Source organism: Bacillus sp. AY3-1 (assembly GCF_008368785.1).
Classification (GTDB): domain Bacteria; phylum Bacillota; class Bacilli; order Bacillales; family Bacillaceae_G; genus Bacillus_A; species Bacillus_A wiedmannii.
Genome location: NZ_QORZ01000007.1, coordinates 172803 through 271301, shown reverse-complemented (window position 1 = coordinate 271301; position 98499 = coordinate 172803). Strand labels below are relative to the sequence as shown.

Here is a 98499-nt window from a genome sequence, read left to right as displayed (position 1 = left end):
TTGATTTTTTCTGCTTTCGCGACATTCACGCTCGCTATTTCTAGCCACGTTGTAGTTCAATCAGCTTTAGGGATTGCCCGCAGTTAACCCTCACTACTAGCCAATCACTTGACTAGCAGGGCTTACTGATATATTTAATTAACTTTCGTTATAATTGGTTAAATAAATCGTAACAGTTAGTTACCCTTTAACATTTGTTTACTTAAGTTCGCGAACCTTAAATTCGTATATGACCAATCACCCGATATTATAGTTATTCCGTCTAAATTCGCTTCTTCAAAATCAGAGCCAGTCATTTTACATTCTTCAAACTTCGATACGAATAAATTCACACCAACAAAATTACAATTTGCAAATGTAGTTCCTTGATGGATAGAAGCGTTAAATAGAGCACCTGTAAAATCACATTCTATGAAATTACAATTTTCAGTAGAAACTTCCGTTGCATCCCCCCCTCTAAAAGAGCATTTTATGAACGTACAATTTTTCAATTCCTCTTCTTTAATCAAAACATCTTGAAAATCTATTTCTATATACTCTTTATTTACAAATTCACTCATAACTATTCCTCCATTTCCTCAAAGAAACCTCACTTGAAAAAAGTGAGGTTTCTTCTCATACAATATGCCCATCTAACCAAGAAATCAAATCTTGAAATACTTCATCTCTATTTACTTCGTGGAACATTTCATGTCTTCCATTTTCATATAAGCGCAGCGTTACATCTTTCATGCCACATTTTTTATAATTTTCATATACTTCTTTTACACCTTTCCCCATATCCCCAACAGGATCACGATCTCCTGAAAAAATATGTATTGGAAGATTTTTCGGTGTTTTCTTAAACTCTTCTAGTTTATTTACTTCTAATACCCCAGAAAATAATTCACGATAAAAGCTTGTTGTACAAATAAATCCACATAAAGGATCCGCAATATATTTATCAACTTGATTATTATCTGAAGATAACCAATCAAATTTCGTACGATTTGGCTTAAAGTGTGAGTTGAAATTTCCGAAAGATAAAAAGTTTAGCATCGGACTTTTCGTTTTTGCCCCGCGTAGTTTCATCTCGATTGTCGCTACTTTATGACCAATGACTCCTAAGAATCCCGGGTTCCCACCAGTTCCTGAAATAAGGAATCCATCATATAATCCACCTTTAAGTTGTACAGCACGTCTTGATAAAAAAGAACCCATACTATGTCCAAGTAAAAACAACGGGCATGTCTGCTCTTTTCTTATCGTTTCTGATACAAAAATAACATCAGAAACAGCCTCACTCCAACCTACATTTGGTTCAAAATGACCATAATCTTCTTCTCTTTTCACTGTTTTCCCATGACCTTTATGATCATGCGCATAAACACCATACCCCGCTTCTAATAAGGCAGCAATAAAGTCTGTATAAACACCTGCATGTTCTGTCATACCATGTGCAATTTGAATAATCCCTCGCGGATCTCTTTCTGGTAGCCACTTACGTAAATAAATTTCCGATCCATTCAATGCCGTAACGAAACTTTCCTGTACGTTCATTTCGTCAGCCCCCAACTCTATTATGTATATCAAAAAATGAATATCCATTCATTATTCTTATTATGTATTATATGCAATTGCCTTCATTATGACAAATGACCCACTTTTCCAATTAGCTCTTAAACTAATATATTGACGAACATAAAATAAAATTATATAGTTACTTACATAAAGTAATTATTATATTTTGGGGAGGTTTCTATAATGATACCATCATTATTTTTAGCACACGGATCACCAATGCTTGCTATTCAAGATACAGACTATACAAGGTTTTTAAAAACTCTTGGCGAAACATACAAACCGAAAGCAATTGTTATTTTCACCGCTCACTGGGAAAGCGAAGTATTAACGATTTCTTCATCAGATAACGAATATGAAACAATTTATGATTTTGGAGGTTTTCCTCCTGAGTTATACGAAATCAAATATCGTGCGAAAGGCTCTTCTAACATTGCATCTATGTTAGAAACAAAATTTAAAAACAAAGGTATTCCAGTCCATCATAATATGACGAGAGGTTTAGATCATGGCTCATGGACTCTTCTGCATCGCATGTATCCAGAAGCAAATATTCCTGTTGTCCAAATATCAGTCAATCCATTCCTTGCTGCAAAAGAGCAATTTAAGATTGGCGAAGCACTAAAAGGACTTGGACAAGAAGATATTTTAGTAATCGGGAGCGGTGTTACCGTTCATAACTTACGAGCTTTAAAATGGAATCAAACTACACCCGAACAATGGGCAATTGAATTTGATGATTGGATTATTAAACATATGCAGACTACTGATAAAGATGCATTATTTAATTGGGAGAACAATGCCCCTCATGCACAATTAGCAGTACCAAGAGCAGAGCATTTTGTTCCTTTATTTATCGCTATGGGAAGTGGCGATAATAACGGTGAAGTCATTCACCGCAGTTACGAGCTTGGTACATTAAGCTATCTTTGTCTTCAATTTTAAAGAAAAGGATGAAGCAATCGTTGCTTCATCCTTTTTATTTTTCATTCACTTAGTTAACTAACTTCCAAATGTCGTTTCTCTGATACCTCTTCGTTCTTATTGTGAAAATAAACCCAAATGCACGCAATAAATAATAGTGATGAAGTAGAAAAGAAAACATATTGGAAGCCCGCATGTGCTGCAATTTGTCCACCAAGTACTGGTCCAATCATATTTCCTAAAAACTGAAACGATTGATTATACCCAAATATTCTTCCCGTTACATGGGTTGGTGTATGTTGTTTTAGTAGAGTTTGTACGGAAGGTAATAGTCCTGCTTGTGCAATACCTAATAAAAAGCGAAGAATTAATAGTTGCCAAGCCGAGGTTACAAATGCTTGCGGAATAAAAATAATTCCTGCCGCAAACAACGCCACAACTAACGTTTTTTGAGGTCCAATACGATCTGATAATCTCCCTAACTTAGGAGCTGCCATAATAATAGCTAAACCTGTCGCAGACATGACTGCGCCTGCAATCATTTCAATATGAGCCGTTCCTGGGCCTTCTAAATTCTTTACATACAATGTAATAATAGGTTGAATTGACATGTTCGCAAGTTGAATAATAAATGTTGTTACAAATAAACTAATAATTAAATGCTTTGCTGGAACCATCGTCCATACTTTTTTCGGTTGTGCTTTTTTTGCTTGAGCGGAGTGATTCTCTTCATGTAGGAAGAAAAAAACGATGAGAAAAGAAAGGAATAAAAAAGCTCCTGTAACAAGAAAAACATGGCGCATTCCAATTAACTCAGACAAGTATCCTCCAAGTAACGGGCCAAGTAAAGAACCGCTCACGCCCCCAGTTGAAATTGTGGAAATTGCCCAACCTGAATGCTCTTTCGGAGTTTCTGCTGCAATAAATGTCATCGCCGTTGAAAGGAAACCAGATACTGCTCCCATCAAAAACCTTAGTGCGACTAGTTGATACACATCCGTTACAAACCCCATAAGCGTCATAATAATCGCCATACCAAGGCTCGCACGAATCAGCATCAATTTCCGTCCATGTATATCACCAAGCTTTCCCCATATTGGTGATACGATCGCACCCATTAAAAATGTTATACCAAATGCAAGTCCTGACCACTGTGCAATGCTAGAAGTGCCAGTCACCCCTAATTCCTCAATATAAAAAGATAAAAAAGGAATTACTAAACTCATACCGGCTGCAGTGGTAAAACAACCTAGCCAACAAATCATTAAATTTCGTTTCCAGTTGGCCATTTTCACACCTTCTTTCTTTAGATACCCATTCTACACCCTTTCTTGTAAAAAGTTTAGTAATTTGCTTTATTTGTAAGATTTACTACAAAACCCGCTATTTTCTAGTAAAAATCACTACATCTCTACATTATTTTCATAAAAAAACCAACTCCCATATATGGAGTTGGTTACTTATTCTCTAACGGTATTAAACGCGCATCACAATTTCGCTCATAAAACTCAATCGGACCTGCTTGTCCAATAATTGCGTATTCATATCCTTCTTGCTTCATACTATGTAAACAACGATGTAACAATTCCTTACCTACACCTTTCACGCGATTTTGTTTCGCTGTGCCCATTGGACCAAACAACCCTCTCTTTCCTCTCACTACATCGTAACAAGCGAAACCCACTATCACTTCTTCTTGTTCTGCTATATAAATAGGTAAATTTTCTTTATATGTACGAAATCCATACTCTATTGAATGTAACCAACGTTCACCAAATTCTGCTTCAACAAAACTTGCTAATTTTTCAAAATCAGAAGGGCTAGCCTTTCTAACAGTACAAATTAAATGATTATAAGTAGGAACAAAATATTTTAGATCGACCGCTAAATCTCTTGGCTCAGCTATAATACGTAATATATCTTTTTGTATTTGTGCATTTCCAATAAACGTATCCGTGCGGAATAGCGCATATATAACATGCCCTTCATTTATTATTACTTGCTGGAAACGTTCCATACGTTTCTTCGCTATTTGTAAAATTTCTAGCACCTTATAAGATACCTTATATTGTCCTATTTTTTTATACTCTTGATACGGTGAATCGTATTGTTTTCGTATTGAAAATTTTTCTAAAAAATCCGTACCCAAGTTACGAAACAAATACATATACAACTCGCTACAAACTCCAGTGCCTTCTTTACTCATTCCGATAAACAGATGAGTTGATTGAATAATATTATTTTCCGCCTCTTCTGCTGCAATCTTCAATATGTTATGAACACGTTTTGTATATTGAAATTCCTCCATATATATATCCATCCCCTACTACTTTACTATTAAACCGTAACCGTAAATAAGTGAAACGATTATTCCAACTACCAATATACCTGGCAGTAAATTTGCCACTTTAATTTTAATAATACCAAGTAAGTTCAATCCAATAGCGGCTATCATAATACCACCTGTAGCTGTCATTTCCACTATAAATTGATTCATTAATTCTTTCGGGACCAAACTATTAATTTGTGTTGCAAAAACCGCAATCCCTCCTTCATATAAAATAACTGGAATCGCCGAAAATACTACGCCAATTCCTAAAGTTGTCGTTAATATAATAGAAATAAACCCATCGATAATCGCCTTTGTAAATAAAATATCATGATTTCCGCGAATCCCACTGTCGAGTGCACCAAGTATGCCCATCGCACCAATTGCAAAAATTAAAGTAGCTGTTACAAACCCTTCTGATATGCTCCCTTTCCCTTTCGATCCAACTTTATTTTCTAGCCAATCTCCTAACAGCTTTAACTTTTCCTCTAGTTGTAGCCATTCCCCGATGACGGTACCAATAACTAAACTTAAAATGACAACAAGAAAATTTTCACTTTTCAATGCCATTTGAAGTCCAAGCACAGTAACTGCTAAACCGATTGCATGCATAATTGTTCCCTTCATACTTTCTGGAATTCTACTAAATAATTTTCCTAGTAAAGTACCAAATATAATACAAATCCCATTTACAACTGCTCCTAATATAACCATCTCTCGTTCTTCACCCTTCGAATTCTTTATTTCTATATTTTGGTTTATACATTGATTTACAGGTTATCTATATGTTAACTTAATATTGAGAATATTAACAAATGTTTTCACTACATAATCTGCATTTGTAGTTATACTTAAAGTGAAACTTTAACTAGCGCGAGTTTTATTGCCCACAAATTGCGGTATAAACTCAAAAGGGAAGGTATTTATGAAAACTTTACTAAAACGATTTCTGTTAATAGCCTTTTGCATTACACCAATTGTTTTATTAGTTAACTACTCTTTTATTTCAAAAGCGAAAGACAAACCCGATTTGCAAAACAAATCTAGTAAAACAGCTTCAACAAGTGAAAAGAAAATAGAAGACAAGGAAATCACACTCACCTTCTCTGGTGATACAATGTTCGATTGGCAATTACGTCCTGTAATCGAAAAAAACGGGGCTGATTATCCATTCCAACATGTAAAAGAAGAAATAACAAAAGCTGATATTTCTTTCGTTAATTTAGAGTCAGCATTTACAACGAGAGAAAAGAAAGCTCCTGGACAACTGTTTTGGATTAAAAGTGATCCATCTACACTAAAAGCTATTAAAAACACGGGATATGACATCGTAAATATTGGGAATAACCATACACTTGATTATGGGCAAGATGGATTATTAGACACGATTTCTCACGTTGAAAAATTAAAGTTCCCTTACATTGGAGCCGGAAAGAATGCAAAGGATGCATATACTGCACGGGAAATGACTGTAAAAGGGAAAAAGTTCAAATTTCTTTCCTTCGTTCGATTTATGCCTGATACGAATTGGGTAGCTGGTGACAATAAACCTGGCGTTGCGAACGGATATGATTTAAATCTTGTAACAAAAACAATTAAAGAGCAAAAGAAAGATGCAGACTATTTAATCATCTATATGCATTGGGGCGTTGAAAAATCAAATCGTCCGGTAGAATACCAAAAACAATATGTACCTAAAATGGTTGAAGCAGGAGCTGACGCGATTGTCGGGAGTCACCCGCATTGGTTACAAGGATTTGAGTATTATAATAACGTTCCTATCGCTTATTCATTAGGTAACTTTTTATTTCCAAGTTATGTAAGCGGGAAAAGCGCCGAAACTGGCGTATTAACTTTAACTTTTAAAGGAAAGGATGTCCAAATGTCATTCAATCCTTACATCATTCGCAACGACCAAATTTCACCTGTAAATGAGGAAGAAAAGAAAAAAGCTCTGCAGTATTTACAAACGATTTCAACTGATGTAGATATTGATGATACAGGGAACATAAAAAACAAACGAAATTAGACAGCGCAAAATCTATTTCTCTGTAACATACTTTACAGAATAGGTGATAAACATGCTGAAAGACTTATTAGAAAATGTAAGTTTGTTAGAGAATATTTATAAAATATCTATAGCCGTTCTACTTTTATGTTCATTTTTTTCTGTTAGACTTCTAAAAAAAATAAAACGTGAACGAAAGCTTACTACCTTTGAATTTACAATGTATGTAATTATTCGCATTGCGATACTCTTTTGGTTAACTAGCTTTATCCTACTTGAATATGGAAAGTATATAGTGTAATTATAAAAAGATAGATACAAGCAGCATTTCCGCTGTTTGCATCTATCTTTTTTATTTGGATGCTAACTCTTTCCTTCTATTAAATAAGCAAATCAAACAAAATAGGATTTTTATTAAGCTCCATAAATTGAATATTATTTTCTTTAAAACGAGTAATTAACTGCTCGTAATCTTCTTTATGTTTTAACTCTACTCCGACTAATGCTGGACCATTTTCTTTATTATGTTTCTTAATGTATTCAAAACGAGTAATATCATCTTCTGGCCCTAATCCTTTATCAAGAAATTCTCTTAACGCACCTGAACGCTGTGGGAATTCAATGATGAAATAATGCTTTAACCCTTCGTAAATGAGAGAGCGTTCTTTCATTTCTTGCATTCTATCAATATCGTTATTTCCACCACTTAGCGTACATACAACTGTTTTACCTTTTATTTCATCTCTATATAAATCAAGCGCTGCAATAGATAGTGCACCAGCCGGTTCAGCTACAATTGCATTTTTCTTATACAGTTCTAAAATCGTCGTACAAACCTTTCCTTCTGGTACTAAAACAATATCATCAATTACATCTTTACACGTTTCAAATGTTAACTTCCCTACTTTTTTGACAGCTGCCCCATCAACAAAACTATCTATTTTCTCTAACGCGACATTTTCGTTTTGAAGAAAAGCCTCTTTCATAGATGCAGCTCCCATTGGCTCTACGCCAATGACCTTTGTAGTAGGACTAACACCTTTTACATATGTACCAACACCTGATGCTAACCCACCGCCTCCAATTGCTGTAAAGATATAATCAACTGGTTTCTCCAGATCATGCATAATTTCAACTGCCACTGTTCCTTGACCAGCAATAACATACGGATCATCGAACGGATGAACGAACGTCATTCTATTTTCCTCACAATAGCGCTGTGCTTCTTGGAACGAGCTATCAAATGTATCACCAACTAATACAATTCCCGCAAAATCACCACCGAAAAATTGTACTTGCGATACTTTTTGTTTAGGTGTCGTTGTTGGCATAAAGATTTTTGACGGAATCTTCAATAAATTACACGTATAAGCAACTCCTTGTGCATGATTACCAGCACTTGCACAAACAACACCGTTTTGTAATTGTTCTTTCGATAAACTTTGAATTAAATTGTACGCACCACGAATTTTGAAAGAGCGAATTAATTGTAAGTCTTCTCGTTTTACATAAACGTCACAATCATATTTCTCAGATAAAACTGTATCACGTTGTAACGGTGTTTTAATAACGATATCTTTCATGCAATTATGTGCCATTAAGATATCTTCAATTTTCACTCTCTCCTTTACCTTTTGCACCATTTCATATCATCCTTATCTCTTTTAAATTGGCTCAATCAAAATCCGGGATTTTTAGAACTGCACCTGTATTCGCCGATGTTACCATCTGCGCATAACGTCCAAGCCAGCCAGTTTTCACTTTCGGTTCTGGTCGTTTCCATTCTTTTTTACGCTTATCTAATTCTTCATCACTAACTCTTACTTCTAACAATCTTTCCTCAACATCGATACAAACGATATCCCCTTGCTTGAGAAGTGCAATCGTTCCGCCCGCAGCTGCTTCTGGCGAAATATGCCCTACCGAAATACCACGTGAAGCTCCAGAAAAACGTCCATCCGTTAATAGCGCAACATCTGCGCCTAATCCCATACCTGCAATCGCTGAGGTTGGTGCTAACATTTCCGGCATACCAGGGCCACCTCTTGGTCCTTCATAACGAATAACAACTACATCGCCTTTCTTAACTTTCCCAAGCATAATGCCCGCAAGCGCCTCATCTTGTGAATTAAAAATAACGCAAGGCCCTTCAAATCGTTTTACTTCAGTTGCCCCACTTTTAATAACTGCACCATCTTTCGCAAGGTTTCCTTTTAATATACGTAATCCACCTTCTTCACTATGAGGGTTTTCGAGAGAATGAATAACTTCCTTATCTTTAATCTCTGCATGAGCAATGTTTTCTCTTAATGTTTGCCCAGTAGCAGTAATACGGTCTAAATGAAGCACCCCTTCTTTTCGGCTCATCTCTTTCAAAATTGCACTAATTCCGCCTGCTCGATCAATATCCTCCATATGCCAATTGGAGGCAGGACTTACTTTACATAAATGTGGTACACGTCTTGAAACGGCATCAATACGGTTCATATCGTAATCTAAACCCGCTTCTTGTGCGAGCGCTAACGTGTGCAATACTGTATTCGTTGATCCACCCATTGCCATATCAAGCGCGAACGCATCATCAATTGCTTCTTCCGTTACAACGTCTCTTGGTTTAATATCTCTTTCAATTAAAATCTTTAATTTCTCTGCTGCTTGTTTAATTAATTCTTCACGTCTTGGATCAATAGCTAAAATACTTCCGTTACCAGGAAGAGCTAAACCTAATACTTCACATAAACAGTTCATAGAGTTTGCTGTAAACATACCGGAACAAGAACCACAAGATGGACAGCCATGATCTTCAATATCCTTTAATTCTTCTTCTGAAATTTTACCAGATTGATAAGCTCCTACACCTTCGAAAACAGAACTTAAATCGACAACGTCTCCTTTTGACGTTTTTCCAGCCGCCATCGGACCACCTGAAACAAAAACAGTTGGAATGTTAATACGAAGTGCAGCCATCATCATACCAGGTGTAATTTTGTCACAGTTTGGAATACAAATCATGCCATCAAACCAATGTGCATTTACAACCGTTTCTACTGAATCTGCAATGATTTCACGACTCGGAAGCGAATAACGCATACCGATATGCCCCATCGCAATACCGTCATCTACTCCAATTGTATTAAATTCAAATGGAACCATACCTGCTGCACGTACTGCTTCTTTAACAAGTTTTCCAAACTCATTTAAGTGCTTATGACCTGGAATAATTTCAATAAAAGAATTACAGATAGCTATAAACGGTTTATCAAAATCTTCATCTTTCAAACCAGTTGCTTTTAATAAACTACGGTGTGGCGCTTTATCAAAACCTTTTTTAATCATGTCACTTCTCATCTTGTCAAATCCCCTCTTACGTATTTTTCACATACAATCGCTTACACTATTTCTTTACTAATTCTTTCGGTGCATGAATCCAGCTCATCATTTCACGAAGTTCTACCCCTACTTTTTCTAACTGATGATTTTGCTCTGCTTTTTTCATCGCATTATATGTTGGACGCCCAGCTTGGTTTTCTAAAATCCATTTCTTCGCGAATTCACCTTGCTGAATTTCTGTAAGTACTCGTTTCATCTCTTTCTTCGTTTCATCTGTAACGATTCTCGATCCTGTTACATAATCTCCGAACTCAGCCGTATCTGAAATAGAATGGCGCATGTTCGTTAAACCACCTTCGTACATTAAATCAACAATTAATTTTAATTCATGTAAACATTCGAAATATGCAATTTCAGGACGATATCCGCCTTCTGTTAATGTTTCAAAACCAGCTTTCACAAGTGCAGTTACCCCGCCGCAAAGTACCGCTTGCTCTCCGAATAAATCCGTCTCTGTTTCTTCTTGGAATGTCGTTTCAATTACACCTGCACGTGTACACCCTACACCTTTTGCATACGCAAGTGCTACATGTAATGCGGTGCCTGTTGCATCTTGATGTACTGCGACTAACGCCGGAACACCATTCCCTTCTTGGAATACACGGCGAACGAGATGACCTGGACTTTTTGGCGCGACCATTGCTACATCTACGTAACTTGGCGGGTTAATTTGTCCGAAGTGAATATTAAATCCATGTGAGAAAAGTAACATTTGCCCTTCACGGAGATTCTCTTCTACTTCTGTTTTATACACATGTGCTTGCTGTTCATCTGGCAATAACATTTGTACGACTTGCGCGGTTCGAACCGCTTCTGAAACAGACATTACTTCAAACCCATCTGCTTTTGCTACTTCAAAAGACTTACCATGTCGAACACCAACTACAACTTCTACACCAGAATCACGTAAATTTTGTGCTTGCGCATGACCTTGAGATCCATAACCAATTACCGCAACTGTTTTCCCTTGTAATAACTCTACATTTGCATCTTTTTCATAATACGTTTTCATATTCGATACACTCCTTATAATTTATTTACTTGCAGTACATCAATTAATTTTTTCAACTGACCAACAAGTAATGCCGCTTCATTTTCAGTACAAACTGCTGTGAGTTTCATTTCAGAAACGCCACTAGTATCTCTTTCGTTTAAATATAAAGAAGAAATATAATAGCCACGCCGAGCAAAAATTCCACTTATACGTAATAAGACGCTTGGCTCGTTATGAATAACGAGTGAAAAAGTATGACTCATTCTTCCCACCTCTTCATAATCATTTCGTTATTCCCTTTGTTTGGCGGAACCATCGGAAATACGTTTTCACCTTCTTCTACACAAAAATCAACTACGACAGGACCTTCGTGAGCAAATGCTTCTAACATCACTTGTTTCGCCTCTGTTGAATTTGTCGCCCTTAATCCCTTCACTCCATAAGCTTCTGCCACTTTCACAAAATCTGGCGATCCAATTTTCGACTCTGATAAACGATTTTCATAAAACATCTCTTGCCATTGCCTTACCATTCCTAAAAATTTGTTATTTATAATAAATACTTTTACAGGAATATTATTTTCAGCAATTGTTTGCAGTTCTTGAATGTTCATTTGAAAAGAAGCATCGCCTGCAATACAAATGACGAGTTCTTCCTCTTTTGCAAGCTGAGCACCAACTGCTGCTGGGAAACCAAACCCCATCGTTCCTAGTCCACCAGATGTTAGAAAAGTCCGTGGATTTTTCGCTTTATAAAAATGAGCAGCCCACATTTGATGCTGTCCTACTTCTGTCGTAACAATCGCTTCACCGCTCGTTAATTCACTTACTAGACTAATAACATGCTGTGGTTTTAACTCACTTTCTTTTTGATGATAAGAAAGAGGATATTCCCTTTTCCATTCCTCGATTTTCGTAAGCCATTTATCTGTCTGTGTACAAATCGGCATATGTAACAGCATGTGTAACGCTTTTTTCACATCTCCAACAATCGGATATTCCACAGTTACATTTTTATGAAACTCCGAAGGATCTATATCAATATGTACCTTTTTCGAATACGGAGAAAAAAGTTCTAATTTTCCTGTTACACGATCATCGAAGCGAACACCTAAAGCAAGTAGTAAATCACATTCTGTTACTGCCATATTTGCAGCGTACGTTCCATGCATGCCGAGCATTCCTAAAAAGAACGAATCTCCTGGCGGATACGCACCCAGTCCCATTAAAGTGGAAACGACAGGAATACGATTCTCCCTCGCAAATTTGATGAGTTCATCAGAACCACCTGAATGAATGACCCCTCCTCCAATATAAAGAAGTGGACGTTTTGCTTCGGAAATTGCTTTAGCTACCTCTCTAAGCTTCCTACCGTCTGGCATAGGCTCTAATTTGTACCCTGGAATCTCAATTACTTCATTATAAAAACTTGTTACATTTTCATTTTGAACATCTTTTGGAATATCAATTAATACTGGTCCTGGTCGCCCGCTTTCGGCGATGTAAAAAGCTTCTTGTACAATACGTGATAAATGATTCACATCACGAACTTGGTAATTATGCTTCGTAACAGGTACTGTAATCCCGACAACATCTGCTTCTTGAAATCCGTCTTTTCCGATGAGAGGTTTTGCAACTTGCCCTGTAATGACAACTAAAGGAATCGAATCCATATAAGCATCTGCTAAACCCGTAACTAAATTTGTCGCCCCTGGGCCAGAGGTAGCAAAGACTACCCCGACCTTTCCAGAAGCTCTCGCATATCCTTCTGCCGCATGAATGGCAGCTTGTTCATGACGAGTTAAAACGTGCTTCAAACCACTTCCATATAACGCATCGTACACTGGCAAAATCGCTCCGCCTGGATAACCGAAAACAGTCGTTACACCTAATTTTTTCAAGCATTGAATAACATGTCCGGCACCTGTCACATCTTCACACTGTAATTTCTCACGTGTTGTATGCTGCTCCATTTTAATTAACTCCTCTCCCTATCTACAGTAAGCTCTCCGCCAGTCCTGGAACACGTACTCCTCTTTCTCTCGTTAACTTTTTAAATTCCTCTGTCAATTGTTTCGTTACACTTCCTGGTTTTCCATCTCCAATCTCTCTTGAATCAACTTTTACAACTGGAATTAATTCTGCTGCCGTTCCTGTTAAAAACACTTCATCTGCTACATATACGTCATGGCGAGTAAATGGCCTTTCCTCACATGGAATATTAAGTCGTTCACATAGCTCAATAACACTATTTCTCGTAATACCTTCTAGCGCCCCTAAGTAAGAAGGAGGTGTTAACACTTTTCCATCTTTCACAACGAAAACATTGTCTCCAGATCCTTCACAAACATATCCTTGTTGATTTAACATAAGGGCCTCTAACACTCCTGCTTGTGCCGCTTCAATTTTCACAAGTACGTTATTTAAATAGTTCATTGACTTAATACGTGGATCTAATGCATCTGGCGTATTACGTCTCGATGCAACAGATACAACGCTTAGTCCATTATCGTAAAATTCCTGTGGGAATAACTTTAATTGTTCTGCAATGATAATAACGCTCGGTTTCACGCAACTTCTAGGGTCGAGCCCTAAGTCACCTTTTCCTCTTGAAACAATTAATCGAATGTAGGCATCAGCATATTCATTTTTTTGCAGTGTTTGTAAAACTGCTTCTTCCATTTCGTCAACTGTCAGTGGGATTGTAAGTAAAATAGATTTTGCTGATTCGTATAATCGTTTTACATGTTCTTTTAAACAAAATACATTTCCACCGTAACTACGAATCCCTTCAAATACACCATCTCCGTATAAAAAACCGTGATCATATACTGAAACAACTGCCTTTTCTTTTTCTACAAATTCCCCATTCATATAAATATACTGGTTTCCCATCTCACATCGCTCCTCTTTTTTCTCTCTATTTTTGCAATCTATTTCTATATCGATTGCTGAGACGAGTATTTTAACAGAATATTCAGTATATAAATTTTAAAAATATACTCGTCTCAACAATCGATTACATACATACTTGTAGCAATCCATTGCTGAGACGAGGGAATCGTGGTACCACTCAGCTTCCTTACACTTCTCACGAAATATAAGCTCTGCAAGTCCAATTAGACTTTTGTTTTTCTATCGGAAACAACTCCGCTACTTTTTACTAGTTTTCAAAAGTAGTACTCCGAGGTGATTTTCAATGATGAAATTGTTACCACCCTCACAGCTTCTGGGCAGCTCTCTGAAACAATTTTCTTCATTTACTCTCCTCTTCTACGCATTATCGTATTCTATTTTTTAAAATAAAAACTCTCGCCTCAGCAATCAACTACTACAATTTAGTAGCTTTGATTGCTGAGGCGAGAGTTTCGCGTTACCACTCAGCTTCCTTATACTTCTCGCGAAATATAAGCTTTGTAGGTCCAATTAGACCCCCGTCCTTTTACCGGAGACGATGCCGTCGCCCTCTACTCAGTTTCCCTTTCGCAAGCAATGCTCCGAGGTGATCTTCAATGATTCGATTGTTACTACTCTCACAGCCTAGGAGCAGCTCTCTGAAACGATCATAACCATCTACTTTCCTCTTCTTTGCATATGTAACATATAAAGTTGGAAAATTCTTAATTAACTTTTATTTGTTAAACGTATTATAGGACGTTGTTCTTTTCATTGTCAACATGTTTTCCAAAAAAAGATTTAAAATTCAATCCATTTTACTAGAAGACTATTTATTTTTTCTCAAAACAAAATCGGAATGAACTCCTTACACATACTCATATATTACTTAAGTATGTTCGCATTAATACATAAAGAAAAACAACTTAATAACATATAAAATTTTATGAGGAGATGAGAAAACTATGTTAAAAGGAAAAGTGGCATTAGTTACAGGAGCAAGCCGAGGAATTGGACGTGCTATTGCAAAACGTTTAGCAAACGACGGTGCATTAGTTGCTATTCATTACGGAAATCGAAAAGAAGATGCTGAAGAAACTGTTTATGAAATTCAATCAAATGGCGGATCGGCTTTTTCTATCGGTGCAAACCTTGAATCTTTACATGGTGTAGAAACCCTTTATAGTTCTTTAGATAGCGAATTACAAAATAGAACTGGTAGTACTAAATTTGATATTTTAATAAACAACGCTGGAATTGGTCCTGGTGCTTTTATTGAAGAAACGACTGAACAATTTTTTGATAGAATGGTTTCTGTTAATGCAAAAGCACCATTCTTTATCATCCAACAAGCTCTATCTCGTTTACGTGACAATAGCCGAATTATTAATATTTCATCCGCTGCCACTCGTATTTCTTTACCTGATTTCGTTGCATATAGTATGACGAAAGGTGCTATTAATACAATGACTTTCACGCTAGCAAAACAGCTCGGAGCACGAGGAATAACAGTGAATGCAATACTTCCCGGATTTATTAAAACAGATATGAATGCGGAACTCTTGAGCGACCCAATGATGAAACAGTACGCTACTACCATTTCCGCTTTTAATCGCTTAGGTGAAGTAGAAGATATTGCCGATACCGCGGCATTTCTCGCTTCTCCAGACAGCCGATGGGTTACTGGACAATTAATTGATGTGAGCGGAGGATCTTGTTTGTAATTTCTTAATCTACTTACGCAAAAAAAGCCAGCATTTTTGCTGGCCTTTTTCACTGTGTAAAACGATACCCTACTCCCCAAATTGTTTCGATATATGATTTATCAAATGGATCGAGTTCAATTTTGTGACGAATATTTTTCACATGGACAGCAACCGTTGCTGCATCACCAATGACATCCATCCCCCATACAGTTTCAAAGAGACGATCTTTACTAAATACTTGATTTGGATGTTCTGCCATACAAGTTAATAAATCAAATTCTTTTCCTGTTAACATGATTTCAGTTCCATTTACAAATACACGTCGGGCCGATTTATCAATAAGTAATCCTCGAATACGAATTTCATCTTTTATTTGTTCTCGTTTTCCTGTTAAACGATCATAACGAGCTAGATGAGCATTTACACGTGCCACCATTTCACTCGGGCTAAACGGTTTTATAATATAATCATCTGCTCCAAAACCTAACCCTTTAATTTTATCGATTTCCTCTTGTTTTGCGGACACCATAAGTATTGGTATGTCCTTTTCCAATCGAACTTGTTTACAAATTTCATATCCATCTATTCCCGGTAACATTATGTCTAAAATTAACAAGTCATAATCCTCCAGAAGAACTCTTTGTAAACCTTTTTCGCCAGAGTAATCAATATCTACTGTATACCCAGCAACCTCTAAATAATCCTTTTCTAACTCTGCTATAATAGCTTCATCTTCAATAATTAAAATTCTTTTCAAGATGCTCTCCTTTTTCTAATTGATTTTTTGTAATGTAAATGCCAGCGTCGTTCCTTTACCTTTTTTGCTTTCTACCCAAATATCACCACCATGTTGTGTGATAATCTGATGTGCAATTGACAAACCAAGTCCGCTTCCACCTGTTTTAGAATTTCTAGAATGATCTGCACGGTAAAACCTTTCAAATATATGAGGCAACGCCTTCTCTTCTATTCCTACCCCATTATCTTTTATGTAAATCGTTACATAATCAATAGATTCAGTCATACGAATTCCTATATATCCTTCTTCTTTATCCATATACTTCACACTATTCCAAATAATATTTGTAATAACGCGTCGTAATTTTTCACGATCACCTTTTACCAAAATAGAAGTATCCTTTTGAGCATCCCATCTCACTGCAATTCCCTTATCTTGTAATTCAAGCTGTAGTTCTTCTATACAATCAGATAAGTATTGGTTAATTTCAACCTCTTCAAATTGAAACGGTTCCTCTTTTAAATCAAGTTTTGAAAAGAGAAAAAGCTCGTCAATTAATTGATCCATATCAAACACTTTATGATAAATAATCGTTAAATATTTATTTAATTGTTCTGGAGTTCGAGCGATACCTTCTTTAATTCCTTGTACATAACCTTTAATAGCCGTAATTGGCGTCCGTAAATCATGAGAAATATTTGAAAGCAGCTCTTTACGATTCTTTTCATATTGCATTTGCAACTCGACCGATTCCTTCAACCTGCCACGCATCTCTTCAAACGATAAACTTAATTCACCTATTTCATCTTTCGCAAGTAGCTTTACTTGAAAATCTAAATCACCCTTTTGAATTCTTTCCGTTGCCTGCTTTAATGAATGCAATGGCTTAATAATACTCCGTGATATAAAATATGTTAATATTCCATTCGTAATAATTAACCCAAGTATTAAAGAGAATACGAAATACGGGAAAAATTCTCTAATCATTTCTTCTAAAGGATTTACATACTCAAATACAAAAATACTAACCTTATCCTTCTCTTCATCGTAGTAATCAAATTGCTTATAGTAAAAAGAATTACCCTCTATTTTCACATCCATTCCCTTTCTTTGTCCTTCCGTTTCAAATGCGGGCAGGTATTTATCAAACGAAGAGATTTTAAAATATGGGGATGAATATGTAAGCTCATCATTTTTTCGAATTAGTAATCCTGCTTGATTATCGTTTAATTCTTTATCAGTTTCCTTTAAAAAATTTATATCCTCCAATTTATTTGGAGCATACGATGAAAGAATTTTTAACCTACTAAAAATATCATCTTCATCTTCTTTTGTACGAATAGCTCCCTCCTGCTCTTTATCAATGAGAGAATGACTAGTTTGATTAAGACCAATGATTGCTTTTGCAATACGAATATCACCAAATAAAGTAACACTAATTAACATAACTGCTATACCGCAAAAAACGATTGGAATAATTACCATCGCAACATACGACAACAGCAATCTAATACGGATTGACATTACAGAACTCCTATGAACATTATAATTTTAGCTAGTTACAGAATTCACCGGAAACGAAACTTGACTCATCCAAATACCAGCTAATAATACGAGTATAGCTAGAACAATTTCTAAGAGCAATAAACGGCGATTAACTGTTCCGATATCGTTACCCCATGTTTTCGTTTGTCTCCATGCTACAATTGTAATTATACATACAGTAAGAATCTTTATATTTAAAAGGTTCGTCCATATTGAATTAAAATTAAAAAGTACCCAATTCCTCGTCTGTAAAAACACAATTAATTCCCCAGAAAGAAATGCTAGAATAAATGAAATACCAGCAATAATGCTAAAATGCTTACGGAAACGCTTTTGATCAAATGTAATTTTGTATAATGTTGTCCACGCTATAACAAGAGCTAAATAAATAAGTGCTCCTAGCCACACTGCAATACTCATAACGTGGACCATTCTAATTATAACTGCTGCCCAATTTGGATTAGTAATCCACACATGACCTGTGAAAGAAAAACTCGCAACAAGAAATCCCCAAACTAGCGCATACCATTCGTTCCCCATATGCTGCAAAGACATAAGAACTAATAATAGCAGTTGAATCATAATAATAACTGAAAATGGCGAATGAATAAGTAAACTTCCCTTCGGAATAACTGACTTATATACTATTAATTCGGCTATTAATCCTACTACAAGTATAGAGAAGAAAATCTTTTTCATATTCTTCATTCTTTGCAATATGGAAGGTAATCTATAACGTTTTACAAACATATCGAGCCACTTTACTCCTGCTCCAATTAAAATCATTCCCTCTACAATATAGCGTAGTGTTACTATCATAACATCTGAAAATACTGAGCCACTCCCACTCGCATTTCCCTCTACCACTACATTAGTTTGTACTTCTTCTCCAATTGAAAAGGGATAGCCTCCCTCACTCGGATGTCCGTCTGCAGATATCATAGACCACCTTACTGTGTAAGTACCATTATTTAAGTTTGGTATTTTCACTTTTATTTTTGTTGGGTTATCTAATATTTCAACCTTTGATACTTGCACTCTCTTTGCACTTGGATCTAGCAGTTCAATATTGACTACATTTCCTGTAACTGGTTCACTAAATTCAAGAATAATCTGTTCCGGTTGTCCTGTCAGAACCTCACCCTCTTTAGGGGTGATTCCTACAACACTTGTATGAGCAAATACACTACTATGAGAAAATAAAAATATACTTACACTTGTTACAATAAATACTATCATTCTATAAAGCATGAAAACCTCCGTATTATTATTCTGGATGATTACCTGAGTGATCTCCGGTAGAAAATGGAGTAGTTACCCCCTCATAATTCATCATCGTATGCATTCCTTTTTCTGCATGAACGAGATGATGACAATGAACCATCCATAGTCCACTATTATTTGCCTCTAAAGCAATTTCATATTCTTCTCCCGGAAAAACATTAACTGTATCTAAGTAAATCGGACTTCCCTCCATTGGTTTACCATTTTTAGAAATAACTTGGAATGTATGTCCATGCAAATGCATTGGATGAATTTCTTCTCCCTTATTTTTAAAGCGAATCTTAACTTTATCTCCTTTCTCTACTTTAATGGGTGGAATATCAGGTGATGTCTTTCCATTAATCGTATACACCCATTTTTCTTGTCCATTTACATCTTTCACACCTTCTGCCAAATCCATATCATAGACCTTTGTAAACTTTGAATCTATCGTAAACTTGCCAACTTCTTTTTCTCCATATTTCGTAAAATCAAACCATGGATAACTCTTTATATCAATAGGTTTTTTCGGCAAAGAACCGTTCCCAATAGTCGCCGTTAACATTCGATTCATTTTCTTAGATGGATCCACATTAATAAGTTTTACACTTGTTGTTTCCGGCATTTTAAAAACAAGGTCATAACGTTGTGCAGCTCCCATCGGAAGAATTGCTTTATCTAGCTCGTCCCCACCTTTTATATCACGACCATCTAATGCAATAATTTGAAATGGCGCCCCAACTAATGTCATTAAATGCGTATTATTCCCAGCATTAATTAAGCGAAGGCGTACTGTTTCACCTGGTTTTGCATCCAATCGTAGTCCCTCACTTGTATCATTTAATGTAAATACATCGTAATCATCTCCATCAGATAAATCTTTGAGTTGATCATTACTTGGCATCATTAACGGGCCTTCTAAAGTTTGCGCCTTTTCATTTCGAATATGATTGCTAGGGTAGCTATCCCAGTCTTTATCTTGTTCGCCATTATGCTTACGGGTTTTTATGGCTCCTGTTTTCCATTCATGGATTGCCACTGTATAATCCTTTTCATATTTTATAGCTGGTTTATTCGGTTCAATAACAATGGTTCCAAATAGTCCCCGCTCCGTTTGTATTGCACTTTTTTGATGTGAATGATACCAATATGTCCCCACCTGATCAGCATTAAATGCGTATGTATATGTTTCACCTGGTTTTATAGCATTTTGCGTAACACCTGGAACACCGTCTACCGCCGTAGGAACATCTAATCCATGCCAATGGATTGTGACGGGTTCTGGCAATTCATTTTTCAAATTTACAACAATACGTTCACCTTGTTTAACTCGAATTTGAGTACCCGGTGATGTTCCATCAAAGGTCCATGCATCTACCTTTTTCCCATTTCCCAAATCTAAACTTGCTACTTTCGCTGTAATATTAAAAGTTTTTGTAACCCTTTTTTTGGCATTTGAATTAGCAATAGATGTAATTGATTCTGAAGTAGATGTTGCATCTGTTAACTTCTTTTTTTCATTTGTACCTGGGTAATTATTCATTAAAAAATATCCAAAAATAACTAACCCTAATAGTAAGCATGCCGCAATCAATATATTTCTTAAATCGCTTTGTATAAATTCCTTTTTCATATTAGTCTCTCTTTCATTTTTTGTTGTAAACTATTAATTTTCATACGTGGATTCATTGACTATCACCTCACATATTCACTTCGATTTACATCATAACACTCAGAAAAAAAGAAACTTTGAAGGAATTTTAAAGACTTTATAAAGAAATATATTTCAATTTTTCTTTACTTCTAAATCTTTTTTATTGCGCAATAAAAAAGATTGTATAATACTATATAAAACATATATATTTAGGAGGATTACAACAATGTCCGAAAAAACATACGAACTCGCAACCTTCGCAGGCGGTTGCTTTTGGTGCATGGTAAAGCCATTTGATGAACTTGCTGGTATTCATAAAGTACTTTCTGGCTATGCAGGTGGTCATGTAGAAAACCCAACATATGAACAAGTAAAAGCTGGTACATCTGGTCATTTAGAAGTTGTACAAATTACATTCGATGCTTCTATTTTTCCATATGAAAAATTACTAGATTTATATTGGCCACAAATCGATCCAACTGATGATGGCGGACAATTCTTTGACCGTGGTCCATCTTATCGCACTGCTATTTTTTATCATAATGAAACGCAAAAAGAGCTTGCTGAAAAATCAAAACAAGCTCTTGCAGAAAGCGGTATGTTTAAAGAGCCAATCGTAACTGAAATTCGCCTGGCTGCACCTTTTTATGAGGCTGAAGAATACCATCAACATTTTTATAAAAAAAATCCGGAGAAATATGCTACTGAGCAAAAAGAATCTGGCCGTGAAGACTTTATAAAAGAAAATTGGCAAAAAAAATAATAAAAATGCATCGTACCTTTTAAGTACGATGCATTTTTATCTTTGAAAAAAGTACCATGCAATAATGAGAACAACCGCTGTCAATGTCCAAAGTGCGATTTCATTTTTCACTCTACTCTTTTTCTTAGTCATTTCCTCTCCTCCTAATAGCAATACAACATATTCAAGATTTCCTCTGTTTAATTGTCCACCTTATATACGTGAATACATCCTTACAAATTCTTATAACAAGACCACCGACGATTCCGATTGCAATTGAAATTACTAACATCTGTACAAAACTAAAAGTAGTTGTGTATGTTATGTAGATAACAATGCACACAAGTAAAACATCCGGTAAAGAAAGCAAAAACTTTTTAAGCATTTCTTCAGCTCTCCTATGCTTTATTTGTAATTTATACTTTCTACTGTAGCTTTGAAATAAAGTTTGTTCCAAAATCCCATTTAGACACTCATTTTATGGAAAAAGAATAAGAACCTCTTTTAAAAAGGGATTCTTATCTACATATTCTATTCCATAATTACTCCTAAACTAGAATAATATTACTAGTGATTTGTTGTGAATTAACTATTTGCCAGGTAATCTGATGTTACGCCAGCTACCTACATCGCATTGACCGTATGTATTATCACCTACTGCTACCACCGTGCCATCTAATTTCAGACCGACCGTATGCGCACACCCCGCCGCTATCGCTACAATATCATGCCAATCGCTTACATTACATTGACCATGCTCATTCCAGCCGACTGCCACCACGGTACCGTCTGATTTAAGTCCGATCGTATGATTCGTACCAGCTGCTATTGCCATAATATCTTTCCAGCTGCCTACATCGCATTGACCAAGTTTATTATTACCCACTGCCATCACTTTGCCATCCGATTTCAAACCAACAGTATGAAGATAACCTGCCGCCAACTCCACCATAGCACTCCATCCACTTACATTGCATTGGCCATATCGATTATTCCCCACAGTCGTCACTGTTCCGTCCATTTTAAGACCAACTGTATGCCAGTCACCCGCCGTGACCGCCACAATATCTCTCCAGCTACTTATATTACATTCTCCTTCTTTATTTCGCCCCACTGCTATTACTGTGCCATCCGGTTTAAGGCCAATGGTACGACGCCACCCCGCCGCAACCGCTACAACATTATGCCAATCGTTTACATCACATTGTTCATGCTTATTCCAACCCACAGCTACCACAGTACTGTCACATGCAAGACCGATTGTATGTGCATTACCCGTGTTCGTCGCCATATGAACATTACCCGCTGCGACTGCTTCAATATCACACCAGCTGCTTACATTGCATTCTCCTTCTTTATTTCGCCCCACTGCTACCACCGTGCCATCCAATTTAAGAGCAACGGTATGACCACGACCTGCCGCTATCGTATCTTTAAGCCACCGTTTCGCTTTTAAAATTTCTTCTTTCGGTGAAATGTAATTCATGTTTTACCTCCTTGCATATAAGCAACTGTATCCAAATAGATATTTTTATCTAATTTTATTATAAATGACCCGACTTTTTTTATAAATTTACAGCTACAAAAGAAGCCTATTACTACTTCTTCAAAAAATAAAAACCTCCAGTTTAAATACTAGAGGTTCCTTCTTTATTTCTTCAATCGTTCAATAAAATCGTTCAATTTATCAAGTGATTTCATATTATGATTACAAGCTACACCATCTTTACAAATATAGTTTCCCTTTTTAACGAAAGTTCCTGGTACATCACCTTTAATTTCAACTAAAAACATCCCTACTTCTTCATGCCCATGACATAATGAACAAATGCTTTTTTTATTTAAACTTTGGAACGTCCCTTGCAGACCAACAAACTTATTTTTATCATTTTTCGCTATAATAAATTTCCTGCTTGACCCTTTATCAATCCAGCTTAAATAAGATAATTCTTTCATGTCCAGTTCTTCCATATCAGGCAGCTTTAACTTTTTCGCTTTAGGAAATAATTTTTTTAATGTTTGTGCTGTAACTTCCTGAAACGGAATGACATACGGATTTATTCTCATTAAGAACGATTCTGCATCTTCTCTATTTTGAACTGTTAATACGGTATCGATTAACTCTTTCTGTTCATCCGTTAAATTCTCAAATACATGTATTATCTTTTCAATCGCAAGTGATTTTAACGCTTGAATGACACCCCTATCATTTGCCGTTGCATGCCCATTTGCTAAAATATAAGCTTGTGATTTTATAAAATTGTATTGATCACTTCTAATAAAAGCTTCCATCTTTATCACTCCATACAAATTGTTGATCTAGTCTTATTGTATACAATGATTCAGCTTTTTGATATGTAAAAGATAACTTAGAAACGAATATTACATACATCGATTATGTTCTATCGCTTCATTTCCTGACAATAGAAACCATCGTCTGTTTTCCATTCAGCATATAATACATCCTCAAATTTAGTAATCCCTCTTTGCTTTATTTGCTTATACAGCCATCCTTCATCAAAACCAGCTTCCCTCAAATTATCTTTCACTACTTTTCCATCACTAATTAATGAAATTGGTAAGTATACAGGCTTATGTTTTAAACTTAAATCATTTATAGTAGGAGATTCATATTTGCTCTTTTTCAGAACGCTTATGTTTCCGTTAGGTTCCAATATCATATATTCAACTTCTCGAATTGAAAAAATATCTTTTTGTTGCCTAAGCATTTGTTGTAATTGATTAATATCTAAATGATTTGAACTTAATTGTTTTCGGTCAATCTTTCCATTACGAATAATAATTGAAGGATACCCTTCAAAAAACCTTCTTGTTCCTCTTATTTTTTGTGTTATCACTTCTATTGAATAAATTAAAATTACCCAAACAAATACTGAATATAATATAGACCACACTTTAATTTTAGGATCATATATTGAATTTCCAACGAGCTCACCAAGGACGATAGCAGAAATAAAATCAAAAGGTGTTAGCTGAGATATTTGTGTTTTCCCTAGTATTTTTGTAGCAATTAATAGAACAAAGAAACCAATTAAAAGCTCTATCGTTATTTGTCCAATATGATTCATAAATGCTCACCTTTCTGCTTTTCACTCAAATATTCTATTTAGTAAAAAAACGGCACATTTTTCTATTATCTTTCCCATTCATACGTAATATATCCAATAGATACAAAGCAAAAAGAGTCTAGTTCAAAATGATATTTGAACTAGACTCTTTTATCTTCATTTAGAGTACACAATCTTTTTAATCGTTTCTCCGGAAAGAAAATATTCTTCTGCAAGTTGATGAATAGCAACTCCGCTTTTAAATGCTGCTTTAATCGCGTTATTTCTTTCATCCAATTGTTTTCTTCCTCCAGATCGTGTACCCCATTTATAATGTTTCGTTTCTTGTTTTGGAATATAAACTGTTTCACCTTGTATATACTTTTGAATTTCAGTAATTAAACTCTCTGGTAAAACCGTCGCAGCTTTTACGTATTTCATTTCTGCTCGCCCCTTATTTTTTATGTTTCATTTCAATAAGGTGCAAAGCCAAATATAAAAAATGATACGAGCTCATTTAGGCGATTGTATATTACTTGTCTACCTCACGCAAAGTATCGCCATTTCCATACTTGGCTTTGCATGAGACGCTGCAGTGTCCGGCAATTGAATTATAATCGCCATATAAACACCTCCTAATATACCTTTTGTATTTTATTATATGATAAATTCCTTCCCCTTGCATCCACATCCTTTTTAAAGCATGAAATTACTTAATTTGATATAATACTTTTTAGTCCAATCCCAAAATATAGTGAGGTTGCTTTATGAAAAAGAAAATAATCATTACAATCGTTACATTATTCATTATTACTGTAGCATTATTTGGAACATACAAATTGATGAACGCAAGAAGTTTTCAATTGTTTGGAGATTTAACAAACCGAGTAGAAACAAATGAAAAAGTGATTGCTTTAACTTTTGATGATGGTCCTACGAACAATGTAAAACAAATATTACCGCTACTAGATACATACAATGCAAAAGCTACTTTCTTTTTAATCGGAAATGAATTAGAAAAAAACCTATCGTTAGGAGAATCTATCGTACAATCTGGACACCAAGTTGGAAACCATACATATTCTCATAACAGAATGGTTTTTAAAACACCTTCTTTTATTAAAGAAGAAATAGAAAAAACGAATTCATTCATCCGCCAAACAGGATATACAGGCGAAATTGATTTTAGACCACCTAACGGAAAAAAGCTAATTCGTCTGCCCTATTATTTAAATAAAAATAATATCGAAACAATCACATGGGACCTTGAACCTGATACTTTTTATAAATCTGCTGCTGATAAAATTGAATATGTTAATAAAAATGTACAACCAGGTTCTATCATTTTATTACACTCTATGTACGATGAGTCTAATGAAAATTTACAGACCATTGAAGGTATTTTAGACTCATTATCTAAGAAGGGCTATCAGTTCGTAACAGTAAACGAACTGCAAAAAAGAGCAAAGTAAAAAGGTAGCGTATCATAGAGCGATACGCTACCTTTCTTTTTAAATAATGCCAAGTACATTTAAGAATACGATAATAATCGCAATTGGTGCGATAAAGCGAAGTAAGAATAACCATAATACGAACAGTTTATAGCCTTTATTTTTACTTACACCAAGCTCTTTCATTAATACATCTTTCTTCATTTTTAAAGGAACAAAGATGGAAACTAATAAAACACCAAGTGGCATTAGTACGTTACTCACTGCATAGTCCGCTAAATCAAAGATTGTCTTTCCGAAAATTTTCAGATCACTTAATATACCAAATGATAATGCTGATGGTACTCCAACAACGAAGATTAATAAACCTACGATTAAGGCCGTTTTTTCACGTTTGCCTTTACCTTTTGATGTTAACGACGCAACACTAATTTCTAGCATAGAAATAGCAGATGTAATCGTTGCGAAGAAGAACAGCAATAAGAAAATAACGAAGAATACTTTTCCGAACGCCATTTTACTGAAAATAGCAGGTAATACGATAAATAATAATCCTGGTCCTTGAGATGGTTCTAATCCAAATGCAAATACAACTGGGAAAATTGCAAGTCCTGCAAGTAATGTAATTACTAATGTTAAAGCTACGATAGAAAATGCTGAACGCGGTAAACTTTCTTCCTTCGGTAAGTATGAACTATATGTTACCATTACTGCTACACCGACCGATAATGAGAAGAACGATTGACCCATCGCATATAAAATAACTTCTGATGTTACATGTGAGAAATCAGGTTGTAAGAAGAAACGAACTCCTTCTCCCGCGCCGTCTAATGTAAGGGCACGAACAATTAATACAAAGAATAAAACGAATAGCGCTGGCATGAAATATTTATTTACTTTTTCAACACCGTTTTGTACGCCTTTACTTACGATAAAAATAGTAATAAGAATGAATAATAACTGTGCTCCTACTGCTAAATAAGGATTGGAAATGATTTCACCAAACGTAGCTTCGTATGCGCCATTTCCTTCCCATAGTCTACCTGTAATTGCATTCCATAAGTATAATAAAATCCATCCCCCTACAACACTGTAGAAAGAAAGTAATATGAAACAAGTTATAATCCCTAATTTCCCTAACCATGGCCATAATGTTTTGGGTGCGATTTCTCTATATGCATCAACAGCCTCTTTTTGTGTACTTCTTCCGATAACGAATTCAGCTAATAATAGCGGTAAACCAATTAATAATGTGAAACCGATGAAAATAAGGAAGAACGCCCCGCCTCCTCCGATGCCGGCCATATATGGGAATTTCCAAATCGCCCCAAGACCAATTGCTGAACCTGCTGCAGCTAATACGAAACCTAATTTCGATGTCCATTGCTGTGAATTCATTTGTTAATCTCCTCTCTGTCTCTTTTTCTTTGTTTCAGTTCAGTATTTATATTGTTCTATCAATACTCTTTTCTAATACGTTCACTTCCTCCCTAATAATAAAAAAAACGCCCCTACGTAAATACGTAGGGACGACAAAAATATCGCGGTACCACCCTAGTTATGAAGATACAACAAAGTTAGGACCTAAATAAAAAACGTCCCTACGCAAATACGTAGGGACGATAAATTATCGCGGTACCACCCTAGTTATGAAGCCACAACAAAGTTAGGACCTAAATAAAAAACGTCCCTACGTAAATACGTAGGGACGATAAATATCGCGGTACCACCCTAGTTGTGAAACAATCTTCACCACTTTATTTGATAACGGTATAAACTACCGTCTTTCATTTCCTCACAATGTGAGATTTATGAAAGATGCTCCAGGACGAACTTCATGAATAATCTATATACTGATTCACACCAACCATCAGCTCTCTGAAATAGGGAGATATTCACTACTATACCCTTTCATTGCCCAAATATTATTTTCCGAATTGATTACTATCATTTTTATCATACATTAAAAATAGTGTCAACTTATATTTTGAATTTTTATGTATTACATTCTATTTTAAAATGTAAAATATGACTTTTAAATGAATAATATTAGAATATTTATGTTTCATACTATGTTAACTTCTCTAACAGGTTTATAGTAATATACGATGAATGCAAGACAGCACGAGTAGGAGGAAAGAATTTTGTCTACTTCAAAAGTTTTAAAAGGAACTGCTTTATTAAGCGGTGCGACAATGATTTCACGTATATTAGGTTTTATATACTTCTTCCCTTTTCAATTATTAGTTGGGACGCAAGGGGTCGCTTTGTATGGATATGCATACTCTTGGTACGGTATTTTATTAAGCTTCTCAACAGCTGGTATCCCTATTGCCGTCTCCAAATTTGTTGCAAAGCATAATGCGCTTGGTGATTATAGTACAAGCAAAAAATTATACAACTCTAGCGTAAAATTAATGTTGTTTATGGGCTTTTTAGGGTTTTTAATTTTATTTATTGGAGCACCGTACATATCACAATTTATTATTCGCTCGAAAACGCCAGATCCACAATTTATCGCCGACGTAACACTTACGATGCGAGCATTAAGTTTCGCACTTATTATCGTACCAGCTATGAGTGTTACACGTGGTTATTTCCAAGGATTTCAACATATGAAACCAAGTGCTGTTTCTCAAGTCGTAGAACAAATTGCACGCGTTGTTTTCATTTTAGTTGGTAGTTTTATCGTCTCAAAACTATTAGGGGGTTCAGTCGCCTCTTCTGTTGCAGTTGCTACGTTTGGCGCTGTTATCGGGGCACTTGCCAGCGTCTCTATTTTAATGATGTACTGGAAAAAGTATAACCGATTAAAACCTCCCGAAGGTGAATTAAAATCAAGGGCATCAAATATTCCTTTAAAAAAAATTTATATGGAATTACTTCGATATGCAATCCCAATTGTATTTGTCGGCATTGCAATCCCGCTCTATACGTTAGTAGATCAATATACTGTAGCTGATGTCCTTAGGGCGATGGGAGAGCCTTTAGAAACAGCGAATGCAGTGTTCGCTTATATTACGAACTACGCTCAAAAGTTAATTATGATTCCAGCTTCACTTGCAACTGGATTCTCGTTAACGATCATTCCAGCTATAACGAAATCTTATACAAGCGGGAAACTCGAAGAATTACAAGAACAAATTTCAAAGATATTTCAAGTCTTGTTATTCTTCACTATCCCAGCTGCATTCGGTCTTGCTAGCATCGCTTACGATGCATTCCGTATGGTTTATGTAAATCCTGAAATTGCACTTGGTGGATCACAATATTTAATTTCATTTGCACCTTCTGCTATATTAAGTGCGATTTTCACAGTTTCAGCAGCTATTTTACAAGGAATCGATTATCAAAGAAAAACAATGATTGCATTCTCAGCCGGTATTCTCGTTAAAGTTTTAGTAAATACACCGCTCTTACATTTATTTGGCGGACACGGTGCTGTACTTGGAACAATTCTTGGATACCTCGTTTCAAATGTTATTATGTTGTACTGCATCGTTAAGTTTGCGAAATTCAAAATTGGTGAGACTGCAAAGACAGTATTTCTTATTACGATTTACTCCGCAGCAATGTCTGCTGTTGTAATTGCATTAAAAGTAATTTTAAAATGGTTAATTCCTGGACAATCTTATATGGAATCACTTCTCATTGTTGTTATATGCGGCGCTGTTGGAGGGATTGTTTACCTTTTATTCGTCCTAACGAGCGGACTTGCTTCACATATTCTCGGTGATAGAATTCAGCGATTACCCGTACTAGGTAAATTAATCAAATAAAAAGAAGAGATGTAACACATTGTTACATCTCTTCTTTTTTACTTCGCATATTGCATACGTTTTTGTTGTTCAGTAATATTTAATTCTGGAGCATGATGTTCTACTAAATGTAATAGTTCTTCAATTAACACTTCTAACTCCTGTACACTATACTCCGGTTCCCCTATTAACGTATTCGCCATACGCCCGTATAGATTTTCAGGCTTAATAATCATTCGTTCCACATTATATGGCATCCATTTAAATGCCGGATGATGTACATACATTTTATTCAAACCAAATAAGACCCCAAATATATTCCTTTGTACTTCACAAATAACATCATATAACATAAGCCAGTCTTTTCGTTTTAAAAGCGCCTCTCGATTATGCCAGCGATTGCTTAACCAAAGATTTTCTGAAATCATCCGTTTCGCTAGGTCTTCTGGATATACTATCACTCTCTCTTTTAATTTATTCACTTTCTCTTCTCCATACAAACTAACACCATCATGAACGGATGATACGATACATTGTTTTTCATAACTTATATCATATTGATCCACCACATCCGAAATAACTTTCTCTACTGTTTCTGTTAAAAAGCTACTAATCTCTAATTTAATTCCCTCTTTTGTCAAATATGTTTCCGACCATTCTTCTTCCTCATAAGGGTGATATGACAAAATTGTTCCACCAATATAGTTAATAGGCCCTTTACGATCCTCATCCTCTGGTGGCGTTGACCATAAAATATGTAATTCTATATCTGAATGTTCATCTTCTAGTTTTCTAGCTACTGAACCCGCTAAAATAATAGCCTCTACTTTCGGATTTCTCCTATAAATCTCCGACATTTCTATTGCTTTCTCTTTTAATCCCACTTCATTTCCCCCTATAATTGCAGTACACAGTTACCTTTTCAATGTCCCACTAAATCATATTTCTACCCAATAACGCTGAACAATTTCCCCAGTATGAGAAGAAACTACTTCATTTTCTAACATACCGCCAACCTTTTGAATCGTTTTAGCCGAAGCAATGTTAGCTTTATCGCAAGTTATTAACACTTTCTGCAACCCTAACTTTTGCGCTTCACCTAATGCTAGTTGTAGTTGTTTTGTAGCGTAACCTTGGCGACGTTTATTCGGATGAACACTATATCCAATATGACCGCTTTCCCGCAATAATTCTTCGTTTAATCGATGTCCAATATTCACAAAACCTATAAGTTCCCCGTTTTCAAAACTTAAAAATTGGCTAGACGGTACTCGATTACCTTGTAAGTTTTCTCCCAGTTCCTGTTTACTCACTTTTTCAAACCATTCATCGAGAGAATCAAAATTTTGTAAAGAACTGCTGCCGTGTGGTTGTTCTCCTGATTGTAAAAACGCATGTCTATATGCCGTAATTTCCCCACTATATTCATGTATTGGTCTTAATAGTTTCATTGTCATTCTCCCCTCTTTACAACCTAAAACAAACACCTTAATCGTGACAATTTCACGATTAAGGTGTTTCTATCAATTTCATTCAAATAATCCCATACTCAAATAACGCTCACCTGTATCAGGTGCAATACATAAAACTTTTCTCCCAGCGCCTAATCGTTTCGCAATCATAATTGCTGCGTAAACAGATGCTCCAGAAGACGGTCCAACTAATAAACCTTCTTGTCTTGCTAAGTTTCTCATTGTCGTTAAAGCCTCTTCGTCTGCAATTTGAATAATCTCGTTATACACTTCTGTATTTAAGTTTTTCGGGATAAATCCTGGACTTGTTCCTACTAATTTATGAGGACCTGGAACACCGCCTGATAAAACGGGAGATCCTTTCGGTTCTACTACTGCAATATATAAGTTTGGTAGTTTCTCTTTTAACGTTTCCCCAGTCCCTGTAATAGTTCCGCCTGTTCCTGCCGTTGCTACGAATGCATCAAGTTCGCCATCCATTTGTTCATAAATTTCAAGTGCGGTCGTATAACGGTGAATATTCGGGTTTGCTGGATTTTCAAATTGTTGCGGAATGAAACTATTTGGTATTTGCTTTTGCAATTCTAACGCCTTCGCAATTGCTCCTGGCATTCTTTGTTCTGCCGGTGTTAAAACTACTTCTGCGCCGTATGCTTTCAATAAATTTATACGCTCTTTTGACATATTGTCTGGCATAATTAAAATCGCTTTATACCCTTTCGCAGCTGCATTCATCGCTAAGCCTATTCCTGTATTTCCGCTTGTCGGTTCAATAATTGTATCTCCTGGTTTGATGAGACCATTCTCTTCTGCAACGTGCAGTAAATTATATGCAGCGCGGTCTTTCACACTGCGTGATGGATTAAACATTTCTAGTTTTACATACACATCCGCTGCGTCTTCTGGAATAAATTTAGATAATCGGACGACAGGTGTATCTCCTATTAATTCTGTAACATTTTCACATAATTTCATAGTGCATCCCCTATTCTATCGTTTTCTTATCACTTGGTAATAACCAAGAAGTAAGTCCAATTAATGGTAGACAACTACATAGTAACATAATGAATTGTAGACTATATATGTCAGCCAATTTCCCAAGTACTACAGATCCTAAAGCTCCGAGTCCAAACGCAAGCCCTACAATTAATCCAGATACCATCCCTACTTTTCCAGGAACAAGCTCTTGCGCATAAACAACAATTACACTAAAACTACTTGAACTAATAAAACCGATACATAAAAATAGCGGTACGACCCACATGAGCGAAACGTGAGGTAATAAAAGGGCAAGTGGCGCCGAACCTAGCATTGAAAATACAATAATTGTTTTCTTTCCAAATCGATCTGCTAACGGTCCACCAAAGAAAGTTCCTAATACACCGGCAATCATAAATGCGAATACGAAATACTGGGCATTTTTTATAGATAAACCGTAATGCTCAATTAAGTAAAATTGATAAAAATTCCCTATACCAGCACCGTACCAAGAACGTACAAAAGTAAGGAAAACAAGAAGTAGAATAACAAATTTAATATGTGTACTTACAATCGCATTTTCCGCCTCAAGCGCAGCCCTCTTTTTTCTTCTCACAGCGCCAGTTGCTAATTCATTCCTATACCAATTTGATACAAAAATTAATAATACAATTCCTACCGCTGCAAAGGCTGTAAAACCTAAAGAGCCAATTTGGCCGAGCGGAACGAAAATTAAAGCTGTAAAAATAGGCGCTAGGGAATTCCCTGTATTTCCTCCTACTTGATAAATCGCTTGCGCTAAACCTCGTTTTGCACCGGCTGCCATATAAGCAACTCGAGCCCCTTCTGGATGAAAGACTGCGGAACCTAATCCGATAAATAAAACAGAAATAATAACAATAATAAAGTTCGGTGCAAATGCAAGTCCAATCATCCCAAGCATACTCGAAAACATACCGAGCGGTAATAAAAATGGTGACGGCTTCTTATCAGAATACATACCAAAAACCGGCTGCATAATCGATGACGTCATATTTAACGCAAACGCAATCCACCCTACTTGCATATAGGATAAATTCATCGTTTTTTCCAAAATAGGAAACAATGCCGGCACAACTGCTTGCATCGAGTCATTTAAAAAGTGACCGAAACTAATCGCAAATAGTATTCGATATATCGTCGGTGTTTCTATTGTATTTTTTTTCGAAACTGCCTGCATATATGAATCTCTCCTTCCTGTACAAAATATATATTTATTACAGCAGGTGTAATAAAGTAAGACTTTAATCTCGATAAATTCTGACTTTTGAAACATTTCTATTCTATACTGGTTTCATTTCTTTTTCCAGAAATATCACTTCTTAAATAATATATTTTTTCTATACGTTTTATCGGATTTATTTATAGAAATTTTCTATATTTTCTTTTATAATAGGACGGAGATGAATGGAAGGATGACAACTATGAAGAAAAAAACAAAAGGAATCGTTGCACTCTCAATCACATTATCTATGTTTTTAACAGCATGTGGTCAAAAACAAGAGGCAACAACTACCGGAGAAAAGAAAAAAGAATCTTCAAAACAAGTATTAAACATTGTAGAGGCTGGGGAAATTTCTACACTTGATTCATCTATCGCAACTGATGGGTTTTCTTACGCTGCATTAAACAACGTAATGGAGGGATTATATATGCCTGGTCCTGACAATAAACCTGTTCCTGCGGCAGCTGAATCATACAAACTAAGCGAAGACGGAAAAACATATACATTCACATTACACGATTCAAAATGGTCAAATGGCGATCCAGTGACTGCTCATGATTTTGAATATGCATGGAAACGTGCCGTTAATCCAGAAACTGCTTCTGAATACGCACATATTATGTTCGATATTAAAAACGCTGAAAAAATAAATAAAAAAGAATTACCAATTGATTCATTTGGTGTAAAGGCAATTGATAATAAAACGCTTGAAGTACAGTTAGAACACCCTGTTCCATACTTTTTAGGGTTAATGGGATTTGCAACATTTTATCCTCAAAACAAAAAGGTTGTAGAAGCGCAAGGGAAAAATTACGGACTTGAAGCTGCAAATGTAGTTTATAACGGGCCGTTTCAATTAAGTGAATGGAAACATGATACAAGTTATAAAATGACAAAAAACCCGAACTACTGGGATAATAAAAATGTGAAGTTAAGTGAAATTAATGTAAATATCGTAAAAGATACTTCCACAGCCGTTAATTTATTTGAAAGCAAACAAGTAGACCGAATTACGATTAATTCAGAGTTTGTTGATAAATATCAAAAAGATCCGAGCTTAAAGAAAATGGAACGTCCTTCTATGACATTTTTCCGATTTAGCCAAAAGAATCCTTTATTAGCAAACAAAAACGCTCGAAAAGCTATCTCGCTTGCTTTTGATAAACAAGGAATCGCAACAACAATTTTAAATAATGGTTCTATACCGGCGAATGCATTCGTTCCGAAAGGATTCGTAAAAGGACCTGATAATAAAGATTTTCGCAGTACAAGTAATGTAAAAGTAGAAACAAATGTGAAAGAAGCTAAATCACTATGGGAAACTGCGAAAAAAGAAACAAATTTACAAAATGCTTCTCTTTCAATCATAACAACTGATGAGTCTAACGATAAAAAAATTAGTGAGTTTTTAAAAGGTGAACTGGAGAAAAACTTACCTGGATTAAAAATCACATTACAACCACTTCCAGTAAAAGCATTTTTAGATCGTGAAGGAAATGGCGATTTTGAAATTTCACTTTCTACTTGGGGACCAGATTATCCTGATCCTACAACATTTTTAAATATGTTTGTCACTGACGGACCGTTTAATAAGATGAGTTATTCAAACAAAAAATACGACGAATTAATTGAGAAAACGAGCTCTACTTTAGCAACTGATTTACCAGCACGTTGGAAAGCGTTCCAAGATGCAGAGAAAATCTTACTGGAAGATGATGCAGCTATCGCTCCAATCTTCCAATCAGGGCTTGTATATTTAGAACGTCCAACAGTAAAAGGTGTTGTTATTCGTCCATTTGCAGGAATTTATTCTTATAAGTGGACCTCTATTACAGAATAAGAAAAAGGCGATCCTAACATATATTAGGATCGCCTTCTTTATTAAATTGCAAAACGCTTATACTTTTCGTAATCACTCGTCTTACATTCTACTTCTAGTTTTGTACCTTCGTTTTCATAACTCGTAGATAAAACGTGCGCATTATTATTGAAATAAGAAACTACCTGCCCTTGATCATACGGGATTAACATTTCACACTTCGTATACTCCTTATAAATGTGTGAGCGAATCATTTCTACAAGTTCTTCCATTCCAACATGTTTCTTCGCTGATAAATAAACGCGGTCTTCTTGTACTTTCGGAATTTCAACATCTACCATATCTGATTTGTTATAAGCATAAATGGTTGGGATATTTTCTACTCCAATTTTCTTTAACGTTTCATTTGTAATATCAATTAACTGTTCATAATTTGGATTTGCGTAATCTACAACGTGAATAAGTAAGTCTGCTTCCGCTACTTCTTCTAACGTTGAACGGAATGCTTTCACAAGGTGATGTGGTAATTTACTTACAAATCCAACTGTATCTGTTAATAAAAATGATTTGTTATCTGGCAAATCAATATTTCGCACAGATGTTTCTAGCGTCGCGAATAACATATCTTTTTCAAATACTTGTTTTTCTTCTGTACCATTGTAAATTTCAAGCATTGCATTCATTGTCGTTGACTTTCCGGCGTTCGTATAGCCTACTAATGCTACAACTGGTACTTCATTTTTCTTACGTTGCTTTCGCTGCGTTTGACGCTGGGCAACAAGTGCTTCTAGATCTTTATTTAAAACTGAAATCTGTTCTTCAATTTTACGACGATCTAACTCTAATTTCTTCTCACCGACACCTTTATTTTTCGTACCAACTCCGCCGCTTTGTCTTCCTAACGATTCACGAAGACCGATTAAACGTGGCATCATATACTGAAGATGCGCTACCTCTACTTGCAACTGTGCTTCTTTCGTTTTCGCACGTTGCGCAAAAATATCTAAAATTAATATAGTACGGTCAATTACTTTACAATCTAAATCTGCTTCTAAATTTCGAATTTGAGAAGGAGATAATTCGTCATTAAAGATTACCATATTCGCATCTACTTCATTTACATAGGCTGCTACTTCTTCAATCTTTCCTTTTCCAATATAATGGGACGGATTTACTCGTTGTAAATTTTGCGTCACTTGCCCAATTACCTCTACATCACAAGCTTCTGCAAGATTCGCTAGCTCTTCCATTGAATATGCAAAATCATCTTCATTACCTAAATTTACTCCAACTAAAACTGCTCTTTGTAATAATTCTTCCATATATTTATTCCTCCATTTCGATTACGTAAAATAAAAAACACAGGTTACTGCCTGTGTTTTCGTAAACGGATAAGGGTTCACCAAAGAAATAGGAGAAAGCTATACTTTCATCCTATCTCATAGTCAATAAGTCCCAAAATCATATACGCATCCACAATAAGTGTTCACCTATACGATCCCATTCTATTTATAAAGGCAAAACAAAAAGAGGGCGTATTCGTCCCTCCCTCTTTTTCACATATAAGCTTAATAAAGGGTTCCTTTAAAATAGGCAGACCAATCCCGTTCACTCTGCACACAGACAGAGCCTTTGAGCGCTATTCAATTATTGGCACAAAGTATTGAGACGTAATCTGATTAAGATCAAAGGAAGCCCCCTCCGTTCATTTTAAGTTACATAAAGTGTAGCATAAGTAATTCGCTTTCACAAGATTAAACCACCTATAGAAACAGAAAGAAATTCTTTATATATTTACTTTAATCGTCATTTTTTGCGCATTCTTCTTACACTAAAAATCACAAAAGCTACTATCAGTAACAGACCTATAGAAAGGGTAACAACTTGCCACCAACTGAAACCGCTGACCATCTTCCCTTTTAAATCGACTTTCTTCGTCGGAATAGACTCTTTTGCAATTTGACTTAAAGCCACTTTCTCCGCCCCTGCCTCATCTAATCTCTTCGTTCCACTACAACTATGTGTGTGTAATTGTTTTTCTGATCCTCTTTGAGAAGAATATACTAAATACTCTCCTCCTTCTACAAAGTGAAATACACAATCACCACCATTTGTATATACAATAAGTTGCGAAGAAGTTGTCCCTTTCCAAATTTTCTTCACTTCAAATAATACTTCAATCTCAACCCCTTCTTTCCTTCCAACCCCAATTATCTTCCCCTCAAATACTACATCGTTTTTTTGAAATGCATCTTCTGCTGATACGTTAATACAATCACAAGCATAAGATTTCCCTGGAAAAATAATAAGAATAAAGCTACAAATAATGACAACAGGCAATATATACAAAATTCTTTTCAAAGAGCCCAACTCTCTTCATTATCAATTTTAAAAACTTATCGTATATTATTTTTTACAACACTCGCCAAATTCCTTCATAGTAAGTTAAGCTTTTTCGTTTCAATACAATAAAAGTCTTTATTGACATTTTTATAACCTGATAATAGTATCAGGTTATAAAATAAGTTAGGAGATGTTCCTATGAATTCTAAATCTCGTATTACTGCAATTGGTACTTATGTTCCAAATCAAATATTATCTAATAACGATTTAGAGAAAATGATTGATACGAATGATGAATGGATTGTACAAAGAACAGGAATGAAGGAAAGACGAATCGCGAGCGAAGACGAATACTCCTCACACTTAGCCATTAAAGCAATTGAAAATTTATGTACAACTTTTAAAAAGAACTTAGAAGATATAGACTGTATCATCGTCGCTACAACAACCGCTGACTATGTTTTTCCTAGTGTCGCATGTCAAATACAACAACACTTCAACATACCTCATACAATAGCATTTGATTTAAATGCAACTTGCGCTGGTTTCACATATGGTCTGCACGTTGGTAATAGCTTAATCACTTCTGGATCACACGAAAAAGTACTTGTCGTAGCGACAGAGACATTATCTAAAGTTACTGATTACACCGATAGAACGACTTGCATTTTATTTGGCGATGGTGCTGGAGCTATTTTATTAGAAAGAGATGAAAACAAACCAAGCTTTGTCGCTGCTCATATGGGAACAAATGGGCACGGTGGTATTCATCTATACCGAACAAACTTATCTACTACTATGAATGGTACGCCACTGCAAACAAATGAAAAAATCGTTCAAAACGGGAGAGAAGTATATAAATGGGCAACTCGTACAGTGCCAGCAGGTATAAAAGAACTATTACATACCGCAAATATGCAAATAGATGATATAGACTGGTTCATACCACACAGTGTTAACTTACGAATGATTGAATCTATTTGTGAGAAAACCGAAATTCCAATTCAAAAAACTTTAACAAGTGTAAAACACATGGGAAATACATCTTCGGCTTCCATTCCACTCGCTCTGGACTTAGCTAGGAAAGAAGGAAAATTAAATAACGGAGACACACTTTTACTATACGGATTTGGCGGTGGTCTTACGCATTTAGGCCTTATTGTGGAGTGGGATTTAAACTAACATTTTTCTTTTATACAACTAACTACAAAAAAGCAGCATCCAAAGATTGGTTACCCCACTTTGAACGCTGCTTCTACTCTCTTAATTTTATTTACCTGTCCGAGCCCATATCACAACAGGAATAAGCATGAAAGCTAAAACTCCTCCAGCTAATGACAATGCCGCATAACTTGAATTCGCCACTACCATACCTGACATCGCTCCGCCTGAAGCTCCAGCTAGCGCAATAAACACATCTATTTTCCCTTGTGTTTTTGCACGTGTGGAAGGTATAGTTGCATCAACAATTTGAGCCGTTCCACTTATTAAACCGAGGTTCCATCCTAATCCAAGTAAAGATAAAGCAACAATTAATAGTATTAAAGAATCACTCGGCGCTATTGCAGCTATGACACCTGCTGCTAGTAAAATTACTCCGCCAGCTATACTCATCGTAGTTCTTCCAATTTTATCAATTAACATTCCTGTAACGAGAGATGGAAGATACATTGCACCTACATGAAAACCAATCACAAGTCCTACTGCACTTAATCCATGACCGTGATGCCCCATATGAACTGGAGTCATCGTCATAATCGCAACCATCACGATTTGTGTAAGTATCATTACAATAGCTCCAACAGTAATACCTCGTTTATTTTCTGTCGCTTCTTCTATTACTGCTTGCCCTTTATATGTATGCTCTTGTTTATATGTTTCTATCATATTAGCAATAAGTAACGGATCTGGACGAAGCATAACAAATAGAACAAGACCAGCTAGTATAAATGCTGCTGCCGATAATATGAACGGACCAGCAAGTTCAGGAATTCCAATTGAATGAGCAAACCTTCCCATTACACCTACTAAATTTGGACCTGCGACTGCACCAAAAGTCGTCATTACCATCGTAATACTAATAGCAGTTGCTCTTTGCTTCTTATTCGCTAAATCCGTTCCAGCATAACGCGCTTGTAAATTCGTAGCTGTGCCCGCGCCATATATAAGTAAAGAAACTAGTAAAAGAATAATACTATTTGTTAAAGCTGCCACCACAACTCCAATAGCCCCTAGTCCACCTACTATAAAACCTCCTGCAAGCCCTATGCGGCGACCATGTTTTTGTGATAACTTCCCAACAAAGAAAGCCGCTACCGCAGATCCCATTGTAAACATAGCAGCTGGTAATCCTGCATATGCATCTGTCCCAAGCATTTGCTGCGCAAGAAGTGCACCTACTGTAATTCCAGCAGCTAACCCTGCTCCGCCGAACATTTGTGAGATGCTGACGATTATTAATGTTCGTTTGTATAATTTTTGTTGGTCTTCTTCTGTATATATGTGATTACTTTTTAAAGCCCCCGCCTCATCTAACAATTCCTCATCCTCCCTTTGAAATAAAATCCCCTTGTTAATGTATTATGTTTTACATTACATATACAACGACATTTTCTATTCGTTTTTTTCATTCTAAAAACTTACTAACCATAGACTACTTATCTCATGCTATATTAAAAATACTACTATTTACAATATGCAAGGAGAAAACAATAAAAAAACAGGCTGCTATTAGCCTGTTTTTTTACGCTTCCTCTACTACCCTTTTCCTTCTCCCTTTACTCAAAGCCTTTCCTTCCCAAAATAACAAACTTACTAACGCAAAAACTAAGATAATCGGCACACTTACTTTATATAAATCTGTAAAACTCATTGCCATCTGATTTTGAGCATAGTGATTCACATCATTCGAAAATGCGAGTACCTCTTTCTTTATACTTTCCTCTTGTTTTTCAACTTCTTTTGTCACTTGATTCATAACTTCTTCTCTTTTTACCTCTCTATATTCTACTGGAATTCCTCTTAATACTTCATCCACTTTTTGGTGAATTAATGCATCTTTTTTCTCTTTATTTAACCCTACAAATGTTTTATTTTGATGCTTTTCTACACTTGGTTCTATACTTTGGTTCTCTATTTTTTCTTTTGTTACTTGTAGTATTTCAGCTTGCTGTGAGCTATCCACATGAATATTATGCACTTTTTTTTCTGCATAACGATATACATTCTCTTTATTTACAGCTAAATTGTGCGTTAAGTTAGATACAAATATTGCAACTGCTAATACAATTCCTACTTGCCGCAACATTGAGACAACACTTTGAGAAGCAGTTAATAATTCCCCTTCAAACGAAGAAGCACTTAAAACTGTAATTGGACCTACTACTAAACCATACCCAACACCTAATATCATACATGGAATAATAATTTCTATATTTGTTGAATTAACATCAATCATTTGCAACCAATAATAAGATAAGCCCATAACAAGAAAGCCTGACAAAATAATAGTTACCTTTCCGAGTTTTTTAATTAAAGTTGCTGCAACTGGTGAGACAAAAAATATCATTGCTGAAATAGGTGTCACTAAAAAAGCTGCTTCAATTTCCGTTCGGCCTTGTATTTTCGTCAAGAACGTCGGAAGCAATACAGTAACTCCAATTAAAAATAAATTACTTAATATGATAACGATAGACGCTCCGACAAACATTCGATCTTGAAATAACTTTAAATTCACCATTGGATTATGAATCTTTCGTTCTACTAAAACAAATAGAATAAAAGAAATAGTGCTAATTGCATAACAAGACAAAGCAATATTACTTTGCCATCCCCATGTATTGCCTTTTACTAATATGAGAGTAAAAGAAAAAATTGCTGTGCTACTTAATAGTAGTCCTACCCAATCTATTTTTGAAATAATACGTTCTTCATTTTTTATTTGCAGCATAACGCAGCATAAAATGATTCCAAGAATACAAATTGGAACATTTACGAAGAACACCCATCTCCAACCGAGATGTTGTGTAATAATTCCACCTATTACTGGTCCCATCGCAGCTGATAGTCCTTGTGTTACTCCTAAAATTGCAAGTGCAACATGCCTCTTTGCTAATGGCATTGCAGATACACCAATTACCATACTTGTCGGAAATAAAATTGCTGCGCCAATACTTTGTATAAAACGAGCAAAGATAAGAAAATCGCCCGTATTAGCAAAAGCACAAAGTACTGATCCACCACCAAAAATTATCAAACCAAGAATATACATCTTTGCTTTCCCAAAAATATCAGCTATCCGTCCTAGTGGAATGGCTAGTACTGCAATCGTCATCGTATAAACATTTAATATCCAAGACATCTTTTCTAATGAAGTATTTACACTCGTTTGTATCGCTGGTAAAGCTATATTCATAATTGTCGTATCGATCATACAAAGAAATATACCTAAGCACATTAAAAAGACAATCTTAATACCCTTTGATTGCTCCATGTTCATCTACCCCTTTATTTATTATGAACGTGTTTTTCATTCTTCCGTTTTATTGTGTTTTTTTACTTCTAGTTGCTCTAGTTTTCTTTTCAATGTCTCTACTTGAGCACTATACGATGCAATACCTACATCGAGTGAAATTTCCTCAACAAAAGTAATACCTTCTCTCCACTTTTCATATTTCAAACGAAGATCCGCAATGTATACCTCTTTCCTTTCAATTTCGTCCTCAATCCATTTTTTTATTGCCTTGTCATCGCTATAATTACCAAAATACATCCTCATTAAAAAATCTGAACGTAAAACATCTTTCTCTACATCTGTTTGCATGTACTGATAAAACTCTTCACGCCCTTCATCTGTAATAAAGTACATTTTCTTATTCGGTTTTCCTTCTTGCATAATAACCTCTTTCTTTATTTTCCCCTCTTTTTCCAACTGTCGTAACGTCGGGTAAATCATTCCAAAACTCCCATCAAAGAAATGAGTAAATACGTCTTCAAACACAATTTTAATATCATAACCAGACATTTCTTTTCCCATTAACAAGCCTAAAACAACATCTCTTCCCTTCAAAATAAAACCTCCATACTGTATATAATCAATAATCATATTAACAATGTTAATATGATTATTGATTATATACCTCATTCTTATATAATCAAAATTCATATTAACATATGATTATTGATTATATACCTCATTCTGTTAATTGTAAAATGTTTCTAAATAAAAACACCCTGTAATTTTATTATCTAAAATTACAGGGTGGCTCTACTTTATATTTCATATACAAACTTTGTACTATTTTACAACTTCATCTTGATTAGCTTCAAAACCTTCTGTCTTACCCTCTTTCATTTCATAATAATACGAAGTTAATTCTATATTATGTTCTAAAAGGTAATCCTCAATCAATGCAATAATCACTTTCAATGTTTTCAAACGTGCGTATAATTTATCATTGCTTTCAATAATATGCCATTTCGCATTTAGCTTATTTGTTTTTTCAAACATGTCTTCCATTGCTTCAACATACTCGTCCCACTTTTCACGGTTACGCCAATCTTCGTCTGTAATTTTCCATCTTTTTAAAGGATTGTTCTCTCTATCTTTAAACCTCTTTAATTGTTCATCTTTACTAATATGATAGAAGAACTTCCCGATTATATAATGATCATCTGTTAATAGTTTTTCAAAATCATTAATCTCATCATACGCTCTCGTCCACTCTTCCTTTGTAGCAAAGCCTTCAACACGCTCAACTAACACACGGCCGTACCATGAGCGATCAAAAATAGTAATTTGCCCATACTGAGGTAGTTTCCGCCAGAAACGTTGCAAGTAATGGTACCGTTTTTCATGAGGTGCTGGTGCTCCAATTGGATTTACTTGAAACCCGCGCGGATCAAGATGTTCCGTCACTCGCTTAATCGCTCCGCCTTTTCCAGCTGCGTCCCAACCTTCCATAACGAGCATAACCGCAATTTTTTCTTCTTTTACAATTTGCTGCAGTGCTAATAAACGTCTTTGGTATTTTTCAAGTTTCTTATTATACTTAGATTTCGATTCTATTCTTTTCATTAAATCCACTTTAGCAAGATATCCATTTTCCATAAAACAAATCCCCCTTGTTGTATGACAATGTTATTTTAACATATTATTGGAAAATTTTTCACATTAGAAAAAACTGTGTAGAAAAATCTCTACACAGCTTTCATAAAAAATATAGCAGTTAAGATATAAACGACTGTCATGAGCGTCATAAAGATTGCCGGAATTAAGGAAGCAACATACACCTTTCCTTTTATGAATAAATACAACCGTTCCAATCCATAACGCAATTGCTGCAGGCAATTGGTTAGCCCAAGAGAAATATATCCATCTTATTCACAAAGAGAGACTATATTTTTTACAATTGAATTATGGTATACCTTCTCAAAAAAAGAAGATAATAACAAATAAATTCGTTACAGAATGGGAGTACTTTAAAGATGAAACGAAAAATACTTTCTCTCTTTACACTAGTCTGTTTAGCACTACCAATACAAGCTAGTGCATACACATTTCACTCACTACCAATTGAATCAAAGTCTAAACAGTGGTATATCGAAATTGATAAATCCCATAACGCAAACAAGCAAGCAGCGCAGCCAAAACAGGGTGTATACGATACATATCGCTTACTCGTAAAAAACATCGGTAATGACGTGTCAAACGTAGCTGTAGAAATAGTTGATAACACTCCTACCTCTAAAGCTACTTTTAATCCTACTACATTACATAACAACGTTTCAAAAAGTCAGACAAGCTTTGACTACATCGTATTCCCTTTAGACTTTAATAGCCATAATTTTAAAGTCGTCATTACTTGGGAAGAAAAAAATTTCTCATACAACGGTCATCCGGTAAATGAGGGGGAACAAATGAAACAAACATTTGTGTTTAATGAAGAATAAGCCCTAATTTAATTAGGGCTTATTCTTCATTTACAAAACCAGATTGAATCGCTTCCGTCACTTCTTCTGTGATTTCTAGTTCTGTTGCTTCCGTACTAATTTTCTTGTCCCAAATATGTACGGAAGGCTTTTCGTTACAAAGATGTTTTATTAATACTAGTTGGTTATATGTTAGCTTATTTTCTCTATGGGTGGCGATATAGACTGTGAATTTTTTTGCTTCAAAGACCTTTTCTTGCAAAATATATTTGTTGGCCAACTCCTTTACTACTATATCTTTCAAGTTTTCTATAATCATATAAGTCGTTCCCCCTTCCCTTATATCATCAATCAAATCGTCGAATACTTGTTACACATAACGCTATTCCAATTGTTACAAGTACTAAAATAGCTAGTGTTATAATCGTTATCTCGCCACCTATGACAGTAGCTAACCAGCCTACAACCACATAACCTAGTGGTAATAAAGCAAATGAACCTAACATATCAAGGCTTGCCACTCTTCCAAATGCTTCTTCTGGCACAAGCTCTTGTAAACTTGTTTCCCAAATGAGTCCAAATATCATCATACCAAACCCTTCAATTGCCATTAATCCAATTAAAGCAGGTGCCCAAGTAATAAACGGCATTATTAATAGCGCACAACCACTTATTAAAACACCACCATAGGCAAGTAATCCCCGCTTATGCCATCGTTCCCTACCGCCAAATATTAGCGCGGCAATTACAGCTCCAACACCAGAGGATGCCATTCCTAATCCGTACACGTAAGCTTCAAAATGATGATGAACATTAAATAACCATGGAATTAATACGACGATAATGCCGGCATAACAAATGTTTACGAAAGAAAAAACCAAAATTGTAATCCATAGCCACGGATGACTTTTTAACACTAAAATACCTTCCATAAACTCTTGTTTGTAATCGACCTTTCTCTTTTCAATGGGTTTTACTTTTTTAAACTTTATTTCACTTAAAAATAATAAACAAAAAAATGATAACAAATACGTTACCGCATCTAATCCAAACCCTATTCCAGCAGATGCAACTGATACGATTAATCCTCCAAGTGCCGGTCCAATTAATCGAATACCTTGATTACTCATTTGTGTTAATGCATTAGCTGCGTTTCGAATTTCTGGTACAAATACTTTTGCTCTTACAGCTGAATACGCTGGCTGAAATATGCCTTCCATAAGTCCGTAAAAGGCAACGAGTACATATAAAATTGTAATTGTTAATAAATCCATCAATATAAGCGATGCAAGTAATAGCATCAATATACAGCGGATTATGTCTGTAAATAACATTAATTTTACTCGGTCAATTCGATCTACAACTAAACCTGCAAACGGTAAAGCAAGAATATTTGGTAGCATGTACATTGCCATCGTCATTCCCATTACAACTGTTGAACCTGTTAATGAATACACAACGACTGGTAAAATTACCATCGTTATAGAACTCCCTAAAGTTGAAAGCAATTGTCCAATCCACAAAAACTTAAAATGCCGTGATACTCTAACTGGCAACAATAATTTACCAACATACCCCAAAGCTTTTTCTCTTTGTACTTCCCCTTGCATTTCTCTCTCCTCTTTTCAAATGATTATAGACTTTATAATATATCACCAAAAATTCCTAATATTCTTTTTTAATTATATAAGAAACCATTATGTTATGGTAAAATTATCAAAATAAATATAAAGGAGAATACATTGTTATGCCTCAAAATTCTCATAACATCGAGCACCGCATCTATACAATGTGTATGATCCAACGAAATAATGAAGTTTTACTTATAAAACGCCCCAATCATCGAGGTTTTCCTGGCTACATCGCTCCTGGCGGAAAAGTAGATTTCCCAGAAAGTATCGTTCAAGCTGCTAAACGAGAAGTAAAAGAAGAAACTGGATTACTTGTTTCAAATTTAACTTTTAAAGGATTAGATGAATACGTAAATCCGAAAGAAAATGTTCGATATATGGTATTTAACTATTGGACAGATTCATTTGAAGGTGAACTCCTTTTGAATCCTCCTGAAGGCGAATTATTATGGGTAGCAATCGATACAGCACTAAATCTTCCTATGCAAAATTGGTTTAAAGAGAGATTCCCATTATTTTTTGAAAAAGGTACGTTTGAAATTCAACGTGTTTGGGATCGGGACTTAAATAAACAAGTTGCTATGACAATTACGCATACGTAAAAAGCTTGGTATCTCTCCAAGCTTTTTTTACTTTCCTTCTATTTTCTTAATCTCATAATCAATTTCTAAAAACTTAACTCCAAATATCCACATTCTATGGTTAGCTTTTAATATGTGATTCGTGTTCTCCTTTATAATAAAAGTCTCTGCTAACGGTAAACGAATTGTAAAGAAACGAGTATGTAAATAAATCCCCTCATCTCCTTTACCGTTTCTTCTCAGCTTACTAGTAATGATTAAATCATTACTCTTATTACATAATTTTAAAACCCCCGTCATATTCGAATATGGTAAAGGTAATGCAATATTCATATATGTCTCGCTCTTATATGTGTGCTTTGAGTAAAGAGCTACAAAAATAGATTCTCCTGCTTCATTTTTTCTTAGCCAAGCCCTTACATTCTCCCTTCCATCTTTCTCATCTATTATCCCAACGATAGAGCCATGCATCGTTTCCCACTTACCGCCCATTCCTAAATGTATTTGTCCTACACACTTACTCATTTTCTCATAGCAAAATGCAACCGGACGAAACCAACGAGCCCACTTAATATGCGATTGTAACTCATACTCTTTTGTATTTTCATAAAAACGAGTAATACTTAAAGGAATCTTTGCCATGTCAAATCCCTCACTATGGAAATCGTTCATATTATCAACTAAACCTTTGTATTCCTTGCTATCTATTAAACTTCTGTTATGTAAAAATGCTTCACCAACTGTCGTATTTCCTCTTAACCTGCTCATTGGTTTCCCGTAATATTTATAATTCGGAGCAGTCTTTTCAATCATCCAGCCGACAAATGCGGGTAACGCTACTCCAATTCCATTGACAACACCGTGAATCCAAACCATTTGACCAATTGTAATCGTCATTACATGTTTCAAATTCCCATATGAATATATAAGCGAAAACATAATTGTTACCATGAGTGTACTAGACGATATGACCAGAAGAACCTTTGCACTAATAGCATTAAATTTCGTACGCCAAACATAAATCCCATAACTATAAATAGCGCATAAATATAGGAACACTGCAAAAAATTCAAATACTCTTGAGTACGTAATTCCTATTGCAACTGTCATAGGTGAAATGACGATGACAAACATAATAGCATCATATACTTTACTTCTCTTTTCTCTTTTCCTCCCAATTAAACCAGCTGATAACGGCAATAGAAATGCCGAATAATGAAAGTGTGCAGCTGTAAGCAAAACAATGTCGGAACTAAAGTGCATAATGGAAAACTTTGCTACAGAAGCAAAAAACCAGAAACCACCTAAAAATAAATACATAAACGCACTATCGATAGCTGTCTCTTCTAACGGTTTCCATCCTCTTTCTAGTAATCTACCTACACCAAATAACGCAACAATTCCTGTATATACAAACCAAAGTAACGCAAAGAAATAGTGATTTGTTACGAAAGCTAGCATTGCACTAATTGCTGCGATTGGATATAACAGCGATACAAATTTATAAAATAATACATATGATCCATTTCTTGTTTTCTTATCAATGATGCAAAATGACATCGGTATAAATAACAAAATAGATAATAAAATAATTGCTTCAACTGGGTTTACATTTGACCACTCACATATTAGAAAAATAATATAACAAGCTATCCCAACTATTATATTTTTCATATCACTTATTTCCTCTCCACAAATGTTCCCTTATATGAAAATAATGAACCAATTAATACATTGCGCACTTGTACATGAATTCGAAAACATTGTAGTGTTTCATCATAACTTTCTACAATTTTGGCGTCTCCGTATAAAAACCTAGGTAACGGTACTTTTCTTCCAAACATAAAAAACCATTGTTTCTTTGAAGAGATATGCATCCCGCCTTTTTCATCAATATAAAAATTCAATGTAGAAACGAGTAAATGTGGCTCACCAAAACAATCTACAATTTCATTATTCTCTTCATCCAACTGCATAACAGCGTTAAAGTATCTTTTCTTATTATGAAAATAAAAAGTACGATTCCACCGCACAAGTTCATTTCCATGTTCATCTCGCTCAGCTGTATTATGTATTGTAAATGGCACTTCCTTCCCCCGTTCAGAGAAAAACATTCGAAACTTCGATGCAATTTTTAATATCAATTTTACGAAAAAAGAACCTCCGTAAATTTCATCCATCTTTCCTTCTCCAGTAAAGCTATTTTCTTCCGTGATCTCATAGCGTTTCTGTAATTTCGGATGAAGTTTTTTATAAGAATCCCCTAATAGTCTTTCATAAATATTAGCCATACATTATTCCTTTCTCTTCCTCTTGCAATTTTTTGCACTCGGTAAATCAGAACTATTTATATAACCGACAATCGATAACCCCATAAGTAGAACGTTTAATGTAATTGGATTAAACGGCTCTGTAAAGCTTACGATATTCGTAAAACCCGCCGCTATCGTTAAGGCTATTAACATAAAAATATGTACGATAAATACTTTTCGTTTTGGAAATGACAACAGCCATATGACACCAAAAATAATTTCTAATAATCCAATTATTTTAAGTACAAAAATACTATATTCCGTTGAACCAATTATCACAGATAGCATTTTTACTTCTTCTGAATGAGTAAACACTAGTTTCGGCACTATTCCTTGATACATCCATACAAAAGCAAACAAAAAACATACGAGCCAATATGTCATTGTTCTTCTAATTAGCAATCTCGGATGAAGTCCCTTTTCTAACCATAATTTCAAAGCATCAAAACTCCAAGCAGTCCCCCAGCCTAATAACGGACGAAACATATAGAAATCTATTACATTTCCTATACGACCGAACCTCGTATCGTAATCATATTGCGTCTCAAAATGAATGTGTTCTTTACGCGGTGTATACTTCCAATAACCACGCCCTATTTGAATAAGTGATAATTTATTATCTGTCCAAAATTTTAAAGAAGAAATCCGTTCACCCGTTTCTTTTCTTATTTCTCCTATCGATTCCCCTTCACCAACTATTTCAAGTCCAAATCCAATTTTAGTTTTATATAAAAACTTCTGCGGTTCTCCTTCTTTTTTCTCTAAATACGAAATTTCAGTAAAGCGAGCATCCCATTCTGTATGTATATCTGGTTCCTGTGTATATCCCCATAATTTTTCCATTGTTGTGTTCATTTCTGCCGAAACATAAATAGGCTTTTTCCCCTTCATTCTTCCACCTCCTATGCACTATAAATTTAATGTACATGCAATGAATTTATTTTGCTACAGTTTTCACAAACTACTTCAAGAAAAGAAAGAATTTTTAAAATTTATACAAAACACTTGATTCCCCGAAAAATTTAAATTATTATAAAACAAATGTTACCAACAACTTCATAAATTAAACACTCTCGCCTAAAACGTGAGATAGAGGTTGCGATACTTATGATTATTCTAATGGAGACACAGAGATGTCTATGAAATTAGATGAAAGGAAGTATTGCCGAAATCGATAATTTTCTCTGCATTTATCGATTGGGGCTGTTTTCGAATAGAAACAGAACTGTCATATGTACAGCAGTGTATGTATGAAGAGCTATCTACAAAAAAGAGATATCATTTTTATGGTATTCCTTTTTTGGCGGTTTTTTTATTAGCTCCGTTTTCTGTTTCCCTTTTCCTGTAACAGCACCATCCTCACTTATTTGAGATGGTGTTTTTTGTTTTTCTCTGGTAACTACAGGAATATTGGGATCTATATATGTCCTAATCTATTCTTAAAAATGGATGAAAGAAGGAATTCGTAATGGAAACGATTGTACAAAAATTTGGTGGCACTTCTGTTGGAAGCGTTGAGCGCATTCAACATGTAGCAAATTTAATTATTGAAGAATATGAACGAGGGCATAGCATCGTCTCTGTCGTTTCAGCAATGGGAAAAAGCACAGATGAACTCGTAGCACTTGCTAACGTGATTTCAGAAAATCCGAGTAAACGCGAAATGGATATGCTTCTATCAACAGGAGAGCAAGTGACTATTTCATTATTAACGATGGCACTACAAGCAAAAGGCTATAACGCGACTTCATTAACTGGATGGCAAGCTGGTATTACGACAGAATCTGTACATAGTAGTGCACGGATTACTGAAATTAATACTGATCGAATTCAGTCTTATCTTACTGAAGGCACGATTGTTATTGTAGCTGGCTTCCAAGGAGTTAGTGAAAAGCATGAAATTACAACACTTGGCCGCGGTGGTTCTGATACAACTGCTGTTGCATTAGCTGCTGCACTGAAAGCAAAAAAATGTGATATTTACACGGATGTGACCGGTGTTTATTCGACGGACCCACGAGTTGTAAAAAATGCTTATAAATTAGATGAAATTTCTTATGATGAAATGTTGGAACTTGCAAATCTCGGTGCTGGTGTATTACATCCGCGTGCTGTTGAGTTTGCTAAAAATCACAATGTCATGTTAGAAGTTCGCTCAAGTATGGAACGAGAAAACGGAACAATTGTAAAAGGAGAATGTAACATGGAACAACAATCAATCGTTAAAGGTATTGCATTTGAAGATAATATTACACGCGTCACAATGAAAGGATTAGAACAAGGTGCACTTTCAACAGTTTTCTCTACATTAGCAGCGGCACATATTAATGTAGATATCATCATTCAAAGTATTACAAATGAAGGAACTGTTCATCTCTCCTTCTCAATCCATTCTAATGATTTAAAAGAAACATTAGAGGTATTAGAACAACATCAAGAAACATTACAATATGAATCTGTAGAATATGAAAATCATTTAGCAAAAGTATCAATTGTAGGATCTGGTATGGTCTCTAATCCCGGTGTTGCTGCGAATATGTTCACTACTTTAAAAGAAGAAGATATTCATATTAAAATGGTAAGTACATCAGAAATTAAAGTGTCTGTCGTTATTGATCGCCTTCATTTAGTAGCAGGTGTTGAGGCACTGCATCAATCATTTATGGCGAAAATTGAGCCTTTAGTGCAGATGAGTTAATTTCCACTAGTAAAACTTAAAACAAATTATATAAATCTATTTCTTTCCTATATAAATAGAAACAGGATAGGACTATTTTGCGGGAAAGTCGAAGTTATATTATCGAATTGAAACTACATTATCAAATTCTTAAAATGATAGCATTCACGAAATAAAGTTCTCGCATATTTCAATAGTAAAGGGTTTACGAAGTGTTATTCGTTAACAAGATTTTATATACTATGCCCGAAAACACCTTGTCACATTTTCCTACACTGTAACAAGGTGTTTTTTGTTTAGAAGAGATTTTAGTATAATTATGAGGATAATTAGATAATAAATTTATACATATAAGGAGATAAAGACTATGGCAAACAACAAATTACTAAGAATGGATAATGTCAGCATCGTTGTAGAATCTCTTGATAACGCAATCTCTTTCTTCGAAGAGATTGGATTAAAACTCGAAGGGCGAGCTACTGTCGAAGGTGAATGGGCTGGTCGCGTAACTGGACTCGGTTCTCAGTGCGTAGAAATTGCTATGATGGTTACGCCAGATGGCCATAGCCGAATTGAACTTTCGCGATTTCTCACCCCCCCTACTATTGCAGATCATCGGACAGCTCCTGTAAATGCCCTCGGTTATTTACGCGTCATGTTCACCGTTGAGGACATTGACGAAATGGTATCCAGACTGACTAAACATGGTGCTCAGCTCGTTGGTGAAGTAGTTCAGTATGAGAACTCGTATCGACTCTGCTACATTCGTGGAACCGAAGGAATTTTAATTGGTTTAGCGGAAGAACTCGGTAACAAATAAGTAATGTTTTATTAGAAGTCTTTACTGAAGTAAAAATATTTGAAAGAACTTTACGCTTAATAAAACTTAGATTTTGAACCCCGTCCTAGCTTTAGAGCGGGGTTATGCTTGTTTGAACTTTTTAACATACTATCAACATCCCGAAATCATTATAAAACAATTCAATTACTTGTTATACTCTTTCCTAGGAAATATAACCGACTCTTCTCACTTCTTATCATATATATCTTTTCTTGTGAACTACCCACCACTTAGTATCTCTTACGAGCTTACTTGAAGTAGGGGCTTCTCGGTTCATCGCTACTTTTGATAGCTAACGAATTTGTCCTAGGACAGCCGAGCTAACTCCCTTGTTCCAAAGGTTATTTTATTACTATTTATGCCAACACTAATAAGCGGATGGCTTCCTTTTTGATATTGATCGCTGCATTATAATCACGGCCAATTGTGAGTCCACACAAACACGCATACGTGCGTTCACATAACGGCATTTCTTTTTTATTTCCACAATTACTACACATCTTTGTAGAAGGAAACCATTTATCTATTTTTACAAGCTGTTTTCCTTGTTCTTGTAGCTTATATGCTAAAAATGTCGTGAACATCCTCCAACTGTTATCCGCTACACTCTTACCAAATCTAAATGCTCGTGACATTCCTTTCATATGTAAGTCTTCGATTGCTACAACGTCAAAACTCGTAGCTAATTCTTTAGACTTATGATGAAGAAAATTTTCACGTTGATTGGCGACCTTTTCATGCAATTTCGCTACACGAATACGTTGTTTATTCCAGCGCTCTGAACCTTTCACACGTCTTGCTAATACTCGTTGTGCCTTCGCTAATTTCTCTAACATCTGACGATAAAAGCGAGGATAATTGGCTTTCTCATCTTCGCTACTCACATACAATTCAGCCATTGCGAAGTCTAATCCAACTACACTTTGTACTTCTTTTTGTACAATCTCTTTTTCATATTCAGTCAAGACGGACACATAGTATTTACCAGTAGGTGTCATCGAAATCGTACACGATTTGATGATATGTTTTGGTGGGATTTCTCTATGTTGCTTCAGTTTTACCATTTTCAACTTTGGTAATTTGATATAACCATGAAATAACATAATATTTCCGTTTACTCGATTCGTTGTATAGGATTTTCTACTTTTTTTACTTTTGAATGTAGGGAAATCACTTTGCCCACTAAAAAAATTCTTATACGCAGTTTGCAAGTTTAATTGCGCGTTGGCCAATGCCAATGAATCAACTTCTTTCAACCATTCATACTCTGTCTTATATTTCGCAGGAGTAGGGAATTTTTCTTTCTTTAGTTCTTCCTTGTTCTCTTTATATTTTTCATATACTTCTTTTCGTTCAACTAACATTTTGTTATACACAAAACGTACACACCCGAATGTTTTTCGTATAAGATGTGCTTGTTCTTCTGTTGGATACAGACGAAATTTATACGCCTTATTCTGCTTTGGCATATCCATTCACCTCATTTTCCGCTTCATTTTCCATAAGCTATGACGGTGATCACACAACCTGAACACTACAAGATTATTTTCTATTTTCATTGTTATACCAAAATTCCACTCTTATAAGACTGATTATATCAGAGGCGAAATAAATAGGAAAACCAAACTCATTCTCTTTCTCAAAATCCTCATCTTCATCAATATGTATTTTCTCTTTCAAATTTTGGTTCCCTTTTATTAACTCATCGAGCGTAACATTATACATTTCACTCAATAAAATCAAATTTTCAATATCAGGGCAACTTTTATCATTTTCCCACTTACCCCGCTTTAACAGGCAGTAAATCTCATCAAAGCTTTTAAGCACAAACAAGGCAGCCAGATGCGATTAACTGCCTATAAAAGCCCGATTGGTTCAACTAATAATCAGTAGGATAAATCGCCCACTGATTAAAGTTTCACTTTATATACCGCTTGCCTCGTTATACCAATCTTTTTAGCAACATCTTCCTGCGAAAACCCTTTTGACTCTCGTAATCTTTTAAGTTGTTGTCCTAAGCTCATAACGTCCCCTTCTTTAACAAATTATGACATAATAGGAGATAAAAAAGAAAGAAACTATTGGTAAAATCCACTGTAAACCATTCGTTTACACAATAAAAAAGAGAGAATAACTCTTTGAGCTATCCTCTCTCTTCTATTAAAACAGATGAATGTTTTCTTTCTTGCAAGCTTCACGTAAATCGTCAGGCCATACAGAAGATTGAACTTCACCAATATGTGCTTTACGTAAGAAGTACATGCACATTCTTGATTGTCCAATACCACCGCCAATTGTTAACGGTAGTACGTCTTCTAAAATACCTTTATGGAAATCGTACTCACGTTTGAAGTCTTCACCTGTTTTCGTTAACTGCTCATCAAGTGATTTACTATCAACACGAATTCCCATTGATGATAATTCGAATGAAGATTGTAATACTGGGTGCCAGAATAAAATGTCACCGTTTAATTTCCAATCATCATAATCAGCTGCGCGTCCATCATGCTTTTCACCTGAACGAAGTGCATCACCAATTCCGATAATAAAGACTGCACCGTGTTCTTTCGCAATTGCATGTTCACGATCTTTCGGTGTTAATTCTGGATATTTATCTTCTAGTTCTTGGGAAGTGATGAAAACAATTTCTTCTGGTAAATACTTTCCAAGGAACGGATACTTTTCAAATAAGTGGTCTTCTAAATCTTTGAATATTCCATAAATTGTTTGTACTGTTTCTTGCAAGTAATCTACAGTACGCCATTCTTTTTGAACGATTTTTTCCCAATCCCATTGGTCAACGTAAATGGAATGTGTTGCATCAAGTTCTTCATCACGACGAATCGCGTTCATGTTTGTATATAAACCTTCACCAGCTTCATATCCGTATTCATGTAATGCGAATCTTTTCCACTTCGCTAGTGAGTGAACAATTTCTAATTCTTCTCCTGAATGTAACATATCAAATTCAATTGGACGTTCTACACCGTTTAAATGATCGTTTAATCCTGATTTTTTCGTTACGAATAATGGTGCAGACACGCGGAATAGTTCAAGGCGTTTTGCTAATTGATCCTCGAAAAATGTTTTAACTTCCTTAATTGCGATTTGAGTCTCTCTTACTGTCATTAATGATTGATACATGGTGGTTTCCTCCTAAAATGTTTGGATGTTGTGAAAAGAAGCCAACAAAAAAAGCCCTTCTTTCCCAAAAAACTGGGACGAAAGACTTTGGTTCCGCGGTACCACCCAAATTAGCAACAGAGGTTGCTCACTTATACAATACGGAGATGAAATATCTCGATACTGTTCTTCTTGTAACGGCGAAGTTCCCGGCTAAGTCTACTTTCCTGTAAAGGATTTCGGTTAGCAACTCCAGGAGGTTCTTCATAATAGGCTTCGTATCAGGCTCACACCACCCCTGACTCGCTTAAACTACTTCCTACTACTACTCGTCCTTTCATAGTCGTTTTGTTGTCACATCTCTGAAACATTTTATTAATGATTATTCTATACAAAAAATAAAGAAAGTCAACAAAAATTTAAAAATATTTTTCAATTCTTTATTTTACGGCTTTATTGATTGTTTTCAATATAACGTCTTCACTTCTTTTGTCTTGTCAATCCAAAAAACGTTTCACTAACCGAAACTAACATATACACAACAAGTAATGTAATCGTTCGAAATATAGAATCCGCAGTATTTCGTATTATTTTCATTTTCTTTGTAATTCCTTTCAGTTTACTTGCAAATTCGTGTTATACTATAACATTCAAGCAGTTTATTTTTACTTAAAGCAATCATAGTCATTTATAAAGAGTATGTTCTAAATCATTGACTATTATCAAATAAGATTTTTATATAACGGAGTGATCATATGAGTAAAACGAAAGCAAAACCGAAAAAAGGTGTAGGGCAAGGTACAGGAAGTAAAGGATGGAATCGTTGGCAATCAAGTGCAAAGAAAAAGGCAGCTGCCAAGCCATATAAAAGTAAAGGGACTAAAAAATAAATTCTGTATTATCTCTTTACTTTGTTCAAAACAAATTATAATTATTACACTAAAAAAGCTATGCTCTCATACATGTGAAAGCATAGCTTTTTATATTAAATCATTAAAATATCTCGTATTTCTTCCTCCGTGATTGATGATAATTTCTCTTCTCCTGGCTCAATCACTTCAGCGATTAAATTTTTCTTACTCTCTTGCAGTTCATGCATTTTTTCCTCAATTGTTCCGTGGGCTACTAATTTTATAACTTGTACTGTATTTTTTTGTCCCATTCGATATGCTCTATCAGCTGCTTGTTGTTCAACAGCTGGATTCCACCATAAATCGTATAATATAACCGTATCGGCACCCGTTAAGTTAAGACCCGTACCACCAGCTTTTAAAGAAATGAGAAATAGATCCCCTTCCCCCTCGTTAAACCGATTACATAGCTCTACACGTTCTTGTGATGGTGTACTCCCGTCTAAATAAAAGTATGGAATCGCTTGACGATTTAACTCACGACCAATAATAGACAGCATCTTCGTAAATTGAGAAAAGATTAAAATTCTCTTACCAGTACTTCTGCATTCCTCTAGTATCTCTAATAGTTGTTCAAATTTAGCTGAACTACCCTTATAATCATCAACGAATAAAGCCGGATGATTACAAATTTGTCGCAATCTCGTTAAGCCAGCTAAAATTCTAATTTTATTTTTACGTAACGTATCTTTATCTAAATGTTTTAACGTTTCTTCCCTTAATTTCGCTAAATAAGCAGCATAAAGTCTCTTTTGATCTGGTAATAACTCCGATGACTGTAAGTGCTCTATTTTATCTGGAAGCTCCTGTAATACGTCTTCTTTTAATCGTCTTAATACGAAAGGTTTTACGCGCTTCGCTATATCTTCGCGCCTTAAATCACCGAATTCTTTTCTTCCTGGTAATAATTCCGGAAATACGACATGGAAGATAGACCATAGCTCTTCTAATGAATTTTCTACAGGCGTTCCCGTTAGCCCGAAACGAAATTCAGCTTGAATTGTTTTCACTGCTTTTGCAGTTTGGGTTGTAGGATTTTTAAACGCCTGTGCTTCATCAAGAAACAGTGTATGAAACGGCCTCGCATACGATCTTATATCTCTTCTCAGTAATGGATATGACGTAATTACGACATCAAATTCCACTATGTCTTTTAATATTTTTCGCCGCTCTGTTTGATTTCCATCTGCAATAACCGCTCTAATATGCGGGGCGAATTTTTTCAATTCACTAAACCAATTGTAAACGAGAGAGGACGGTGAAACGACTAATATAGGTAGTTTCTTTTCTCGAATTTCAGGCAACACAGAATCTATGTAAGCAATACTTTGCAGCGTTTTTCCAAGTCCCATATCATCTGCTAAAATACCGCCAAAACGGTAATAGGCGAGTGTTTTCATCCACTCAAATCCGTATACTTGATACTCTCTCATTACAGCATTTAAAGTTTGCGGCACTGTAAACTTTAATTTTTTCGGATTTTGAATGCTTTCTACTAAATCTTGAACAGACTCATCTAAACTTAAAACATTACCTTCGTGAAGTCCGTTCATCCATTTTACACTCCGGATAAGCGGAACGTTCACTTCTTCTCCGTGTAAAAACTCTTTCCGAATACCCGATTCTTTTACAAACTGATTAATTTCATTAAATTCTTTGCTCTCTAGTGATAATAAAGAACCATTCGCTAATCGGTAATATTTGCGTTTCTCTTCCAGAGCCACTAACACACCTTTAATTTCCGCTTCCGGTATTCCTTTTATATCAAAACGAAATGATAACCAATCAATTCTTTCTTTTCTTCTCACTCTAATAAGAGGTGCGGTATCGCCTTTATGAATGCGTAATTTAATTGCTGTCGTCGCATAAATATCAACTAAGCCTTTTAACGACGGAACGACGTGATATAAAAAGTTATACTCAGCCTCTTCATTATGCATAAAGTAACCACCTTCTGTTTTCGCGAAGGCACTTTCACTCATAATGTCTAAAATCTCTTTTTCCTTTTTCTCATCACGATTAAAAACAGACGGCTGTCCGTCTTCTTCTAACGGATTGATCATGACGTTTCCATAATGAAATTCAAGACCTGCTAACAAACGATTTTTCACTCGATCTAAATACAGTTTTGCTTTTAGCGACGGCGTTTCAACACGATCTGATATTACTTCATCAATTCGTACCGTTCCAAGTTTCATTAATCCTGGCACAACTTTGGCTACGAAATGTTCCATCTTACTTTCAGGAATATAAAACTGATTGCTATTTGAGCGACTCATCATCTTTTGTAATTCAATAAGTCGCATACAATCTTCCATAGGTAAATGATATAATTTCCCATCGTAAAGAGCGTTGTTATACATTTCCATAACTTGAACAAGATTTAGGCCGTCTATATGAAGTGTGAATCCACCATTATTTCCTTTCGTAAACTCAAAATGTAATGGCAATAAACCGTTTGAAATTTGTAAGCCCTGAAACTGTTGTTCATTTTGTTTCAGCTGTACATACTCAACTTTAGAAAGTGAAGAGAGCATATCTTTCCAAGAAGCTGGCGGTATGAATATCATACTTTCATCTTGTTTCGCATGTACTTCTAACGCATCTTCATACATTTTTTCATTATGATACATTTTAATAAGCTGCTGAATAACCGCATCCGTTTCTTGCCTGAAGCTATGTACATCTGGTGTGTATGTAAATTCATTAGAACAATGAAAAGCCTCTCTTTTTTCCACTTTAGAAAGAAATTCTCTAATATGATTTATAAAATATGTTTTCGCAAGTTTTAACTGAATTCCAAGAAGGGCCCCACCACTTTTCGTAGCCACTGGTGAACATATAAAAGCAACATCTAATATTTCACGTATATCAAAACGGTGTTGTTTACTTTTGGGCCTAAGTGGTTTGGCTGCAAACAACTGAAACATCCCGCTCGTTAATTGATCATTTCCGCTCATATTTTCACTACTAGCAGGGAGCATCACACCCGTTTGCTGGTTATAATTTATTTGTATAAGGACGGCTGCAACATGTTGACAGTACGTTTGAAAAGACGCTAATGAAGGACAACTACATCTCGCAACTACATCACCTTTTTTAGCTTTTTCTACTGTAACATGAAAATCTTCATTCCCTTTTACCGTCGCCTCACAAATTTCTTTCGTTTCATCATAATGATTCACAATTACTTTATTTGCTTTATAATAAGCTTCGCCTCTTTTATATGAGGTCTCTCCGCATACTTCTTTAATAATCGATTTATTTAATGTAAAACTCATTGTTTTGACACTTCCTTAATGTAAAACCATTTTCTCTTACTTAACATTTTACATGCTCTACGAGAAAATATAAAATATTGATTTAACAAAAAAAGATGCTTATTTATAAGCACCTTCTTCACTCTATCTCCATCAACCTTTTCGCCTCAAAATATAACACCTGAATAAATTTCTTCGTATTAATTCGTATATGGCCAGAAGTCGCTATTTCATCCTTTGTCATTTCTGTCATTCGTTTTCTAACTACAGTGAAATCAAAAAACTTTGGGGCATAGCTTTCAAATTTCGGATTTGAAAAATCTGTTAACCCTAAAGAGGCCAAATGATTTAACGACTGATAAATCGCTCTGCGCACTCTTTGTTCAGATGCTTTTTTCTCTTTATCAATATCCGTATCTAAAGCTTCATCCCCTAATTTTTTTATCGTAATATAGTGAAAAATATCTTTTAACGCAGGAAAGCCAAATTCAAATGTTTGCGCCTTTTCTTGCCCATATAAATATTCCAGCATACTAAGTAAATCTTTACTTCCGTTCTCTCCCGCAATACCGAGTTCTGCTAGTAAGAAGCGTCCTGAATCTGATATCTTTTTTCCCTCTTGCACTGTTTCACTACGCATTTGCGGCTTTTCCCACTGAAACACATTATTTAATGATTTTTGAATGTCATATATAGAACGTTCCAAACGAATACGCTCCATCACTTTTCGTACAACAGATATTACTTCTATTTTGTTTAGTGGTTTCGTAATATAATATTCTACACCAAGTGTATACGCCTCACCGATGAGCTGTTTCGATTCAACTTGGGAAATCATAATAATTTTCCCAGTAAATGAAGACGCTATATGGCGAACTGTTTCAATGCCGTCTCTCATTGGCATTAATAAATCAATAAATAAAATATCTACTTTTTTATAATTTAGCTGTTCTGCTTCAATAAACGCTCCATCTTCCGATTCTCCAATTACTTCCCCAAGATCGCCATCCTCAATAATTTGCGAAAGCATTGAACGGAAAACTTCATCATCATCTACAATATAATAAAACAAACCTATTCCCCTTCCCGCTTTAAACTGCACTCCGGTAAACAAACGATAAACTTACACCCTTTTCCTGTTTCATTGTCTTCTAACCTTACTTCTCCGCCGAGCTCTGTTACCATTTCGTGTATGTAAGAAAGTCCAATACCTGTTGATGGTGTTCCTGTTTGATCATACTTGGAAGTAAACCCTGGCTTAAATACTAATTTCTTATACTTTTGTGCAATACCAGGGCCATCGTCAATTACTTCAAAGATTACATGTTGATCTCGTTTATATAACTTAATACGAATGAGACCTCTATCTTCAATTGCTTCCACTGCATTGGCAACTAAGTTATTAAAGATTGATAGCACTGTATACACGTGATATGCAGCGTGTTCACCTTCTATATGTTTTGAAAAACGTATATCTTTCCCTAGCATTTCAGCATATTTCTCATTTATTCTTACGATCATTTCTGTAAGCTCATGTCCTTCTACATACTCAGCCACATTTTTATCTAATAACAGTTTAGATAATCCTGCAAAAATCCTTTGATTATCCTTTTTAATTTCGTGCACTTCTCCTGCTATTTTCAATGCTATTTTACTGCTAGAATCATCGCTTGTCTGTAAATTCCGATATAGTTGATATGCTTCTTGTGTAATCAATTCTGCATTTTGTAACGTTTTTTTCAAGTGAACAGATTCTACATATAAATTTGAAAGATGCATGAACATTTTTTCATTTTCTTTTCGGACTTGTGACTCTTTTAATTTCGTTTCATATAAAATCATCATATTTAAAAAGCCAAGTGCAAAGAAACTACGAAAAATAGCAATAATAATTAATTTATTCACTTCAGAAACTGTTATCGTTGTACCGAGTACTACCATATGATAAATCGCAAGTTCTGACATACTTGCGATAATTTCAATTGTAATTCCAAGGCACCCAATAACGATTGGTTTCTGATGAAACTTATTCACCCTACAAAGTGAAAAAAGACTTCCATAAATAAAATAATAGAAGAACACAGGATAGCGCAAATAAAATGATTCTGTCATATGAAATGAACCTTGCATGATCCAATCAAGGCATACACGGAATAAAACGACACATATACCGACAAGAATACCTGCAGCCGCTGCTGGTATTCTTCTTAAAAATAATAATAAAAAAAAGAAAAGCGGTGTCCCAAAGCTAACGCGAAACGTATCGTTAAAAGGATGAAAATTAAGCTCTCCAGCAATCGGAACAACAACCATTAATATAATTAAAAGGGATATATCTTTCTTCCATAATTGATTCCAATTCAAAGGTGCCACTTCCTATACTTTTTTCGACAATAAAAGTGAAAGCCCGCTTATTATAATAAACGGGCTTTATTTCTATATTCTAACCTTTTCTACCGCTTTTATTTGGCGGTACTCCGGCTCCCATATTGCTTCTTTCACTGCAATCTTGATATCGTTATCACTTAAGTTCTCTCTAGCAACACCTTCTGCAACAGCAACTTTCGCTACTTCAATTGCAACCATTTCCGAGATATTACGTAACTCTTCAACTTCTGGCAAAATAGGTGCTCCTGGCTGACTTGTATCTACCATGCTGGCAACTGCTTCAGCAGCTGCTGCAAACATTCCATCCGTCATGACGCTTGCACGTACGACAATTGTTCCAAGACCAAGACCTGGGAAAATAAGTGCGTTATTTGATTGTCCAATCACATACGTTACACCGTTGTATGTAACCGGTTCAAATGGACTTCCTGTTGCAACTAATGCTCTTCCTTCTGTCCACTCGATTAAATCAGCTGGTTTTGCTTCAGCAAGTGGCGTCGGATTCGACATCGGTAAAATGATTGGTCTTTCTACGTGAGAAGCCATTTCTTTAATAATCTCTTCTTTGAATGCTCCTGCAACAGTTGATGTACCGATTAAAATTGTCGGTTTTACATGCTTCACAACTTCAGCAAGTCCGATCACATCATTTTGTTTCCACTCACTTACTTCCGCTTCTTTTCTTGCATATGGAATTTGGAAATCAAGAAGATCTTCCATATTATTTGTAACTAACCCGTTACGATCAATACACCAGAAACGCTTATATGATTCTTCTTCTGATACACCAACGCGGACCATTGCATCTCTAACTTGATCTGCGATACCGATTCCAGCCGTACCAGCACCAAATACAACAACGCGGTGTTCACTTAAAGGTACACCCGAAACTTTCACTGCCGATAACACAGCAGCCAGTGAAACTGCACCTGTACCTTGAATATCATCATTAAATGTACAAATATCATGACGATATTTATCTAAAATTTTTCGTGCATTTCGAGAGCTAAAGTCTTCCCAATGTAAAAGTGCTTTCGGGAATTGTTTATTCACTGCTTGTACAAATGTATCAATAAATTTATCGTAAGCTTCACCAGTTATACGAGGGTGACGATTTCCAATATAAAATGGATTGTTTAATAGTTCCTCACGATTTGTACCCACATCTAAAATTACCGGTAATACACGGCTAGGATCGATACCAACTGCGGCCGTATAAACAGCTAATTTCCCGATTGCGATGTTTATACCACCAACACCCCAGTCACCAATTCCAAGTATGCCTTCTCCATCTGTTACAACGACTAAATCAATGTTTTCAGCTGTTGCACCGATATTAGCAAATGCGTCTTCAATACCTGACGGATCATTAATTGATAAATACACACCACGTGGTTTACGGTATTCATGACTATACCTTTGAATCGCTACGCCTACTGTTGGTGTATATACGATTGGTAACATTTCACGTAAATGATTTGTTAATATACGATAAAATAACACTTCATTTCGATCATGTAACGCTGTTAAGTATACGTTCTTTAATAAATCATCCGGCTGAGAACAAAATTGTTCATATGCTCGGCGTGCTTGTTCTTCTAATGTTAAAACTGCTGGCGGTAAAAGCCCTTTTAAACCTAATTCTTCTCTCTCTTCTTGCGTGAAAGCGACCCCTTTATTTAAAAGTGGTGTTGATAATACTTCTACTCCTCTTAATGTCGTTTCTAATGAACCATTAGAAGCTACTGTAAACTTACTCATAACATCCCTACCTCTATTCATATATAGCATTTCTATATTGTAAACAAAAAAGAGGGGATTGTCCCCCCTCTTCTTTTAATTTTTCTTTAAAAGAGTTGCTCCTGCAATCCCTGGGTGTGTCATTTCGAATGGATCTAGAATTAACTCTAAGTCTTCTTGTGACAGTACACCGTTTTTCACACAAAGTTCTCGAACGGATTGACCTGTTGCAATTGCTTCTTTCGCAACGCGAGCTGCTGCTTCATAACCGATATGAGGGTTCACGGCTGTAATAATTCCTACACTCTTCTCAACATACTCTTTTAAGCGATCTTCATTCGCTTCAATTCCTTTTAAGCAATTATCTGTAAAGGCACGGAAACCGTTATTCATAATGCTAATAGATTGAAGTAAGTTGAAAACAAGTACTGGTTCCATAACGTTTAATTCTAATTGTCCTGCTTCTGAAGCAAGGCAAATTGTATGGTCGTTACCAATTACTTGGAACGCAATTTGATTAATTACTTCTGGCATAACAGGGTTTACTTTCCCTGGCATAATAGAAGAACCTGGTTGACGAGCTGGTAACATAATTTCTGCTAAACCAACACGCGGACCTGATGCCATTAGACGAAGGTCATTCGCAATTTTAGACATATTCATCATACATACTTTAAGTGCTGCTGATACTTCTGTGTATGCATCCGTATTTTGCGTTGCATCTACTAAGTCTTCTGCACCAACAAGTGGTAATTCACTGATTGCAGCTAAATGTTTTACAACTGCTTCAATATATTCTGGATCTGCATTTAAGCCTGTACCAACTGCAGTTGCTCCCATATTTACTTCATATAGATGTTGACGTGATTGCTTGATACGTTTCATATCACGTTCAAGTACGCGGGAATACGCTTTAAATTCTTGTCCAAGACGAATTGGCACAGCGTCTTGTAAATGTGTACGACCCATTTTAATAACATGATCGAACTGCTCTGCTTTTAATTCAAATACATCATGCATATACCCCATCGTTTGTAATAAACCTTCTAATGCGTTTAATGTTGCGATATGAATCGCCGTTGGGAATGCATCGTTTGTTGATTGCGCCATGTTTACATGACTATTTGGACTAATATAATGATAGTCTCCCTTTTCCATTCCTAATAATTCAAGAGCACGATTGGCCATGACTTCATTTGCGTTCATATTCATTGAAGTACCTGCTCCGCCTTGGATTGGATCTACGATGAAATGATCATGCCATTTTCCATCAAGAATTTCTTGAGCAGCTTCTGCGATCGCACCGCCCTTGTTCAATTCCAATCTTCCTACATCTGTATTAGCAAGCGCTGCTGCTTTTTTTACAATTGCGAACGCTCTAATTAAACCTTCATGGATTTTGTATCCTGTAATTGGGAAGTTTTCAACTGCACGCATTGTTTGTACGCCGTAGTATGCATAATTCGGTACTTCTTTTTCACCTAAAAAATCTTTTTCAATTCGAACACCGTTTTTAACTTCAGTTAATGTTGCCATGATTATTCACTCCTTAACGATTTCTTATGCTGCTTTTGTTTCTTTGACTGTTTCTACATATTGTTTTGCTTTCTCATTATCGAATTCGCCTTCCCACTTCGACATAACAATGGCCGCTAATGCATTTCCTAATACATTGACAGATGAGCGAATCATATCTAAAATGCGGTCAATTCCCGCAATTAACGCGATACCTTCTAGTGGTAACCCCATTGAACCTAACGTTGCTAATACAACAACGAACGATGCACCTGGAACTCCCGCCATACCCTTAGATGTTAACATGAGAACGAATAATAACGTTATTTGCTCTGTTAGTGACATGTGCACACCGTACATTTGTGCAACAAATAATGCCGCTAACGCTTGATAAATAGCCGATCCAGTCAAGTTAAATGTATAACCTGTCGGTATAACGAAAGAGGCAACTGCCTTTGGACAACCGAACTCTTCCATTTTTCTCATTATATTAGGTAAAACAGCTTCTGAACTTGCTGTCGTAAATGAAAGAATAAGTTCTTCTTTTAAAATTTTCATTAATGTAAAAATGTTTACGCCAACCATTCGTGCATTAATACCTAATACAATCACAACGAATAGTATAACAGTTACGTATACAGCTAGCACTAGTTTTCCTAAAGGAAGTAGTGTTGCTACACCAAATTTTGCAACCGTAACTGCAATTAATGCGAATACACCAAATGGTGCAAATTTCATAACTTGATTTGTAACCCAAAACATCGCTTCGAGTACACCTTCAAAGAAGTTAAAGACGGGCTTTCCTTTGTCTCCAATTGCCGCAACTCCTAAACCGAATAATACTGAGAAGAAAATAATCGGTAATAAGTCACCTTGTGCAATCGATTCAAATACGTTTTTCGGTACAATATGAACAATCGTTTCTGCAAAGCCTTTCTTCTCTGTTGCATCTGCTGTTTGTTTATAAGAAGAAATATCACTTTGCTGTAAATTACTCATATCAACGCCAGTACCTGGTTGGAATATATTTGCCGCAAGTAATCCCATTAAAATAGCGATCGTTGTAATGATTTCGAAATAAAGAATTGTCTTCCCGCCTAGTTTACCAAGCTTCTTCATATCTCCTACACCAGCTACCGCAACAATTAATGCTGAAATAACAATTGGTACTACAATCATTTTAATTAAGTGAATAAATATATCCCCAATTGGTGTGATATAAGAAATCGCCGTTTTATTGCCATAAAAGACTGCCCCTACTACAATCCCTAAAACAAGCGCGACAAAAATTTGTGTTGCCAATCCGAATTTTTTCATTTATGTTCATCCCCTTCATGCGAACGCTTTCAATTTGAATTTATAAAAGCTACTCACACATCTTATAAGTGAACCTACAAAATCATACAAAAACCTACAAGTTCGTCACAAAAAATTCGAAAATTTTTCTTTTCTTTTTCATTGACACCTTTTTATTAAAAAGAGATACAATATACTTGATAAGTAATCAGATTGTTTCGTATAATCAAAAAGATATACACTTACAATAAATCGAAATGAAAAGGAGTGGATGGTATGAAAAATTATGTACAAAAATTCGTCCTATCTTCTTCTTTTCTTTTTCATTTTCTTAAAAAGGAACAAAGGCATTTGCCTTTGTTCCTTTTTTATTGCGATCTATATAGGGGGAATTGTTATGAAGCCATATAAAAGAGTCTTAATTAAATTAAGCGGCGGCGCACTTGCTGATCAATCCGGAAATAGCTTTAACTCCAAACGATTAGAACATATCGCAAACGAAATTATATCCATTGTTGATTTAGGTATCGAGGTATCTATTGTCATCGGAGGCGGTAACATTTTCAGAGGCCATTTAGCTGAAGAATGGGGAATTGATCGAGTAGAAGCTGATAATATCGGTACGTTAGGTACAATCATTAACAGCTTAATGCTTCGCGGCGTCTTAACAAGTAAAACAAATAAAGAAGTACGCGTTATGACTTCCATCCCGTTTAATGCAGTAGCAGAGCCTTATATTCGCCTCAGAGCAGTACATCATTTAGATAACGGTTATGTTGTCATTTTTGGCGGCGGTAACGGGCAGCCGTTCGTTACGACAGATTATCCAAGTGTTCAAAGAGCCATTGAAATGAATAGTGACGCAATATTAGTCGCAAAACAAGGAGTAGATGGCGTCTTTACTAGTGATCCAAAACATAATAAATCAGCAAAAATGTACAGAAAACTAAACTATAACGATGTTGTTAGGCAAAACATTCAAGTCATGGATCAAGCCGCTTTATTACTTGCTCGTGATTACAATTTACCAGCACACGTCTTTAACTTTGATGAGCCTGGTGTAATGAAAAGAATTTGCTTAGGGGAGCATGTGGGGACATTGATTAATGATGATGCTTCATTGCTTGTGCATGAAAACTAATTATCTCTCATTAAAAAAGGGTGTCTATAAAAGACATCCTTTTTCATTAACCTTTATAAATAAAAATCCACTAATCCTGCCACTTTCTCCTTACAACGCTCCCAAAACGATAACTTCTCAAAAAATTGTTTCGTCATCTCTTTCGAATCACGAAAATCTTTTGTTAATGCCTCATTCACTTCTGATATGATAGTCCCACCGTGAATATACAAATTCATCTCATCATTCATATAAAAGCTACGTGCAGTCATGTTCGTTGTACCGATAACAGTTAGTTCATTATCAATTATCATTAACTTCCCATGAAACATTCCTTTTTTATAACCATATACTTTAATTCCATTATTAACAGCTTGACGAATATAAGGATACGCTGCCTCTTTAATGAGAGGAATATCTGGTTTATATGACCAAAGTATTTTCACTGTAACACCACGTTTTTGCGCTTCAATTAAAGCATTCATAAATTCTTTATTTTTCGCTATAAAATAAGGTGTTGTAATTACGATTGAATGCTTCGCTTGTTTTATTAATTCGATATACTTTTCAGCGACGTAATGTCCATTGTAGCTAGTCATCGTATGTAATGTATTCCCTTTACTAGCTTTATTCGTACTTCTTTTTATATTTTCTTTCGTATCTCGTTTCCAATCTGAAGCGAATTGCTCTTCTAAATCTTTTGCTCCTTCTCCTCTTATCCGCACATGATAGTCACGCCAATATCCAAAATGCTTATCTTTCCCTAAATACTCATCTCCTATATTAAAACCACCTGTATAGCCAATCTCCCCATCAATCGTCGTAATACGGCGATGATTACGATGGTGAAGTGAATAAAATCCGAATGGCAATTCAGGTTTTCTACTATATGTAAAATGTACACCACTTTCCCGCAATTCACTTATCATCTTGCTTTCAAATGATAAATCATTAATGCGATCAACGGATAAATAGACGTTTACTCCTTCTTTTGCCTTCTCTTTTAATAAGTTTAAAAAAGTATGGCTACTTTTATCATCCGACAAAATAAAAAAGTACGTGTAAATAGATTGCTTCGCTTCCCTTATATCAGTAAATAACTGTTTATAAAATGACTTTCCTTCTACAAATAATTGAAAATCACTATAATGAGGTGCATACTCTGTCGGCATGTTTTTCCCAGCTTCCATTTTCCTACCTAAAGTAACATCGATATGCATCCAAATTAAAATAAAAACAACAATAGCAATAATAATAGAAGTAACTCGCAATATTTTTTTAATCATTTTGATTTCCTTCCGCTCATTTTCTTTCTACCCTTCTATTTTGTCATTCCAATTTAGATTTCATGCTTCATACAAAAAAGGATGTGACTTAACGTCACACCCTTTTCATATTAAACAAAGTTTCTCGCATCATTATTTCTTCCAAACTTATAAATAGCAATTAAGAAGAATGCTACCGCAAAGGCAATTAAGATTAATATATTTAAATACAAATCTGAAATCGAAATTCCTTGTTGTAGTTTTGATACCGTATCTAATAGCCATCTTTGCGGAAGAAAATCAGCTACTTTTTGCACTGCTTTCGGCATAATGTCATACGGAAAATAGCATCCAGCGAGTAAACATGTCGGTACAATGATCATATTTTGCAGTGCATTTGCCGATGCTGAGTTTTTCGAAAAAGCGACAAGCACTAACGATATTCCAATCGCTATTAAAGCAAATAGCATGAGTACGCCAAGCATCACTATGAAAGGCATATTGATATTCGTATGAAAAACATTCGTTAGGAATAGGATTGTAATCAGAATTTGTACTGTTAATATCATCATATTTACCCCGACATTAGATAATATGAATTTCTTCCCATCTATTGGCGTTGATAAGAGTCTAAAATACGTTCTATTTTCTTTTTCTTTTAAAATATAACCTGATAAGTTCGCTGCTGAAAATAGCATAAACATAATAAGATAACCCATCGTTTGGTTTGTCATATCTTTATTTTTCGAAGTATCTTCTAGCGTCTCAGTTTTCATTTTAAATGAACCTTTTTGATATCCTGCGTACATACTATCAAATGCACTTTGATCTGTTCCTGCTACTTTACTAATAGCTGCTACATTATCAATATAATTGTATAAATATGATTTTATAAATCCTGTTACTTGATCACCTTTAATCGATGAAATTTCAATATGATTTGGTTTCCCTTCTCGAACACTTTTTGAAAAACCAGATTCTAATGTAATAACTCCATCAAGTTTTTTGGAAGTGAGTTTATCTTCTACTTCAGATTCTTTAATTTTACTTACCTTTACATGATTTAATCCTTCTAAAAATTTCACCGTATCATTTGCTATAGATTGATTTTCTTTATTTATAACCCCGATATTTAACGTCCCTTGCCCGACATTCCCATACATTGAGAAGGAGATTAATGTTCCAATTATCGGCAAACTAATAATAATGAATAACCCTTTTTTATTTTTCAAAAGTACAGATAACGTTTTTTGTATGAGCCATAAAATATCTTTCATACTATAGCCCCTCCCGTCTACGTAATGCAATAATTGCAATTAATAAAAAGAGTGCCGAAATGCCAAGATTTAAACATATTACTGGCAGCGCTGCTCCTACATCATTTGCATAAATAATTTTCATAACAGCTGTGTTTGCCCACGTTAATGGTGATAAATTCGTAACGAAATTTTCTTCTATTACGAAATATGCACCACCAAAAATAGAGGCTAATTGCACAACTACAAGAATAATCGCTCTCGATGATTCAGCTGTTTTCGTAATATATCCAATCCCTAAACCGAAGCTAATTGCTAGAAAGATTTGTGTTAATAAAATAATAAATATGATTCCAAGATGTTCGCCCCAATTCGCTTGAAAGACAAATTTACTAAATAACATGACAAGTAATACGCAAAGAGCATTTGCTACTAGGCTACCAAGTACTTTTCCAATGAATATTTCAGCCTTACTTATAGGCGCAGCAATGAGGCGATCTCCTGTTTTACGTATTCGTTCTCCACGAATTAAAGAACTCGCTCCCATCGCAGCATATAGTGCAATCATCGTCGTCATTACAACCGCATAGTAATCCATAGAACCTGGCTTTTTCGCAGCTTGTAAAGATGTTTCTTTTATATAATCATTATGATTTCCGCTTAAAATAACCGCGCTCACCTTACTAGGATCAACTTTTGCAACTTCGGCCGCTACATTGTACTTATCAATAAATGTTGTAAGCATGCCTTCCACAATACTTCCCTCAATACTACTTTTGTCACTTCCGTAAAATTTCGCACCATCTTTATTTAATTCTACATAAGCAGCATATTTATTTTGCTTCACTTCTTCTTTCCCATCTATACTGCCTGAAGCTTTTTTAAAATGAATACCCGATTTATCGACTTCTTTCGTAAATGCTTCGAACGTTTGAGAAAATGTGCTACTTGCTTCATCTTTGTAGAGCACTTGTATATCTTTAATCGCTTGACTATCGCTATCAAATGCATTCGTTAACGCTGTTCCTAACACAAGCATTAGTACAATCGGAAATGCTAACATAAAAACTAAAGTTCTTACGTCTCTGAAATCTCTTTTAATATGCATAACTGCAATATTGAAGATGTTCAATTGATGAACCTCCCTTTACCTTTTCTTCATTTACCTTTTATTTATCTCGTAAGTTTCTTCCAGTCAACGTAAGGAATACTGTTTCTAAGTTCGGGGCCTGCTCCTCTAACGAACGAATTTCAATGTCATGATTAATGAAATGCTGAATAATTTTATTTAAATTATTTACTCCTGCATCCGAGTTTACCTTGATTACGTTCTCTTCAACTTGAACAGCTTTCACACCGTTTATCTCTTTTAACTTTTCTACATCTAAATTTTCTACTGACTTCACTTCAACCCAAATGTCTTTCGTATCAGTAATAATCGCTTTTAACTGTTCTTTCGTTCCTTCTGCAATCACTTTACCGTGATCTACAATTGCTATTTTCGTACAAATCTCTTCTACTTCTTCCATATAGTGGCTCGTGTAAATAATAGTGCTGCCCATTTCATTTAATTTTCGAACCGACTGGAGAATATAGTTTCTTGACTGTGGATCAATTCCAACTGTCGGCTCATCCATAATAATTAACTTCGGTCTATGAGCAATCGCACAAGCAATATTCAGTCTTCGTTTCATCCCGCCTGAAAAGTTTTTCGGGTAACTTTTATGTTTATCACTAAGTCCCACAAATTGAAGTGCTTCCTCTACTCTCGCTTTTAGTTCAGCTCCTCTTAACCCGTACAGTCCAGCAAAGAATTTCACATTTTCATAGGCAGTTAACTCTTCATAAATCGCAATATCTTGCGGAACGATACCGATATTCATCTTCGCAAATCGATTATGTTTCTTTATATTTTTTCCTAATATGCTAATTTCACCTTCATTACTTCTTAACAACCCAGCAATCATATTTATCGTTGTACTCTTACCAGCACCATTTGATCCTAAAAAGCCAAATATCTCTCCTTCTTTAATAGATAAAGACATATTATCTACCGCGATGAAATCACCAAATTTTTTCGTTAAATTTTTAATTTCTAATGTATTCATCATTTCACCCCTATTTCGGTTTCTCTGCTATTCATTATAAACAAAAAAAATGAACCTGCTCAGTGCAGAAGTTCATTCTTTTCACATGAGATTATTCACTTTTTTCATATGAGATGATTCATCTTCGTCCCATTTTCTTATATCGGCAACAGCATCGTTACTGAAAAGCCACTTGTTCCATCTACAATAATTTTTCCGTTTACTGATGCTGTTCGCTCCTCCATCCCCATAATCCCGAGACCTTTCTTAACGAGAGCTGCACCTTTTCCGTTATCCTTCACTTGTACTTTCACCATCTTGTTAAGTACATGAATATCGATTGAAATGACTGTCGCATCAGCATATTTCATCGCGTTCGTTAGTGCCTCCGTAACATTCTCACCGATAATCTTCCACTGAATCGGTGAGATCATATCTAAATTCCCTTTATATACGAAAGGAATATTTATATCATGCTTACCGGCAAATTCCTCTATGAATAATTTCATACGATGAATGCCAATTTGCTCCGTTGGTGGCTTCATATTTTTTAATGTAACTCGAATACTTTCAATTCCATCTTTCGATATATGAATTGCATTTTGTAATAACTCGGCAGATTTTTCTTTATCTATCCCCATTAATCTCTTTGCTGCTTCCATTTGAATTAGCGCCCCTGTCATCGAGTGGCCAATTTTATCATGAATTTCTTGTGACAACCGATTTCTCTCTTCTAACTTAAATGTGTACTCTGATTGCTTTATGTACTCTTTATTTTCATTTAAGCTTTTCGTCAGCCGCTGCATATCTTTTCGCATCTTATCATTTTGTGATTCAAGCTTTAATACACGCGATATATACCGTTCTGCCATAGTTAATACGATGAAAGAAAATGTAACAATTAATCCATATGTCATTCGAATACTTTCTTCTGTAAAGATAATGGGAATCATCATAATGATAAAGAGCTGCCATTTCTTCTCTATATAACGAAATATAACTTCATATAAGTTCAATGGTAAAAATAAAATAAAAAACGGATGAACCTTCCATGTAAATAACATAACTATGCCAATTGACAGACTAGATAATATATTTTTGTACGTATCTTGTTTAAATATAGAGATCAGCACATTTACAGAAAGATATAAAAGCAAAGTAAGTATAATCCATGGTAAGTTCACAACATTTAAATAAATGTAACTAAACACAATATATATAAAGACAATTAATTTACTTACAATTAACCAAAATTCCATATCTTTAATCTACTTTCCCTGTTAAATAATAAATCGCAATTTGTGTGCGATGTTCAAGTCCAGTTTTCCCTAAAACTGATGTAATATAATTTGCAATCGTTCCTTCTGATATGAAAAGTTGCTTTGAAATTTCTTTATTCGAGAAACCTTTCGCAATTAATGCGATAATACTAAGTTCTCTTTCTGTAAAAAGACTTGTATCTATTTTACATTCGTCCTCTTTGCTTTCCATTAAATTGCACTTAATTTTATCAAGCACTACATCTTGCATAACAGTTTGACCGTTATATACTCCTTTTATTGCATCACGAATACGCTCTGGATCATTATTTTTTAATAAATAACCTTTCGCCCCGTTTTTTACTGCGTCCAAAATATATTCATCATCATCGAACGTCGTTAAAATTAGCGGTTTCGTTTTCGTCCCTTCACAAATGAATTTCGTTGCCTCTACCCCGTTCATATTTGGCATGCGGACATCTAAAAGAGCGATATCAACGTCGTTCTTTTTGCAATAGTCCACTGCTTCTTTCCCATCATTTACTGTATCTACAACTTCGAACTCTTCATATGTATTTAAAATAATTTTCATGCCTTCTCTAATAAAAGAATTATCATCTGCTATTAATATTTTAATTTTCATGTTTGTTAGTGTGGACCTTCCCCTACTAACATTCACATCCTTTCTTCACGTAACATTTCCTACTTGCTCATTATATACTTCTCTTTACCATTTTTTCACACCTTTTTTCATATAGCTTCCTTCCTAAAAATATATTATTCTTTTTTTACAACATGTGTAGGGTGACCGATCATTTCTTACGTCTATATAATAGAATGCGTCAAAAAGGAGGGAGAGACCCATTGAGGAAAAACAATTAATTGAAAAAGCACAGCAAGGAAGCGAACATGCTTTTCGTATCCTTGTGCAAACATATCGTCATTATATTTTTCAAGTTATCTTTTCTATTTTAAGACATGAAGAAGATGCGAAAGATGTTACACAAGAAGTATTCGTAAAAATTCACGCCTCTCTCCCAAATTATCAATTTCGCGGATTAAAAACGTGGATGGCACGTATTGCCACCAATCACGCTATTGATTATAAGAGAAAAAAAGCTAGAGAAAACGAAGAACTCTCCTTATGTAAAGAAACTGAGGAAAATATAAAATCCTCTCATAATGTTGAGGCTTTATTATTGACGAAAGAGCAAAAATTACTCATTGCTCAAAAACTGAGAGAACTTCCCGAAAATTACCGTGACGTCGTTCTCGCACATTACTTAGAAGAAAAAAGTTATCAAGAAATTTCTTTACAGGAAAACATCGAAGTGAAAACAGTCGAAATGAAACTGTACCGGGCAAGAAAATGGATTAAAAAACATTGGAAGGAGGAAGAGTTTCTATGATGCATTATTCAAAAGAGGATTGGCGCAATTATACTTTAGATTTTATAGAAAGCAATGAACGTGAATCTATGGAAGAACACCTTTATGAATGTGATCATTGTTTAGCACTTTATATGGAAAGTATCGATGAGCAACAGGAAAACCTTCCAATGATAAATGATGATTCATTTACGAACGAAGTTATGACGCAAATTAATTTTGAAACGCTACAACCTAATGAAAATATAAAAACAAACTCACTAAAGCGCACCATTATTCACTACATAATTGCGACTGCGGCTACAATTATTTTTATGGTAAGTGGTTTATTCCAGTATATTTTCACAGCTACATCAAATTTCGAGAAATCTTCAAAACATAACGAGTCTTCTATCTCACAACAAATTGTAAACAAATCGGTAGACACATCAAAAAAGGACGGAGGTTCAAAGCATGAATAAAAATCCCTTTTTAGCACTTGTATTAGGGCTAATTCCCGGGCTTGGACATTTATATTTAAAGAAATTTGGACGGTTTATTTTATATAGTGGAGGAGCTGTATTTCTATTTATCTTTGCAGCATTTTGTACAATAGCATTAGGTGCGCGTGATATTGCTTTTCTTTCTCTATTTTTACTAGTCGTGTTATGGGTGGTCAATTTACTAGATTTAGTTATCACTATTATTAACCAATCAAAAAAACAAGCAGCCGGAGAATTAACAGATTCCTCTAAAGAGAGCGAACGATTTTATATCATTCTTCTATCCATCATTCCTGGACTTGGACATTTTCAATTAGGACTTATGCAACGTGGACTTACATTTTTAGTAGCTTGCACAGGAATAGGAAGTATGATTATTTTCGTTGCACTTTTAACATCGCAAGAAAGTTTCCTTATCTTCCTTATTACATTGCCTGTTTTATGGATTTATAACTTCTTTGATGTTGTTCAACAACTACAGAAAAAAGAACGTGGCGAGCAACTAGATGACCGTACTATTTTCGAAGAGTTTGAAGAGCACCGTGAACAAGGAAAGAAAAATAAAACATTCGCTTCCATTTTAGCAATGTTTCCTGGAGCAGGACATATGTATTTAGGCTTACAGCGCCGTGGTCTTCAGCTTATGGCAGCCTTTTTACTATCTATTTATTTGCTCGACTTATTAAGACTTTCTGCGTTTTTATTTTTAGTACCAATCATTTGGTTCTATAGCTTTTTTGATGCGTTACAGCAAACTGCAAAGTATGGAAAAGAACGTGTACATGACGAACCTATCATTGATTATTTTATCAATCATCAAAGATGGATCGGTATCGGGTTAATTACACTCGGTGGTTATTATTTATTAGATCAAACACTCCTTCCTATTTTGAATGATTACTTTGCAACTATATTTAACATTCATCTTAGCGAGCTATATTATCGCTATTTCCAAACATCTATCGTTGCACTCCTCTTAATTGGTGGCGGCTTTAAATTGTTACTTGGAAATAAAGAAAACAAAGGTGGTACAAAAGAATGAGAACATGGCGCGTTGGAACATTTTCAATGGGGCTTTCTATTATTTCATTAGGTTGCTTCTTACTATTTTCAGTTGTAAAAGGTACTGAGGTATTAGATTCCTTAACAGCATGGTGGCCTGTTTTACTTATTATACTTGGCGTGGAAATTTTACTATACCTTCTATTTTCTAAGAAGGAACAATCCTTTATTAAATATGATATTTTTAGTATTTTCTTTATCGGTATTTTAGGAAGCGTTGGAATTGCTTTTTACTGTTTATTATCAACTGGATTACTAGATGAAGTTCGTCATTCTATTCATACCACTCGCCAAACGAGTAATATTCCAAGTGAACAACTTGATATACCTGAATCTATCAAAAAAATTGTAGTGGATGCAGGACAGCATCCTCTAACAATAGAGGGTAATGATACAAATCAAATTCACCTTATTGGAACATATGAAATGACAACGAAAGCTAATGAAAAACTTAATTTAAAACAAGAAGATTTCCTTTCAGTTCAAACAGCTGGGGAAACGATGTATATCACTTTAAAATCATTACCAGTTCAACATACGTTATGGAATTCAGCACCACAGGTAAAACCAACACTCGTTCTTCCGCAAAATAAAAATGTAGAAGTTCGTGCTTCAAATAACGAACTATCCCTTTATCCTGGTCAATTACAAAATAATTGGTTTGTACAAGAAAGTTCACATGTATCTGTTCATTTAGCAAAAGAAAGCGATGTATCTTTAATCGCCATAACAAACAAAAAAGAATCCCACGGAAACACACCTTGGGAACAAGTTGAAGATTTAACGAAAAAAGAAGAGAATACTTCAGAAGAAAATAAAGAATTCAACGAACAAGAACATTGGTATAAAAATTCGATTAAAACAGGCAATGGGACGTACAAGTTAAATATTGAAAAAGCTTATAATATCAATATGAGTATTATTGAAAAATAAAAACCTTCCACAATTGTGGAAGGTTTTTCTCATATAATCGCTTTAATTCCTTCTAACACTAATCCAATCATAAATCCGCAAACAGCCCCGTTTACTCGGATCCACTGTAAATCTTTACCGACGTTATTTTCAATCATTTCAATTAACGTTTTATCATCTAACTTATCAAGGTTTTCTTGTACAAGTTTTCCGATTTTCGAATGATTCTTTTCAACAAGTGTCACAACTTGTTTTTGTAACCAATCTTCTATTTTTTGAACAGTCTGTTCATCTTCTTTTATTTTATTCATTTGTGTTTGTAAAAATGGAATAACATATTTATCCGTAAACTCTTCGTTTTTCACAAAAATAATTGCCCTTTGTTGCACTTGCTCCAGCATCTCTTTAATTTTGTCAGTAGCATTCCAATTGGCAATCCATTTTTCTTTCCAATTTTCTAATTCTTGTAGTAAAGCTTCATTTTCTTTTACATTTATAATTTCTTGACGAATTTTCGATAATATAAGTTGTCTCGTACTATTATCTACATCTTGTAAGCTGTTAATATTGCTAATAATAAATTTCTGCAAAATGCCGCCAATTTTATCTTCATCTACAATATTCATAAACGATTTCAAAGTAAACTGTAAAAATCCATCTACTTTTATGTTTTCCATCGCCTTCATACCTAAGCTTCCGAGCTGGTAACGTGCTTCATCTTGCGCTGTCCAATCTTTCACTTTTACTAATATGTAATCCAGTGTCTTTTCATCGTACTCTTGCACTACCAATTGATCAACAAGCACTTGTAATATGTTACTTGTATTAATTGTATGCAAATACGTTTTTAATTCTTTTTCAATAATAACCGCTAACTTTTCCGTATCTATTGTAACAATCGCCTTCTCAGCAATTTTTACAATTCCCTTTTTCACAGCGTCAGACTGCATTTCTCTCTCAGCGATTTGCAGTACCATTTGCGCTAGCTGCATTTCTTTTACTTTATTCGTAATACTTTCTTTCGTCAGCCACTCATTTTCTAACGTATGAATGAGCCCTTTCGTTACTCGTTTACGATTTTTAGGTAATAACGCTGTATGAGGAATTGGAATTCCCATCGGATGACGGAATAATGCTGTAACTGCGAACCAATCCGCAAGTCCACCAACTAATCCAGCTTCAAATCCCCCTTGTATAATCTCTCCAGCTACCGTTCCTTGAAAAGGGATAGAAGCCGCAAAACCTACTCCCATAACCCCAAGCGAAATACCCGCTATATATTTAGTCTGTAATGACATCGTATACACATCCTCTTATTATGTAAAATAAAGCTTTTTTGTTATGTTTATTTGCTATTCGTTCTTTATATCTATACTATAATGAACTAATGCGAAAATAACAAAGAATTTATAATAATACATATGTCATATAAATAAAAAATGAGGCCACAATTAGCCTCATTTTTCTAATATTGTTAATGACTCACCTGTTTTATAATATCCACTCATCACATCTTCTGGAACCATACTACCGCCAGTTCCCCACACAATATGAGTACCTTTCTTCATCTTCTCTGTTAACTGTTGTTTTTGTAAATACTCATCTTCTTTGCATACTTTCACTGGCCCTATCATTCCCGCTAGCGCAGAAGGCTCTAAATAAATATTTTCCGTATCAGCTAGTTCTTTTAACAATCTATATAACTCTTCATCACTTACTGTGTAATTTCCACTCAAAAATGGTTCCATCGTTTTACCAACAAATCCAGATGGTCTTCCTACCGCTAGTCCGTCCGCGTCTGTTACATTATCAATCCCGATATCTTGAACGGCAATTTTATCATGAAGTCCTGTCATTAAACCGAGTAACATACATGGAGAGTGCGTTGGCTCCGCAAAGAAACAGTGCACGTTGTCTTTATACAATAACTTTAAACCAAATGCGACCCCGCCAGGTCCGCCCCCTACTCCGCAAGGAAGGTAAACGAATAAAGGGTGCTCTTCATCTACTACAATCTCTAACTCTTTTAATTGCTTTTGTAAACGCGATGCTGCTACTGCGTATCCTAAAAATAAATCATGTGAGTTTTCATCATCTACAAAATAACAGCTAGGATCTGCATCTGCTTGCTGACGCCCCTCTTCTACTGCTTTACTATAATCAGCTTCATATTCAATAACGTTTACACCTTTACTTCTTAATAAATCTTTTTTCCATTCTTTTGCGTCCGCTGACATATGAACAGTTACGTTAAAACCTAGTTTCGCACTCATAATCCCAATGCTTAGCCCTAAATTACCTGTAGAACCTACCGCAATTGAGTATTTTGCAAAAAACTCTCTACAAGTATCACTGTCTAAAATGGAATAATTATCTTCTTCTGTTAACATCCCATGCTGCAAAGCTAATTGTTCAGCATGTTTCAGCACTTCATAAATCCCGCCCCTAGCTTTAATTGATCCTGATATTGGAAGCTGACTATCACACTTTAATAGCAATTCTCCTAATATAGGTTGCCCGTAATTTTTCTCTAAAGACCTTTTCATAGAAGGTATCTTCACTAAAGGTGATTCTATAATACCGCCTGTTTCTTTCGTTTCAGGAAAAACTTTCGCAATATATGGTGCAAAACGCTTTAATCTCTCTTCCGCATCTTTTACATTCTCTTCATTCAGTGGCGAATCTATTATTGCCATTTCATACTTTTCCATGTTCGGATTCATCCAAAACACTTCTTCTGTTGCGATTAATTTATTTATTAGTGGATATTGCTCTTTTAATTTCTCTATTTCCTTCATTTCTCTTCCTCCTCATAACCTTGTAGCTTACGATTTAATAAATTATAATTAAATTAATTTTAATATAGTTTAACATAAATTATTCACTTTAGTTAATTTTAATTTAATTTATTTAAATATAATTTAATAATTAGTAAGGAGATTTTCATTATGGAAAATATAGATATTGGTAAAAAGGTTGAAAAACAAAGAAAAGAAAAAGGTTTAACGAGTAAAGAACTAGCAACGATGGCAGGTATAACACCATCTATGTTAAGTCAAATTGAGCGTGGGTCTGCTAACCCTTCTATTCAAACATTAAAAATACTCGCTAAAGCTCTTGATGTTCCAACATTTAGCTTTTTACTGGAAGATACAAATACAGACGATTTAATTGTACGTTCTCATAAACGAAAAAAAATGATTATCGATAATTTATCATATGAATTGCTTTCACCTGATTTCACAGGAAATTTAGCAACAGCAATTATGACTGTTCCACCGAATACAGCTTCATCAGAAAATGTACTAGAACATAAAGGTGAAGAGTTAGCATACGTATTAGACGGGAAAATTACATTACATTTAAATGAAGAAGAATACATATTAGAAACGGGTGATAGCGTAAAAATACCTGCTTATTTAAAACATAAATGGGTAAATCAATTCGAGAAAAATGCCATTGTTTTATTTTCTGTTACTCCGCCTATTTTTTAATGCAAAATAAAAAGATAGCCACGCATGGACACACTCCATACGTGGCTATCTTTTTATTTTTTCGGCACCAACAAAATCCCTAAACTAATAAAAAAGAAGCTCATTATTTGCTGTATTGATAAACCAAATAAAACCGAATTTTGTTCACTAATAAGCGAAATAATAATATGAGCAACTCCCTCAACTATTAGAAAAACACTTATATTCTTTCCATTTCCGAGCCTTTCATTTTTCATCCATAACAAGCCGATTATACAAAGGGCAAGGATGATCTCGTATACGAAAATAGGGTGATATAAAAATTTAGATTCATATATTTTCACACCCCAAGGCAATGTCGTTTGTACACCTATTTTGTGGTTGAATAGAAAATAAAAAATAATGCTCATACATAGTCCAATAGGTAATGCATCAAGTAAAATACGAAGCGAAAATTGTCCCTTTTTACTTTTCCAAACAATGTATATACTCGCAATTACACATCCTGCTATAATATGCTGCATACTTCCTACAGCTAATAGTGCCTGCAATGGCGACCTAAAGGCCCATAATGGATTTAAAATTGCCGGTGCAAATTTCCATACAAATACGATGATAAGAAAAGCATTTGTTACTGCATCCATCATTTTTTCATATGGTACACTTTCGTTCTTCATCTTTCGTTTCATCAACATAAATCCAAATAAACTTCCAATTATAAGAGATACGGGTTGTAACCTCACGATCCACTCCATCAATACAAAATCCCCTCTTTAACTCTCAATTAATTTCTTAAATTTCTCTTCTAATTGATCTGGAGGTAATACGCCTCGTACCTGCTCTACGATAATTCCATCTTTATTAACAAAAAATGTCGTTGGTAACGAAAATACTTTATAATCTAATCCAGCTACTCCGTCCATATCTAGTAAAACAGGAAACTTAAATCCGTGACGATCTGCAAATGCACTCGCTTCTTGTACTGGATCTCCAATTGTCGCATTTACCGCAAAAATTTCAACATCCTTTTTATATTTATCATACATACGAACTAAGTCAGGTGCCTCCATTTCACATGGGCCACACCATGATGCCCAAAAATTAATAAGGTATGGCTTGCCTTTTGCATCATTTAACGAATACAGCTTCCCATCTAACCCTTTTAATGTTATGTTTGGCGCTTTAAATCCTACTTGTGGTAATACTTCTGTTTCTTGTAACTCCGCTTGTTTTGCTTTTCTTTCTTTTTCTTCTTTCTTTGTATTATAAAAATTAACTCCGGCCCAAATTAATGCCCCGGCCAGTATAATCGCAATTAGTTTCTTCACTTTTCTTCCTCCTCATTTTTAAAAGCCTGTAAATCCACCGAATAGACGAATAAAGAATGCGGTAATTTTCGTCATTTGATTTGTATACAATAAAACCCCTGTTACAATCATCATTCCACCGCCAATTTTCATCATGACATTGGCATATGTAACAATCCATTTTACTTTCCCAATAAAGAATGCCATCACGAAAAACGGGACCGCAAACCCAAGAGTATACGCGGTAATATAAAGAAGTGCCCCTTCAGGATTTGTCGCACCAAGCATGAGTACAGCTGAAAATATCGGTCCAACACATGGCGTCCAACCCGCTGCATATGTCATACCGACTAAAATCGAGCGAATATATCCAGTCGATTTACTTCTGTATTGTACTTTTTTCTCTGCCATAAGCCACTTAGGTTGAAACAAACCTGTCATAAACAGTCCCATCAAAACAATAAAAACCCCACCAATTTGTTGAATCAATTTTTGGTTAGATGAAAATGTTATTCCAATCCAACTTACCGATAAACCTAACGCATAAAATATAACCGAAAATCCGATCATAAAAAATACGGTATGTATAATCGCTGATTTTTGCATAATTCCACGATTCTCTTTTAAATCTTGAATAGACACACCTGTAATATATGATAAATAAGATGGATATAGCGGTAAAGAACATGGTGATATAAATGACAATACCCCTGCCCCAGCTACAAGCCAAATTGTTAAATCTGCTGCATTCATTTTGCTCCCCCTAAAGCACTACAATAAGTAGTGTTAATTCTTAAAAAAAGAGGCTATATGCACTCTCCGACAATAAGTACAATCGACATACAGAATAAACCTAATGTTACATATAACGAATTCGTATGTAATGGAATATTGAGCTTAACAACTTTTTCATTTAACACTTGCTCGATTCGTAAATTTATTGCTGTTTTTGCAAATGAAGCTGTAACACATCGATTTTCCATTGTCTTTATTTTAATTAATTTTAATAACGCGCTACCTAATTCGAATGAAGATTTCATCTTTTGCATTGCATATTGATCTGCTGCTAGCTCCTGATACACATGATAGCGCTGCAATAACCCTTTTAATATCGGGATGTACACCATTCCTTCTGCTAATAACGTAAAACAAAATAATTTTAATGGATCTCGATTAGTTTGATGATATTCTTCATGGAAAATAATCGCATCCATTTCTTCATCTGAAAATGTTTGAAGCATGCCTTCTGACATGACAACTTTCGGACGAAATAACCCAATTGTAAATGCCGCAACTTCTAAGGTCGGCAATATATATATTTGTTTTCCTTTTCGAATGAAAGGGATAAGTACTTTTTGTAATTTTTTACTATAGAAAAATTGTCGCCAAATTCTTTTGCACACTATGAGTACTGTAAGTAATAGTAATCCAGCAATTATAATACGAATGAGCGATAATTCCTTCATATGTTTTCCTAATTGAAACAAGCAAAAATTTGAAAAAAAGAACGCCTTATTTTGAAACAGAAATGGATATGTAACGTAATACACTAACATACTGAAAAAGAGGGTACTAACAATTACTGCTAACAATACGATTTTACGCATTTGCCATTTCATTTCATTGATCCTCTTTTTTTAACTGACTCAATTTGTCTTCTAATTTTTTTATTAAAGTCGGATCAGCCTGCTCTAACTCATCTAGCATATGATTTACAACTAAATCTCCAAATTCCCCCATCAATTCCTGTGTCATTTTCTTCGTTTGATTGGATAAGAATTCTTCTTTTGTTTGTACAGTACGATATATGCCACTTCTTTTCACCGTCTGTTTTTCTAAGTGTAATTTCTCTACTAACCTGTTCATAACTGTCATAACAGTGTTAAAATTCACAGGTGATTCTTCACTTAATTTCTGCTGCACTTCTTTAATCGTAATACCCTCGGTAGACCAAACAATCTCCATAATTTTCGCTTCAAGTGGTCCAAAAAAGTGATTTAATCCTTGCTCATTTAATTTATAGTTTTGAGTAAACATAGTATGGCTCCTTTCACACTACAAATTGTAGTACAAATTAAATGAAAGGTCAAACAAGAATGATATACACTAAAATTCACTACCTATAAATACGTAGGCCATTCCATTCATTTTAAACCTAATTTCTCTCCAAATGTCTCAAAGAGATACTGCTCTAATATTTGTACATTAAACTTCTCATTGCGCCCAAGTGCAAATAATTCCCGATCCTTTGCTACGATAGTATCTAAAGGAATAACGACATTATCCACTATTTTTGTAATTTCAATGATGTTACTTTTTACATTTACCTCTGTTTTAAATTCAACATTTTCTAATACGATATGTGAACGTCTTCCTGATGTAAAAAAAGTAAAATTAGGATTTTTAACAACGCCAATTTCAGCCTCTAACGCATATAAATAGTGAAAAATTATATCTCTATGTCCATCTTTTATTATTTTTTCATCCTTCTCATCATCTAAGTATTCTTTCACCTTCGCTGCAAACTCAAATCGAAAATCCACCTTTTTCACGCTCCCTCTTTGTATTTTTATATTAAATAAATATATTGAAATAATTTTACCATATTGTAATACAAGTTCCTATTAAAAGTAAAAAACGATTTGTGAAATCTCCATTATTTCCGATTCCTTTTTAAAATATAAACACTAATTCAATTTGAATTAATGCGTCGTTATATCCATTTAAACATATTGTTTCCATATTTTGAAACAATAGTATGAAGTATTATATATCGATAAAGTGAAACTTTAATCAATGGGGTTTTGTTCATCCCCCACTGATTATCAGCCCTCACCAATCAAGATTTTACGGGCAGCCCGCAAATAGCCGGTTAATTTGTTTCAAATTCATTTTTCTATATAGTTATCACTACCTTTACTATTTCGATATACTTAAACTATATTTTCTACTTATTCATTACATGAGAGAAGGAATGTTACTCTCTTCTATCGAATTTTTATATAACAAAAATGATTAGGTGGTGCTTTACTATGAAATTAGCTGTCATTGGTGGCGGTGATTTACAAGATTCAAATCACTCGCCTATTAATGAGCGACTTATAGAATTAACAAATAAACAGTATCCAAAAGTATTATTCATTCCTACAGCGAGTCATGATGATGAAAGCTATATAAAGCTATTTTTAGACACGTTCGAAAAACAATTACACTGTGAAGTACAAATTTTACGTACTATAGCTGATACACCTTCTAAATATGAAATAGACGAAATGATTCAGTCTGCTGATTTAATTTATCTCGGTGGCGGGAACTATATTCAAATGGTTACAGAATGGAAAGAACTTAAACTCGATGAAAAATTACTATTGGCTCTGCAACAAGGAACGCTCATTGCGGGGTATAGCGCCGGTGCTATGTGTTGGTTCACATCTAGTATCCGATCAGATTATGAAGGTTCTGGTTATATAGAGTGTAACGGTTGGGGGATTGTTAACAAAAGGTTTTGTCCACATTATAATCAATTAAATAGAATGAACGCCTTCCATTCCTTTTTACAAAATCATCAAGGTAATATAGAAGGAATTGCACTAGAGGATAATTGCGCTTTATATATTACAGAAGAATCTTTTGAAATTATCGGTGAACCTGAAAAAGCGTGGGAGTTTTATATGAGCGATAACAAGCTCATTAGACAACATTTTGATATCACTTTAAAAAGCTATTTGTAAACATACACTTACAAAAAATGTCTCTAAGTATAATAGCTTAGGGACATTTGCATGATTTAACTCACTAGTCGTGTAATTCGTTTCTTCTGCCATGAAAGCTTATAATATGCATACTGTAATATTAAGCTGACAATAAATGCTGCTGGGTACCCAATCCATATCCCTTCTATGCCAAGACTTGTATGGTAAGAAAGGTAATACGCTACAGGTACTTCAACAAGCCAAATTGATACAACTCCGATAACAGTTGGCCATAATACTGTGCCACTCGCTCGCATTGTCGCACTAATAATTTGCGCATGCCCGAAAATTAAATAACTCCATAACGTAATCATAACTAGGCTATGAGCAATTTCAATTGTAGTTTGACTCGTTAAAAATAGCGATAGAATATCTCTTGAGAACAAGTAAATAAGGGATATTAGCACACCACCTATGACGTAGTTCATAATAATTCCGGCCTTCACAACTTTTTGCAATCGATCAAATCGATTCGCACCAATTGATTGCGCTGCAAAAATAGAAACTGTTATACCAAGGCTAACAGCTGGCATTTGTACATAACTTGCAACTTGGTTCACAACGCCATAAGCTGCTGTTGCATCTGAACCGTAACGATTTACAAACGCGATGACCGCAATTTCAGATAATGAAACTAATATCATATTAATACTCGCTGGAATACCGAGTCGTAGCAATAGCTTTAATAACTCCCCATCCATGCGAAGATATTTCCTTACCGTACTATCTAATTGTAGTGGGTGATTTTTCTTCTTTAAATACACTAGCATGACAATAAACGTAATCACTGTAGATATAACAGAAGCATAGGCTGCTCCATACACATCTAATTTCGGAGTTCCTAACCATCCAAAAATAAGAATTGGTAATAAGATCATATTTAGCGCTGTACTTACAATTAAAAAGTAAAATGGCGTTTTAGAATCTCCTGTACCTCTCATAAATGTTGTGTATGCAAAATATAAAAATAATACTGGCATCGATATAAATAAAATACGTGCATAATGAACACTTATATCAATAATATTTTCTGGCGTTCCCATTAGGCGCATAATATCCATCGCAAAAATACTACCTATTATCGCCAATACAACTCCAATAATAAAGGTAAATGTCAGTGTCGTACCAACGATAGCTTTTAAACGATCTTCGTTTTTAGCACCAAACGCCTGACCAATTAAAATAGAACTCCCTGAACCAATACCAATTACAAATGACACGAGTAAGAAAAATAGTGGAAAGAATGCTGATATAGCCGCTAAATCATTAACGCCAAGCCATCTTCCTACTACTACCATACCGAATAATTGTCCAATCGATTGTAATACATTACTTAATAGTAACGGTACTAAAAACATGGACATCGATTTCCAAATCGGTTTACTCTCACTTTCTAACTTATGTGACTCCGCACCTTCTTTATTATTATCTGTAGGTGGTTTCAAATTTCATTTCTCCTTTTATTAAAAATCTGTTTTTCAACTTCTATTTCTTTGTATAGTTGTTATAATAATGTGTCTCTATTCATTTTCTTTTCCGTATTATTATAACTTTACCCAATATTGGCTTCCATCTGCTGTTCTATCTAAAAAACCATATTCGATTAAATATCTTCTTAAAGTTACAAAATCCGGGTATACACTTTCTATGACAGTATTTACTTCTTTTTCAGTGTACTTTTTATTACTATCAAACTTCGTCACTAAATGGCGTAATATAATTAATTTACGCTTTTGCTTTTTCGGAAATTTAGAAAGCGGCCCATCTAATCCTTCTGTAAAGTGTGCTTTTAATACTTCCTCATTTTCTTCTTCCGTAATATTGTAACGATCATCTACCATCGTTGCTGTTCTATGAATCGGTACAAATTTCGTTTGTACTTTTGATTTTTCTTCTGATAATTCCATTAACGCTAAAAACACTTTCGCTTGCTTCATTTTCTCTCGAAGTGTAAATCGATGATTACGAATGGTTGATGTACTTCCACCATCCATCTCTTTTACAATCTCTTTATCATTTAGCCCCATATGGAAAAACTGAACCATTTTCTTTTGCAAATCAGTTAAACCCGTATACTTCTTATCAAGATTTAATAAATACTCAAACATAGACGTATGTTCATTTTGCACATGCAATTGCACAAACTTCTCAGCTTCATACAAAACTTGATTATCTTGATAAATTACGCCCTTAATAAACGCCTCTCCACAAGCTAAACAAATATATTCCTCTGCTTCCGCTTCAAATACATACCCTTTCTTCAATTCTTCTACCGAAGCATCCCAAAACTTCTCTGAAATATCACTCATACTAAACACTCCTTCAAAACGTTTATTTTAAAGCCAAACAAATCATAATAACGTTTATTATCACTTCATCATCTTAACATAACACAAATAAACATTTCAACGTTCCGTTTACCCATTTTATAAACTTTTATAAAAAAATCTATTAAACAAACTAAAAAAGGATTTAAAATAAAGAAAAGCGAATGTATTTAATAAATGAATTACGATAGGATGTGAAACAAAACATGACCATTCTGCCCGACCCTTGGTTTACGGTTAAACAAATCGCTCGAAATACATATGCGATTAGTGAATATGGACATTGGGAAAAAGTGCATTCCTTCTTACTTGTGGGAGATACTACCGCACTCCTTATCGATACTGGACTAGGTATCGATAATCTGAAGCGTATAACTGACCAACTAACAAACTTACCAATTATTGTTGTCACAACACATGTCCATTGGGATCATATCGGTAGTCACGCACAATTTGAAGAAATCTATGTACATGCTTTAGAGGCGGATTGGCTCATTAATGGCATAAAAGGACTTCCTATTACTCAAATTAGGCACGACATCGCCCGTGATATTACTTTACCTACACCTAAAACATTTCAACCTGAAACATTCAAACCCTTTCAAGGAACACCAACAAAATTACTACAAGATGGAGATATGATTGATATCGGAAATAGGAAGATTCAAATTATACATACGCCAGGTCACTCACCAGGACATATTTGCCTATATGATTATGAATCTGCTTTTTTATTCACAGGAGATTTACTGTATGAAGGCACGATTTTTGCATTTTATCCAACGACAAACCCTGTAGATTTAGTTCAGTCTCTAAATAAAATTACAAACCTCTTTCCTATTAAACAAATTTTTGGTTCACATCATACCCTCGGCCTTTCACCTGTTATATTGAAAGAAGTGAAATATGCTATTCAATATTTAAATGATAAAGAGCTGATTAAACATGGGACTGGTATTCACACATTCCAAAACTTCAGCCTTCAATTTTAACTACAAAAAGGTGTTTTCGTATACGAAAACACCTTTTACTCATTATATATTCTATTTACAACCTCTACTAAAGCTTTACTTACCTGTACGAATGTATGCTTTCGGTTTCCATCCTCAATAAATTTATTAGCACAACTACCCACAATTATCATACAAATAATTATGACTAACGCTACCTTTCTATTCTTGTAAGTCACTTCATGCCACTCCACTATTACAAAACTTCTTTTGAATTTATCCCATCAAGAAATTTTACATGAATAATAAGACGAAGGAATATGCAATTCTGCATATTCCTTCGTCTTATTACGATATTGTGATATAAATAAGTTTTAGAAGAATAATAAGACGAAGGAATATGCCATATTCCTTCGTCTTATTACGATATTGTGATTTAATTTAGTTAGAGTACACGTAAACCGAGGTGACTAACTTGAAATTTAAAGCGAAAAAGAATCCATTTTACATCATTTTTATTACATTATTTATCATAATTTTTTTCATTTCGCTATTCTTCCAAAATAAAAATTCTATTTTTTCCACTCTCATGATGGTGCTAAATGTCGTGAATCTTGCTTCATTCTATTTTTCTCACTACAACGTAACGGAATCCTCTCTTGTTGTAAAATATGGTTTCATACTGCGTACTGAAATTCCATTTGAAGATATTCGCCACATTACATACTCTGGCAAAACACTTCGCTCAGAAAAGTGGACTAGGCAGCAATTAGAAATCCATTACAATTTATTTGATTCTGTGACAACTTTCGTACCACAAGAAGAAGAAAAGTTCATTTCACTCTTAAAAGAAAATTGTCCACATATGAAAGTATTGAATATGCCTGCTAACAAATAATATATGTTGGCACTTGTAATAGTACAAATGGAAGGACATAAAATAAATATCAAAAAAGCCAAGATTCTAAACAAAGAACCTTGGCTTTTTTTTATTACTCTTTCGGAGCAATCATTTTTTTCGGATCGACAATTTCATTAAATTGTTCTTCTGTTAGTAGTCCAGATTGCAGTGCTGCTTCTTTTAACGTTAACCCTTCTTTATGAGCATGCTTCGCAATTTTCGCTGCATTTTCATATCCGATATGCGGGTTTAATGCTGTAACAAGCATTAATGAACGATTCACATTCTCTTTAATTACTTCTTCATCTGCTTCAATACCAACTGCACAATTATCATTAAATGAAACAATTGCATCTGCTAATAAGTGAGCGGATTGTAAGAAGTTATATGCAATAACAGGTTTAAATACGTTTAACTCAAAATTACCTTGACTCGCAGCAAATCCGATTGTTGCGTCATTTCCCATCACTTGCGCTACAACCATCGTTAACGCTTCACTTTGCGTTGGATTTACTTTACCTGGCATAATAGAGCTTCCTGGCTCATTTGCCGGAATAATAATTTCTCCTAGACCACTACGTGGACCACTTGCCAGCCAGCGCACATCGTTAGCAATCTTCATTAAATCAGCTGCTAATGCTTTTAATGCACCATGCGTATATACAACTTCATCATGGCTCGTTAATGCGTGGAACTTATTTGGTGCAGAAATAAATTGCTTACCTGTAAATTGGCTAATTTCCTCTGACACCATCTCACCAAATTTAGGATGAGCATTAATACCTGTTCCAACTGCAGTACCACCAATTGCAAGCTCTTTCATATATGTATTGCTCTCAGCAATCATACGCTCTGTTTTTTCAAGCATACGGTGCCATCCGCTAATTTCTTGTCCTAATGTTAACGGTGTTGCATCTTGTAAGTGTGTCCGACCAATTTTTATAATATGTTCAAATGCAGTTACTTTTTCTGCTAGCGTTTCTTTTAATTTCGTAATTGCTGGTAATACGTGATTTTCCACTGCAATTACACATGCTACATGAAGCGCCGTTGGGAATGTATCATTTGAACTTTGAGACATGTTCACATCATCATTCGGATGAATATGTACGTCAGATTCCTTCTCTTTCAAAATTTGATTCCCTCGATTTGCAATTACTTCATTCACATTCATGTTTGACTGTGTACCGCTACCAGTTTGCCATACGACAAGTGGAAAATGTTCATTCCATTTCCCTGCAATCACTTCGTCAGCTGCTGCCACAATTGCTTCTGCTTTTTCTTCTGATAGCTTTCCTAGTTTTTGATTACTAAGTGCTGCACTTTTCTTTAAAATGGCAAATGCTTTTACAATTTCAAGCGGCATTTGCTCTGTTCCAATTGGGAAGTTTTCTTTACTACGTTGCGTTTGTGCTGCCCATAATTTATCAGCTGGAACTTTTATTTCTCCTATTGTATCTCTTTCGATTCTGTACTCCATTTTTTCATCCCCTTGAAAATAAAATACCTACATTTCTCATTTTAACAGAATCTCACCCAAATGATAAGAATTCTCACTCGTATATATAAAAAAAATACCTCCTGCCATCGCAGAAGGTATTTTTTTATGATGCTTGCTTTCCTTTTTCAACGTCATCTACATACCAAATGAACTTGCCTGTGTATCCGTAAATAACTGCTAAAATTAATGAAACAAAGCTTAACCACATAAACGGAACGTATGAGAACGTTGCTACACCTAAAATACCAGCCATAAAAATACCATTATCCGACCACGGAACCATACCAGAAGTTAACGTTCCACCTACTTCTGAGTTACGCGCTAATACACGTCGGTCTATTTTTAATTTATCATAGCTATCTTCCATAATTTTCGGTGTTAAAATTAATGATACATACATCGCACAACCAAATATATTAGCTAAGAATGCTACGATTAATGTAGACAATGTTACATTACCTGCAGAATTTAATTTCTTCTCAAATTTTGATACAATCACTTTTAAAACACCTAGTTTTTCAAGTAATCCACCAAATCCTAAACCGAAAATAATAACGGCTACTGAGCCAAGCATACCGTTAATTCCACCACGGTTTAATAACTTGTCAACAAACTCAACACCTGATTGAATTGAGAATCCGTTATACGCTGTTCCAATCGCCTCTCCAAAGTTCATTCCTTGGAAAAGAGTTGCCCAAATTGCACCAATTAAAGCTCCCATTGCAATTGTTGGCATAGAAGGTTTCTTCATCGCTAATAAAGCGATAACAATGACTGCCGGAACAAGCATCCATATTTTAATATCAAATTCCTTTAATAAAGCTTCTTTTAAAAACTCTACTCGATTCAAATCTACATTATCGCCGCCATACATCCAACCAGCTACAGTAAACATAATGCTAGTAATAATGTAAGCCGGAACATCTAATACGAGCATAGCTCGAACGTGAGCAATAACGTCTACTTTCGCCATAGAAGCTGCAAGAACTGTGCTATCAGAAAGTGGTGATAATTTGTCACCGAAATAAGCTCCTGAAAGAACTGCACCAGCAACAAGCGGAAGTGGTAAGCCAAGTCCTTCACCAATCGCCATCATAGCAATACCTGCTGTTCCAACTGTTCCCCATGATGTTCCTGTCGCAATAGAAGTTATCGAACAAATAATTAATGTTGCTAATAGGAATATGCTAGGGTGAATAAACTCTAATCCATAATAGATTAATGTTGGTACTACGCCACCAGCAATCCAAGTTCCAATTAAAGCACCTACCGCAACTAAAATCAGTATTGCTTCTAATCCGTTAGAAATCCCTTTCGTAATTGCATCTTGCAATTCTTGATAACGAAATCCTAATCTTAATCCAAGCGCAATTACTAAAAACCATGAAATAAATAGCGCTAATTGAATTGGGAGATCAAAAATCGTTTGGAAGGAAAAGACAACAGCAAGAAATAGTAATAAAAGAACTATGATTTCTAGCATCGATGGTAATCTTACACTTTTCATTTTTTTCTCTCCTTACAAGTCGATAACATGACGTATGTCGTCTTACATGTATGTAATATACAATTAGCGAAGACAAAACAAAATTTTCATATTATTTCGATTTATTTTTCCAGTATAATATACGGACACCTTTTCTATTGTAAAAGTAGATGCTACTTTTCGCAATGGAAAATATAAAAAATGTTACATTTTTTATATTTAACAATCAAAGAGTAACTTTTTTAATATTTGCCACCATAAAACTTTTTACTATTATCCTCACCGTTTTAAGGAGTATCATTATTCCCCACACAAAAAAAGCACACATCATTCAAATGATGCATGCTCCACTTTTATTTATACATATTTTGTATTTCTTCTTTATTTCTAAGTATTTCCACAAACTTCTCGCTACAACCTTTCGGAAATAACACTCCAAGCCCATAGGAATGCTCAAACTGAAAATGAGGATACTTCGCTTTAACCTCATCCCAAAATTTATACACGCCGAAGTTTCGATCTTTCACCTCAATATCATGAAATAATACGATACCGTTATTCGCAAGTTTCGGTAACCATGTTTTATAGTCATGAGAAACTGCTTCATACGTATGATAGCCATCAATATGCAACAAATTTATCGTTCCATCTTGAAATTGATCAACAGCCTCATCAAAAGTAGATCGAATTAAATTACCTATATTTGGATAACTCATGTTTACCACTTTATCTACGATTTGGAAAACACCTTCTCCATATGGACCTGTATGCCCGTCTCCTGTCCAAGTATCTACAGCAAAACATTTTGTAGCTAATCCCCCATCCTTTACCCCTTGACAAAAACTGAAAAAAGAAGCGCCTAGATGTGTACCTAGCTCAACTAATATTTCGGGTTTTTCAAATCTTACTAAATCGTATGCGAACTCCAAATGCCCAAGCCACGCAGTATTCGCACGAATAAATGGACTAAAATTATCAAATTCAAATGTTGGTTTATGAGTAACCCAGTTCATCGCGTATCTCCTTCTACACATATTTTTAACAAACCAAATTACTCTTATCTTTATTTTTTTATCCTCTTGATTATGATTTATTTTTATAATTTTATCTCGCTTTATTTCACCTCCTCACTTGTATCGTAAAAATAACTGGAACTACTAAAATTCCTGCCTTATAACACAGAAATTTCAGTTTATTTTTTATTCATTTCGTGATATATTGCATATTGTATCCGAAACGAATTTGTAGAAAAGGAGAATAAAAACTATATGGATCCAAATCGTTTAAAAGGAATCATTATGGTTGTAATTGGTGCTTGTTTATGGGGATTGTCCGGGACAGCTGCACAACAACTTTTTCAATATGAAAATGTTTCTACTGAATGGTTAGTTACAATTCGTTTGCTTATATCTGGCATTATCTTGCTCATGATTTCATCATTCGGAACGAGAAAAAAAGAAATATTCGGCATATGGAAACAAAGATCTGATGCTACTAAAATGATATTGTTTGGCCTATTCGGTATGCTTGCTGTACAGTACACGTACTTCGCTTCTATTAAAGAAGGGAACGCTGCCGTCGCAACATTATTGCAATATTTAGCTCCTATATTTATTACTGTATACTTACTTTTCAAATGGAACGTTCGGCCATCAAAAATTGATTTCATTTCCATTACCCTTTCATTAGTAGGCACTTTTCTCTTACTAACAAACGGGTCTGTTCATAACTTGGCTGTTCCTACACCAGCTATTATTTGGGGTATTTTATCTGGATTATCTCTTGCTTTTTATAGTTTATATTCAAAGGGATTACTAGAAAGGTGGTCTTCCTCTGTTATCGTTGGATGGGGCATGATTATTGGGGGTATTGGTGCAACGATTCTACACTTTATTTCTACGAAAGAATTCATTTTATTATCGACTATGAAATATGTAAAACTAAGTACCCTACCGCTCATCACATTTGTCGTCATTTTCGGAACACTGATTGCATTTTATTTATACTTAGACAGCATACGATACCTGACTCCGAAAGAAACGACATTATTCGGTTGTACTGAACCACTCGCAGCTATTATTTCTTCTGTACTTATATTACACGTACCCTTTCAATCTTTTCAGTTATTAGGGGCTTTTTGTGTCATTGTAATGGTGCTCATCTTAAGCCAAAAACCGGATGAAGGGAAACCGAAATTAAAGCTTGTTCATGCGAAAAAGGAAAATATACAATGAAAGGATTGAATTCACTATGCCTGTCCCTCAAAATTATAAAAAACAAGGAAGAGTTTCGGCAAAATCACTCGTTTTAAATCAACTACAAGATTGGATTATTGAAGGTGTACTGCAACCTGATGAAAAAATTAATGATGGGGAGTTGGCTGAAGCACTAGGAGTAAGCAGAACACCTGTAAGAGAAGCACTTCAAATATTGGAGCTTTCTGGATTAGTGGAAATGGTACCTGGGCAAAAAACAAAAATTGCTCCTATTAAGTTAGACGACATTCCTATCATTTATGAAACAATGGCTGGTCTTCACTCTATTATAGGAAAGCAAGCACTTCAAAACATTACAGACGCTGATCTGAAACTACTTTCTGAAATAAATGCTGATTTTCAGCGCTCTATAGAGAAGAAAAACGCAAAACAAGCTTTAAAACTAGATATACAATTTCACAATACAATTTCTTCTATTGCTAAAAACCAATATATTGAACCCTTTCTAGAAAATATGCAACTTCACGTTTTACGCCTTGAATATTTGTTTTTCCAAAACTTTGTTCCAGCAAGTCAATCTATTGAAGAACATCACTCTATCATTCAAGCATTGCAAAAGCAGGACGAAAAACAAATGGAACAAATGATGTCTCAAAACTGGCTCCGTCCAATGAAAGAAATATCAAAAATAATTTCTACGAAATAATAATAGAGCTGGTTACACAAAATCGTAACCAGCTCGCCTTTTACTAATCTATATAGTTATGCCTGAATATCTGCATATTCTTCCATATCTTCGTACTCTTTTTCCAATTCCTCTAAAGACAGCTCGTATAATTGTCGGTCGCGAATTTTAAACACACCTGCTCCAATTAACTCATCAATTAAATGCCTCTTACGATTTTCAACAGCAAAACGGAGTTGACTACTCATCTTAAAAAAAACTCCTTTCCACAATCATTGAAAATGATAATCTTTATCAATTACCACTTTTGATTATAAAAGATGACTCTTTATAAGTAAAGTAATTTCATGAAATATTTACCTTACAAAGTATTTGTGGCCACATTATATATATGTATGCCGTGCGAAAAATGTTATGACACATTTTCTTATCCTTTTTCTTTCATACTTTGCAAGTTGTCCCACTATGATTAAATTCACCATCTATTTCCACTTGAATGGTGACATGTTCTACATGAAACTTCTCCTTTAATACATCCGTAGCCTCTTTTAATACATTTTGCGTTTCATCACCTTTAATAATCAAATGACAAGTTAATACTTGAAAATCAGATGTGACAGACCATATGTGCAAATCATGAACTTCTTTTACAACCGTAATATTTAATAATGTACTTTTTACTTCTTCAACATTTATGTGCTGGGGTGCACCTTCCATTAATATATGGACCGTATCACGTGTTACACGCCATCCACTAATAATGACTAAAATAGACACAAGAATACTAGCAATCGCATCTGCAACAGTCCATCCGAAAAATTTAATAAGTAGCGCAGCAATAATCGCTCCAACTGATCCTAATAGATCGCCTAATACGTGTAAGAAAGCACTTCTTAAATTCAAATTCCCCTTCACATCTCCGCCTCTCATTAATATCCAAGCTGATAAAATATTAATAAGCAGACCAAGTACAGCAATAATGAGCATCCCATTACTAGCAATCTCAACTGGCTCTTTAAAACGGCGAATTGCTTCAATAAAAATGTATACTGAAATGACAATAAGAACGACACCGTTACATAATGCCGCTAATATTTCGACTCGCTTATACCCATATGTTTTCGCAGTTGTTGCTGTTTTTTCTCCGAGCTTGAACGCAAGTAAACTTAACGCTAAGGATACTGCATCACTTAACATATGCCCCGCGTCAGATAATAGTGCTAAGCTATTTGTTACAAATCCCCCAATAACTTCAGCAATCATAAAGCTTGTCGTTAGTACGAAAGCAATTAGTAACGCCTTTTTATTGTTAGAATGACCGTGATCATGTGAATGTCCCATACCAATACTCCTTTAAGTGCAATATCTGTATGTTAGTATGAAACAAACTCCCCCTCTTTATCCCCCATTAACTGCCCATAAACGTCCGCTTCCTCTACCTACACACTTCGCTATTTTTCAAACAAGTCCTTTTTCTCAACAAAAAATAAGACTACTTCTTTTTCAGCTTCATATTGTTTACTAATGAAAGAATTTTTAAGGAGGTTACTAAAATGAAACGTTTATTTCTCTGTATGGAGCGAGAACTTGTTGTAGTGAAAGAACAATATGGTCACTTTGAAACAGCGTATCACTTACAAAATATGCAACCTACCTGTATCGCTGTTGATCCATTTCAAAAGAATCGTGTATACTGCGGAACATTTGGACGAGGTTTATGGTTAAGCGACGATGGCGGGGATTCGTGGAAACCGATTGGAGATTCATATCGTTACTTTGATTTCCCTAAAGAAGATGGTATTTTACACTCTTCGATAACTTCCATTACGATAAGTCCTAATGAACAAGTTAACGGCTATGGCGTCGTTTATGTCGGCACAGAACCGAGCGCTTTATTCCGTTCTGAAAATGGTGGTGAAACGTGGACTGAACTTAAAAATATGAAATCATTATTATCTTCTTAT

General features: G+C 35.0%; 91 protein-coding genes, 3 pseudogenes, 1 riboswitch and 3 other annotated features (1 of these 98 cut by a window edge). Of the genes and pseudogenes, 26 read left to right on the top strand and 68 right to left on the bottom strand.

Going from position 1 to position 98499, the window contains the following annotated elements; genetic code table 11:
• Window positions 1-182: 182 nt before the first annotated feature.
• Window positions 183-560, bottom strand: a pseudogene (locus DN389_RS05070) (pentapeptide repeat-containing protein); the annotation flags it as partial.
• A gap of 55 nt (window positions 561-615) precedes the next feature.
• Complete coding sequence (locus DN389_RS05065) at window positions 616-1539, bottom strand: alpha/beta hydrolase (RefSeq protein WP_098191369.1); 924 nt, start codon at window positions 1537-1539, stop codon at window positions 616-618.
• Between the two features lie 204 nt (window positions 1540-1743).
• On the opposite strand from DN389_RS05065, the gene DN389_RS05060 reads away from it, so the two are divergent.
• Window positions 1744-2505, top strand: coding sequence for a DODA-type extradiol aromatic ring-opening family dioxygenase (locus DN389_RS05060; protein ID WP_149236873.1), 762 nt, complete (start codon window positions 1744-1746; stop codon window positions 2503-2505).
• Window positions 2506-2558: 53 nt separating this feature from the next.
• On the opposite strand, the gene DN389_RS05055 is transcribed toward DN389_RS05060, so the two are convergent.
• The 3 genes from DN389_RS05055 to DN389_RS05045 all read right to left on the bottom strand — a co-directional run bounded on the left by DN389_RS05055 (window position 2559) and on the right by DN389_RS05045 (window position 5527).
• Window positions 2559-3773 carry a multidrug efflux MFS transporter gene (locus DN389_RS05055; protein ID WP_060489966.1) on the bottom strand — a complete coding sequence of 405 codons (1215 nt, stop codon included), beginning with the start codon at window positions 3771-3773 and terminating at the stop codon, window positions 2559-2561.
• Between the two features lie 167 nt (window positions 3774-3940).
• The gene (locus tag DN389_RS05050) at window positions 3941-4792 is read right to left on the bottom strand and encodes a GNAT family N-acetyltransferase (protein ID WP_098191367.1); all 852 of its coding nucleotides are present in this window, start codon (window positions 4790-4792) and stop codon (window positions 3941-3943) included.
• 18 nt (window positions 4793-4810) lie between these two features.
• Window positions 4811-5527, bottom strand: a complete 717-nt coding sequence (locus tag DN389_RS05045; RefSeq protein ID WP_046955070.1) for a DUF554 domain-containing protein — start codon at window positions 5525-5527, stop codon at window positions 4811-4813.
• Window positions 5528-5738: 211 nt separating this feature from the next.
• Between DN389_RS05045 and DN389_RS05040 the strand changes: the two genes are divergently transcribed.
• Together DN389_RS05040 and DN389_RS05035 are read left to right on the top strand one after the other, a co-directional pair.
• Window positions 5739-6842 carry a CapA family protein gene (locus DN389_RS05040; RefSeq protein ID WP_098191366.1) on the top strand — a complete coding sequence of 368 codons (1104 nt, stop codon included), beginning with the start codon at window positions 5739-5741 and terminating at the stop codon, window positions 6840-6842.
• A gap of 52 nt (window positions 6843-6894) precedes the next feature.
• Window positions 6895-7122 (top strand): hypothetical protein, encoded by a 228-nt coding sequence (locus DN389_RS05035; protein WP_000910223.1) that lies wholly within the window; start codon window positions 6895-6897, stop codon window positions 7120-7122.
• Window positions 7123-7201: 79 nt separating this feature from the next.
• Here the strand turns inward: DN389_RS05035 and ilvA are convergent, their stop codons facing one another.
• From ilvA to ilvE, 6 genes are read right to left on the bottom strand one after another with little or no spacing between them, the layout of a single operon-like run.
• Entirely contained in the window at window positions 7202-8464 is a 1263-nt protein-coding gene (gene ilvA / locus DN389_RS05030; RefSeq protein ID WP_098191365.1) for a threonine ammonia-lyase IlvA, read from the bottom strand.
• A 31-nt stretch (window positions 8465-8495) separates the two neighbouring features.
• Window positions 8496-10169 (bottom strand): dihydroxy-acid dehydratase, encoded by a 1674-nt coding sequence (ilvD, locus tag DN389_RS05025; RefSeq protein ID WP_098191364.1) that lies wholly within the window; start codon window positions 10167-10169, stop codon window positions 8496-8498.
• A 46-nt stretch (window positions 10170-10215) separates the two neighbouring features.
• A complete protein-coding gene (ilvC, locus tag DN389_RS05020) occupies window positions 10216-11223 on the bottom strand; it encodes a ketol-acid reductoisomerase (protein WP_000861130.1) in 1008 nt (335 codons plus the stop codon).
• A 14-nt stretch (window positions 11224-11237) separates the two neighbouring features.
• Window positions 11238-11468, bottom strand: coding sequence for an ACT domain-containing protein (locus DN389_RS05015; protein WP_142343660.1), 231 nt, complete (start codon window positions 11466-11468; stop codon window positions 11238-11240).
• On the bottom strand, window positions 11465-13177 hold the full coding sequence (gene ilvB / locus DN389_RS05010) for an acetolactate synthase large subunit (protein WP_088121840.1): 1713 nt from the start codon (window positions 13175-13177) through the stop codon (window positions 11465-11467). Before ilvB ends, DN389_RS05015 begins: the two co-directional genes overlap by 4 nt.
• Before the next feature lie 22 nt (window positions 13178-13199).
• Window positions 13200-14099 (bottom strand): branched-chain-amino-acid transaminase, encoded by a 900-nt coding sequence (gene ilvE / locus DN389_RS05005; RefSeq protein WP_046955076.1) that lies wholly within the window; start codon window positions 14097-14099, stop codon window positions 13200-13202.
• 150 nt (window positions 14100-14249) lie between these two features.
• Window positions 14250-14489 (bottom strand) — a binding site (T-box leader).
• A gap of 575 nt (window positions 14490-15064) precedes the next feature.
• Between ilvE and DN389_RS05000 the strand changes: the two genes are divergently transcribed.
• Window positions 15065-15823, top strand: a complete 759-nt coding sequence (locus DN389_RS05000; RefSeq protein WP_098802862.1) for an SDR family oxidoreductase — start codon at window positions 15065-15067, stop codon at window positions 15821-15823.
• A 49-nt stretch (window positions 15824-15872) separates the two neighbouring features.
• Here DN389_RS05000 and DN389_RS04995 read toward each other — a convergent pair whose 3' ends face one another.
• The 4 genes from DN389_RS04995 to DN389_RS04980 are packed head-to-tail and all read right to left on the bottom strand — an operon-like array spanning window position 15873 to window position 20985.
• Window positions 15873-16562, bottom strand: a complete 690-nt coding sequence (locus DN389_RS04995; protein WP_075310075.1) for a response regulator transcription factor — start codon at window positions 16560-16562, stop codon at window positions 15873-15875.
• A 15-nt stretch (window positions 16563-16577) separates the two neighbouring features.
• Window positions 16578-18068 (bottom strand): sensor histidine kinase, encoded by a 1491-nt coding sequence (locus DN389_RS04990; protein ID WP_149236872.1) that lies wholly within the window; start codon window positions 18066-18068, stop codon window positions 16578-16580.
• Between the two features lie 27 nt (window positions 18069-18095).
• Window positions 18096-19340 (bottom strand): copper resistance CopC/CopD family protein, encoded by a 1245-nt coding sequence (locus DN389_RS04985; RefSeq protein WP_098191361.1) that lies wholly within the window; start codon window positions 19338-19340, stop codon window positions 18096-18098.
• 16 nt (window positions 19341-19356) lie between these two features.
• Window positions 19357-20985 carry a multicopper oxidase family protein gene (locus DN389_RS04980; protein WP_149236871.1) on the bottom strand — a complete coding sequence of 543 codons (1629 nt, stop codon included), beginning with the start codon at window positions 20983-20985 and terminating at the stop codon, window positions 19357-19359.
• A 247-nt stretch (window positions 20986-21232) separates the two neighbouring features.
• Between DN389_RS04980 and msrA the strand changes: the two genes are divergently transcribed.
• Window positions 21233-21769 carry a peptide-methionine (S)-S-oxide reductase MsrA gene (gene msrA, locus DN389_RS04975; RefSeq protein WP_098802859.1) on the top strand — a complete coding sequence of 179 codons (537 nt, stop codon included), beginning with the start codon at window positions 21233-21235 and terminating at the stop codon, window positions 21767-21769.
• Between the two features lie 163 nt (window positions 21770-21932).
• Here the strand turns inward: msrA and DN389_RS04970 are convergent, their stop codons facing one another.
• From DN389_RS04970 to DN389_RS04950, 5 genes are all read right to left on the bottom strand, one after another.
• Window positions 21933-22133: a hypothetical protein gene (locus DN389_RS04970; RefSeq protein WP_000913387.1), complete on the bottom strand. Its 201-nt coding sequence runs from the start codon at window positions 22131-22133 to the stop codon at window positions 21933-21935.
• Between the two features lie 204 nt (window positions 22134-22337).
• Window positions 22338-23234, bottom strand: coding sequence for an RCC1 domain-containing protein (locus tag DN389_RS04965; RefSeq protein WP_001106789.1), 897 nt, complete (start codon window positions 23232-23234; stop codon window positions 22338-22340).
• A gap of 164 nt (window positions 23235-23398) precedes the next feature.
• Complete coding sequence (locus tag DN389_RS04960) at window positions 23399-24040, bottom strand: FusB/FusC family EF-G-binding protein (protein ID WP_000387077.1); 642 nt, start codon at window positions 24038-24040, stop codon at window positions 23399-23401.
• Between the two features lie 110 nt (window positions 24041-24150).
• Window positions 24151-24837, bottom strand: coding sequence for a DUF421 domain-containing protein (locus DN389_RS04955; protein WP_149236870.1), 687 nt, complete (start codon window positions 24835-24837; stop codon window positions 24151-24153).
• 156 nt (window positions 24838-24993) lie between these two features.
• The gene (locus tag DN389_RS04950; RefSeq protein WP_149236869.1) at window positions 24994-25257 is read right to left on the bottom strand and encodes a CD3324 family protein; all 264 of its coding nucleotides are present in this window, start codon (window positions 25255-25257) and stop codon (window positions 24994-24996) included.
• Window positions 25258-25583: 326 nt separating this feature from the next.
• On the opposite strand from DN389_RS04950, the gene DN389_RS04945 reads away from it, so the two are divergent.
• Window positions 25584-26288 carry a polysaccharide deacetylase family protein gene (locus DN389_RS04945; protein ID WP_149236868.1) on the top strand — a complete coding sequence of 235 codons (705 nt, stop codon included), beginning with the start codon at window positions 25584-25586 and terminating at the stop codon, window positions 26286-26288.
• Between the two features lie 39 nt (window positions 26289-26327).
• Here the strand turns inward: DN389_RS04945 and DN389_RS04940 are convergent, their stop codons facing one another.
• Window positions 26328-27665, bottom strand: a complete 1338-nt coding sequence (locus DN389_RS04940) for a sodium-dependent transporter (protein WP_060489936.1) — start codon at window positions 27663-27665, stop codon at window positions 26328-26330.
• Between the two features lie 303 nt (window positions 27666-27968).
• Window positions 27969-28191: a binding site (T-box leader), on the bottom strand.
• Window positions 28192-28411: 220 nt separating this feature from the next.
• Between DN389_RS04940 and DN389_RS04935 the strand changes: the two genes are divergently transcribed.
• Window positions 28412-30046 (top strand): putative polysaccharide biosynthesis protein, encoded by a 1635-nt coding sequence (locus DN389_RS04935; RefSeq protein WP_060489934.1) that lies wholly within the window; start codon window positions 28412-28414, stop codon window positions 30044-30046.
• A gap of 38 nt (window positions 30047-30084) precedes the next feature.
• Here the strand turns inward: DN389_RS04935 and DN389_RS04930 are convergent, their stop codons facing one another.
• From DN389_RS04930 to DN389_RS04915, 4 genes are all read right to left on the bottom strand, one after another.
• Window positions 30085-30909 (bottom strand): DUF4037 domain-containing protein, encoded by an 825-nt coding sequence (locus DN389_RS04930; RefSeq protein WP_098802858.1) that lies wholly within the window; start codon window positions 30907-30909, stop codon window positions 30085-30087.
• 54 nt (window positions 30910-30963) lie between these two features.
• A complete protein-coding gene (locus tag DN389_RS04925; RefSeq protein WP_149236867.1) occupies window positions 30964-31476 on the bottom strand; it encodes a GNAT family N-acetyltransferase in 513 nt (170 codons plus the stop codon).
• A gap of 78 nt (window positions 31477-31554) precedes the next feature.
• On the bottom strand, window positions 31555-32472 hold the full coding sequence (gene cysK, locus DN389_RS04920; RefSeq protein WP_088082875.1) for a cysteine synthase A: 918 nt from the start codon (window positions 32470-32472) through the stop codon (window positions 31555-31557).
• Window positions 32473-32482: 10 nt separating this feature from the next.
• The gene (locus tag DN389_RS04915; RefSeq protein WP_088121830.1) at window positions 32483-33694 is read right to left on the bottom strand and encodes an MFS transporter; all 1212 of its coding nucleotides are present in this window, start codon (window positions 33692-33694) and stop codon (window positions 32483-32485) included.
• A 244-nt stretch (window positions 33695-33938) separates the two neighbouring features.
• Here DN389_RS04915 and DN389_RS04910 point away from each other — a divergent pair, with 244 nt between their 5' ends.
• Window positions 33939-35579 carry a peptide ABC transporter substrate-binding protein gene (locus DN389_RS04910; protein WP_088121829.1) on the top strand — a complete coding sequence of 547 codons (1641 nt, stop codon included), beginning with the start codon at window positions 33939-33941 and terminating at the stop codon, window positions 35577-35579.
• A gap of 41 nt (window positions 35580-35620) precedes the next feature.
• On the opposite strand, the gene hflX is transcribed toward DN389_RS04910, so the two are convergent.
• Window positions 35621-36880, bottom strand: a complete 1260-nt coding sequence (hflX, locus tag DN389_RS04905) for a GTPase HflX (protein WP_098191353.1) — start codon at window positions 36878-36880, stop codon at window positions 35621-35623.
• 484 nt (window positions 36881-37364) lie between these two features.
• A complete protein-coding gene (locus tag DN389_RS04900) occupies window positions 37365-37919 on the bottom strand; it encodes a cobalamin biosynthesis protein CbiN (protein ID WP_098191352.1) in 555 nt (184 codons plus the stop codon).
• 180 nt (window positions 37920-38099) lie between these two features.
• Here DN389_RS04900 and DN389_RS04895 point away from each other — a divergent pair, with 180 nt between their 5' ends.
• Window positions 38100-39083 carry a ketoacyl-ACP synthase III gene (locus DN389_RS04895; protein ID WP_060489920.1) on the top strand — a complete coding sequence of 328 codons (984 nt, stop codon included), beginning with the start codon at window positions 38100-38102 and terminating at the stop codon, window positions 39081-39083.
• An 87-nt stretch (window positions 39084-39170) separates the two neighbouring features.
• On the opposite strand, the gene DN389_RS04890 is transcribed toward DN389_RS04895, so the two are convergent.
• From DN389_RS04890 to DN389_RS04870, 5 genes and pseudogenes are all read right to left on the bottom strand, one after another.
• The gene (locus DN389_RS04890) at window positions 39171-40439 is read right to left on the bottom strand and encodes an MFS transporter (RefSeq protein ID WP_000883332.1); all 1269 of its coding nucleotides are present in this window, start codon (window positions 40437-40439) and stop codon (window positions 39171-39173) included.
• 205 nt (window positions 40440-40644) lie between these two features.
• Window positions 40645-42393 (bottom strand): MFS transporter, encoded by a 1749-nt coding sequence (locus tag DN389_RS04885; protein WP_149236866.1) that lies wholly within the window; start codon window positions 42391-42393, stop codon window positions 40645-40647.
• A 36-nt stretch (window positions 42394-42429) separates the two neighbouring features.
• Window positions 42430-42969: a PadR family transcriptional regulator gene (locus DN389_RS04880; protein ID WP_060489914.1), complete on the bottom strand. Its 540-nt coding sequence runs from the start codon at window positions 42967-42969 to the stop codon at window positions 42430-42432.
• Between the two features lie 228 nt (window positions 42970-43197).
• The gene (locus tag DN389_RS04875) at window positions 43198-44010 is read right to left on the bottom strand and encodes a polyphosphate kinase 2 family protein (RefSeq protein WP_098191351.1); all 813 of its coding nucleotides are present in this window, start codon (window positions 44008-44010) and stop codon (window positions 43198-43200) included.
• Window positions 44011-44099: 89 nt separating this feature from the next.
• Window positions 44100-44277 (bottom strand): annotated as a pseudogene (locus tag DN389_RS04870) (carbon starvation CstA family protein); the annotation flags it as partial.
• A 110-nt stretch (window positions 44278-44387) separates the two neighbouring features.
• Between DN389_RS04870 and DN389_RS04865 the strand changes: the two are divergent.
• Complete coding sequence (locus tag DN389_RS04865; RefSeq protein WP_098191350.1) at window positions 44388-44852, top strand: hypothetical protein; 465 nt, start codon at window positions 44388-44390, stop codon at window positions 44850-44852.
• Between the two features lie 19 nt (window positions 44853-44871).
• Here the strand turns inward: DN389_RS04865 and DN389_RS04860 are convergent, their stop codons facing one another.
• Together DN389_RS04860 and DN389_RS04855 are read right to left on the bottom strand one after the other, a co-directional pair.
• Entirely contained in the window at window positions 44872-45150 is a 279-nt protein-coding gene (locus tag DN389_RS04860) for a hypothetical protein (protein WP_088121825.1), read from the bottom strand.
• 28 nt (window positions 45151-45178) lie between these two features.
• On the bottom strand, window positions 45179-46441 hold the full coding sequence (locus DN389_RS04855) for an MFS transporter (protein WP_088121824.1): 1263 nt from the start codon (window positions 46439-46441) through the stop codon (window positions 45179-45181).
• Window positions 46442-46578: 137 nt separating this feature from the next.
• On the opposite strand from DN389_RS04855, the gene DN389_RS04850 reads away from it, so the two are divergent.
• Window positions 46579-47064 carry an 8-oxo-dGTP diphosphatase gene (locus tag DN389_RS04850; protein ID WP_149236865.1) on the top strand — a complete coding sequence of 162 codons (486 nt, stop codon included), beginning with the start codon at window positions 46579-46581 and terminating at the stop codon, window positions 47062-47064.
• Window positions 47065-47091: 27 nt separating this feature from the next.
• Here DN389_RS04850 and DN389_RS04845 read toward each other — a convergent pair whose 3' ends face one another.
• The 3 genes from DN389_RS04845 to DN389_RS04835 are packed head-to-tail and all read right to left on the bottom strand — an operon-like array spanning window position 47092 to window position 50246.
• The gene (locus DN389_RS04845) at window positions 47092-48717 is read right to left on the bottom strand and encodes a YndJ family protein (RefSeq protein ID WP_149236864.1); all 1626 of its coding nucleotides are present in this window, start codon (window positions 48715-48717) and stop codon (window positions 47092-47094) included.
• 5 nt (window positions 48718-48722) lie between these two features.
• Window positions 48723-49334, bottom strand: a complete 612-nt coding sequence (locus DN389_RS04840) for a DUF4166 domain-containing protein (RefSeq protein ID WP_046959052.1) — start codon at window positions 49332-49334, stop codon at window positions 48723-48725.
• Window positions 49335-49337: 3 nt separating this feature from the next.
• Window positions 49338-50246, bottom strand: a complete 909-nt coding sequence (locus tag DN389_RS04835; protein WP_149236863.1) for a DoxX-like family protein — start codon at window positions 50244-50246, stop codon at window positions 49338-49340.
• A gap of 191 nt (window positions 50247-50437) precedes the next feature.
• Window positions 50438-50624, top strand: a riboswitch (Lysine riboswitch).
• Between the two features lie 199 nt (window positions 50625-50823).
• Between DN389_RS04835 and DN389_RS04825 the strand changes: the two genes are divergently transcribed.
• The gene (locus tag DN389_RS04825) at window positions 50824-52053 is read left to right on the top strand and encodes an aspartate kinase (protein WP_149236862.1); all 1230 of its coding nucleotides are present in this window, start codon (window positions 50824-50826) and stop codon (window positions 52051-52053) included.
• 346 nt (window positions 52054-52399) lie between these two features.
• Entirely contained in the window at window positions 52400-52852 is a 453-nt protein-coding gene (locus tag DN389_RS04820; protein WP_061676617.1) for a VOC family protein, read from the top strand.
• Window positions 52853-53229: 377 nt separating this feature from the next.
• Here DN389_RS04820 and DN389_RS04815 read toward each other — a convergent pair whose 3' ends face one another.
• From DN389_RS04815 to asnA, 4 genes and pseudogenes are all read right to left on the bottom strand, one after another.
• Complete coding sequence (locus tag DN389_RS04815) at window positions 53230-54342, bottom strand: RNA-guided endonuclease TnpB family protein (protein WP_060489895.1); 1113 nt, start codon at window positions 54340-54342, stop codon at window positions 53230-53232.
• Between the two features lie 118 nt (window positions 54343-54460).
• Window positions 54461-54700 (bottom strand): annotated as a pseudogene (locus tag DN389_RS04810) (helix-turn-helix domain-containing protein); the annotation flags it as partial.
• Between the two features lie 83 nt (window positions 54701-54783).
• Window positions 54784-54897 carry a helix-turn-helix transcriptional regulator gene (locus DN389_RS04805; RefSeq protein ID WP_088092057.1) on the bottom strand — a complete coding sequence of 38 codons (114 nt, stop codon included), beginning with the start codon at window positions 54895-54897 and terminating at the stop codon, window positions 54784-54786.
• Between the two features lie 136 nt (window positions 54898-55033).
• The gene (gene asnA / locus DN389_RS04800; RefSeq protein ID WP_000284898.1) at window positions 55034-56017 is read right to left on the bottom strand and encodes an aspartate--ammonia ligase; all 984 of its coding nucleotides are present in this window, start codon (window positions 56015-56017) and stop codon (window positions 55034-55036) included.
• Window positions 56018-56087: 70 nt separating this feature from the next.
• Window positions 56088-56346 (bottom strand) — a binding site (T-box leader).
• A gap of 405 nt (window positions 56347-56751) precedes the next feature.
• Here asnA and DN389_RS04795 point away from each other — a divergent pair.
• Entirely contained in the window at window positions 56752-56886 is a 135-nt protein-coding gene (locus DN389_RS04795) for a DUF3934 domain-containing protein (RefSeq protein WP_000047588.1), read from the top strand.
• Window positions 56887-56981: 95 nt separating this feature from the next.
• On the opposite strand, the gene DN389_RS04790 is transcribed toward DN389_RS04795, so the two are convergent.
• The 6 genes from DN389_RS04790 to DN389_RS04765 all read right to left on the bottom strand — a co-directional run bounded on the left by DN389_RS04790 (window position 56982) and on the right by DN389_RS04765 (window position 67127).
• Window positions 56982-60188 carry a DEAD/DEAH box helicase gene (locus DN389_RS04790; protein ID WP_098191236.1) on the bottom strand — a complete coding sequence of 1069 codons (3207 nt, stop codon included), beginning with the start codon at window positions 60186-60188 and terminating at the stop codon, window positions 56982-56984.
• A gap of 118 nt (window positions 60189-60306) precedes the next feature.
• Window positions 60307-61239, bottom strand: coding sequence for a response regulator (locus DN389_RS04785; protein ID WP_097917590.1), 933 nt, complete (start codon window positions 61237-61239; stop codon window positions 60307-60309).
• Window positions 61240-61241: 2 nt separating this feature from the next.
• A complete protein-coding gene (locus DN389_RS04780) occupies window positions 61242-62540 on the bottom strand; it encodes a sensor histidine kinase (RefSeq protein WP_088121817.1) in 1299 nt (432 codons plus the stop codon).
• A 63-nt stretch (window positions 62541-62603) separates the two neighbouring features.
• Window positions 62604-64316: an oxaloacetate-decarboxylating malate dehydrogenase gene (gene malS, locus DN389_RS04775; protein WP_046955274.1), complete on the bottom strand. Its 1713-nt coding sequence runs from the start codon at window positions 64314-64316 to the stop codon at window positions 62604-62606.
• A 75-nt stretch (window positions 64317-64391) separates the two neighbouring features.
• The gene (aspA, locus tag DN389_RS04770; protein ID WP_098191234.1) at window positions 64392-65831 is read right to left on the bottom strand and encodes an aspartate ammonia-lyase; all 1440 of its coding nucleotides are present in this window, start codon (window positions 65829-65831) and stop codon (window positions 64392-64394) included.
• Window positions 65832-65855: 24 nt separating this feature from the next.
• On the bottom strand, window positions 65856-67127 hold the full coding sequence (locus tag DN389_RS04765) for a cation:dicarboxylate symporter family transporter (RefSeq protein ID WP_046955104.1): 1272 nt from the start codon (window positions 67125-67127) through the stop codon (window positions 65856-65858).
• 376 nt (window positions 67128-67503) lie between these two features.
• On the opposite strand from DN389_RS04765, the gene pyrH reads away from it, so the two are divergent.
• Window positions 67504-68247, top strand: a complete 744-nt coding sequence (gene pyrH, locus DN389_RS04760; protein ID WP_000806136.1) for a UMP kinase — start codon at window positions 67504-67506, stop codon at window positions 68245-68247.
• A 53-nt stretch (window positions 68248-68300) separates the two neighbouring features.
• Here the strand turns inward: pyrH and cls are convergent, their stop codons facing one another.
• From cls to DN389_RS04730, 6 genes are all read right to left on the bottom strand, one after another.
• Window positions 68301-69512, bottom strand: coding sequence for a cardiolipin synthase (gene cls / locus DN389_RS04755; protein ID WP_142310376.1), 1212 nt, complete (start codon window positions 69510-69512; stop codon window positions 68301-68303).
• Between the two features lie 110 nt (window positions 69513-69622).
• Window positions 69623-70768, bottom strand: coding sequence for an ABC transporter permease (locus DN389_RS04750; protein ID WP_106382802.1), 1146 nt, complete (start codon window positions 70766-70768; stop codon window positions 69623-69625).
• 1 nt (window position 70769) lies between these two features.
• Window positions 70770-71879, bottom strand: a complete 1110-nt coding sequence (locus DN389_RS04745; protein ID WP_060489835.1) for an ABC transporter permease — start codon at window positions 71877-71879, stop codon at window positions 70770-70772.
• Window positions 71880-71916: 37 nt separating this feature from the next.
• On the bottom strand, window positions 71917-72855 hold the full coding sequence (locus tag DN389_RS04740) for an ABC transporter ATP-binding protein (protein ID WP_001093813.1): 939 nt from the start codon (window positions 72853-72855) through the stop codon (window positions 71917-71919).
• A 137-nt stretch (window positions 72856-72992) separates the two neighbouring features.
• Entirely contained in the window at window positions 72993-74093 is a 1101-nt protein-coding gene (locus DN389_RS04735) for a sensor histidine kinase (RefSeq protein ID WP_097857306.1), read from the bottom strand.
• Window positions 74094-74097: 4 nt separating this feature from the next.
• Complete coding sequence (locus DN389_RS04730; protein WP_088082901.1) at window positions 74098-74736, bottom strand: response regulator transcription factor; 639 nt, start codon at window positions 74734-74736, stop codon at window positions 74098-74100.
• 283 nt (window positions 74737-75019) lie between these two features.
• Here DN389_RS04730 and DN389_RS04720 point away from each other — a divergent pair, with 283 nt between their 5' ends.
• The 4 genes from DN389_RS04720 to exsE are packed head-to-tail and all read left to right on the top strand — an operon-like array spanning window position 75020 to window position 77958.
• Window positions 75020-75502, top strand: a complete 483-nt coding sequence (locus tag DN389_RS04720; RefSeq protein ID WP_240514089.1) for an RNA polymerase sigma factor — start codon at window positions 75020-75022, stop codon at window positions 75500-75502.
• The gene (locus DN389_RS04715; RefSeq protein ID WP_087980115.1) at window positions 75499-75942 is read left to right on the top strand and encodes a hypothetical protein; all 444 of its coding nucleotides are present in this window, start codon (window positions 75499-75501) and stop codon (window positions 75940-75942) included. Before DN389_RS04720 ends, DN389_RS04715 begins: the two co-directional genes overlap by 4 nt.
• Window positions 75935-77005, top strand: a complete 1071-nt coding sequence (locus DN389_RS04710; protein WP_098191230.1) for a hypothetical protein — start codon at window positions 75935-75937, stop codon at window positions 77003-77005. Before DN389_RS04715 ends, DN389_RS04710 begins: the two co-directional genes overlap by 8 nt.
• Window positions 77002-77958 carry an exosporium protein ExsE gene (exsE, locus tag DN389_RS04705; RefSeq protein WP_088121810.1) on the top strand — a complete coding sequence of 319 codons (957 nt, stop codon included), beginning with the start codon at window positions 77002-77004 and terminating at the stop codon, window positions 77956-77958. The genes DN389_RS04710 and exsE overlap by 4 nt, the downstream gene beginning before the upstream one ends.
• A 29-nt stretch (window positions 77959-77987) precedes the next feature.
• On the opposite strand, the gene DN389_RS04700 is transcribed toward exsE, so the two are convergent.
• Together DN389_RS04700 and dsdA are read right to left on the bottom strand one after the other, a co-directional pair.
• On the bottom strand, window positions 77988-79235 hold the full coding sequence (locus DN389_RS04700) for a DUF445 domain-containing protein (protein ID WP_149236861.1): 1248 nt from the start codon (window positions 79233-79235) through the stop codon (window positions 77988-77990).
• Window positions 79236-79394: 159 nt separating this feature from the next.
• A complete protein-coding gene (gene dsdA / locus DN389_RS04695) occupies window positions 79395-80735 on the bottom strand; it encodes a D-serine ammonia-lyase (protein WP_149236860.1) in 1341 nt (446 codons plus the stop codon).
• 150 nt (window positions 80736-80885) lie between these two features.
• On the opposite strand from dsdA, the gene DN389_RS04690 reads away from it, so the two are divergent.
• A complete protein-coding gene (locus DN389_RS04690; protein ID WP_149236859.1) occupies window positions 80886-81431 on the top strand; it encodes a helix-turn-helix domain-containing protein in 546 nt (181 codons plus the stop codon).
• 53 nt (window positions 81432-81484) lie between these two features.
• On the opposite strand, the gene DN389_RS04685 is transcribed toward DN389_RS04690, so the two are convergent.
• From DN389_RS04685 to DN389_RS04660, 6 genes are all read right to left on the bottom strand, one after another.
• Window positions 81485-82165 (bottom strand): prolipoprotein diacylglyceryl transferase family protein, encoded by a 681-nt coding sequence (locus DN389_RS04685; RefSeq protein WP_142343640.1) that lies wholly within the window; start codon window positions 82163-82165, stop codon window positions 81485-81487.
• 18 nt (window positions 82166-82183) lie between these two features.
• The gene (locus DN389_RS04680) at window positions 82184-82738 is read right to left on the bottom strand and encodes a TlpA family protein disulfide reductase (RefSeq protein ID WP_000733169.1); all 555 of its coding nucleotides are present in this window, start codon (window positions 82736-82738) and stop codon (window positions 82184-82186) included.
• 18 nt (window positions 82739-82756) lie between these two features.
• Window positions 82757-83470: a cytochrome c-type biogenesis protein CcdA gene (gene ccdA, locus DN389_RS04675; protein ID WP_000990445.1), complete on the bottom strand. Its 714-nt coding sequence runs from the start codon at window positions 83468-83470 to the stop codon at window positions 82757-82759.
• A 53-nt stretch (window positions 83471-83523) separates the two neighbouring features.
• On the bottom strand, window positions 83524-84336 hold the full coding sequence (locus DN389_RS04670) for a M56 family metallopeptidase (protein WP_097889334.1): 813 nt from the start codon (window positions 84334-84336) through the stop codon (window positions 83524-83526).
• A 1-nt stretch (window position 84337) separates the two neighbouring features.
• Window positions 84338-84754, bottom strand: coding sequence for a BlaI/MecI/CopY family transcriptional regulator (locus DN389_RS04665; RefSeq protein WP_000495070.1), 417 nt, complete (start codon window positions 84752-84754; stop codon window positions 84338-84340).
• A gap of 107 nt (window positions 84755-84861) precedes the next feature.
• Window positions 84862-85260: a DUF3942 family protein gene (locus DN389_RS04660; RefSeq protein WP_002108594.1), complete on the bottom strand. Its 399-nt coding sequence runs from the start codon at window positions 85258-85260 to the stop codon at window positions 84862-84864.
• Window positions 85261-85749: 489 nt separating this feature from the next.
• Here DN389_RS04660 and DN389_RS04655 point away from each other — a divergent pair, with 489 nt between their 5' ends.
• Window positions 85750-86448 (top strand): peptidase E, encoded by a 699-nt coding sequence (locus DN389_RS04655; protein ID WP_087983132.1) that lies wholly within the window; start codon window positions 85750-85752, stop codon window positions 86446-86448.
• 56 nt (window positions 86449-86504) lie between these two features.
• On the opposite strand, the gene DN389_RS04650 is transcribed toward DN389_RS04655, so the two are convergent.
• The gene (locus tag DN389_RS04650) at window positions 86505-87914 is read right to left on the bottom strand and encodes an MATE family efflux transporter (RefSeq protein WP_098191224.1); all 1410 of its coding nucleotides are present in this window, start codon (window positions 87912-87914) and stop codon (window positions 86505-86507) included.
• Window positions 87915-88013: 99 nt separating this feature from the next.
• Complete coding sequence (locus tag DN389_RS04645) at window positions 88014-88778, bottom strand: DUF2087 domain-containing protein (RefSeq protein ID WP_001280299.1); 765 nt, start codon at window positions 88776-88778, stop codon at window positions 88014-88016.
• A 224-nt stretch (window positions 88779-89002) separates the two neighbouring features.
• Between DN389_RS04645 and DN389_RS04640 the strand changes: the two genes are divergently transcribed.
• Both DN389_RS04640 and DN389_RS04635 read left to right on the top strand, forming a co-directional pair.
• The gene (locus DN389_RS04640; protein ID WP_046959027.1) at window positions 89003-89788 is read left to right on the top strand and encodes an MBL fold metallo-hydrolase; all 786 of its coding nucleotides are present in this window, start codon (window positions 89003-89005) and stop codon (window positions 89786-89788) included.
• Between the two features lie 433 nt (window positions 89789-90221).
• A complete protein-coding gene (locus DN389_RS04635) occupies window positions 90222-90644 on the top strand; it encodes a PH domain-containing protein (protein ID WP_149236858.1) in 423 nt (140 codons plus the stop codon).
• A gap of 94 nt (window positions 90645-90738) precedes the next feature.
• Here DN389_RS04635 and fumC read toward each other — a convergent pair whose 3' ends face one another.
• The 3 genes from fumC to DN389_RS04620 all read right to left on the bottom strand — a co-directional run bounded on the left by fumC (window position 90739) and on the right by DN389_RS04620 (window position 94647).
• On the bottom strand, window positions 90739-92127 hold the full coding sequence (gene fumC, locus DN389_RS04630; RefSeq protein ID WP_046959025.1) for a class II fumarate hydratase: 1389 nt from the start codon (window positions 92125-92127) through the stop codon (window positions 90739-90741).
• Window positions 92128-92251: 124 nt separating this feature from the next.
• A complete protein-coding gene (gene nhaC, locus DN389_RS04625; protein WP_000843982.1) occupies window positions 92252-93655 on the bottom strand; it encodes a Na+/H+ antiporter NhaC in 1404 nt (467 codons plus the stop codon).
• Window positions 93656-93987: 332 nt separating this feature from the next.
• Window positions 93988-94647: a class I SAM-dependent methyltransferase gene (locus tag DN389_RS04620; RefSeq protein WP_149236857.1), complete on the bottom strand. Its 660-nt coding sequence runs from the start codon at window positions 94645-94647 to the stop codon at window positions 93988-93990.
• Between the two features lie 255 nt (window positions 94648-94902).
• Here DN389_RS04620 and DN389_RS04615 point away from each other — a divergent pair, with 255 nt between their 5' ends.
• Both DN389_RS04615 and DN389_RS04610 read left to right on the top strand, forming a co-directional pair.
• Window positions 94903-95868 carry a DMT family transporter gene (locus DN389_RS04615; RefSeq protein ID WP_088121801.1) on the top strand — a complete coding sequence of 322 codons (966 nt, stop codon included), beginning with the start codon at window positions 94903-94905 and terminating at the stop codon, window positions 95866-95868.
• A 16-nt stretch (window positions 95869-95884) separates the two neighbouring features.
• Window positions 95885-96556 (top strand): GntR family transcriptional regulator, encoded by a 672-nt coding sequence (locus DN389_RS04610; RefSeq protein WP_001145069.1) that lies wholly within the window; start codon window positions 95885-95887, stop codon window positions 96554-96556.
• Window positions 96557-96612: 56 nt separating this feature from the next.
• On the opposite strand, the gene fbpA is transcribed toward DN389_RS04610, so the two are convergent.
• Entirely contained in the window at window positions 96613-96783 is a 171-nt protein-coding gene (gene fbpA, locus DN389_RS04605) for a Fur-regulated basic protein FbpA (RefSeq protein ID WP_000098304.1), read from the bottom strand.
• Between the two features lie 193 nt (window positions 96784-96976).
• On the bottom strand, window positions 96977-97876 hold the full coding sequence (locus DN389_RS04600) for a cation diffusion facilitator family transporter (RefSeq protein WP_098191068.1): 900 nt from the start codon (window positions 97874-97876) through the stop codon (window positions 96977-96979).
• Between the two features lie 212 nt (window positions 97877-98088).
• Between DN389_RS04600 and DN389_RS04595 the strand changes: the two genes are divergently transcribed.
• A protein-coding gene (locus DN389_RS04595) for a WD40/YVTN/BNR-like repeat-containing protein (protein WP_098802625.1) crosses the window boundary here: on the top strand, window positions 98089-98499 show its beginning. Its footprint extends 663 nt past the window's final position; only the first 411 of its 1074 coding nucleotides appear in the window; its start codon is at window positions 98089-98091; its stop codon lies off the right edge, out of view.

What these genes read in the sequence shown, in the direction of transcription:
- nhaC (WP_000843982.1), bottom strand. Translation starts at nt 93,655, where the DNA reads ATGAAAAGTGTAAGATTACCATCGATGCTAGAAATCATAGTTCTTTTA.
- DN389_RS05015 (WP_142343660.1), bottom strand. Translation starts at nt 11,468, where the DNA reads ATGAGTCATACTTTTTCACTCGTTATTCATAACGAGCCAAGCGTCTTA.
- DN389_RS05060 (WP_149236873.1), top strand. Translation starts at nt 1,744, where the DNA reads ATGATACCATCATTATTTTTAGCACACGGATCACCAATGCTTGCTATT.
- DN389_RS04730 (WP_088082901.1), bottom strand. Translation starts at nt 74,736, where the DNA reads ATGAAAATTAAAATATTAATAGCAGATGATAATTCTTTTATTAGAGAA.
- DN389_RS04665 (WP_000495070.1), bottom strand. Translation starts at nt 84,754, where the DNA reads ATGTTTACTCAAAACTATAAATTAAATGAGCAAGGATTAAATCACTTT.
- DN389_RS04655 (WP_087983132.1), top strand. Translation starts at nt 85,750, where the DNA reads ATGAAATTAGCTGTCATTGGTGGCGGTGATTTACAAGATTCAAATCAC.
- ilvA (WP_098191365.1), bottom strand. Translation starts at nt 8,464, where the DNA reads ATGGTGCAAAAGGTAAAGGAGAGAGTGAAAATTGAAGATATCTTAATG.
- fbpA (WP_000098304.1), bottom strand. Translation starts at nt 96,783, where the DNA reads ATGAGTAGTCAACTCCGTTTTGCTGTTGAAAATCGTAAGAGGCATTTA.
- DN389_RS04805 (WP_088092057.1), bottom strand. Translation starts at nt 54,897, where the DNA reads ATGAGCTTAGGACAACAACTTAAAAGATTACGAGAGTCAAAAGGGTTT.
- DN389_RS04965 (WP_001106789.1), bottom strand. Translation starts at nt 23,234, where the DNA reads ATGAATTACATTTCACCGAAAGAAGAAATTTTAAAAGCGAAACGGTGG.
- dsdA (WP_149236860.1), bottom strand. Translation starts at nt 80,735, where the DNA reads ATGAAGGAAATAGAGAAATTAAAAGAGCAATATCCACTAATAAATAAA.
- DN389_RS04895 (WP_060489920.1), top strand. Translation starts at nt 38,100, where the DNA reads ATGAATTCTAAATCTCGTATTACTGCAATTGGTACTTATGTTCCAAAT.
- DN389_RS04960 (WP_000387077.1), bottom strand. Translation starts at nt 24,040, where the DNA reads ATGGAAGCTTTTATTAGAAGTGATCAATACAATTTTATAAAATCACAA.
- DN389_RS04790 (WP_098191236.1), bottom strand. Translation starts at nt 60,188, where the DNA reads ATGAGTTTTACATTAAATAAATCGATTATTAAAGAAGTATGCGGAGAG.
- aspA (WP_098191234.1), bottom strand. Translation starts at nt 65,831, where the DNA reads ATGGCAACATTAACTGAAGTTAAAAACGGTGTTCGAATTGAAAAAGAT.
- DN389_RS04925 (WP_149236867.1), bottom strand. Translation starts at nt 31,476, where the DNA reads ATGAAACTATTAAGACCAATACATGAATATAGTGGGGAAATTACGGCA.
- ccdA (WP_000990445.1), bottom strand. Translation starts at nt 83,470, where the DNA reads ATGAATGCAGCAGATTTAACAATTTGGCTTGTAGCTGGGGCAGGGGTA.
- DN389_RS04820 (WP_061676617.1), top strand. Translation starts at nt 52,400, where the DNA reads ATGGCAAACAACAAATTACTAAGAATGGATAATGTCAGCATCGTTGTA.
- DN389_RS04945 (WP_149236868.1), top strand. Translation starts at nt 25,584, where the DNA reads ATGAAAAAGAAAATAATCATTACAATCGTTACATTATTCATTATTACT.
- DN389_RS04600 (WP_098191068.1), bottom strand. Translation starts at nt 97,876, where the DNA reads ATGGGACATTCACATGATCACGGTCATTCTAACAATAAAAAGGCGTTA.
- DN389_RS04910 (WP_088121829.1), top strand. Translation starts at nt 33,939, where the DNA reads ATGAAGAAAAAAACAAAAGGAATCGTTGCACTCTCAATCACATTATCT.
- asnA (WP_000284898.1), bottom strand. Translation starts at nt 56,017, where the DNA reads ATGTATCAATCATTAATGACAGTAAGAGAGACTCAAATCGCAATTAAG.
- DN389_RS04860 (WP_088121825.1), bottom strand. Translation starts at nt 45,150, where the DNA reads ATGATTATAGAAAACTTGAAAGATATAGTAGTAAAGGAGTTGGCCAAC.
- DN389_RS04640 (WP_046959027.1), top strand. Translation starts at nt 89,003, where the DNA reads ATGACCATTCTGCCCGACCCTTGGTTTACGGTTAAACAAATCGCTCGA.
- DN389_RS04980 (WP_149236871.1), bottom strand. Translation starts at nt 20,985, where the DNA reads ATGAAAAAGGAATTTATACAAAGCGATTTAAGAAATATATTGATTGCG.
- DN389_RS04685 (WP_142343640.1), bottom strand. Translation starts at nt 82,165, where the DNA reads ATGGAGTGGATCGTGAGGTTACAACCCGTATCTCTTATAATTGGAAGT.
- DN389_RS04645 (WP_001280299.1), bottom strand. Translation starts at nt 88,778, where the DNA reads ATGAGTGATATTTCAGAGAAGTTTTGGGATGCTTCGGTAGAAGAATTG.
- DN389_RS04815 (WP_060489895.1), bottom strand. Translation starts at nt 54,342, where the DNA reads ATGCCAAAGCAGAATAAGGCGTATAAATTTCGTCTGTATCCAACAGAA.
- DN389_RS04915 (WP_088121830.1), bottom strand. Translation starts at nt 33,694, where the DNA reads ATGCAGGCAGTTTCGAAAAAAAATACAATAGAAACACCGACGATATAT.
- DN389_RS04955 (WP_149236870.1), bottom strand. Translation starts at nt 24,837, where the DNA reads ATGAATCATATTGGACAAATAACGATAGAGCTTTTAATTGGTTTCTTT.
- malS (WP_046955274.1), bottom strand. Translation starts at nt 64,316, where the DNA reads ATGAGTAAGTTTACAGTAGCTTCTAATGGTTCATTAGAAACGACATTA.
- DN389_RS04615 (WP_088121801.1), top strand. Translation starts at nt 94,903, where the DNA reads ATGGATCCAAATCGTTTAAAAGGAATCATTATGGTTGTAATTGGTGCT.
- DN389_RS04765 (WP_046955104.1), bottom strand. Translation starts at nt 67,127, where the DNA reads ATGAAAAAATTCGGATTGGCAACACAAATTTTTGTCGCGCTTGTTTTA.
- DN389_RS05050 (WP_098191367.1), bottom strand. Translation starts at nt 4,792, where the DNA reads ATGGAGGAATTTCAATATACAAAACGTGTTCATAACATATTGAAGATT.
- DN389_RS04620 (WP_149236857.1), bottom strand. Translation starts at nt 94,647, where the DNA reads ATGAACTGGGTTACTCATAAACCAACATTTGAATTTGATAATTTTAGT.
- ilvB (WP_088121840.1), bottom strand. Translation starts at nt 13,177, where the DNA reads ATGGAGCAGCATACAACACGTGAGAAATTACAGTGTGAAGATGTGACA.
- DN389_RS04700 (WP_149236861.1), bottom strand. Translation starts at nt 79,235, where the DNA reads ATGTCATTACAGACTAAATATATAGCGGGTATTTCGCTTGGGGTTATG.
- DN389_RS05035 (WP_000910223.1), top strand. Translation starts at nt 6,895, where the DNA reads ATGCTGAAAGACTTATTAGAAAATGTAAGTTTGTTAGAGAATATTTAT.
- DN389_RS04825 (WP_149236862.1), top strand. Translation starts at nt 50,824, where the DNA reads ATGGAAACGATTGTACAAAAATTTGGTGGCACTTCTGTTGGAAGCGTT.
- ilvC (WP_000861130.1), bottom strand. Translation starts at nt 11,223, where the DNA reads ATGAAAACGTATTATGAAAAAGATGCAAATGTAGAGTTATTACAAGGG.
- DN389_RS04865 (WP_098191350.1), top strand. Translation starts at nt 44,388, where the DNA reads ATGAAACGAAAAATACTTTCTCTCTTTACACTAGTCTGTTTAGCACTA.
- DN389_RS04610 (WP_001145069.1), top strand. Translation starts at nt 95,885, where the DNA reads ATGCCTGTCCCTCAAAATTATAAAAAACAAGGAAGAGTTTCGGCAAAA.
- DN389_RS05000 (WP_098802862.1), top strand. Translation starts at nt 15,065, where the DNA reads ATGTTAAAAGGAAAAGTGGCATTAGTTACAGGAGCAAGCCGAGGAATT.
- DN389_RS04855 (WP_088121824.1), bottom strand. Translation starts at nt 46,441, where the DNA reads ATGCAAGGGGAAGTACAAAGAGAAAAAGCTTTGGGGTATGTTGGTAAA.
- ilvE (WP_046955076.1), bottom strand. Translation starts at nt 14,099, where the DNA reads ATGGGAAACCAGTATATTTATATGAATGGGGAATTTGTAGAAAAAGAA.
- DN389_RS04690 (WP_149236859.1), top strand. Translation starts at nt 80,886, where the DNA reads ATGGAAAATATAGATATTGGTAAAAAGGTTGAAAAACAAAGAAAAGAA.
- DN389_RS04750 (WP_106382802.1), bottom strand. Translation starts at nt 70,768, where the DNA reads ATGAAAGATATTTTATGGCTCATACAAAAAACGTTATCTGTACTTTTG.
- cysK (WP_088082875.1), bottom strand. Translation starts at nt 32,472, where the DNA reads ATGAAATTATGTGAAAATGTTACAGAATTAATAGGAGATACACCTGTC.
- DN389_RS05065 (WP_098191369.1), bottom strand. Translation starts at nt 1,539, where the DNA reads ATGAACGTACAGGAAAGTTTCGTTACGGCATTGAATGGATCGGAAATT.
- DN389_RS05040 (WP_098191366.1), top strand. Translation starts at nt 5,739, where the DNA reads ATGAAAACTTTACTAAAACGATTTCTGTTAATAGCCTTTTGCATTACA.
- DN389_RS05055 (WP_060489966.1), bottom strand. Translation starts at nt 3,773, where the DNA reads ATGGCCAACTGGAAACGAAATTTAATGATTTGTTGGCTAGGTTGTTTT.
- cls (WP_142310376.1), bottom strand. Translation starts at nt 69,512, where the DNA reads ATGATTAAAAAAATATTGCGAGTTACTTCTATTATTATTGCTATTGTT.
- DN389_RS04670 (WP_097889334.1), bottom strand. Translation starts at nt 84,336, where the DNA reads ATGAAATGGCAAATGCGTAAAATCGTATTGTTAGCAGTAATTGTTAGT.
- DN389_RS04735 (WP_097857306.1), bottom strand. Translation starts at nt 74,093, where the DNA reads ATGGAATTTTGGTTAATTGTAAGTAAATTAATTGTCTTTATATATATT.
- ilvD (WP_098191364.1), bottom strand. Translation starts at nt 10,169, where the DNA reads ATGAGAAGTGACATGATTAAAAAAGGTTTTGATAAAGCGCCACACCGT.
- DN389_RS04710 (WP_098191230.1), top strand. Translation starts at nt 75,935, where the DNA reads ATGAATAAAAATCCCTTTTTAGCACTTGTATTAGGGCTAATTCCCGGG.
- fumC (WP_046959025.1), bottom strand. Translation starts at nt 92,127, where the DNA reads ATGGAGTACAGAATCGAAAGAGATACAATAGGAGAAATAAAAGTTCCA.
- pyrH (WP_000806136.1), top strand. Translation starts at nt 67,504, where the DNA reads ATGAAGCCATATAAAAGAGTCTTAATTAAATTAAGCGGCGGCGCACTT.
- DN389_RS04885 (WP_149236866.1), bottom strand. Translation starts at nt 42,393, where the DNA reads ATGGAGCAATCAAAGGGTATTAAGATTGTCTTTTTAATGTGCTTAGGT.
- DN389_RS04845 (WP_149236864.1), bottom strand. Translation starts at nt 48,717, where the DNA reads ATGAAAAATATAATAGTTGGGATAGCTTGTTATATTATTTTTCTAATA.
- DN389_RS05045 (WP_046955070.1), bottom strand. Translation starts at nt 5,527, where the DNA reads ATGGTTATATTAGGAGCAGTTGTAAATGGGATTTGTATTATATTTGGT.
- DN389_RS04985 (WP_098191361.1), bottom strand. Translation starts at nt 19,340, where the DNA reads ATGCTTTATAGAATGATAGTATTTATTGTAACAAGTGTAAGTATATTT.
- DN389_RS04970 (WP_000913387.1), bottom strand. Translation starts at nt 22,133, where the DNA reads ATGCTTAAAAAGTTTTTGCTTTCTTTACCGGATGTTTTACTTGTGTGC.
- DN389_RS04940 (WP_060489936.1), bottom strand. Translation starts at nt 27,665, where the DNA reads ATGAATTCACAGCAATGGACATCGAAATTAGGTTTCGTATTAGCTGCA.
- DN389_RS04795 (WP_000047588.1), top strand. Translation starts at nt 56,752, where the DNA reads ATGAGTAAAACGAAAGCAAAACCGAAAAAAGGTGTAGGGCAAGGTACA.
- DN389_RS04840 (WP_046959052.1), bottom strand. Translation starts at nt 49,334, where the DNA reads ATGGCTAATATTTATGAAAGACTATTAGGGGATTCTTATAAAAAACTT.
- DN389_RS04740 (WP_001093813.1), bottom strand. Translation starts at nt 72,855, where the DNA reads ATGAATACATTAGAAATTAAAAATTTAACGAAAAAATTTGGTGATTTC.
- hflX (WP_098191353.1), bottom strand. Translation starts at nt 36,880, where the DNA reads ATGGAAGAATTATTACAAAGAGCAGTTTTAGTTGGAGTAAATTTAGGT.
- DN389_RS04715 (WP_087980115.1), top strand. Translation starts at nt 75,499, where the DNA reads ATGATGCATTATTCAAAAGAGGATTGGCGCAATTATACTTTAGATTTT.
- DN389_RS04850 (WP_149236865.1), top strand. Translation starts at nt 46,579, where the DNA reads ATGCCTCAAAATTCTCATAACATCGAGCACCGCATCTATACAATGTGT.
- DN389_RS04875 (WP_098191351.1), bottom strand. Translation starts at nt 44,010, where the DNA reads ATGGAAAATGGATATCTTGCTAAAGTGGATTTAATGAAAAGAATAGAA.
- DN389_RS04950 (WP_149236869.1), bottom strand. Translation starts at nt 25,257, where the DNA reads ATGAAATACGTAAAAGCTGCGACGGTTTTACCAGAGAGTTTAATTACT.
- DN389_RS04990 (WP_149236872.1), bottom strand. Translation starts at nt 18,068, where the DNA reads ATGTCAATCCGTATTAGATTGCTGTTGTCGTATGTTGCGATGGTAATT.
- msrA (WP_098802859.1), top strand. Translation starts at nt 21,233, where the DNA reads ATGTCCGAAAAAACATACGAACTCGCAACCTTCGCAGGCGGTTGCTTT.
- exsE (WP_088121810.1), top strand. Translation starts at nt 77,002, where the DNA reads ATGAGAACATGGCGCGTTGGAACATTTTCAATGGGGCTTTCTATTATT.
- DN389_RS04835 (WP_149236863.1), bottom strand. Translation starts at nt 50,246, where the DNA reads ATGAAGGGGAAAAAGCCTATTTATGTTTCGGCAGAAATGAACACAACA.